The sequence below is a fragment of the Sagittula salina genome, from assembly GCF_017813235.1.
Taxonomy (GTDB): Bacteria; Pseudomonadota; Alphaproteobacteria; order Rhodobacterales; family Rhodobacteraceae; genus Sagittula; species Sagittula salina.
Map to the genome: position 1 here is coordinate 157375 of NZ_JAGISH010000004.1, position 114439 is coordinate 271813.

General features: G+C 66.7%; 105 protein-coding genes and 1 riboswitch (1 of these 106 cut by a window edge). Of the genes, 49 read left to right on the forward strand and 56 right to left on the reverse strand.

Going from position 1 to position 114439, the window contains the following annotated elements; genetic code table 11:
• Positions 1-64: 64 nt before the first annotated feature.
• Both J5474_RS09005 and J5474_RS09010 read right to left on the reverse strand, forming a co-directional pair.
• On the reverse strand, positions 65-379 hold the full coding sequence (locus J5474_RS09005) for a hypothetical protein (protein WP_209360572.1): 315 nt from the start codon (positions 377-379) through the stop codon (positions 65-67).
• A 3-nt stretch (positions 380-382) separates the two neighbouring features.
• A complete protein-coding gene (locus J5474_RS09010; protein WP_209360730.1) occupies positions 383-1147 on the reverse strand; it encodes a sulfite exporter TauE/SafE family protein in 765 nt (254 codons plus the stop codon).
• Positions 1148-1294: 147 nt separating this feature from the next.
• On the opposite strand from J5474_RS09010, the gene J5474_RS09015 reads away from it, so the two are divergent.
• Positions 1295-2980 (forward strand): acyl-CoA dehydrogenase family protein, encoded by a 1686-nt coding sequence (locus tag J5474_RS09015; RefSeq protein WP_209360573.1) that lies wholly within the window; start codon positions 1295-1297, stop codon positions 2978-2980.
• A 182-nt stretch (positions 2981-3162) separates the two neighbouring features.
• Here J5474_RS09015 and J5474_RS09020 read toward each other — a convergent pair whose 3' ends face one another.
• On the reverse strand, positions 3163-4212 hold the full coding sequence (locus tag J5474_RS09020) for a fatty acid desaturase (protein WP_209360574.1): 1050 nt from the start codon (positions 4210-4212) through the stop codon (positions 3163-3165).
• A gap of 256 nt (positions 4213-4468) precedes the next feature.
• On the opposite strand from J5474_RS09020, the gene J5474_RS09025 reads away from it, so the two are divergent.
• Positions 4469-4807 carry a carboxymuconolactone decarboxylase family protein gene (locus J5474_RS09025; RefSeq protein WP_209360575.1) on the forward strand — a complete coding sequence of 113 codons (339 nt, stop codon included), beginning with the start codon at positions 4469-4471 and terminating at the stop codon, positions 4805-4807.
• 233 nt (positions 4808-5040) lie between these two features.
• Here the strand turns inward: J5474_RS09025 and pheT are convergent, their stop codons facing one another.
• The 6 genes from pheT to pyk all read right to left on the reverse strand — a co-directional run bounded on the left by pheT (position 5041) and on the right by pyk (position 11948).
• The gene (pheT, locus tag J5474_RS09030) at positions 5041-7449 is read right to left on the reverse strand and encodes a phenylalanine--tRNA ligase subunit beta (protein WP_209360576.1); all 2409 of its coding nucleotides are present in this window, start codon (positions 7447-7449) and stop codon (positions 5041-5043) included.
• Between the two features lie 251 nt (positions 7450-7700).
• Positions 7701-8774: a phenylalanine--tRNA ligase subunit alpha gene (pheS, locus tag J5474_RS09035; protein WP_209360577.1), complete on the reverse strand. Its 1074-nt coding sequence runs from the start codon at positions 8772-8774 to the stop codon at positions 7701-7703.
• Positions 8775-9431: 657 nt separating this feature from the next.
• Positions 9432-9800, reverse strand: coding sequence for a 50S ribosomal protein L20 (gene rplT / locus J5474_RS09040; RefSeq protein WP_209360578.1), 369 nt, complete (start codon positions 9798-9800; stop codon positions 9432-9434).
• Between the two features lie 25 nt (positions 9801-9825).
• Positions 9826-10026: a 50S ribosomal protein L35 gene (rpmI, locus tag J5474_RS09045; protein ID WP_209360579.1), complete on the reverse strand. Its 201-nt coding sequence runs from the start codon at positions 10024-10026 to the stop codon at positions 9826-9828.
• Positions 10027-10151: 125 nt separating this feature from the next.
• Entirely contained in the window at positions 10152-10376 is a 225-nt protein-coding gene (locus J5474_RS09050; RefSeq protein ID WP_209360580.1) for a hypothetical protein, read from the reverse strand.
• A gap of 126 nt (positions 10377-10502) precedes the next feature.
• Complete coding sequence (gene pyk / locus J5474_RS09055) at positions 10503-11948, reverse strand: pyruvate kinase (protein ID WP_209360581.1); 1446 nt, start codon at positions 11946-11948, stop codon at positions 10503-10505.
• Positions 11949-12135: 187 nt separating this feature from the next.
• Between pyk and J5474_RS09060 the strand changes: the two genes are divergently transcribed.
• Positions 12136-12873 (forward strand): N-formylglutamate amidohydrolase, encoded by a 738-nt coding sequence (locus tag J5474_RS09060; protein ID WP_209360582.1) that lies wholly within the window; start codon positions 12136-12138, stop codon positions 12871-12873.
• Between the two features lie 45 nt (positions 12874-12918).
• Positions 12919-13233, forward strand: coding sequence for a DUF1244 domain-containing protein (locus J5474_RS09065; RefSeq protein ID WP_209360583.1), 315 nt, complete (start codon positions 12919-12921; stop codon positions 13231-13233).
• 75 nt (positions 13234-13308) lie between these two features.
• Here J5474_RS09065 and J5474_RS09070 read toward each other — a convergent pair whose 3' ends face one another.
• Positions 13309-13914 (reverse strand): YqgE/AlgH family protein, encoded by a 606-nt coding sequence (locus J5474_RS09070; RefSeq protein ID WP_209360584.1) that lies wholly within the window; start codon positions 13912-13914, stop codon positions 13309-13311.
• A 148-nt stretch (positions 13915-14062) separates the two neighbouring features.
• Here J5474_RS09070 and J5474_RS09075 point away from each other — a divergent pair, with 148 nt between their 5' ends.
• Entirely contained in the window at positions 14063-14854 is a 792-nt protein-coding gene (locus J5474_RS09075; RefSeq protein ID WP_209360585.1) for a protein-disulfide reductase DsbD domain-containing protein, read from the forward strand.
• A gap of 16 nt (positions 14855-14870) precedes the next feature.
• On the opposite strand, the gene J5474_RS09080 is transcribed toward J5474_RS09075, so the two are convergent.
• The 6 genes from J5474_RS09080 to J5474_RS09105 form a co-directional block, all read right to left on the reverse strand.
• Entirely contained in the window at positions 14871-18566 is a 3696-nt protein-coding gene (locus J5474_RS09080) for an efflux RND transporter permease subunit (protein ID WP_209360586.1), read from the reverse strand.
• Between the two features lie 23 nt (positions 18567-18589).
• Positions 18590-20053 carry an efflux RND transporter periplasmic adaptor subunit gene (locus J5474_RS09085; RefSeq protein ID WP_209360587.1) on the reverse strand — a complete coding sequence of 488 codons (1464 nt, stop codon included), beginning with the start codon at positions 20051-20053 and terminating at the stop codon, positions 18590-18592.
• Between the two features lie 93 nt (positions 20054-20146).
• Entirely contained in the window at positions 20147-20689 is a 543-nt protein-coding gene (gene moaB, locus J5474_RS09090; RefSeq protein ID WP_209360588.1) for a molybdenum cofactor biosynthesis protein B, read from the reverse strand.
• Positions 20690-20704: 15 nt separating this feature from the next.
• A complete protein-coding gene (locus J5474_RS09095) occupies positions 20705-21325 on the reverse strand; it encodes a hypothetical protein (RefSeq protein ID WP_209360589.1) in 621 nt (206 codons plus the stop codon).
• On the reverse strand, positions 21322-21927 hold the full coding sequence (locus J5474_RS09100; protein WP_209360731.1) for a LysE family translocator: 606 nt from the start codon (positions 21925-21927) through the stop codon (positions 21322-21324). The genes J5474_RS09095 and J5474_RS09100 overlap by 4 nt, the downstream gene beginning before the upstream one ends.
• Positions 21927-22718, reverse strand: a complete 792-nt coding sequence (locus J5474_RS09105) for a uracil-DNA glycosylase (RefSeq protein WP_209360590.1) — start codon at positions 22716-22718, stop codon at positions 21927-21929. The genes J5474_RS09100 and J5474_RS09105 overlap by 1 nt, the downstream gene beginning before the upstream one ends.
• Before the next feature lie 150 nt (positions 22719-22868).
• Between J5474_RS09105 and J5474_RS09110 the strand changes: the two genes are divergently transcribed.
• From J5474_RS09110 to plsY, 4 genes are all read left to right on the forward strand, one after another.
• A complete protein-coding gene (locus tag J5474_RS09110) occupies positions 22869-23819 on the forward strand; it encodes an aspartate carbamoyltransferase catalytic subunit (protein ID WP_209360591.1) in 951 nt (316 codons plus the stop codon).
• A 57-nt stretch (positions 23820-23876) separates the two neighbouring features.
• The gene (locus J5474_RS09115) at positions 23877-24413 is read left to right on the forward strand and encodes an aspartate carbamoyltransferase catalytic subunit (RefSeq protein WP_209360592.1); all 537 of its coding nucleotides are present in this window, start codon (positions 23877-23879) and stop codon (positions 24411-24413) included.
• A gap of 228 nt (positions 24414-24641) precedes the next feature.
• Positions 24642-25949, forward strand: coding sequence for a dihydroorotase (gene pyrC, locus J5474_RS09120; protein WP_209360593.1), 1308 nt, complete (start codon positions 24642-24644; stop codon positions 25947-25949).
• Between the two features lie 2 nt (positions 25950-25951).
• Positions 25952-26539 carry a glycerol-3-phosphate 1-O-acyltransferase PlsY gene (gene plsY / locus J5474_RS09125; RefSeq protein WP_209360594.1) on the forward strand — a complete coding sequence of 196 codons (588 nt, stop codon included), beginning with the start codon at positions 25952-25954 and terminating at the stop codon, positions 26537-26539.
• A 91-nt stretch (positions 26540-26630) separates the two neighbouring features.
• Here the strand turns inward: plsY and J5474_RS09130 are convergent, their stop codons facing one another.
• Both J5474_RS09130 and J5474_RS09135 read right to left on the reverse strand, forming a co-directional pair.
• Complete coding sequence (locus tag J5474_RS09130; RefSeq protein ID WP_209360595.1) at positions 26631-27413, reverse strand: alpha/beta fold hydrolase; 783 nt, start codon at positions 27411-27413, stop codon at positions 26631-26633.
• A gap of 23 nt (positions 27414-27436) precedes the next feature.
• Positions 27437-28060 (reverse strand): 2-hydroxychromene-2-carboxylate isomerase, encoded by a 624-nt coding sequence (locus tag J5474_RS09135; protein WP_209360596.1) that lies wholly within the window; start codon positions 28058-28060, stop codon positions 27437-27439.
• 114 nt (positions 28061-28174) lie between these two features.
• On the opposite strand from J5474_RS09135, the gene J5474_RS09140 reads away from it, so the two are divergent.
• The gene (locus J5474_RS09140; RefSeq protein ID WP_209360597.1) at positions 28175-29182 is read left to right on the forward strand and encodes a ribose-phosphate pyrophosphokinase; all 1008 of its coding nucleotides are present in this window, start codon (positions 28175-28177) and stop codon (positions 29180-29182) included.
• 86 nt (positions 29183-29268) lie between these two features.
• Here the strand turns inward: J5474_RS09140 and J5474_RS09145 are convergent, their stop codons facing one another.
• From J5474_RS09145 to J5474_RS09175, 7 genes are all read right to left on the reverse strand, one after another.
• Positions 29269-29619 carry an H-type lectin domain-containing protein gene (locus J5474_RS09145; RefSeq protein WP_209360598.1) on the reverse strand — a complete coding sequence of 117 codons (351 nt, stop codon included), beginning with the start codon at positions 29617-29619 and terminating at the stop codon, positions 29269-29271.
• 180 nt (positions 29620-29799) lie between these two features.
• Positions 29800-30234 (reverse strand): F0F1 ATP synthase subunit epsilon, encoded by a 435-nt coding sequence (locus J5474_RS09150; RefSeq protein WP_209360599.1) that lies wholly within the window; start codon positions 30232-30234, stop codon positions 29800-29802.
• 115 nt (positions 30235-30349) lie between these two features.
• Positions 30350-31771: a F0F1 ATP synthase subunit beta gene (atpD, locus tag J5474_RS09155; protein ID WP_209360600.1), complete on the reverse strand. Its 1422-nt coding sequence runs from the start codon at positions 31769-31771 to the stop codon at positions 30350-30352.
• Positions 31772-31793: 22 nt separating this feature from the next.
• Complete coding sequence (locus J5474_RS09160; protein WP_209360601.1) at positions 31794-32669, reverse strand: F0F1 ATP synthase subunit gamma; 876 nt, start codon at positions 32667-32669, stop codon at positions 31794-31796.
• A 12-nt stretch (positions 32670-32681) separates the two neighbouring features.
• The gene (gene atpA, locus J5474_RS09165; protein ID WP_209360602.1) at positions 32682-34217 is read right to left on the reverse strand and encodes a F0F1 ATP synthase subunit alpha; all 1536 of its coding nucleotides are present in this window, start codon (positions 34215-34217) and stop codon (positions 32682-32684) included.
• Positions 34218-34781, reverse strand: a complete 564-nt coding sequence (locus J5474_RS09170) for a F0F1 ATP synthase subunit delta (protein WP_209360603.1) — start codon at positions 34779-34781, stop codon at positions 34218-34220.
• Between the two features lie 413 nt (positions 34782-35194).
• Positions 35195-35947, reverse strand: a complete 753-nt coding sequence (locus tag J5474_RS09175; RefSeq protein WP_209360604.1) for a methyltransferase domain-containing protein — start codon at positions 35945-35947, stop codon at positions 35195-35197.
• A 72-nt stretch (positions 35948-36019) separates the two neighbouring features.
• Between J5474_RS09175 and gloB the strand changes: the two genes are divergently transcribed.
• The 3 genes from gloB to J5474_RS09190 all read left to right on the forward strand — a co-directional run bounded on the left by gloB (position 36020) and on the right by J5474_RS09190 (position 40385).
• Entirely contained in the window at positions 36020-36781 is a 762-nt protein-coding gene (gloB, locus tag J5474_RS09180; protein ID WP_209360605.1) for a hydroxyacylglutathione hydrolase, read from the forward strand.
• 198 nt (positions 36782-36979) lie between these two features.
• On the forward strand, positions 36980-39313 hold the full coding sequence (gene clpA / locus J5474_RS09185; protein WP_209360606.1) for an ATP-dependent Clp protease ATP-binding subunit ClpA: 2334 nt from the start codon (positions 36980-36982) through the stop codon (positions 39311-39313).
• Positions 39314-39449: 136 nt separating this feature from the next.
• Positions 39450-40385, forward strand: a complete 936-nt coding sequence (locus J5474_RS09190) for a M23 family metallopeptidase (protein ID WP_245216360.1) — start codon at positions 39450-39452, stop codon at positions 40383-40385.
• A 4-nt stretch (positions 40386-40389) separates the two neighbouring features.
• Here J5474_RS09190 and J5474_RS09195 read toward each other — a convergent pair whose 3' ends face one another.
• From J5474_RS09195 to J5474_RS09205, 3 genes are all read right to left on the reverse strand, one after another.
• Positions 40390-42783 carry a peptidoglycan -binding protein gene (locus J5474_RS09195; protein ID WP_209360608.1) on the reverse strand — a complete coding sequence of 798 codons (2394 nt, stop codon included), beginning with the start codon at positions 42781-42783 and terminating at the stop codon, positions 40390-40392.
• Positions 42784-43956, reverse strand: a complete 1173-nt coding sequence (locus tag J5474_RS09200; protein ID WP_209360609.1) for a biopolymer transporter ExbB — start codon at positions 43954-43956, stop codon at positions 42784-42786. It abuts the gene before it with no gap.
• A 122-nt stretch (positions 43957-44078) separates the two neighbouring features.
• Positions 44079-44609 (reverse strand): gamma-glutamylcyclotransferase, encoded by a 531-nt coding sequence (locus J5474_RS09205; protein ID WP_209360610.1) that lies wholly within the window; start codon positions 44607-44609, stop codon positions 44079-44081.
• A 106-nt stretch (positions 44610-44715) separates the two neighbouring features.
• On the opposite strand from J5474_RS09205, the gene J5474_RS09210 reads away from it, so the two are divergent.
• The 7 genes from J5474_RS09210 (at position 44716) to choV (ending at position 54894) form a co-directional block, all read left to right on the forward strand.
• A complete protein-coding gene (locus J5474_RS09210; RefSeq protein WP_209360611.1) occupies positions 44716-45675 on the forward strand; it encodes a DUF2125 domain-containing protein in 960 nt (319 codons plus the stop codon).
• 122 nt (positions 45676-45797) lie between these two features.
• The gene (locus J5474_RS09215) at positions 45798-47000 is read left to right on the forward strand and encodes an efflux RND transporter periplasmic adaptor subunit (protein WP_209360612.1); all 1203 of its coding nucleotides are present in this window, start codon (positions 45798-45800) and stop codon (positions 46998-47000) included.
• A 10-nt stretch (positions 47001-47010) separates the two neighbouring features.
• A complete protein-coding gene (locus tag J5474_RS09220) occupies positions 47011-50073 on the forward strand; it encodes an efflux RND transporter permease subunit (RefSeq protein ID WP_209360613.1) in 3063 nt (1020 codons plus the stop codon).
• Positions 50074-50332: 259 nt separating this feature from the next.
• Positions 50333-51769 carry a siroheme synthase CysG gene (gene cysG, locus J5474_RS09225; RefSeq protein ID WP_209360614.1) on the forward strand — a complete coding sequence of 479 codons (1437 nt, stop codon included), beginning with the start codon at positions 50333-50335 and terminating at the stop codon, positions 51767-51769.
• A 188-nt stretch (positions 51770-51957) separates the two neighbouring features.
• Entirely contained in the window at positions 51958-52878 is a 921-nt protein-coding gene (locus J5474_RS09230; RefSeq protein ID WP_209360615.1) for a choline ABC transporter substrate-binding protein, read from the forward strand.
• Between the two features lie 145 nt (positions 52879-53023).
• The gene (gene choW / locus J5474_RS09235; protein WP_209360616.1) at positions 53024-53854 is read left to right on the forward strand and encodes a choline ABC transporter permease subunit; all 831 of its coding nucleotides are present in this window, start codon (positions 53024-53026) and stop codon (positions 53852-53854) included.
• On the forward strand, positions 53851-54894 hold the full coding sequence (gene choV, locus J5474_RS09240; protein ID WP_209360617.1) for a choline ABC transporter ATP-binding protein: 1044 nt from the start codon (positions 53851-53853) through the stop codon (positions 54892-54894). Before choW ends, choV begins: the two co-directional genes overlap by 4 nt.
• A 23-nt stretch (positions 54895-54917) precedes the next feature.
• On the opposite strand, the gene J5474_RS09245 is transcribed toward choV, so the two are convergent.
• A complete protein-coding gene (locus J5474_RS09245) occupies positions 54918-55613 on the reverse strand; it encodes a GntR family transcriptional regulator (protein WP_209360618.1) in 696 nt (231 codons plus the stop codon).
• A gap of 188 nt (positions 55614-55801) precedes the next feature.
• On the opposite strand from J5474_RS09245, the gene J5474_RS09250 reads away from it, so the two are divergent.
• The 9 genes from J5474_RS09250 to J5474_RS09290 all read left to right on the forward strand — a co-directional run bounded on the left by J5474_RS09250 (position 55802) and on the right by J5474_RS09290 (position 66266).
• On the forward strand, positions 55802-56842 hold the full coding sequence (locus J5474_RS09250) for a TRAP transporter substrate-binding protein (protein ID WP_209360619.1): 1041 nt from the start codon (positions 55802-55804) through the stop codon (positions 56840-56842).
• A 126-nt stretch (positions 56843-56968) separates the two neighbouring features.
• Positions 56969-59056, forward strand: a complete 2088-nt coding sequence (locus J5474_RS09255) for a TRAP transporter large permease subunit (RefSeq protein WP_209360620.1) — start codon at positions 56969-56971, stop codon at positions 59054-59056.
• 4 nt (positions 59057-59060) lie between these two features.
• A complete protein-coding gene (locus J5474_RS09260) occupies positions 59061-59183 on the forward strand; it encodes a dihydroxy-acid dehydratase (protein WP_209360621.1) in 123 nt (40 codons plus the stop codon).
• Positions 59184-59194: 11 nt separating this feature from the next.
• Positions 59195-60925: an L-arabinonate dehydratase gene (gene araD, locus J5474_RS09265; protein ID WP_209360622.1), complete on the forward strand. Its 1731-nt coding sequence runs from the start codon at positions 59195-59197 to the stop codon at positions 60923-60925.
• Positions 60926-60941: 16 nt separating this feature from the next.
• On the forward strand, positions 60942-61361 hold the full coding sequence (locus J5474_RS09270) for a hypothetical protein (RefSeq protein WP_209360623.1): 420 nt from the start codon (positions 60942-60944) through the stop codon (positions 61359-61361).
• 157 nt (positions 61362-61518) lie between these two features.
• A complete protein-coding gene (locus tag J5474_RS09275; protein ID WP_209360624.1) occupies positions 61519-62415 on the forward strand; it encodes a dihydrodipicolinate synthase family protein in 897 nt (298 codons plus the stop codon).
• A 74-nt stretch (positions 62416-62489) separates the two neighbouring features.
• Positions 62490-63200 carry a ribonuclease activity regulator RraA gene (locus J5474_RS09280; protein WP_209360625.1) on the forward strand — a complete coding sequence of 237 codons (711 nt, stop codon included), beginning with the start codon at positions 62490-62492 and terminating at the stop codon, positions 63198-63200.
• Positions 63200-64723, forward strand: coding sequence for a UxaA family hydrolase (locus J5474_RS09285; RefSeq protein WP_245216361.1), 1524 nt, complete (start codon positions 63200-63202; stop codon positions 64721-64723). The genes J5474_RS09280 and J5474_RS09285 overlap by 1 nt, the downstream gene beginning before the upstream one ends.
• Before the next feature lie 28 nt (positions 64724-64751).
• Positions 64752-66266 (forward strand): aldehyde dehydrogenase (NADP(+)), encoded by a 1515-nt coding sequence (locus J5474_RS09290; protein ID WP_209360627.1) that lies wholly within the window; start codon positions 64752-64754, stop codon positions 66264-66266.
• Positions 66267-66319: 53 nt separating this feature from the next.
• Here the strand turns inward: J5474_RS09290 and cydX are convergent, their stop codons facing one another.
• From cydX to J5474_RS09325, 7 genes are all read right to left on the reverse strand, one after another.
• Positions 66320-66451, reverse strand: a complete 132-nt coding sequence (gene cydX, locus J5474_RS09295) for a cytochrome bd-I oxidase subunit CydX (RefSeq protein ID WP_209360628.1) — start codon at positions 66449-66451, stop codon at positions 66320-66322.
• A 15-nt stretch (positions 66452-66466) separates the two neighbouring features.
• Positions 66467-67624 carry a cytochrome d ubiquinol oxidase subunit II gene (gene cydB, locus J5474_RS09300; protein ID WP_209360629.1) on the reverse strand — a complete coding sequence of 386 codons (1158 nt, stop codon included), beginning with the start codon at positions 67622-67624 and terminating at the stop codon, positions 66467-66469.
• 6 nt (positions 67625-67630) lie between these two features.
• Positions 67631-69250 (reverse strand): cytochrome ubiquinol oxidase subunit I, encoded by a 1620-nt coding sequence (locus J5474_RS09305; protein WP_209360630.1) that lies wholly within the window; start codon positions 69248-69250, stop codon positions 67631-67633.
• Positions 69251-69361: 111 nt separating this feature from the next.
• Positions 69362-71041, reverse strand: a complete 1680-nt coding sequence (locus J5474_RS09310; protein WP_209360631.1) for an amino acid ABC transporter ATP-binding/permease protein — start codon at positions 71039-71041, stop codon at positions 69362-69364.
• The gene (locus J5474_RS09315) at positions 71038-72606 is read right to left on the reverse strand and encodes an ABC transporter ATP-binding protein/permease (RefSeq protein WP_209360632.1); all 1569 of its coding nucleotides are present in this window, start codon (positions 72604-72606) and stop codon (positions 71038-71040) included. The genes J5474_RS09310 and J5474_RS09315 overlap by 4 nt, the downstream gene beginning before the upstream one ends.
• Positions 72607-72749: 143 nt before the next feature.
• Positions 72750-73301 carry a hemerythrin domain-containing protein gene (locus tag J5474_RS09320; protein WP_209360633.1) on the reverse strand — a complete coding sequence of 184 codons (552 nt, stop codon included), beginning with the start codon at positions 73299-73301 and terminating at the stop codon, positions 72750-72752.
• Positions 73302-73332: 31 nt separating this feature from the next.
• Positions 73333-73746, reverse strand: coding sequence for a universal stress protein (locus tag J5474_RS09325; RefSeq protein ID WP_209360634.1), 414 nt, complete (start codon positions 73744-73746; stop codon positions 73333-73335).
• Positions 73747-74010: 264 nt separating this feature from the next.
• Here J5474_RS09325 and J5474_RS09330 point away from each other — a divergent pair, with 264 nt between their 5' ends.
• Together J5474_RS09330 and J5474_RS09335 are read left to right on the forward strand one after the other, a co-directional pair.
• Complete coding sequence (locus J5474_RS09330; protein WP_209360635.1) at positions 74011-74700, forward strand: response regulator transcription factor; 690 nt, start codon at positions 74011-74013, stop codon at positions 74698-74700.
• Positions 74701-74865: 165 nt separating this feature from the next.
• Complete coding sequence (locus tag J5474_RS09335; RefSeq protein WP_209360636.1) at positions 74866-75312, forward strand: GAF domain-containing protein; 447 nt, start codon at positions 74866-74868, stop codon at positions 75310-75312.
• Position 75313: 1 nt separating this feature from the next.
• Here J5474_RS09335 and J5474_RS09340 read toward each other — a convergent pair whose 3' ends face one another.
• A complete protein-coding gene (locus tag J5474_RS09340; RefSeq protein WP_209360637.1) occupies positions 75314-75631 on the reverse strand; it encodes an antibiotic biosynthesis monooxygenase family protein in 318 nt (105 codons plus the stop codon).
• A 221-nt stretch (positions 75632-75852) separates the two neighbouring features.
• Between J5474_RS09340 and J5474_RS09345 the strand changes: the two genes are divergently transcribed.
• The 4 genes from J5474_RS09345 to J5474_RS09360 all read left to right on the forward strand — a co-directional run bounded on the left by J5474_RS09345 (position 75853) and on the right by J5474_RS09360 (position 79244).
• The gene (locus tag J5474_RS09345) at positions 75853-76560 is read left to right on the forward strand and encodes a DUF484 family protein (RefSeq protein WP_209360638.1); all 708 of its coding nucleotides are present in this window, start codon (positions 75853-75855) and stop codon (positions 76558-76560) included.
• Positions 76561-76713: 153 nt separating this feature from the next.
• Complete coding sequence (locus tag J5474_RS09350; RefSeq protein ID WP_209360639.1) at positions 76714-77640, forward strand: tyrosine recombinase XerC; 927 nt, start codon at positions 76714-76716, stop codon at positions 77638-77640.
• 21 nt (positions 77641-77661) lie between these two features.
• Positions 77662-78564 carry an AEC family transporter gene (locus J5474_RS09355; protein ID WP_209360640.1) on the forward strand — a complete coding sequence of 301 codons (903 nt, stop codon included), beginning with the start codon at positions 77662-77664 and terminating at the stop codon, positions 78562-78564.
• A 77-nt stretch (positions 78565-78641) separates the two neighbouring features.
• Positions 78642-79244 (forward strand): glutathione S-transferase, encoded by a 603-nt coding sequence (locus J5474_RS09360; RefSeq protein ID WP_209360641.1) that lies wholly within the window; start codon positions 78642-78644, stop codon positions 79242-79244.
• A 154-nt stretch (positions 79245-79398) separates the two neighbouring features.
• On the opposite strand, the gene J5474_RS09365 is transcribed toward J5474_RS09360, so the two are convergent.
• Positions 79399-80064: an outer membrane protein gene (locus J5474_RS09365; RefSeq protein ID WP_342454019.1), complete on the reverse strand. Its 666-nt coding sequence runs from the start codon at positions 80062-80064 to the stop codon at positions 79399-79401.
• Positions 80065-80298: 234 nt separating this feature from the next.
• Between J5474_RS09365 and petA the strand changes: the two genes are divergently transcribed.
• From petA to J5474_RS09385, 4 genes are all read left to right on the forward strand, one after another.
• Positions 80299-80895, forward strand: a complete 597-nt coding sequence (petA, locus tag J5474_RS09370) for a ubiquinol-cytochrome c reductase iron-sulfur subunit (protein WP_209360642.1) — start codon at positions 80299-80301, stop codon at positions 80893-80895.
• A 12-nt stretch (positions 80896-80907) separates the two neighbouring features.
• Positions 80908-82233: a cytochrome b gene (gene petB, locus J5474_RS09375; RefSeq protein ID WP_209360643.1), complete on the forward strand. Its 1326-nt coding sequence runs from the start codon at positions 80908-80910 to the stop codon at positions 82231-82233.
• Between the two features lie 19 nt (positions 82234-82252).
• Complete coding sequence (locus tag J5474_RS09380) at positions 82253-83104, forward strand: cytochrome c1 (protein ID WP_209360644.1); 852 nt, start codon at positions 82253-82255, stop codon at positions 83102-83104.
• A 193-nt stretch (positions 83105-83297) separates the two neighbouring features.
• Positions 83298-84212: a PLP-dependent cysteine synthase family protein gene (locus J5474_RS09385; RefSeq protein WP_209360733.1), complete on the forward strand. Its 915-nt coding sequence runs from the start codon at positions 83298-83300 to the stop codon at positions 84210-84212.
• 6 nt (positions 84213-84218) lie between these two features.
• On the opposite strand, the gene J5474_RS09390 is transcribed toward J5474_RS09385, so the two are convergent.
• From J5474_RS09390 to thiB, 3 genes are read right to left on the reverse strand one after another with little or no spacing between them, the layout of a single operon-like run.
• Positions 84219-84917, reverse strand: a complete 699-nt coding sequence (locus tag J5474_RS09390) for a thiamine ABC transporter ATP-binding protein (protein ID WP_425342875.1) — start codon at positions 84915-84917, stop codon at positions 84219-84221.
• Positions 84904-86427 carry a thiamine/thiamine pyrophosphate ABC transporter permease ThiP gene (locus J5474_RS09395; protein ID WP_209360645.1) on the reverse strand — a complete coding sequence of 508 codons (1524 nt, stop codon included), beginning with the start codon at positions 86425-86427 and terminating at the stop codon, positions 84904-84906. The genes J5474_RS09390 and J5474_RS09395 overlap by 14 nt, the downstream gene beginning before the upstream one ends.
• Position 86428: 1 nt before the next feature.
• Positions 86429-87406 carry a thiamine ABC transporter substrate binding subunit gene (gene thiB, locus J5474_RS09400; protein WP_209360646.1) on the reverse strand — a complete coding sequence of 326 codons (978 nt, stop codon included), beginning with the start codon at positions 87404-87406 and terminating at the stop codon, positions 86429-86431.
• A gap of 35 nt (positions 87407-87441) precedes the next feature.
• A riboswitch (TPP riboswitch) is annotated at positions 87442-87552 on the reverse strand.
• 102 nt (positions 87553-87654) lie between these two features.
• Here thiB and aroC point away from each other — a divergent pair.
• A complete protein-coding gene (gene aroC, locus J5474_RS09405; RefSeq protein WP_209360647.1) occupies positions 87655-88758 on the forward strand; it encodes a chorismate synthase in 1104 nt (367 codons plus the stop codon).
• Between the two features lie 102 nt (positions 88759-88860).
• Here the strand turns inward: aroC and J5474_RS09410 are convergent, their stop codons facing one another.
• The 5 genes from J5474_RS09410 to J5474_RS09430 all read right to left on the reverse strand — a co-directional run bounded on the left by J5474_RS09410 (position 88861) and on the right by J5474_RS09430 (position 94879).
• Positions 88861-91032 carry a methyl-accepting chemotaxis protein gene (locus J5474_RS09410; protein WP_245216362.1) on the reverse strand — a complete coding sequence of 724 codons (2172 nt, stop codon included), beginning with the start codon at positions 91030-91032 and terminating at the stop codon, positions 88861-88863.
• Positions 91033-91159: 127 nt separating this feature from the next.
• Positions 91160-92038: a DMT family transporter gene (locus J5474_RS09415; protein WP_209360648.1), complete on the reverse strand. Its 879-nt coding sequence runs from the start codon at positions 92036-92038 to the stop codon at positions 91160-91162.
• A 90-nt stretch (positions 92039-92128) separates the two neighbouring features.
• Positions 92129-92794: a cupin domain-containing protein gene (locus J5474_RS09420; RefSeq protein ID WP_209360649.1), complete on the reverse strand. Its 666-nt coding sequence runs from the start codon at positions 92792-92794 to the stop codon at positions 92129-92131.
• Positions 92795-93065: 271 nt separating this feature from the next.
• Positions 93066-94166 (reverse strand): site-specific DNA-methyltransferase, encoded by a 1101-nt coding sequence (locus J5474_RS09425; protein WP_209360650.1) that lies wholly within the window; start codon positions 94164-94166, stop codon positions 93066-93068.
• Between the two features lie 113 nt (positions 94167-94279).
• Positions 94280-94879, reverse strand: coding sequence for a ribonuclease HII (locus J5474_RS09430; RefSeq protein WP_209360651.1), 600 nt, complete (start codon positions 94877-94879; stop codon positions 94280-94282).
• 111 nt (positions 94880-94990) lie between these two features.
• Here J5474_RS09430 and J5474_RS09435 point away from each other — a divergent pair, with 111 nt between their 5' ends.
• Positions 94991-95431 carry a gamma-glutamylcyclotransferase family protein gene (locus J5474_RS09435; RefSeq protein WP_209360652.1) on the forward strand — a complete coding sequence of 147 codons (441 nt, stop codon included), beginning with the start codon at positions 94991-94993 and terminating at the stop codon, positions 95429-95431.
• A gap of 103 nt (positions 95432-95534) precedes the next feature.
• Here the strand turns inward: J5474_RS09435 and J5474_RS09440 are convergent, their stop codons facing one another.
• From J5474_RS09440 to J5474_RS09450, 3 genes are all read right to left on the reverse strand, one after another.
• Positions 95535-95828 carry a hypothetical protein gene (locus J5474_RS09440; RefSeq protein WP_209360653.1) on the reverse strand — a complete coding sequence of 98 codons (294 nt, stop codon included), beginning with the start codon at positions 95826-95828 and terminating at the stop codon, positions 95535-95537.
• Positions 95829-96067: 239 nt separating this feature from the next.
• Positions 96068-97711 (reverse strand): chaperonin GroEL, encoded by a 1644-nt coding sequence (groL, locus tag J5474_RS09445; RefSeq protein ID WP_209360654.1) that lies wholly within the window; start codon positions 97709-97711, stop codon positions 96068-96070.
• 77 nt (positions 97712-97788) lie between these two features.
• Positions 97789-98076: a co-chaperone GroES gene (locus J5474_RS09450; RefSeq protein ID WP_209360736.1), complete on the reverse strand. Its 288-nt coding sequence runs from the start codon at positions 98074-98076 to the stop codon at positions 97789-97791.
• Between the two features lie 496 nt (positions 98077-98572).
• Between J5474_RS09450 and J5474_RS09455 the strand changes: the two genes are divergently transcribed.
• From J5474_RS09455 to J5474_RS09475, 5 genes are all read left to right on the forward strand, one after another.
• Complete coding sequence (locus J5474_RS09455; RefSeq protein WP_209360655.1) at positions 98573-99385, forward strand: UDP-2,3-diacylglucosamine diphosphatase; 813 nt, start codon at positions 98573-98575, stop codon at positions 99383-99385.
• Positions 99382-100614 (forward strand): BtaA family protein, encoded by a 1233-nt coding sequence (locus J5474_RS09460; protein WP_209360656.1) that lies wholly within the window; start codon positions 99382-99384, stop codon positions 100612-100614. The genes J5474_RS09455 and J5474_RS09460 overlap by 4 nt, the downstream gene beginning before the upstream one ends.
• Positions 100615-100630: 16 nt before the next feature.
• Complete coding sequence (locus J5474_RS09465) at positions 100631-101263, forward strand: class I SAM-dependent methyltransferase (protein ID WP_245216363.1); 633 nt, start codon at positions 100631-100633, stop codon at positions 101261-101263.
• Positions 101264-101480: 217 nt separating this feature from the next.
• Entirely contained in the window at positions 101481-104102 is a 2622-nt protein-coding gene (mprF, locus tag J5474_RS09470; RefSeq protein WP_209360657.1) for a bifunctional lysylphosphatidylglycerol flippase/synthetase MprF, read from the forward strand.
• Positions 104103-104561: 459 nt separating this feature from the next.
• Positions 104562-105491, forward strand: coding sequence for an L-lactate dehydrogenase (locus tag J5474_RS09475; protein WP_209360658.1), 930 nt, complete (start codon positions 104562-104564; stop codon positions 105489-105491).
• Here the strand turns inward: J5474_RS09475 and J5474_RS09480 are convergent.
• Together J5474_RS09480 and J5474_RS09485 are read right to left on the reverse strand one after the other, a co-directional pair.
• Complete coding sequence (locus J5474_RS09480; RefSeq protein WP_209360659.1) at positions 105481-106098, reverse strand: DedA family protein; 618 nt, start codon at positions 106096-106098, stop codon at positions 105481-105483. The two genes, J5474_RS09475 and J5474_RS09480, sit on opposite strands and share 11 nt — an antisense overlap.
• A complete protein-coding gene (locus J5474_RS09485; protein WP_209360660.1) occupies positions 106091-106465 on the reverse strand; it encodes a hypothetical protein in 375 nt (124 codons plus the stop codon). The genes J5474_RS09480 and J5474_RS09485 overlap by 8 nt, the downstream gene beginning before the upstream one ends.
• 258 nt (positions 106466-106723) lie before the next feature.
• Here J5474_RS09485 and J5474_RS09490 point away from each other — a divergent pair, with 258 nt between their 5' ends.
• Together J5474_RS09490 and J5474_RS09495 are read left to right on the forward strand one after the other, a co-directional pair.
• Positions 106724-106990 carry a hypothetical protein gene (locus J5474_RS09490; RefSeq protein WP_209360661.1) on the forward strand — a complete coding sequence of 89 codons (267 nt, stop codon included), beginning with the start codon at positions 106724-106726 and terminating at the stop codon, positions 106988-106990.
• Between the two features lie 94 nt (positions 106991-107084).
• The gene (locus J5474_RS09495; RefSeq protein WP_209360662.1) at positions 107085-108050 is read left to right on the forward strand and encodes a DMT family transporter; all 966 of its coding nucleotides are present in this window, start codon (positions 107085-107087) and stop codon (positions 108048-108050) included.
• Between the two features lie 13 nt (positions 108051-108063).
• Here the strand turns inward: J5474_RS09495 and J5474_RS09500 are convergent, their stop codons facing one another.
• On the reverse strand, positions 108064-108732 hold the full coding sequence (locus J5474_RS09500) for a DUF2161 domain-containing phosphodiesterase (RefSeq protein ID WP_209360663.1): 669 nt from the start codon (positions 108730-108732) through the stop codon (positions 108064-108066).
• Between the two features lie 93 nt (positions 108733-108825).
• Between J5474_RS09500 and J5474_RS09505 the strand changes: the two genes are divergently transcribed.
• The gene (locus J5474_RS09505; protein WP_209360664.1) at positions 108826-109815 is read left to right on the forward strand and encodes a TraB/GumN family protein; all 990 of its coding nucleotides are present in this window, start codon (positions 108826-108828) and stop codon (positions 109813-109815) included.
• Positions 109816-110003: 188 nt separating this feature from the next.
• On the opposite strand, the gene J5474_RS09510 is transcribed toward J5474_RS09505, so the two are convergent.
• The 4 genes from J5474_RS09510 to coaBC all read right to left on the reverse strand — a co-directional run.
• The gene (locus tag J5474_RS09510) at positions 110004-112025 is read right to left on the reverse strand and encodes a M3 family metallopeptidase (protein WP_209360665.1); all 2022 of its coding nucleotides are present in this window, start codon (positions 112023-112025) and stop codon (positions 110004-110006) included.
• 106 nt (positions 112026-112131) lie between these two features.
• The gene (locus J5474_RS09515) at positions 112132-113181 is read right to left on the reverse strand and encodes a HesA/MoeB/ThiF family protein (RefSeq protein WP_209360666.1); all 1050 of its coding nucleotides are present in this window, start codon (positions 113179-113181) and stop codon (positions 112132-112134) included.
• A complete protein-coding gene (gene dut, locus J5474_RS09520) occupies positions 113181-113639 on the reverse strand; it encodes a dUTP diphosphatase (RefSeq protein WP_209360667.1) in 459 nt (152 codons plus the stop codon). Before dut ends, J5474_RS09515 begins: the two co-directional genes overlap by 1 nt.
• A 146-nt stretch (positions 113640-113785) precedes the next feature.
• Positions 113786-114439, reverse strand: the 3' portion of a protein-coding gene (coaBC, locus tag J5474_RS09525) for a bifunctional phosphopantothenoylcysteine decarboxylase/phosphopantothenate--cysteine ligase CoaBC (RefSeq protein WP_209360738.1). 552 nt of this gene lie beyond the right edge of the window; the window shows 654 of its 1206 coding nt (coding positions 553-1206); its start codon lies beyond the right edge, outside the window — the gene reads right to left on this strand; the stop codon is at positions 113786-113788.

Genomic DNA, 114439 nt, shown 5'->3' on the forward strand with positions numbered 1-114439 from the left:
GTGAACCACCGCGCGGTGAAACGCGCGGCCGCTTCGATGGAAAGTCCCGTGTATGACGATACTGTCACACGGAGGCGAAGCAGGCCAGCGCCGTGCCGTGTACTCCGATATCCACCGGGCCAAAGATCGAATCCACGCAAAGCGAGAACAGTTCAATTTCCGGCATGTAGACCAGCGTGTAAGCCCCGTTGGAGCGCGTGACCAGAACGCCGGTCCGGGTTGCGCCACCGGGGATGTTGACCGTCACCGACCGCGGACGCGCGCGTTGGCGGGAAAAGTCCTCCAGCAGCATCCGGTCGGCGCGGGTCTGGCACGGGTGGGTCGCCAGCTCGGCGTCGATCCTTGCCGTGACCTCGGCGGCGAGGGCCCCTGCCGCCATGGCTCAGCTCAGGCCGCGCCGGACGAGATTGAGCCCGGCGAGCAGAAGTACGAACAGGGTGGCGCGTCGGAACTGCGCCTGATCGATACGGTCCTGCACGCGCTGGCCGAGCACCATTCCGAGGATGGCGGGCACCAGCAACGCCGCCGAAAACCACGCTGTCTGCCCGTTCAGAACTCCAGAGGCGATATGCGCCCCCACCAGCGCCACAGCGCCCAAGCCGTAGATGACGCCCTGCACGCGCATCTGTTCGGCTTTCTCGGTCCCGAGCGCAGTCAGATAGGCCACCGTCGGTGGTCCCCAGACACCCGACAGTCCACCGATGAAACCCGCGAAAGCGCCAATACCCGCCTCTGCCACGGTCTGACGACCGGGCGCGATGCGCAACTGCCAGCCCGCCAGTTGCGCGCAGGCAAAGAGCACGATCGGTACACCGATCATCACCAGCAGTGTCGGCCCATCAAGGACCGCCACCAGTTGCGCCGAACCCAGCAGCGTCACGAGCCCCAGCCCGAGAAAGAGCCGGAAACGCTTAACCGACCGCCAAGCCGCCGCGGCGCCTTGCCGCAGGGCCTGCATGCCGTTGGTCACCACCGTTGGCAGGATCAACCCGGCAAGCGCCACCTCCGGCGGCAGAAAGGAAGAGAGCGACGAAATCAGCACCATTGGCATGGCAAAACCGACCATGCCCTTGACCACGCCAGCAAGAAATCCGGCGGCGAGAGCAGCAAGCAGGACGGTTGCGGGAAGATCTTGTAGAAGGTCCATGGCGAAGCGGTAGCATGTCCGCGAATGCTGCACCCGCTCAAAATGCTGGCGCAAGAATTGATCAAAGCGTTCACTCGCTGGGTATTTTTGTTGCGCTGCAAGTGCAAAGGCTTTAGGACCGGGCCAACCAGTTGATGGAGACGATTCATGGCGCATGACGGACAAACATCTCAGCTCGGGAACGTGATCCTGCCCGACCTGCTGCAACTGACCGGCGCGGCCATCGCACCCGTGACCTCGGTTCTGGAAGCTGCAAAGACTCGCGTGCGCGATCGGGTGAGCATTGACGGCCGTGTGTCCGCCAAGGCGGTCGAGGAGAACCAGACCGCAGCGCACGGGCTGGCATGGCTGGCGACCTACGTCGAAGCACTGAAAGAGATGCAGGGCTGGGCAGAGCGCCTGTCGGCAGAGGGCGGCCTTGGCGAGGTGGAACAGCTGATCCACCAGATCGCATTCGGCGAATACCTCGCGCAGATCATGGGCGGCATCCAGATGAACCAGGGCGAGATCGTGCGCCTGACGGACCTTGGTCTGACGCCCGCAGACGCGCAGCCGCTTGCCTGCGACGCCATCATCACGTTGACCATGAACGGTAACAGCCAGCACGCTCGCACGCGTCTCGTGGAACTGATGGTTGAGCGTTCGGCGGAAATCACCGTGGGGCGCACCGGCCTCGACGAAGAGCTAGAGATGATCCGCGAGCAGTTCCGGCGCTATGCGGTCGACAAGGTGGAACCGAACGCCCACGAATGGCACCTCAAGGACGAACTGATCCCGATGGAGATCATTGAGGAGCTGTCCGAGATGGGCGTCTTCGGCCTGACCATTCCGGAGGAGTTCGGCGGCTTCGGCCTGTCAAAGGCTTCGATGTGCGTTGTTTCGGAGGAACTGTCGCGCGGCTACATCGGTGTGGGGTCGCTGGGCACGCGGTCGGAAATCGCGGCAGAGCTGATCATCGCCGGCGGCACCGATGCGCAAAAGGCCAAATGGCTGCCCAGACTCGCCTCCGGCGAGGTACTGCCCACGGCGGTCTTTACCGAGCCGAACACCGGCTCCGACCTCGGAAGCCTCAGGACCCGTGCGGTAAAGGACGAGAACGGCGACTACCGCGTGACGGGCAACAAGACCTGGATCACCCACGCCGCGCGCACGCACATCATGACCTTGCTGGCCCGCACCGACCCGTCGACCGATGATTACAAGGGCCTGTCCATGTTCATCGCGGAAAAGACACCGGGCACGGACGAGGCCCCCTTCCCCACCGATGGGATGACCGGTGGAGAAATCGAGGTTCTTGGGTATCGCGGCATGAAGGAGTACGAGCTTGGCTTCGACAACTTCAAGGTCGCGGGCGAGAACCTGCTGGGCGGAAAGGAAGGCAAGGGCTTCAAGCAGTTGATGGAGACCTTTGAATCCGCCCGCATCCAGACGGCGGCGCGCGCCATCGGTGTGGCGCAGGCGGCGCTGGATGTCGGCCTGCGCTACGCACAGGAACGTAAGCAATTCGGCAAGTCTCTGATCGCCTTCCCGCGCGTTTCGGGCAAGCTCGCCATGATGGCGGTTGAGATCATGATCGCACGGCAGCTGACCTACTTTTCCGCCCGTGAGAAGGACGAAGGCCGTCGCTGTGACCTTGAGGCCGGAATGGCCAAGCTGCTGGGCGCCCGGGTCGCCTGGGCGGCAGCGGACAACGCACTGCAGATCCATGGCGGCAACGGCTTCGCGCTGGAATATACGGTGTCGCGCATCCTGTGCGACGCCCGGATCCTGAATATCTTCGAGGGTGCGGCGGAAATTCAGGCCCAGGTGATCGCACGCCGCTTGCTGGCCTGAAGCACAGCGCTTTCGGACCACCATGATCGGCCCCGCCCTGCCCGGCGGGGCCTTTTGATTTCTTCACGGCGCAGGGCGGAAATATGAAAAGTCTGCCGCAGGAGGTCAGGGATGATCGCGCGCCACGTGGAAACGGCGCCCGCGAAGGACGCCGTTGAAAACGGTTCAGGAACGATTTGCTGTCAGGCGATGCCGTACTGCATCCGGGCCTCGCGGAAGGACAGCAAGCGCTGCTGAGCCTCGTCCCAAAGGTGCAGCTTCACCGTCTTGAGGCTGTCCCGGATGGTCAGGCGCTGCGCTTCTGCGAGTTCGGCATGGTGGCGGATCACTTCCGGCAGACGGTAGAACGGGATACGCGAATAGAGGTGGTGCACGTGGTGGATACCGATGTTGCCCGAGAGCCAGCGCAGCGGCTGCGGCAGTACATAGTGCGAGCTGCCCTCCAACGCGGCGTGGTGCAGCTGCCAGTCGGGCTCATGGGACCAATGCGTATCCTCGAACTGGTGCTGGACATAGAACAGCCAAACCCCGATTGACGCCGCCGCCACCGCCGTCGGCAGATAGATCCATAGGATCGGGGCCCAACCGCCGAACCACAGGATCGCCGCGACGATGACCGAAATCATGACGTTTGTGCCCATGGCCGAGACCCAGTAGCGCCATCCCGACCGCATCAGCCAGACCGGCAGGCGGTGCTGCAGCAGGAACATATACGCCGGGCCGATGACAAAGAGCGTGACCGGATTGCGGTACAGGCGGTAGACGAACCGCCCCAGCGGGCCGCGCGCGTGGTATTCCTCCACAGTGAGTGTGGTGACATCGCCGATACCCCGCTGTTCGAGGTTGCCGTGATGCGAATGGTGAATGGCGTGGGTCCGCTTCCACACATCATAGGGGGTCAGCGTAAGCACGCCCAAGGCGCGTCCCAGCCAATCCTGAACCGTACGGTTGGACAGGTACGCCCCGTGACCGCAGTCGTGCTGGATAATGAACAGCCGCACGAGGAAGGCGCCATTGACCAGAGCAAGCAGCAGGCTCAGCCACGGGCTAACCGACAACAGCGCCCAGGCCGCCGCCCAGATACCAAAAAAAGGCGCCAGCGTGACACCGAGTTCGAACAGGCTGCGGCCGGTGGATGGCTCGCGATATTTGGCGAGGATCTTCAGCCAGTCCTTCGCGGACCGGGGCGCGGTGGCATCGGTCGAATTCGGGATCGTTGTCATGTCTTTCATCAAGGCCTGTCTTTCTGGGCACCGGCTGAACCGATGTTTTCTTGGCCTTGGCAGAAAACTCCTAACAAAGTGCTCTATTCAGGCTGCATCCACCTAAGGGTGGACGGCAATTTTTTCAACAGATTTAAGGAAAAGCGCGCGCTTTCCCGCCTCACGATAGCGGCACTGCGCACTTGCCCCTACGGCAGATGATCCTGATCAAGGCAAGGCCCCGGCGGCCATGGTCAAGGAAGCCATCGATGAAGGAGCATGGACGATGTCCTACACGGATAAATTCGCAGAGACCCGTAACAACCTCCGCAACTTGCGCAGAACGATCCCGGAAACCTTTGCCGGCTTCGTGGCACTGGAACAGGCGGCGTCTCAGGACCGCGCGCTGCCGCACAAGACCAAAGAGCTCATCGCTCTTGGCATCGCGGTCGGGCTGCGCTGCGAGGACTGCATCATTTCCCACGTGGGCGCCTGCCTGCGCGCGGGGGCCAATCGAGAGGAAGTGGCCGAGGCGCTGGGGACGGCCATCCAGATGTCGGGCGGACCGGGGCTGATGTACGCCGCCAAGGCGCTGTCCGTTTACGACGAACTCTACGAGTCATAAGCGCTACCGGCGCCGCTCGCGCGGGCGACGGCGAGGGGCTTGCCGCGCAGGGCCAAGGGCGGCGACAGCGTTGTTCGGGCCATCCGCGCGGCAGTCTTCCCCCTTATGGCAAACTGAATCGCCCGATTGGGTTGCAACACCCGGCACCCGGTCACGGGCGAACATTTTGCCACCTGCAAGAAACAGGCAACGGGGCCCGAAAGGGCCCCGCGCGGCCGCAGTACCGAACGGAATCAGCCGCGCAGGCAGCCGCCCGTGGCCTTGGCGACCTTGTCGATGATCTTGGCCGCGACCGCCTCGATGTCCTTTTCCTTCAATGTCTTGTCCGTCGGCTGCAGGCGCACGGTCAGCGCAAGGCTCTTCTTGCCCTCGCCGAGGCTGCCACCGATAAACTCGTCAAAGACACGTACGTCGGCGATCAGCGCCTTGTCCGCGCCCTGCGCCGCGTTGACCAGCGTCAGCGCTTCCACGTCGGCGTCCACCACGAAAGCAAAGTCACGCTCAACCGGCTGCAAGTCGTTCAGTGCCAGCGCCGGACGGGTCGCGCCCTTCTTCTTGGGCAGCGGTACCTCCGCAGGGTGGATGACGAAGGCCACCGCCGGGCCCTTGATATCCATTGCCGCCAGCACCTTGGGGTGCAGTTCGCCAAAGGTGCCCAGCACCTTCTTCGGGCCGAGGCAGAAACGGCCGTGCCGCCCCGGATGCCACCAACCCTCGCCACCGCGCATGATCTGCATCTTTGCAGGTGCGCCAATGGCCGCAAGCACGGCCTCCGCATCCGCCTTCGCGTCATACAGGTCCACGGGCCGCGCGGCGCCGTGCACGTCCTTGGGTCCGGAGCGGCCCACCAGCAGGCCGCCGATCATCTGCGACTGCTCGCCTGGCTCGCCGCCGTGGAAGGCCGCGCCAACTTCGAAAAGAGCGAGATCCGCGAAGCCTCGCGCCTGATTACGGGCCGCAGCGCGCAGCAGACCCGGCAGCAATTGCGGACGCATATGTGACATGTCCGACGAGATCGGATTCGCCAGCATGGTGGCGTCGTCACCACCACCAAAAAGCGCCGCCGCCTCCCGATCGATGAAACTGTAAGTCACGCATTCGTTGTAGCCCAGCGCCGCGACGGTGCGCCGCGCGATCTGTTCGCGCTTTTGCTGGGCCGAGAGGATCTGCTTGGGCACCCCCGCCATACGCGGCAGCGGCCGCCCCTTGAGCTTCGTCAGAGACGCAATGCGCGCCACTTCCTCGACAAGGTCGGCCTGGCCCAGCACGTCGGGGCGCCAAGACGGCACATGCGCGAGGTTGCCCTCCATACGGAAGCCGAGGCGCGTCAGGGTCTGGCGCTGTTCACTCTCCGGGATTTCCATGCCAACCAGTGACACGACTCGCTCCGGGTCAAGCCGGTAGGCGCGCGCGGTATCGGGCACGGCGCCCGCCACGACGGCCTCCGACGGCTCCCCGCCGCAAAGGTCAACAATCATCGCTGTCGCGTCGTCCAGCGCCTGCCGGTTGTACGCCGGGTCGATGCCGCGTTCGTTTCGGTAACGCGCGTCGGAATTGATCTTCAACACACGACCGGTTTGGGCGATCTGGATGCGGTCCCAGACGGCGGCCTCAAGAAAAACGTTCACCGTCTCCTCAGTGCAGCCTGTGGCAAGCCCGCCCATGATGCCACCGATCGACTCGATGCCCGAGTCGTCGGAGATCACCACCTGCCCACCGGGGAAGGTGTAGGTCTTCTCGTCCAGCCCGACCAGCATCGCCCCCTCGGGCGCGCGGTGCACACGCAGGTTTCCGGCCACCTTGTCCGCGTCGAAGACGTGCAGCGGCCGGTTACGGTCAAAGGTGAAGAAGTTCGTGATGTCTACCAGCGCCGAGATCGGACGCAGGCCGATGGCACGCAGACGATCCTGCAACCACTTCGGGCTGGGCCCGTTCTTTACGCCGCGAATCAGGCGACCGGCAAAGACCTCGCACCCTTCCGCGCGCGCGTCCTCGTCGATGCTGACGGTGATCGGGCTGGGAAAAGACCCCTCGATGGCCGCCTTTCTCAGCGGCTTCAGAGTGCCCAGCCCCCGCGCGGCGAGATCACGGGCGATGCCATGCACGCCCAACGCGTCCTGCCGGTTCGGGGTGATGGCGATCTCGATCACCGGGTCGACCTTCGACGGGTCGTTCGCGGCCAGCCAGTCAGTGAACTTCTGCCCGACCTCGGCCCCAATGGAATCTGCGGGCAGTTCGATGATGCCCGCGTGTTCGTCCGACAGTTCCAGCTCCCGCTCGGAGGCCATCATGCCGTGGCTTTCCACGCCACGAATGTTGCCCACCGACAGCGTCATGTCGATGCCGGGCACGTAGTCGCCGGGCTTGGCCAGCACCACGGTGATGCCCTCGCGCGCGTTGGGCGCGCCGCAGACGATCTGCTTCTCGCCCTCGTCGGTCATTACCTTGCAGACCCGCAGGCGGTCGGCGTCGGGGTGCTGCTCGGCGTGGACCACCTTGGCCAGCGTGAAGGCGGAAAGCTTCGCGGCGGGATTCACCACCTCCTCGACCTCCAGCCCGAGGTCGGTCAGCGTCTCCGCGATCTCCTCGACGGTTGCCGTGGTGTCCAGGTGTTCCTTCAGCCAGGAAAGGGTGAATTTCATGAGCCTCGCCCCGATCAGAAAATGCGTCCGGCCTCCCTTACCGCAGCCCCTCTTTGAGGGAAAGGCCCGACCCCAGCTTCTTCTTGGTGCAAATACTCACTCTGAAACGGATGCGCCGGGCGGAAGGGCAGTTGGGGCGATGACCCCTCGGCCTGCGGCCTGCCCCCCGGAGGTATTTGATCTACGGAGAAACGCAAAAGGCGCGCAGGGGTCAAACCGCGGCGCGCCTTGAATGGGTCGGACGGGAGGCTTTAGCGGGACAGCCCGCCGTGCAGCGTCGGCACATCGAGGCTCGCAAACCCGTAGTGGCGCAGCCAGCGCAGGTCGCTGTCGAAGAAGGCGCGCAGGTCGGGGATGCCGTATTTCAGCATGGAGATCCGGTCGATGCCCATGCCGAAGGCGAAGCCCTGCCACTCGTCCGGGTTCACGCCCGCCGCCTGCAGGACCTTCGGGTGCACCATGCCGGAGCCCAGAACCTCGAGCCAGCCGTCGCCCTCGCCGATCTTCAGCTGACCGTCTTCCCAGGAACACTGGATATCGACCTCGGCAGAGGGCTCGGTGAAGGGGAAGTGCGAAGCGCGGAAGCGGGTCTTGATTCCGTCGATTTCGAAGAATGCGGAGAAGAATTCCTCCAGCACCCACTTGAGGTTCGCCATGGATATATCGCGGTCGATGGCGAGGCCTTCGACCTGGTGAAACATCGGCGTGTGCGTCTGGTCGTAGTCGGCGCGGTAAACGCGGCCCGGGGCGATGACCCGACAGGGCGCGCCGTTTTTCTCCATATGCCGGATCTGCACCGGGGAGGTGTGTGTGCGCAACACATGGGGCGCACGCTCGTCACCCTCGGCGCGGTGCATGTAGAAGGTATCCATCTCGGCGCGCGCGGGGTGGTGGCCGGGGATGTTCAGCGCATCGAAGTTGTACCAGTCGGTGTCGATCTGCGGGCCTTCCGCCACGGTAAAGCCCATCTCGGCGAAGATCGCGGTGATCTCCTCGGTAACCTGGCTGATCGGGTGGATCGTGCCCTGACGCATCGGCCGCGTGGGCAGCGTGACGTCCAGCCACTCGGTCTTGAGCCGTTCGTTCAGGGCGGCATCGGCCAGCGCGGCTTTCTTGGCAGCCAGCGCGGCATTGATCTCGTCTTTCAGCGCGTTCAGCGCGGGACCCGCCACCTGGCGTTCCTCGGGACTCATCTTGCCCAGTTCGCGCATCTTGAGGCTGATCTCGCCCTTCTTCCCGACGGCCTGCACGCGCAGGTCCTCGAGCGCGCCCTCCTCCGAGGCCCCCGCGATCAGTTCCAGATACTTGCCGCGTAGATCGTCCATGCCGCTCTCCTTTGGTCTTGGCTGCCTGTTAGCCGGGGCCGGGGTGGAGGGCAAGAGTGGAGGTAGGCATACGCCGCAAGGCCAGCCTTGATCGGGCCGGGTTTGGGCCGGGTTTGGGCCGGCTCCGGACAGAGCGGTCACAAGGGTCTTGAGCGTAAACGATGCGTAAGGCTTGCCGACAGGGATACAAGATATCGAAACCCGAGCACATCCACATGCCATTTGCTGCGCGGGTCTGGAAAGTGCTGCAGACCGACATCTATCCGACCGGCGGCAAAACCGGCTGGCTGGGGAGGGACAAAGATTACGGGCGTTCAGCCGAAAACGCTGGCGCTGGCAGGCATGGCGCGCGCCGCGGGACCGCCCATCCTGCTGTGCGGAGAGGCGGCGATATCGACCCAAAGATGTTATCCCGGCAACGATGGCGGCCGCCGACCCGCACGTCATAGTGGGCGATATGGCCGCTGTGCTGCCTCGACCCGGCGCGAACTCTGTGCCGCGGAGGGACTATACGCGGCGCCGGAAGCTCCGCACGCATCGCCGCCCCGGTTGCGAGCGCCCTGCCAGACTGATCCCCCCGACACGGCCCGCGAACCGACACAGCAAAAGGGCCGCCCCGGCGGGACGGCCCTTTGCTATTCGGTTGCCGAAAATGGCTTACGCCGCCTCCAGCGCGCCCTTGGCTTGTGCCACGATCGCGGCAAATGCGTCGGGCTCGTGCACGGCGAGATCCGCCAGAACCTTGCGGTCCACTTCGATCCCGGCCTTCGACAGGCCGTTGATGAAGCGCGAGTAGGTCAGCGTCTCGTCATTCAGACGAACGGCCGCGTTGATCCGCTGGATCCACAGGGCGCGGAACTGGCGCTTGCGGTTCTTGCGGTCACGGGTCTTGTACTGGTTCGCCTTGTCGACCGCCTGAGCCGCCACCTTGAAAGTGTTCTTGCGGCGGCCGTAGTAACCCTTGGCCTGGTCGGTGATCTTCTTGTGGCGCGCGTGAGTGACGGTACCGCCTTTGACTCGGGACATATCGTATCTCCTCTAGCTAGAGCGGTTAGCGGTCGTAGGGCATGTAGCCCTTGACGATCTTGGCGTCGGGGGCCGACAGGGTGGTCGTGCCGCGCGCGTCACGGATGAATTTCTTGTGGCGCTTGATCATGCCGTGGCGCTTGCCCGCCTGGCCTGCCATCACCTTGCCGGTCGCAGTGACCTTGAAGCGCTTCTTGGCGCTCGACTTCGTCTTCATCTTGGGCATTTCGGTACTCCGTTCTTGGCGCGACACGGCATGCCTAAGAAGGCCGGCCGCGCGGTTGGAGCGCGCCGTATACGGTGACTCGGAGTCTTTGACAAGGGGGCTTGGCCCGGCATCTGACCTGTCGGTCAGCGAAGCAGCGCACCGATCACCCCATAGACCACATCCGGCAATTGGTCGAGCCGATATCCCTCCGGTGCGCTGCGCTGCGCCCAGACGATCAGCGCGCAGCCTGTGAAGAGCAGGAGCGTGCCGGCGTAGGGCCTGCGCCGGTCGGACCACGCCGCGATCAGGGCCGGGATCGAAAACAACAGCGCCATCAAGCCCGCAACCACAGCCGTATCCGTGTCCATTCCGCAAGTCCCCCCTGTCCTGCCCCAGCTTTGCCCACCGGACGCGGCGGCGCAAACCCCCGTGAACACGCAAAGGGCAGGCTGTGGCGGGCCTGCCCTTCGCAAATCACCTCGGTCTTGGCGCGGTCACTCCGGATCGGTGCGGAAGATCAACCGTTCATCGCAGGGCGCCACGCGCAGGATGTTCGTGGTGCCCGCCTTGTTGAAGGGCACACCGGCGGTAACCACGATCTGGTCGGTTTCCATGGCATAACCCAGTTGACGTGCCGCACGCGCGGAATTGACCACCGCCTGCTTGAAACGCTCCAGCTCCCCCGCGATCACGCATTTCACGCCCCAATGCAGTGTCAGGCGCCGCGCCGTGCCCCGCTGAGGGGTCATGGCGATGATCGGCACGCGGGGACGTTCCCGCGCCACCAGCGCCGCCGTGGTGCCGGAGGAGGTGAAGCAGCAGATCGCCTTGATGTCCGTCGTCTCTGCGATCTCGCGGGCGGCGGCCACGATGCCGTCGGCCACGGTATGGCGCGCGGCGGAACGCGACGCCTCGATCACCGAGCGGTAGGTCGGGTCGCTCTCGACCGACTTGGCCACATTGTCCATCGTGGTCACGGCCTCGATGGGGTACTGCCCCGCCGCCGATTCGGCGGACAGCATGATCGCGTCGGCGCCCTCGTAGATCGCACCGGAAACGTCGGAAACCTCGGCCCGCGTGGGCATCGGGCTCTCGATCATCGATTCCAGCATCTGAGTGGCGACGATCACCGGTTTCGCCGCCGCGCGGCACTTGCGCACCAGACGCTTCTGGATCGGCGGAACGGAGTGCACCGGCAGTTCGACGCCCAGATCGCCGCGCGCCACCATGATACCGTCGGAGACTTCGAGAATGGCGTTGAAATGCTCAACTGCCGAAGGCTTTTCGATCTTCGCGAGGATTGCGGCGCGATCACCGGCCAGCTTGCGTGCCTCCTCCACGTCGTCGGGGCGCTGCACGAACGACAGCGCCAGCCAGTCGATACCCAGCCCGCAGGCGAATTCCAGGTCACGGCGATCCTTGTCCGACAGCGCCGCTACGGGCAGCACCACGTCGGGCACGTTCACGCCCTTGCGGTTGGAGATCGTACCGCCCGCTTCCACCGTGCAGGTGGCCTGATCCTTGGTGCAGTCGGTCACGCGCAGACGGATCTTTCCGTCGTTGACCAGCAGCGTCGCACCGGGCTCCAGCGCGGCGAAGATCTCCGGATGCGGCAGTTGCACGCGGGTGGCGTCACCGGGCGTCTCGTCGAGATCGAGCCGGAAGGTCGCACCCCACTCGAGTTCTTCGGAGCCATTGGCGAACTCCCCGACGCGCAGCTTCGGACCCTGCAGGTCCGCGAGAATGCCGATCGGGCTGTCGAGATCCTTTTCCACCTGCCGGATAATGCTGTGGCGCGCCTCGATGTCCTCGTGCGTGCCGTGCGACATGTTCAGGCGAAAGACATCGGCCCCCGCCTCGTGCAGGGCGCGAATCATCTCGTAGGTCGAGGACGCCGGGCCCAAGGTGGCCACGATCTTAACGTTGCGGTCGCGTTTCATAGGTCCCTGTCTTCCTCTCTGCCCACATCATTGCGGCCCCGTCCCCACAAGCGCGAAGTCGTTACCGCTAACACGCCGGGCTTATCGCTTATTTCGGTAGCACACGCAACGGAACAAGCGCGCATCGCCGTCCATTTCCATCCGCTTGCACATCACTTAAGTGTATCTGGCCAAGAATGACGAGACCATGACCTATCAGCCTTTCATTATCGAAGGGGAAACGCGCCCCAGCCGTTTTCTCGTGACCTGCGACCATGCCGCCAACACCGTGCCGCCGGATCTGGGCGGCACGCTGGGCCTGCCGGATCCCGATATGGCGCGGCACATCGCCTTTGATCCGGGCGCCGCGGGCGTGTCGCGCGCGCTGTCCGAAGCTCTGGACGCCCCGGTGATCCTGTCGAACTTCTCGCGGCTGGTGATCGACCCCAACCGGGGCGAGGACGATCCCACCGTACTGATGCGGCTCTATGACGGGTCGGTGATCCCGGGCAACCGCGAGGCCGGACCGGAGGAGAAGGCCCGCCGCATCGCGGCCTACCACCGCCCCTACCATGCGGCGCTGGCGCGGTTGGCCGCGCGCCATCCCGACACCGCGATCGTGGCGGTGCATTCCTTCACGCCACGCCTGCGCGGGCGGCGACCCCGACCGTGGCACATCGGCATCCTGCACGCCTGGGACGCGCGGCTTTCGGACCCGTTCCTACAAGCGCTGGAAGCAGAGCGGGACCTTATCGTGGCCCGCAACGAACCCTACCCCGGCCACCTGCCCGGTGATTCCATCGACCGTCACGCGCTGAAGCACGGCCGCCCGAACACGCTGATCGAGTTGCGTCAGGACCTGATCGAAACGCCCGAGCAGCAGCACGAATGGGCGCGGCGCATGGCCCCGATGCTGAACGAGGCCCTGACGCAGGTTCAGGACTGAACCCAGGACGCCCCCGGAGCGGGGCACAGAGAGGAGACCACGAAGATGGACGACCAGACCCGTATCGAACTCGAAGCCGCCGCCTTCCGCCGTCTGCGCAAGCACCTGATGGACGATCGCGCCGACGTGCAGAACATTGATCTGATGAACCTCGCGGGTTTTTGCCGCAACTGCCTGAGCCGCTGGTACATGGAAGCCGCGCAGGAGCGTGGGCTGGAAATGGGCAAGGACGAGGCGCGCGAGATCTTCTACGGCATGCCCTACGACGCCTGGAAGGCGCAAAGCCAGACCGAGGCGGCGCCAGAAAAACAGGCCGCCTTCGAAAAGGCCTTCAAGGAAAACGTCACCGACAAGTCGTAAAGCCCGCCCGAGCCAGCGGGGGCGCAGGCCATCCGAGGGCGGGCAGCGCGTGATGACGCAGGGGCGGACGGCCGGTCAGGCCCGGCCGCCCTCGCTCGACAACATCATCGGGCTGACCCCCATGCTGGCCAGCGCCGCTTCCCATTTGTCCCCGTCGGCCACGTCAAAGATCAGCGCCGGCGAGGCCTCGCACACCAGCCAGGCGTTCTCCGCGATCTCGGCCTCCAGCTGCCCTGGCCCCCAGCCCGCATAGCCCAGCATCATCAGCCAGCGCGCCGGACCCTTGCCCTGCCCGAGGTCCTCCAGGATATCGAGCGTCGCCGTCATGTGCAGGTCGTCGGTCACGTCCAACGTCGTCACCACGGAGGCATAGTCCGGCCCGTGCAAAACGAAACCGCGCCCCATTTCCACCGGACCGCCGAACCGCACCCGCTGCCCTTCCAGGCGTGCCGGGTTGTCGATGTCCAGCTGGCTCAGCAAGACGCCGATATCGATCTCCGGAGCAGGCTTGTTGATGATCAGTCCCATGGCACCCTCGTCCGAGTGGTCGCACAGGAACACCACGCCCCACTCGAATCGCGGATCGCCCATGCCCGGCATGGCGATCAGCAGCTTGCCTGTCAGCTTGCCCGTCAGGGTCTCTGTCTTCTTGCCACCCTCTGCGCTAGCCTGTTCTGCCATGAATGCCTCACCTCGTTCCTCTCACCATGCGCCAGCCCCGGCGCATGTGCAAGAACGTGGCCCCTGCGCAACTCCGGACAACCCGTCACACGATGTTTCACCGCAAGGTGACTTCCATTTCACGCACTTCCGGCCCATCTCTGGTGCCATGAAAACGCTGCTTGCCTCTTTGCTCCTGACCCTCCCCTCGCTTGCTCAGGCGGGCGATTACGACGGTATGGTGCGCGCGTCGCTCCTGCCCGGCTGGCGGTTGCCCAACGGCGATCACATGGCCGCGCTGCGGCTTGAACTGGCCGACGGCTGGAAAACCTACTGGCGCACGCCAGGCGATGCGGGCATCCCGCCCAGCTTCGACTGGCGCGCCTCCGGCAACCTCGAGGGCGTTTTTGTCAGTTGGCCCAGCCCGGACGTGTTCTGGCAATCGGGGATGCGCTCTGTGGGTTACAAACACGAGGTGACCCTGCCGCTGCGCCTTAGACTGCGCGACGGCCACCGCGATGCGGAATTGCACGGCGTGATCGACATCGGCATCTGCAAGGACGTCTGCCTGCCGCAGCGGCTGGAGGTTTCGGCCACCCTGCCCGCCAGCGGTGCAAAGCCCGACCCCCGCATCGCCGCGGCAATGGCGGACCTGCCCTATGGGGCGGAGGACGCCGGCGTGACCTCGGTCGACTGCGAGATCGGACCGGCGCAGCGCGGCCTCGGCCTCAGCGTTGCGATTGATCTTCCTGGCGCCACGGGACAGGAGGAAACGGTGATCGAATTCCGCGATCCCGAACTGTGGGTTGCGGACCCGGAAACCTCGGTACGGAACGGCCAGCTGGTGGCAAAGACCCGCATCCGCCACATGGCAAATCCCGCCTTCGCGCTCGACCGCTCTGCCATGACGCTCACCGTCCTCGGCGGGCGCATCCCGGTGGAAATTCGCGGCTGCGACTAGGCGCGACCTACCGCACCTACCGCGGCGCGCGGGAATGCCCGGCGCGCCTGCCCAAGGCCACCGAAACCGCCGCCACGGCGTAGAGCACCAGCACAAGCACCAGCGCCCCCGCAAGGAACAGCCCCAGCGCAGCCGCTTCTTCGCCGCCGCCCAGCGCGGCCGGCAGCCTGCCTGCGACCGCCACCCAGCCCAGCGTCACCGCCAGCCAGCCAACAGCCGCCAGCGTGCCGCCAACCAGCATGGCGCGCACCGGCGCGGTGCGGAATCGCCAGCCCTTCTTCAGCGCGCCCCATGCCTGTCCCACATCGTGCTGCACCGCCACCAGAGAGGGCACCACCAGAAGCACCAGAACCATGCCAAAGCCGAGACCGTAGACCAGCGTCACCACCGTGGGCTTCAGGAATTGCGCGTCCGCAGAGCGTTCATAGAGCAGCGGAGCCAATCCCAGAACCGTCGTCGCCGTAGTGAGAAACACTGCCCGCAGCCGGTCCGCCGCGCCGTCGATGATGGCCGGGATCAGCCCCCGGTCGCGCCCGTACTCGTCGATCTGCGTTACCAGCACGATGGAATCGTTGATGATGATCCCGGTCATGCCAAGCAATCCGACCACGGTGAACATGCTCGCCGGGATTTCCCACAGCCAGTGGCCAAAGATGGCACCGACCAGACCGAAGGGAATGATCGCCATGACAACCAGCGGTCGCGTCCAGCTGGCAAAAACCCACGACAGCACGAGGTAGATCCCCAGCAGCACCATCATCAGTCCCAGCTTCGCATCGTCGAGGAACCGGTCCTCCTGCTCGCTCAGGCCCGACATGCGCCAGTCCACCTGCCGGGTGTTGGCAATGCGCGGCAGGATCGCCTGCTCCAGCGCGGTCATGATCTCCGTCGCGCGCGCCGGATCGTCCTCCGAAATATCGCCGGTCACGGAAATCAGGCGGATGCCGTTCTCCCGCCGCACCGTGGAGAATCCCGAGCGCGTCTCCACCCGCACGATATCGGCCAGTGCGACGTATTCCCCGCCCGGCGTGCGCAACATCATCCGCTCAAGGAAATCCGCCGTCAGCTCTCCGGGCGGCAGTTCCACCCGGATCGTGGCGGAGCGCGCGCCGACGGGATAGCTCGCTGCCTCGATCCCGCCCAGCCGGTTGCGCAGCACGCGCCCCAGCCCGTCGATGTCAAAACCCAGCGCCTGCCCCTGCGGCGTCAGCTCGAGGATCAGTTCCGCCTTGTCGTAGCTGAGGTTGTCCTCCACGGCCGACACCTCCGGGAACTGCGCCACGGCGGCCTTCAGATCCTCGGCGGCGGCCTTCAGCGTCCCCGCATCGGCACCGTAGAACTGCACGTCGAGCGCGTCGCCCCCCGGCCCCGACCGCCAGCCACGAAAGGAGATCTCCTCCACCAGAGGATGCTTTTTCACCCTGTCCTGCAATTCGCCCACGAAGGCGAAGGAGGAATAGGGCCTCAGGTCCGCCTCTATCAGCTCGATGGAGATACCGCCAAGCTGGTCTGCGTCCTTGGTATCCGCCCCCGCCAGTCCGCGCCCGGAATTGCCGCCGATCTCTGCCATGACATAGGCCAGCGGGTTAAGGCCGTAACGGTCTTCGTATTCGCGGCCAAGCTCGTCGGTGGTCTGCTGCAGAAGGCGCGTCTGCTCCAGCGTGTCGGCGCGCTTTGCCCCCGGTGCCATGGCGAAGTTGCCGGTGACAGAGCCGCGCTCCGGCGAATTGAAGAACCGCCACTGCACCGCGCCGTCGATGAAAAGCACCGCAACCGAGGCCAGCGCCAGAACCGCCGCCGCCAACACCACGTAACGCGCCCGGATGACCAGCGCCATGACGGGGCGGAACAGCCCCTCGCGCAGCGCACGGAAGCCCCGGTTCACCGTGCGCGAGGCCGAATCGATCCCCATGTCCGACAGTGCCGTCAGTTCCGCCGTGCGGCGCTCCGGCGCCATGCCCCGCAGGCGCAGCAGCAACGCGCCCACCACGGCGACCGCCAGCCCCAACGCACCCTGCCAGCCAAGTCCCAGCAACCAGCCACGCGCTTCGATGGCCCGGTCGTGCAGGCCCGCGACCCACGCCGGGCTGTCCCCGAAAGTGGCCCACGTGCCGTTCAGTGCGCCCGGCAGTGACAACAGAGCCAGCACCGCCAGCACGACCGCCAGCATCCCCACCAGTGCCTCCCCGATCAGACCCAGCCCTGCGCGCCATGCACGGAACCCCGCCGCCCCGCGCGGCTTCAGTGCATGCGCCATATGGCTTGGCAGGATGAAGAAGCACTCCACCAGCGAGGCAATCAGCACCGTGATGACGGTAAAGGGGATATCCGCGATCATGTCGCCGAACCGGCCGCTGATCGCGGTCAGTCCGAAGAAGGCGATGACGGTGGTCAGCGTGGCGGAGAACACCGGCAATGCCATGCGCTGCGCCGACCGTTCCGCCGCCTCGAAGGGCCCGAGGCCCCGTCGTGCCAGCGAATCCGCGTGTTCGCCTACCACGATGGCGTCATCCACCACGATGCCCAGCGTGATGATCAACGCAAACAGCGAGATCATGTTGATCGTCAACCCGCCCACGTACATCAGCGCGATGGCCGCCAGAAGCGAGGTCGGGATGCCCGCCGCCACCCAGAAAGCGGTCTTCGTGTTCAGGAACAGGAACAGCAGCCCCACGACCAGCACCAGCCCCATAAGTGCATTGTCCGTCAGCAGGTTGAGCCGCCCGGTGATCGCCTCTGACCGGGTGCGGATCAGGTCGATGGTCACGCCCTCGGGGAGCGAGGCCTGATAGTCGGCGGCGACCTCCTCCACCTGCTTCTGGATGGCGATGGCGTCGCCCTTGTCGGACCGGTCCACCCGCACGCTGATCGCCGCGTTGGGCCCGACGAAGTAACCGCGTTCGCGGTCGACCCCCTCCTCCCGGACGCGGGCCACATCGCCCACCGTCAGCTTCGTCCCGTCAGCCCGCGCCCGCAGGCTGATTTCCGCGATGTCCTCGGCGCTTCGTTTCTCGACACCCGTCCGGACCCGCGCCCCGGCGCCGTCGACCTCGCCCGCCGGGTCGGCGTCGACCTCTGCCGCAATGGCCGCAGCGATCTCCGCCATGGTCACGTCGTGCTCGATCAGCGTGGCCGTCGGAACCTCCACCACCACCCGTGGCGCGGCAATGCCCTGGATCGTGGTGCGCGTCACGCCGTCGGCGAACAGTCGCGCCACGAATTCATCGGCAAAGCGCGCCAGCTGGTCGACGCCCACCGGCCCGGTGATGACCACATCCGTCACCCGATCGCGCCAACCGCCCCGCCGGACCGAAGGCGCGTCCGCCTCTTCTGGAAGGCCGGATGCCGAATCGACCGCTTGCTGCACCTCATCGGCGGCGCGGCCCATGTCCCAGCCCGGCTCGAACGTCAGGTCGATGGAGGCCCGCCCCTCGCGCGAGCTGCTCTCGGAGCTTTCCACCCCCTCGACCGCCAGAAGCGCCGGTTCCAGAACCTGCACGATAGCGGCGTCCACGTCCTCCGCGCCCGCCCCGTCCCAACTGACCGAAACCGACAGATCGTCCACGATCACGTCCGGAAAGAACTGCGCCCGCATGTTCGGCACCGCCAGCAGGCCCGCCGCCAGCAGGATCACGAAGATCAGGTTCGACACCGTGGGGTGCCGGGTGAAGTAGGACAGTAATCCGCCGACCTTCGTTACGTCCCGCGCCATGCGCTTCTCCCCCGGTTACGACCTCAGCCGCCCATCCGCTGTTCGATCCGGGCCACCACCTCGGCGGGGACCATGTCCTGCTGCAGCTGCGCCAGAACGCGGGTCTTGGCCTCTGGCGGCATCCGATTGTTGCCCTCGACGAAGGCGACCAACCTTGCCCGGCGCTCCTCGGAGAGCGCGACCATATCCGGCGCGGGCTCCTGACCGCGGGCTTTGGCGCCCTCTGCCCGGATAGGCGCCACCTTGATCCCCGCGCCCAGCAGCGGCGTGCGCTCCGCAACCACCTCCCGCCCTCTGAGACCCGGCGCGCGCACCAGCACCGTGTCGCCCTGCCGCCGCTCCAGCGTGACCGCGACGACCTCCAGCCGTTGGTCCTCGTCAAGCGCCAGCACCGTGTTGTCCGCCCCTAGCGCCGTGGCCGGCAGTCGTGCCACACGGTCCAGCGCGGGCTCCTCGATCTCCACCGTGACAAAATCGCCGGGCTTGAAACCGTGGGCCGCGCCCAGCGTGGCAAACAGCAGCCGCCCGGTCTGCCCTTCGCCGACCGACGCGCTTTCCCTCGAAAGCTGCCCCGTGGCCTGCAAAGCCGTGCCGTAGCCATCCATCTTCACCGCCACCTTCGCGGGTCGCAGCCCCTCCGGCCCGATAAGTCGCGCGTACTGCGAGGTAGAAACCCGGAACGCCACCTCGAGCGCGTCCGGGTCCACCAGCTGCGCCAGTTGTTCGTTCTGCGACACCAGCCGCCCCGCCACCACCGAAACGCCTGTCAGAGTGCCGGAGAAGGCGGCGCGGATCTCCGTATCGGCCAGCCGTCGCGCGGCCTCGTCGCGGGCGATTTCTGCACGGCGCTGCGCAGTCTTTGCCTGATCGATGCGCGCCTCGGCCGTGGCCACCGCCTGCCGCTGGTTCAGCACCGCCTGCCGCGCCGAGGACAACGCCAGTTCCGCCGTCTCCACCGTCGCCTCAGACCCCACACGCCGCACCAGCAGGTCCTTTGCCCGCTGCAGGGCTTGCTCGCGCAGGCGCACCTGATCCTCCGCCGCCACCAGTTCGTCGCGGGCGATGCCGATCGCGCGGCCGGCCTCGCGGCCCTCCGCCTGCGCGTCCATGAGGTCGCTTTCAGCGCGGTCCAGCGCGGCCTGCGCCTCCACCGGGTCGATGCGCGCCAGAAGCTGGCTGTCCGTCACCCGGCCGCCCTCCACGAACTCCGGTGCGAGGTCGATCAGCGCGCCCGAAGACGCCGCGCGCAGTTCCAGCGTCCGGCTGCTCTGCACTTCGCCGAAAACCGACAGGATCGGCACCACGCTGCCCGTTTCCACCGTGACGGTGTTGACGCTGAAGACGCGCTCCTGGGCGGGGCGACGGCGCGGTTCTTCGTTCATTCTTGCCTGAACTGCGTCGCGCACCATCAGACCCGCCCAGGCCAGCAGCCCGAGCGTCAAGGCAAACAGGAAGAGCCCCGTCAGGCTCTTGCGAAGAAACCGCATGCACTCACTCCATCGGCGCACCGAGCACGCCCGAATTTTACCGGCAATGCCTTGGCCCGGCAATTGATCTACGCAGTGATACGCCGCAGCGGATCACTTCCGTCGCTGGTGTTCGTCCAGACGCGGAAATATTTCGACGAAATTGCAGGGGCGGTGGCGGTAATCCAGCTGCCACTTCAGGATTTCGTCCCAGGCATCCTTGCAGGCCCCAGTGCTGCCGGGCAGTGCGAACAGGTAGGTGCCGCCCGCCACGCCCCCGGTGGCGCGGCTCTGCACGGCACTGGTGCCGATCTTCTGGAAGGAAACCATGGTAAAGACCGTGCCGAATGCGTCGATTTCCTTTTCGTAGACGTCGCGATGCGCCTCCACCGTCACATCGCGCCCCGTCAGCCCGGTACCGCCGGTCGAGATCACCACATCCACCTCCGGGTCAGCGATCCACGTCCGCAATTGCACCGAGATCTCCGCGCGTTCGTCCTTCACGATCTTGCGATCCGCCAGATGATGGCCCGCTTCCGTCAGACGCTGCACCAGCGTGTCACCGGATCGGTCTTCGGCCAGCCCGCGCGTATCGCTCACCGTCAGCACCGCGATTCGGACCGGGATAAATTCCTTGCTCTCGTCGATACGGGACATGGCTTGCGGTTCCTTTCAAAGGCAGGGTTGCGACACCGGCAATCTCGGCACGGCGAGCGCCTTGTCAAGCACGGGTGCGAAGGCCTCCGAGGCCAGCGCTCCGGCAAAGCCCTGCAGCCCCGCGTCCGGCGCGCCGCAGGCCCTCGGTGCAATATCCTCCTGCCATCGGGCCAACCGCGCCTCGAGCCACTCTTCGGCGTCGGCCGGATCGCGCTCCGGCACGCCATTTGCCAGCACGAAACGGGTGATCCGCCGCAGGCGTGTCTCCAGCATGGCGGCCTCGGCCTTTGGCGGGGTCCAGGGGCAGCTGCGCCCCATGGCGACCAGTTCGAAATAAAGGTCGAAAAGACAGCCCACCGCGCCGTCGCCGGTGGCGTCGATGCCGGTATAGGTCACCTCCCCGTTGGGGCCGATCAGGCGCCGCAGCTCGATCCCCGGCGGCACCGCCAGCAGGTCCACAGCCCGCCCGTCGATTTCGCCCCCCGGCACGATCTCCGGCTCATGCTCGGCAAAGACCGCAGCGTAGTCGACCGTCTGCGCCTCCGCCTCCATGCCCCAGCAGACCGGTCCCCAGCAAAACGAACCCAACCCGACCAGCAGCGCCGTCAGCCGTATGCGATCCCGCCCGGGCCTCACGCCGCCAGCCGCAGCGCCAGCCCGCCGAACAGCGTGCCGCAGGCGTAGCGCAGCCCCCGCTCCGTCCGCGTGCCGCCTTGCAGATGCCGCCGCAGCCGCCCCGCGAACTGCCCAACAAGACCGTTTACCACAAGCCCGCCCGCGCTCATCATCGCGCCGAGGATCAGGAACTGCGCCAGCACCGGCCCCTCCGGGTTCACGAATTGCGGCACGAAGGCCAGAACGAAGAGGATGAACTTCGGGTTCGTCAGGTTGACGACAAATCCCTGCCTTGCAGCGCGCACAGGCGACAGCGGCGGTGCGTCGACCCCGGCGAGCGGTGTGCGAAAGGTCTTCCACGCGATGAAGGCGAGGTAGGCCGCCCCCGCCCAGCGGATCACGTCAAAGGCGCCGGGCAGCGCCGCCACCAGTGCGCCCAGCCCCAACCCCGCCACCGCGACGTGCAGCATCCCGCTCGAGGCCACGCCCGCCGAGGCCGCCCATCCGCAGCGCGGTCCGCCCCGCAGTCCCTGCGCCATGCAGAACAGCATGTCCGGGCCAGGGGTGATGTTCAGCGCAAGCCCCGCCGGCAGGAATGCCAGCAGCATCACGGGATCGACAATCATTTCGCCTTCCCTCCGGTGAGTTTCGCTTGAAGGTCCAGAAGGTCCGCCCAGGCCTCACGCTTGGCGATGGGCGTGCGCAACAGGTATGCCGGGTGGAACATGGGCAGCGCAGGCTTCCCCAACGCCTCTGTCCAGCGGCCGCGCAGCCGGGTGATCCCGCGCTTTCCCAGCATCGTCTGACAGGAGATATTGCCCATCACCACCAGCACCTCCGGCGCGGCCAGTTCGACGTGGCGCCGCAGGAACGGCAGCATCATGGCGATTTCCTCCGCCGAGGGGTCGCGGTTCTGCGGCGGCCGCCACGGCATGACGTTGGTGATGTAGACCGACTCCGCCCGGCTCAGCCCGATCGCCGCCAGCATCCGGTCCAGCAACTGCCCCGCACGCCCGACAAAGGGCTTGCCCTGCTGATCCTCGTCCCGCCCCGGCGCCTCGCCCACGATCATCACCCGCGACCCCGGCACCCCGTCGGAAAACACGAGGTTGCGCGCGCCGCGCTTCAACTCGCAGTGGTCAAACGCCGACAGCGCCGCCTGCAGACTGTCCAGCGTACCTGCCGCCCGTGCCACGGCCTCCGCCTCGGCCACCGGATCGATCTCCGGCTCCCGCGCCACAGGCACCGACGCCGCCGCGCCCGTACCGCGCCGACGCGATTCCCGTGCGGCCTTCGCCTCGACCTCCAGCGCAAAGCGATCCACAGGCCCCTCCGAGATCACCTCGAAGACGCCCATCTCGATCTGCCATTCCAGTGCCGCCCGCGCCGCGTGCCAGTCCAGTGCCGATTCCATGGAAACCATCCTACGCTGCCGTCGGGCAAAGGAAAATCACCCCTGCTTCTCCGTGATGCAAATACTCATCTTCCGCCCGCCGCCACCCCGCACTTGCCCCGCCGCCCCGGCGCCAATAAACACATTGCGTCATCACACGAGGACCGACCCATGCGCTTCGACCAACGCCACCTGCTGGGGATCGAACCCCTGCGGCCCGAAGAGATCACCACGATTCTCGACCTCGCGGACCGTTACGTGGCGCTTGGCCGGTCCCGTGACAAGCACGCGCAGTCGCTGGCGGGCCTCACCCAGATCAACATGTTCTTCGAAAACTCCACCCGCACGCAGGCGTCCTTCGAACTGGCGGGAAAACGCCTTGGGGCGGACGTGATGAACATGGCAATGCAGGCGTCCTCCATCAAGAAGGGCGAAACCCTGATCGACACCGCGCTGACGCTGAACGCCATGCACCCCGACCTTCTGGTGGTGCGCCACCCGCAGTCGGGCGCCGTCGACCTGCTGGCGCAGAAGGTCAACTGCGCCGTCATCAACGCGGGCGACGGGCGGCACGAACACCCCACTCAGGCGCTGCTGGATGCGCTGACCATCCGCCGCGCCAAGGGCCGCCTGCACCGGCTCACGATTGCCATCTGCGGCGACGTGGCCCACAGCCGCGTGGCGCGCTCCAACCTGCTGCTGCTGCACAAGATGGAAAACCGCATCCGCCTCGTCGGCCCCGCCACGCTGATGCCCGCCGGGATCGACGATTTCGGCGCCGAGGTTTACGACGACATGCGCGAAGGCCTGCGCGATGCCGATGTGGTCATGATGCTGCGCCTGCAGAAGGAGCGGATGGACGGCGGCTTCATTCCGTCCGAGCGCGAGTATTACCATCGCTACGGTCTCGACGCCGACAAACTGTCCCATGCAAAGGACGACGCCATCGTCATGCACCCCGGCCCGATGAACCGGGGGGTGGAGATCGACGGCACCATCGCCGACGACATCAACCGGTCCGTCATTCAGGATCAGGTGGAAATGGGTGTTGCCGTGCGCATGGCCGCGATGGACCTGCTCGCGCGCAACCTGCGCGCCAACCCCAAGACCCTGAGCGCCTGATCCCCCCGCCGCATTCGCCGCATATTCCAGCAGATCATTCACCCTCCGAGAGGCCCCATGACCCAGGTCCAGATCAACGGCTCCGATACCTCCACGGTGCATCTGCTCCACCTCGATCTGCCGCCGCGTGCCATCGAACGCTTCACCGCCATGGCGGGCACCGGGGAATGGCCTCTGAAATACGGGCTGGGCGCCGCGAAACTTTCTCCCGCCTTTGTCGAGACGATCGACCTGCGTGACCTCGGCGCGATGACACTTTCGCAATACCTCGCAGAGGCCTACGACCTGCCGCCGAAGGCGCTGGCAGCGGACAAGGCCCGTGTGGATGCCCTGCAAGGTCACGTGGTCGTCCTGCCGCCGCAGGCATTCGAAAACACCTCCCAGCAGCTGAACGTCAACACGCCACTCTCTTACATTGGCGGTTGGTCCGCCGCGACCGGCAAGAGCCGCTCCGCCAACCTTCGTGCCCGCAGCGCCGCGGGCCAGGGCGCAGGCGGCCCTCCCTCCGCCATGGGCAACCTGTCAAAACCGATCCTCATAGCCATCATCGCGCTGGTGGCGGTGGCAGGTGCGGTGCTGGCTCTGGTACTCTGAGAACGCCGCCCGCAGCGCATCCCGAACAGCTGCCCCTGGCCCTTGCGGGCCAGGGGCAGCGCCCGCTCCTTCACCAAAACCGCCCAACGTGCCGCGCCCAACCGGCGCGCGTCACGTGCGCTCCCCCTGTGGCACGCATCTCGCGCGCCGCCGCTGCCTCACCTGCGGGTTCCCCCGCCCGGTGATATGGCTTAGAGGATGGGTAAAACCGCCCCGGACCGGATCGCCATGACCTCCACTCTTTTCACCAATGCCCGCCTGATCGACCCCGAAGGCGATACCGTCACCTCCGGCGCGATCCTCGTCGAACACGGCAAAATCAGGGAAATCTTGACGCAAGCCGCTGAATTATCAAAACTTGCACTGACAGCTGCCAACTCCGACAGCGTCCGGATCGTCGATTGCGGCGGCAAATGCCTTGCCCCCGGCATTGTCGATATCGGCGTGAAGGTGGGCGAACCCGGCGAACGCCACAAGGAATCCTACGGCACTGCCGGGCAGGCAGCGGCGGCAGGCGGTGTCACCACCATGGTCACCCGCCCCGATACCAACCCCGCAATCGATACACCCGAGACGCTCGATTTCATCCGCCGCCGCGCCGCCGACGAGGCCCGCGTCAATGTGCTGCCCATGGCCGCCCTGACAAAGGGCCGCGAGGGGCGGGAGATGACCGAAATCGGCTTCCTCATGGATGCGGGCGCCGTGGCCTTCACCGACGGCGACCATGTGGTGACCGATACAAAGGTCCTCTCCCGTGCCATGACCTATGCCCGCAGCCTGGGCGCGCTGGTCATCGGTCACCCGCAGGATCCGGGCCTGTCCGCCGGGGCCGTGGCCACCTCCGGAAAATTCGCCTCCCTGCGCGGCCTGCCCGCCGTTTCTCCCATGGCGGAGCGCATGGGCCTCGACCGCGACATCGCGCTGGTCGAAATGACGGGCGCCCGATACCACGCCGACCAGATCACCGCCGCCCGCGCCCTGCCCGCACTGGAACGCGCCAAGGCCAATGGTTTTGATGTCACGGCGGGCACCTCCATGCACCACCTGACGCTGAACGAAATGGACCTCGCGGACTATCGTACCTTCTTCAAGGTAAAGCCGCCGCTGCGGTCCGAGGAAGACCGCAAGGCGCTGGTAGAGGCCGTCCGTTCGGGCCTCATTGACATCATCGGCTCCTTCCACACGCCACAGGACGAGGAAAGCAAACGCCTCCCCTTCGAGGAGGCCGCCGCCGGTGCCGTGGGGCTTGAAACCATGCTGCCGGTGCTCCTGCGCCTGACCCACGCGGAGGAGCTCTCCCTGCCCTGCCTGTTCCGCGCGCTCTCGCTGAACCCCGCCAAACGCCTCGGTCTGGCCTGCGGGCGGCTGGCAGCGGGTGCGCCTGCCGATCTCGTGCTCTTTGACCCGGACAAACCGGTGGTCATCGACCGTTTCAAGCTGCGCTCGAAGTCCAAGAACACCCCTTTTGACGGCGCCCGCCTTCAAGGCAAGGTGCTGGGCACCTGGGTTGCCGGTCAACGCGTCTACGAGGCCTGAGCATGACCCACCTTCTCTGGACCATCCTTGGCTACCTCGCGGGCTCCATCCCCTTTGGCGTGCTGGTAACACGGGCGCTGAACCTTGGCGATTTGCGGACCATCGGGTCCGGCAATATCGGCGCCACCAACGTACTGCGCACCGGCAACAAGACGGCCGCCCTGGCGACCCTTCTGCTGGATGGTGGCAAGGGCGCGGTTGCCGTACTGCTGGCGCGCTGGTTCACCGGAGACGATAGCGCGGCGCAGCTGGCCGGACTTGCCGCCATGGCCGGGCACTGCTTCCCCATCTGGCTGAAGTTCAGGGGTGGCAAGGGCGTGGCCACCTTCCTCGGCACGATGCTGGCACTGGCATGGCCGATCGGCCTTCTGTGCTGCGCCACGTGGCTCGCCGCTTTCTACCTTTCAAAAATATCTTCGGTGGGTGCGATCGCCGCTGTCGCCTCCGTGGCGCCATGGACGCTGGTTTTCGGCCGCACGGACCTGACGATCACCGCGCTGCTGCTGACCTTCATCGTGCTTTTTCGCCACCGGGAGAACATTGTCCGCTTGCATGCGGGCACCGAACCGAAGGTGGGCAAGAAGACATGAGGCCTTCGCGCTGTTGATGCAGCACCGCGCGCACTTGCGGTGCCTCCAGAGGCGGGGAGGCGCTGCCTCCCCTCACCCCTCCGGAGTATTTCTACCGATAAGAAGCAGACGCATCCTCGAGGACCGGCTGGCACGCAGCAGCGACCTGTGGTGCGTGGCTGATCAGAACCATGTGCCCCGCATCCGGGATAACCGTTTCGACGGCCTGCGGGAGGCGGGACATCAGGCCCCTGTGCACCTCTGCGATGATCGGGACCGTCTCCGCACCCCGGATCAGCCGGACGGGGCATCGCAGGCCCTCCGGCCCGCCCGGACGAAGCATGCCTGCCCGGTCGCCCCAGAGGCTCGGCTCTGTCGCCACGACGAAAGGCATCTGCGCCGCCATGGCTTCCTGAACCTTGGGATCGAAGCTGGTCCACGGCACGCCGCCGCCCCAAATGCGGTTGAACTCCTGCGCGGCGGCAGGGGGGGCACCCGTTTCGTAAATCGCGAAAAATTCCGCCTCGGTGGCCCTGTGCGCCCGTTTCACCGCGCCATCGGGCGCGGCGGCGAAAAAGACCGGCTCGATCAGCGTCAGCGATAGCGCGCGGTCCGGCGCTTCCAGCGCCAGCCGCAGGGCAAGCGTCGCGCCAAAGCTGTGGCCGATCAGGTGCATGGGGCGGTCGAAAAGCGGGCGCAGCGCGTTCGTGGCCGCGTCATGTACGTCCTGCCCTTTCGGGAAGGGCGCGCTGCGGCCATGTCCCGGCAGATCCGGCGCGGTGATCGCCAGATCCGGCAGGTGCCCTGCCAGCGCCCGCCACATGCCTGACTGCCCCAGCCCGCAGTGCAGGGCAAGCGCGGGTGTACCGCCATCGCCTAGCCGCCTGACGTGCAAGCCTGACTCCGCCTGCTGTACCGTCACAGCCTGCCGCCGAGATACGCGTCGAGGTCGTCCAGCCGGTCGCGGCCCCAGAACATCTGCGGTCCGGCTTCATCGGCGTCGCACACCCAGAAGGGCGCGCCAAAGACACTCGCCTCCACCGCCTGCTCCAGGTTGCGGGCGTAGGTCTCCGCCCCCGAGAGCATCCCGGTAAAGGTCAGCCCGCGGTCAAAGCCTGCTGCCTCGAGGCATTCCCCGATCACTGCATCGTCGGCGATGTCCTTCTGTTCCGCCCAGCAGGCCCGAAGCAGCGAGAAGGATAGCCTGGCAAGATCGCCGGTGCCATCCTTGCGATGCGCCTCCTGCGCGGCGATCAGGGCATAGGACGCGGGGGCCGCGTTGGCGGGAAAGAACATCGGCTTGGCATGATAGGGCAGCCCGGTCTTCTTCGAGGTCCGCTCCAGCTCCTGCAGGCGGTAGGCCTGCCGCGCCGGGTGGCGGTCCTTCAGCGCCACGCCGCCTGTGCGTTGGAACAGCGCCGCGATGTCGAGCGGCTTGTAGACCAGTTCGGCCCCATGCGCCGCGCAGACCTCCGCCACGCGCGTTCCGGTGAAGTAGCAGTACGGTGAAATCACCGAGAGATAGTAATCGACCCGCGCCATATGCCGCGCCTCCCCTTCCATAGCTGGCAGAGCACCCTAGGCCCGTGTTAACGGGGGCGCAACACGTCACGAATCCGTCATCCCCCCTGTCGGACCCTTGCCACGGAGCTGCCCATGCCCACCGTCGTCGAACCCAAACTGATCGCCGGCAATGCCAACCGCCCCCTCGCCCAGGCCATTGCCCGCCGCATGTCGCTGTATCGCGGCATGTCCGTGGGGCTCGTGGATGCCCGCGTGGAGCGGTTCAACGACCAGGAGATCTTTGTCGAGGTCTACGAAAACGTCCGCGGTGAGGACATGTTCATCATCCAGCCGACCTCCAACCCGGCGAACGACAACCTGATGGAGCTGCTGATCATGGCCGATGCGCTGCGTCGGTCGTCGGCCTCGCGCATCACCGCCGTGATCCCCTACTTCGGCTATGCCCGTCAGGATCGCCGCACCAAGGCGCGCACCCCGATCAGCGCCAAGCTGGTGGCCAACATGATGGTCACGGCGGGCATCGAGCGGATCCTGACGCTGGACCTGCACGCGGCGCAGATCCAGGGCTTCTTCGACATTCCCGTGGACAACCTCTACGCCTCGCCGATTTTCGCGCTGGATATCGAACGGCAGTTCGGCGATCTCTCCGACGTTCTGGTGATCTCGCCGGACGTGGGCGGCGTGGCCCGTGCGCGGGAACTTGCCAAACGGATCAACGCCCCGCTCGCCATCGTCGACAAGCGCCGCGAGAAGCCGGGTGAAATCGCTGAGATGACCGTGATCGGCGACGTTACCGGCAAGAAATGCATCATCGTCGATGACATGTGCGATACGGCGGGCACGCTGTGCAAGGCGGCGGAGGTCATCATGGGCCATGGCGCGACCGAGGTGCACGCCTATATCAGCCACGGCGTCATGTCCGGCCCGGCGGTGGAGCGTATCACCAAGTCCGTCCTGAAGACGCTGGTGCTGACCGATTCCATCCAGCCCACCGAAGCCGTTTCGAGCGCGCCCAACATCCGCATCCTGCCCACCGCGCCGATGTTCGCGCAGTCGATCCTGAACATCTGGAACGGTACTTCCGTGTCGTCGCTGTTCGAGACCGAAACGCTTGGCCCGATCTACGAAGGCATTCTCTGACGCCTGTCGGGAACACGCCCGATCCGGAAGAACACCAAAGGGGCCCACGGGCCCCTTTCTGCTGCGCCAAAGCTGTCAGGCGAGGATCAACGCAGATCCCAGTCGTCCTCGGACTTCACCTCTCCGATCGCCATCCAGTTCATCCGCGCACGGGCAACCCGGCTGTCGGCCCACGTCCGGAACACCAGCTCGAACCCCCACTCCGTGACCTTATCGGCGCCAATGTCCGCGCGGAGGTTGGCGCTTTGATCCATGTCCCAAAGTGACACCCCCACCTGAACCACGGGGCGGGATTTGAAGGGTTCAGCGAAGACCACAGCCTTGCGCCGCTCCCGCGTGCCGCTGCCGGTCCACATCTCGCCACCATCCTCAAAGTCGGAGAAGACCTCCTCGTCGCCCTGCTCGATCCCCAGCGTCGCGCCACTGAACTTGCGCATGTCCTCTCTTTCGCTTTTTCAGTGCTATAGCGGCAAACGCGCCCGGAATCACTCTGAAATTTTACCCGCTCCTGCGACCGGCCCGGTCGTCCGGGCCGACCGGGGCGGACCGACCGGCGCGGACCGACAAAGAAAAACCCCGCCCAGTGGGCGGGGTTCTTCCGAAACCTGTCGTACCGCTCAGAGCGAGGGTTGCATCGGATCGAGCCCGATATGCGTGCCCACGGCCACCATGTCCTGCAGCAGCTTCGCCGCATCGTCCACCGGGCCGGGCTCGTTCACAAAGGCTGCCTTGGTCTGCTGGTAGGCCTCATGGGCCTCCGCGACCAGCGCCTCGTAGGTCTTCTGATCCACGTCCGCCTTCGGCAGTGCCTTCTCCGCCAGGACGGAGATGGTCTCGCCGATCTCGGCGAAACCGCCGGTCACGACGAACTGCTCGGGGCCCTTGGTGGTTTCCACCGTCAGGATACCGGGGCGCAGCGTGGTGATGGTCGGCGCGTGGTTCGGCATGGCGGTCATGTCGCCATCCGCACCGGGGATCTGCACCGAGGTGACCTGTGCCGACAGGAGCTTGCGCTCCGGCGACACCAGGTCGAATTGCATCGTGTCTGCCATGATCTTCTCCTATCGGAGGAACCGCCCCGCCCCGATTCCCCTCCCGACCGCCAAGCCTGCCTTTCGGGCAACACCTGGTAGTCGGGAGGGAACCGGGGCGGGAGATCGGCCCTGATTACGCGGCGTCTGCGGCCAGTTTCTCGGCCTTGGCGATCACCTCATCGATGCCGCCGACCATGTAGAAGGCGCCTTCGGGCAGGTGGTCGTATTCGCCGGCGACAACCGCCTTGAACGACTTGATCGTGTCCTCCAGCGGAACCTGAACACCGTCAGAACCCGTGAAGACCTTCGCCACGTCGAACGGCTGCGACAGGAAGCGCTGGATCTTCCGGGCACGGGCCACGGTCAGCTTGTCCTCTTCGGACAGTTCGTCCATCCCGAGGATGGCGATGATGTCCTGGAGCGACTTGTAGCGCTGCAGGATACCCTGCACGTCGCGCGCCACCTGGTAATGCTCTTCGCCGACAATCTGCGGGTCCATCAGACGCGAGGACGAGTCGAGCGGGTCAACGGCCGGGTAGATGCCCAGTTCCGAGATCGCACGGTTGAGAACCGTGGTCGCGTCGAGGTGGGCAAAGGTCGTTGCCGGTGCCGGGTCGGTAAGGTCGTCGGCCGGAACGTAGACGGCCTGGATCGAGGTGATCGAGCCATTCTTCGTCGAGGTGATGCGTTCCTGCATCGCGCCCATGTCGGTCGCCAGCGTCGGCTGGTAGCCCACGGCGGACGGGATACGGCCGAGAAGTGCGGACACCTCGGAACCGGCCTGGGTGAAGCGGAAGATGTTGTCCACGAAGAACAGAACGTCGGACCCGGAGGTGTCGCGGAACTGCTCCGCCAGTGTCAGGCCGGTCAGGGCAACACGCGCACGCGCACCCGGAGGCTCGTTCATCTGGCCGTATACAAGCGCCACCTGGGACTCTTCCAGGTTGTCGGGCTTGATGACGTTGGATTCGATCATCTCGTGGTACAGGTCGTTGCCTTCACGGGTCCGCTCGCCAACACCGGCAAACACGGAGTAGCCCGAGTGCACCTTTGCGATGTTGTTGATCAGTTCCATGATCAGAACCGTCTTGCCGACGCCGGCACCGCCGAACAGGCCGATCTTGCCACCCTTGGAATAGGGCGCCAGCAGGTCGATGACCTTGATGCCGGTCACGAGGACTTCGGATTCGGTGGACTGCTCGGAAAACTCCGGCGCGGCCGCGTGAATCGGGCGGTACTCGGTCGCCTCGAGCGGTGCGCCTTCGTCCACGGGCTCGCCCACGACGTTCAGGATGCGGCCCAGGGTGGCCGGACCGACGGGCACGGAGATCGGTGCGCCGGTGTCGGCCACTTCCTGACCGCGGACCAGACCTTCGGTCGCGTCCATCGCGATGGTGCGGACGGTGTTTTCGCCGAGGTGCTGAGCCACTTCCAGAACCAGCGTCTTGCCCTGGTTCTCGGTGTTCAGCGCGTTCAGAATTGCCGGCAGGTGGCCGTCGAACTGGACGTCGACCACGGCGCCAATCACCTGGGTGATCTTGCCTTGTGCTGTCATTGGTTTGTCTCCGGGTTCTTCCTCAGAGCGCCTCGGCGCCCGAAATGATTTCAATCAGCTCGTTGGTGATGACGGCCTGACGCGAACGGTTGTACTCGATGGTCAGCTTGTCGATCATCTCGCCCGCGTTGCGCGTGGCGTTGTCCATCGCCGACATGCGTGCACCCTGCTCGGATGCGCCGTTCTCGAGCAACGCGGCAAAGATCTGCGTCGCCACCCCACGGGGGAGCAGGTCGGCAAGGATCGTTTCCTCGTCCGGCTCGTAGTCGTACAGCGTGGTTGCCTCGTCCGTCTCGGGGGCCCCGTAAGAGGCCGGGATCACCTGCAGGGCCGTCGGGTCCTGGCTGATGACCGAGTTGAACTTCGCAAAGAAGATCGTCGCCACATCGAATTCGCCGGCGTCGAAACGTCCCAGCACATCGCGGGCGATGTCCTGCGCGTTGCCGTAGCCGATGCGCTTGACCTCGGAGAGGTCGATATGCCCCACGAAGAGGGAGGCGTAATCGCGCTTCAGCTGCTCGCGGCCCTTCTTGCCGACCGTCAGGATCTTCACGGTCTTGCCCGCGCCCTGAAGTGCCGCAATCCGGGTCTTGGCCAGCTTGACGATGTTCGAGTTGAAGCCGCCGCACAGGCCCCGCTCCGCGGTCATCACCACGAGCAGATGCACGTCGTCCTTGCCGGTCCCCGCCAAAAGGCGGGGAGCGCTGTCACTTGTTCCGACCGAGGCGGCCAGCGACGCCATCACCGCGTTGAAGCGCTCCGCGTAGGGGCGGGCCGCTTCGGCCGCATCCTGGGCGCGGCGCAGTTTTGCTGCCGCGACCATCTGCATGGCCTTGGTGATCTTGCGGGTCGATTTGACCGACGCGATCCTGTTTTTGAGGTCCTTGAGATTGGGCATCGGATGATCCTCTTACGAGAAGTCCGCTGCGTATTCGTCGAGAACAGCCCGGATCTTTGCTTCTGCGTCGCCCTTGATCTTGGGATCTTCGGTGGTGATCCACTCCAGGAGCTCGGCGTGCTTGCCACGGACGTGCTGCAGCAGGCCCTTCTCGAAACGGCCCACAGCGGCAACCGGGACCTTGTCGAGGTAGCCCATGGTGCCAGCGCAGATCACGATGACGATCTCGGCGTTGGTCAGCGGCGAATACTGCGGCTGCTTCATCAGTTCTGTCAGACGCGCGCCACGGTTCAGCAGCTGCTGGGTCGCGGCATCGAGGTCGGAACCGAACTGCGCGAAGGCAGCCATTTCACGGTACTGAGCCAGCGACAGCTTGATCGGGCCCGCGACAGACTTCATCGAGTTGGTCTGCGCCGAGGAGCCAACACGCGAAACCGACAGACCGGTGTTCACGGCCGGGCGGATGCCCTGGTAGAACAGTTCGGTTTCGAGGAAGATCTGGCCGTCGGTGATCGAGATCACGTTGGTCGGGATGAAGGCCGACACGTCGCCGCCCTGGGTCTCGATGATCGGCAGAGCCGTCAGCGAGCCGGCGCCGTTGTCTTCGTTCAGCTTCGCGGACCGCTCCAGCAGGCGCGAGTGGAGGTAGAAAACGTCGCCCGGGTATGCTTCGCGGCCCGGCGGACGGCGCAGCAGAAGGGACATCTGGCGGTAGGACACGGCCTGCTTGGACAGGTCATCGTAAACGATCAGCGCGTGCTTGCCGTTGTCGCGGAAGTACTCGGCCATCGCGGTCGCGGCGTAGGGCGCCAGGAACTGCATCGGCGCCGGGTCGGACGCGGTTGCCGCAACGACGATCGAGTAGTCGATCGCGCCGGTTTCCTCGAGCTTCTTCACCAGCTGTGCCACGGTTGACCGCTTCTGGCCGATGGCGACGTAGATGCAGTACAGCTTCTGGTCGTCGGACGCGGCGGCATCGTTGTAGGACTTCTGGTTCAGGATCGCGTCGAGCGCCACAGCGGTCTTGCCGGTCTGACGGTCGCCGATGATCAGCTCGCGCTGGCCACGACCGATCGGGATCATGGCGTCGACGGCCTTCAGGCCGGTCGCCATCGGCTCGTGCACGGATTTACGCGGGATGATGCCCGGCGCCTTCACGTCGGCGATGCGGCGCTCGGATGCGTTGATCGGGCCCTTGCCGTCCAGCGGGTTGCCGAGGCCGTCCACGACGCGGCCCAGCAGCTCGGGGCCGGCTGGCACGTCAACGATGGCGTTGGTGCGCTTGACGGTGTCGCCTTCCTTGATGTCACGGTCGGAGCCGAAGATCACGATACCGACGTTGTCGGTTTCGAGGTTCAGCGCCATGCCCATGATGCCGCCGGGGAACTCGACCATCTCGCCGGCCTGAATGTTGTCGAGGCCGTGGACACGGGCAATACCGTCCCCAACGCTCAGCACGCGACCGACTTCGGCGACTTCGGCGTCCTGACCGAAGTTCTTGATCTGGTCCTTCAGGATCGCAGAAATCTCTGCTGCTTGGATACCCATTTATCCGACCTCTTTCATTGCATTCTGGAGGGAGTTGAGCTTCGAGCGGATCGAGGTGTCGATCATCTTCGAGCCAACCTTGACGACGAGACCACCGATGAGGCTTTCATCGACGGTTGTATTGATCTTCACGTCCTTGCCGACGTTGCTCGACAGCGTCTGCGAGAGGCTGGACAGCTGCGCATCGCTGAGCGCGGTGGCAGAGGTCACCTCGGCGGTCACTTCGCCCTTCGCCTCGGCGATCAGCGCCTTCAGGCGCTTCACCAGCTGCGGCACGACGAAGAGGCGGCGCTTCGTCGCCATGAGGCCGAGCGCGTTCTTGAACTCGGGGATCAGGCCCATGGCATCGGCCACGGCGCGGATCGCGCCGGCCTGTTCCTCGCGCGAGTAGGCCGGGTTCACCAGCAGCTCGCGCAGGTCGGCGCTGTCATCCAGCGCTGCGCTCAGGTCGTTGAGGTTCGCTTCGAGAGCGGGGAGATTGTTGTTCTCCTTCACGATCTCGAAGACGGCGGTGGCATACCGTTCGGCGATGCCGGAGGAAATCGAGCTGTCAGACACGTCCACCCTTCCGGTTTTATGCCCCCGTCACGCGCCCGCCGACTGGCGGGGCGTCCGGAGGCTCTGTAGCGCCCTGATTTTCGCCAAGGCAGGTAAATCGCGGCGGATGTAGCAGAGCCCCCCTCGCATCGCAACAGGCTTGGGTGTTTTCCCCGCCAGCGCTAAACTTAACAAATTCATAAGGTTGCCCGAAATGCGACCATCTGCGCCCAAAGATCATGCAAGAAAAGCACGCTTTTTTCACGTTTGCGCGACGATTCCCGGCCCTGCGGCCCCCGGCGGAGGGCACTGGGTCCCCGCGTTGGGGGTCCGACGCCGTCGCCCGCAGGGGCTTTGCCGGGTCATCACGCCCACAGCTCCGCCCTGCTCCCGTGCCTTGGCTTAAACCTCTGGCCTGCGTGACGAATCCCCGGACTGGATCAGGCCGTCGGGGCGACCTTGCCCGGTTTCGGCGCCAGCACGCCCAACGGATTCGCGACCGCGCGGCGCTCGGTCAGACCGGCGCGCGTCGGCGGATGACGCTTGGCCGCCTCCACCATCAGAACGCCCCCGGCGGTGATCGGAATCCAGCGGCCGAGCTTCTCCCAGATCGGGCCGGTCTTCATCCAGAAGCGCCGCGCCGAGGGCGGCTGATACAACAGTGAAACGGTGCGCTCCGGGAGGAAATCGTGGCGCTTCAGCTCTGCCTCGAGCTGGCCCATGGAATAGGGCCGCCCATAGCCGAAGGGCGTCCAGTCCGCCTGCGCCCAGAGTCCCGACCGGTTCGGCACGATGAACAGCGCCCGCCCCCCCGGCCCCAGCACGCGATAGGACTCGTCCAGCAGGTCGGTGGCGCGCTGCGTGGTCTCCAGGCCGTGCATGACCACCAGCCGGTCGACGTGGCCGGTTTCCAGCGGCCAGAGCGTTTCCTCGCTGAGAACGGATATGTTGGGCATCCCCTGCGGCCAGGGCATCACCCCCTGCGCCGCCGGCATCAGCGCCGTGACGCGGCGCGCCTCTTTCAGGTAGGGGCGCAGGAGCGGCACGGCAAAGCCGTAGCCGACCACCGTCTGCCCATGCACGTCAGCGGGCGACCAGCCGCGCAACACCTCGTCGCGCACGATGCGTTGCGCGGCGCGCCCCAGCGCACTGCGGTAATAGAAATCGCGCAACGCCTGCACATCCAGGTGCATTGTATCAATCGCTCCGATCAGTCACTCTGCCCTCATCCGTTTCGCATCTTACAAAGCATTGAAGGAAAGACCATGCCCCTGGAGATCGTCACCGTTCCCTGCCTGAAGGACAATTACGCCTATATCGTCAAGGGCCCGGACGGGATTGCATTGATCGACGCCCCGGAAGCAAAACCCCTGATTGCCGTATTCGAACAGCGCGGCTGGGCGCCCGATGTCATCATGCTGACGCATCACCATGGCGACCACACCGAGGGCGTGGCCGAACTGCGCGAGAAATACGGCTGCAGGGTCATGGGCCCCGCCGCTGAAAAGGACAAGCTGCCACCGCTCGACATGGCCCTCGACCCGGGCTTTACCGGCGGCACCGAAGACGGGCTGTGCGAGGTGATCGCCGTGCCGGGCCACACGCTGGGGCACATCGCCTACCACTACCCGGAAGCGGGCTGCATTTTTACCGGCGACAGCCTGATGGCCTTTGGCTGCGGTCGAATCTTCGAGGGCACTCCAGCCATGATGTGGGAAAGCCTTCAGACACTTGCGGCGCTGAACCCGCAGATGATCGTCTGTTCGGGGCATGAATACAGCGCCTCCAACGCGGCATTCGCGCAGACCATTGAACCGAACAACCCGGCGCTTATATCTCGTGCAAACATGATCACCGCGGCCCGCGCAAAGGGGCAACCCACCGCGCAGGTTCCGCTTTCATTGGAACTCCAGACAAACCCGTTCCTCCGCGCCGGCCAGCCCGAGGTCAAGAAGGCCATCGGCATGGAGGACGCCTCGGATCTCGAAGTGTTTACCGAGATCCGCGCCCGCAAGGACAAGTTCTGACCCCCCGGGTCACGCAGGTCCTGTCGCAACCCGAAGGGGCCGCGATGATGAAGGGAGCGGCAAACGGGATTTTCAAGGTCGCATGTAACAACCGCGCGAAAAGAAAAAACTTGAAGCCGGGCATTAATCGACCAAACTTTAACCTAACGGGGCAATGCTGGTTGTACCCGGGACCCGCGCAGACAAGAGGAGCACAAAGTGCCTTCATTCTCGAACACCCTTGAGCAGGCAATCCACTCGGCCCTGGCCCTGGCGAATTCGCGCAGCCATGAGTTTGCCACGCTCGAACACCTGCTGCTGGCGCTGATCGACGAACCGGACGCCTCGCGCGTCATGAAGGCGTGCTCGGTCGACACCGAAGAACTGCGCACGACGCTGGTGGATTTCATCGACGACGACCTGTCGAACCTCGTGACCGACATCGAGGGATCGGAGGCCGTGCCGACCGCCGCCTTTCAACGCGTTATTCAGCGCGCCGCGATCCACGTGCAGTCCTCCGGCCGCACCGAAGTGACCGGCGCTAACGTGCTGGTGGCGATCTTTGCCGAACGTGAATCGAACGCCGCCTATTTCCTGCAGGAACAGGACATGACGCGCTACGACGCGGTGAACTTCATCGCGCATGGCGTGGCGAAGAACCCCGCCTACGGCGAGAGCCGTCCCGTTCAGGGCGCCACCGAATCCGAGGAAGAGGCCCAGAAGGCCGAAAGCACGACCACCTCCGCCCCGGACAAGGAATCGGCGCTGGCAAAATACTGCGTCGACCTGAACGTGAAGGCCGAAGAGGGTGACATCGACCCGCTCATCGGCCGCGAGCACGAAGTCGAGCGCTGCATCCAGGTGCTCTGCCGCCGTCGCAAGAACAATCCCCTGCTGGTGGGTGACCCCGGCGTGGGCAAGACCGCCATTGCCGAAGGCCTCGCACGCAAGATCATCGCGGGCCAGGTGCCCGAAGTGCTGTCGGAAACCACGATCTACTCGCTCGACATGGGCGCGCTGCTGGCCGGTACCCGCTACCGTGGCGATTTCGAGGAGCGGCTGAAGGCCGTGGTGACCGAACTCGAGGAGCATCCCGACGCGGTGCTCTTCATCGACGAGATCCACACCGTGATTGGCGCGGGCGCGACCTCTGGCGGTGCGATGGATGCCTCCAACCTGCTGAAGCCCGCGCTTCAGGGGGGCAAGCTGCGGACCATGGGTTCGACCACCTACAAGGAGTTCCGCCAGCACTTCGAAAAGGACCGCGCACTGTCGCGCCGCTTCCAGAAGATCGACGTGAACGAGCCCTCGGTCGAGGACACGATCAAGATCCTCAAGGGCCTGAAGCCCTACTTCGAGGAGCATCACTCGGTGAAATACACCGGCGACGCGATCAAGACCGCCGTGGAACTGTCCGCACGCTACATCAACGACCGCAAGCTGCCCGACAAGGCCATCGACGTCATCGACGAGGCCGGCGCGGCGCAGCACCTCGTCGCGGCGTCGAAGCGGCGCAAGTCCATCGGCACGAGGGAAATCGAGGATGTCGTGGCCAAGATCGCCCGCATCCCGCCGAAGAACGTGTCCAAGGATGACGCCGAGGTGCTGAAGGATCTCGAAAGCTCGTTGAAGCGGGTGGTCTTCGGACAGGACGCTGCGATCACGGCGCTCTCCTCGGCGATCAAGCTTGCCCGCGCGGGCCTGCGCGAGCCCGAAAAGCCGATCGGCAACTACCTCTTCGCCGGCCCCACGGGCGTCGGCAAGACCGAAGTGGCCAAGCAGCTCGCGGACCAGCTGGGCGTGGAACTGCTGCGCTTCGACATGTCCGAATACATGGAGAAGCACGCGGTCTCCCGCCTGATCGGCGCGCCTCCGGGCTACGTGGGCTTCGATCAGGGCGGCCAGCTTACCGACGGCGTGGATCAGCATCCGCATTGCGTCCTGCTGCTCGACGAGATCGAAAAGGCGCACCCGGATGTCTACAACATCCTGTTGCAGGTCATGGACCACGGCACGCTGACCGATCACAACGGCCGCACGGTGGATTTCCGCAACGTGATCCTCATAATGACGTCCAACGCGGGCGCAGCCGACATGGCGAAGGCCGCCATCGGCTTTGGCCGCGACCGCCGCGAGGGCGAGGACACGGCGGCGATCGAACGCACCTTCACGCCGGAGTTCCGCAACCGTCTGGACGCGGTCATCAGCTTCCAGCCGCTGCCGAAGGACACGATCCTGCAGGTGGTGGAGAAATTTGTCCTCCAGCTGGAGGCGCAACTGCTGGACCGCAACGTGACCATCGAACTGACGAAGCCTGCCGCCGAGTGGCTGGCCGACAAGGGCTACGACGACAAGATGGGTGCCCGCCCGCTGGGCCGCGTGATCCAGGAGCACATCAAGAAACCGCTGGCGGAAGAACTGCTTTTCGGCAAGCTGACCAAGGGCGGTATCGTCAAGGTCTCCGTCAAGGATGGCGATCTGGTGCTGAACCTCGAAGGCCCGGACAAACCGCGCTTGGGCTCCAAGAAGCCGCCGCTGCTCACCGCAGACTGATCTCTCGAAGGGCGCCCCGAAACGGGCGCCCTTTCTATTTGGCCCCTACCATCTTCAGGACGGGACGGCGGGCGGGGCGCCTTCGCGCACCTGCGCGAACAGCGCCGCTCCCGGCCCGGTTTGCCGCATGCGTCTGATGCCCTTCCTTCTGCTCGCCGCCCCGGCTTTCGCTGACCCGCCGTCCCTGAGCCTGCCGCTCGACTGCGAGATCGGCACCACCTGTTTCATCGAGGATTACTTTGACCACGCACCCGACCCTGGCGTGCAGCGTGATTTTGCCTGCGGCTTCAACAGTCGAGACGGGCACCGGGGTACGGACATCGCTGTGCTCGGCTTCGACGCGGTAGGGCGCGCTCCGGTCCTTGCCGCCGCTCCCGGCACCGTCCTGCGCACCCGCGATGGCATGGCGGACGACCGGCTGATGCGGGGCGTCACCAAAGAAAACGCCTGCGGCAACGCGGTCCTTCTCGACCACGGCGACGGTTGGCAGACCCTCTATTGCCACATGGCGCGCGACTCTGTCGCCGTCCGCCCCGGCGAAACACTCTCGCGCGGTGCGCTTCTTGGCACTGTGGGCCTGTCGGGCCAGACGACCCACCCCCACCTGCATCTCTCACTGACCCGGAACGGCGCGGCGGTCGATCCCTTCCGCCCGGAGGCCACCGGCACCTGCGGCCCACCAGGCGGCCCGACGCTTTGGCAGAGCCCGCCGCCCTATACGCCCACGCAGATGGTTACGGCGGGTTTTTCCGATCGGGTGCCGGGCCTCGACGCCATCGCCGACGGCTCCGCCCGCCTGCCCATTGGCGCGCCCGATCAGCCTCTCGTGGTCTATACCCTGATCGGGCAGGCCGAACACGGCGACCTTCTCATTCTGTCGGCCAGCGGACCCGACGGTGCGATCCTTGACCGCAGCATGATTGTGAAGGCGCCGCAAAGAGCGGTCTCCCGCGCCTTCGGGCGCAGGGCCCCGCCCGGTGGATGGCCCTCCGGCGACTACACCGGCGAGGCGACACTGACCCGCGCGGGCAAGGTCATCGCCCACCGCTTTGCCCATGTCAGCATGCCCTAGGTACCTATTTTTCTGTCAGCTTCAGTTCGATCCGACGGTTCTGCGCCCGTGCCTCCGGCGTATCGGCCGGGTTCACCGGCTGGTACTGGCCAAAGCCATTCGCCGCCAGCCGGTTCGGCGGGATGCCATAGTTCGCGATCATATCCCGAACCACCGCGCGCGCCCGGGCCTGGCTCAGGTCCCAGTTATCCTCAAACACCGCGCTCTGGCGGATCGGAACGTCGTCGGTGTGCCCGTCAACCCGGATGATCCAGTCGATCCCCTCAGGAATATCCTGCGAGATTTCCCGCAGGATATTGGCCACCTTCGCGATCTCCTGCCGGCCGGTATCAGACAGGTCGGCAGATCCCTGCCGGAACAGCACTTCGGAGGAGAAAACGAACCGGTCGCCCTCGATACGGATGCCCTCGTGGCTGCCGACGACCTGCCGCAGCTTGCCAAAGAATTCGGATCGGTAGGCCTCCAGATCCTTCTTCTCGGCCTCCAGCCGCTTGCGTTCCTCTTCCTCCAGCTGACGCCGCTGGCGTTCCTCCTGCGCCACACGCGCAAGCGCCGCGTTCAGCTCCGACCCGAGGTTCTGGACCCGGACCTGCGCCGCCGCGTCCCGCGCCTGCGCGTCGTCCAGCAGTGCCTGCAGCACGCCCAGTTGCTGCCGCAGTTCAGAGACGTTGCGGTTCAACGCTTCCGCCTTCAGCTCCGCCTGGCTGGCGCGTTCGCGGCTTTGCGCGAGGTTTTCGCGCGCCTCCGACAGAAGCGCTTGCCGCTGCTCGGCCTCGCTCAGTTTCGTTGCCAGCTTGCTTGCCGCCAGCCGCTGCTCGGCCAGCGCCGCCGCCAGCTTGTTGCGGGTTTCCTCCACCGAGGTTTCCGCCGCCAGCTTCGCCGCGAGCGCAGCGGCCAGTCGCTGCTCCAGTTCCTTCGGGTCGATGTCACCCACCTCGGCCCGCAAAGCCTCAAGCTGGGCGCGCAGTTCCGCGTTCTGCCCCTGCAGATCCTCCAGCGACTCCTGCGCAGCGACCAGTTGGCCCCGCACTTCAGTCAGGGTGCCGGTCAGGCGCGCGGTTTCTGCCTGCGCTTCTGTCAGCGACACCGCGCCATCCGCCGCCTGCCCACGCGCCACCGCCAGATCCGAGGCCAGTTCCGCGTTGCGCGCCCGCACCGCTGCCACTTGCGCCGTCAGGGCTTCTACCTCCGACGCGCGGGCCAGTGCATCGGCCAGTTTTGCGGAGAGGTCGGAAAGCTGTGTCGCGCGCGTCTTCGCATCGGCCTGCGCGGCGGCGAGGCTGCGATCCGCATCCCCCCGCGCACGGCGTTCCTCGGCCAGCGTCTCTTCTGCAGCCCGGCGCGCCTCCTGCTCCGCGATCAGGTCGTCGCGCACCGACGCCAGCCGGTCGTCCGCCGCCTGACCCTGCGACTGCGCATCCGCCAAACGCGCCTCCAGCGAGGAAATCCGCGCCTGCATGTCGGCATCCTTCTGCTGACCGTCCAGCAGCGCCTCCGCCAACCGCGCGTTCAGGTCGGCCTCCGCCTTGCGAGCGGCGGCCAGCAGGGTCAGCGTGTCCTCCGCCTCGCTACGCGCCTTTTCCAGCGAAAGCGTCATGGCGGTCAGTTCCGCGTCCGCCGATTCCAGTCGCGCCCGCAGGGCCTTCGCCGCCTCCGATTCCGCGAGTTTGGCGGCTTCTTCTTCCGTCAGCGCCTGTTGCAGGTTTTCCACCTGCGATCCCAGGGCGCCAAGCCGTTCGGTCGCATCAGCGTTGCGCGCACGCAGATCCGCGATCAACGCCTCCAGTGCCTCGCGCCGCCGGGCGGCCAGTGCAGCCGCCTCGGACTGAGCGTCCAGCTCCGTCTGCGCCGCCCCCAGCGAGGCCGTCAGCCGGTCCCGCTCCGACGTCAGCGCATCGCGTTCGGAAACCAGCGCCTGCCGCTGCGCGCTCAATGCGTCGCGCTCCGACGCCAGGTCGATCACCTGCCCCTGCGCGGTGTCGCGCTGCAGGATCAGGGCCGCCACCTGCGCCTCGAAATCGGTGATCTGCGCGGCGGCGGCATCCAGTTCGGAGGCTTGCTTTTCCCGCGTGGCAGTCAACGAAGCGATCAGGCTTTCTGCCGCCGCCAGCTCGGAGTTGCGGTCGCCCAGCGTCGCCTCCAGCGTGCCGAGCTGGCTGCTGAGATCGGTGTTCTTCCGCTCCGCCACGCCCAGTGCGGCGGCGAGTTGCTGCAACTCCGACGACAGCGTGTCCAATTCGGATTCCTGCCCGGTGATCGTCTCGTTCAGCACGAACTGGATTACCATGAAGATCGACAGAACGAAGGTCAGCACCAGCAGGAGGCCGGTCATCGCATCGACGAAACCGGGCCAGATATTGGCCTGGAAACGGGCCCCGGTGCGTCGCGAGAGGGCCATCTACTCGGCCTTCGGTCGGGTGCCGCGCGACACGCCCAGCGCCCGCACGAGCGAGGAAATGTCGGTGCGCAGCTCCGCCATGCTTTCCTGCCGCCCGGCGCTGATTTCCTCGAGAATGCGCAGCATCTGCACGTCGATCGACCGCAGCCGCATCCGGCTTTCGGCATCGAGGCCCTCGTTGCTTTCCTTCTCGCGGATGGCCTCGGCCAGCAGTTCCTGCCCTTCGGCGACGCGTGCCAGCGCCTGCGCCGAGGGGGCCGTCGCCTCCATCCGCTCGGTCATCCGTTCGATGGAATCGGCCAGTTGTGCCAGCCGCATGTCGACCTCCGACCGGCTCTGCTCCGCCTCGGCAAAGAGGAACTGCAAACGGTCCATCTGCTCCGCCATCTGGTCGAGCACGATGCCCGCCGCGCCCAGATCCGGCCCGTCGGTTTCCGCCGAAAACCCGATCCGCGTGATCGACGACAGCCATTCCTCAAGTTCGCGGTAGAAGCGGTTCTGACCGTGCCCGGCGAACAACTCCAGAAGCCCCACGACCAGCGAACAGGCGAGACCCAGCAACGACGACGCAAAGGCCACGCCCATACCGCCCAGCTGCGCCTCCAGCCCGGTCATCAGGCGGCCAAAGACTGCCACGCCGCTTTCGCCTTCGGACGGAGCAAGCGCCTGGATGGTGGCGACCAGCGCGGGAACGGTGGTGGCCAACCCATAGAAGGTGCCCAGCAGGCCGAGGAAGATCAGCAGAGAGGTGATGTAGCGGGTGATTTCCCGCGCCTCGTCGATGCGCTGCGCCACGGATTCGAGGATCGAGCGCGTCGACGTGGTGTTGATCTGCATCCGCTTGTCACGGCGCGACCCCAGCAGCGTCGCCAGTGGCGCCAGCAGCGTCGGCGCCGCCACGCGCTGGCCCTGATCGCCGCGCGCGGTGTAGGCCTCGATCCAGCGGACCGACTGCATCAGGCTGAAGACCTGCCAGAAGCAGGCGATCACCCCCAGCACGAAGACCAGCAGGATAAAGCCGTTCAGATAGGGGTTCGATTCAAAGACCGGCAGCACGCTGGGCGCGGCCAGCGTCGCCCCGAAGGCCGACAGCCCCAGAACCGCCAGCATGAGGATCAGCTGGCGGATGGGATGGGAGAAATGTGGCTCGGCCTCGCGGTCGGGCTGGTCCATAGGGACACCTGACACCTGATGATAGTTGGTTAATACCTAGGGGCTTACCCCAGCTTCGCCAAGAAGTTATGAACACCCGCCGCGGCGAAGCGTGCTGCAAGTGCAAACCTGTTGCGCAAAAGTCAGGGGCCTTCCAGCGCCCTGACCTGTTCGCTCAGCCAGTGCAGGTCCGGGTCGGGCACGCCGAGTTCATCGAGGTGGGCTGCGGTGTTGTGCAGGTACTCGGTATTGGGCCCCCGGCCGCCGACGGCGCGGGCGATGATGCGGGCCTGCTCGGGCAGGCTGAGGTGGCAATACTGTGCGTGGCCGGGGTCGATGACATAGGACAGCGCCTCCACCCGGCGACCATCGTGCAGGGCGACGGGCAGACGCTTTTCCAGATAGGCCGAGGAGATCAGTTCGCGTTCGCGAAGATAGGCCAGCGTCTCTTCCTCGCTGCCCGGCGCGGCGCGCAGCGCCAGCCCGTCGCAGCAGGCCCCCTCCTGCGCGTCGAGTGCGAGCACGAGACCCGGCTCTTCTTCGGTACCGCGATGGTGGATCGAATACATGCAGAAGCTGCGCGCGTAGCCGTGCAGCCGCGCCTGCACCCGTTCCGCCACCGGGAAACCGGGATTCCACAGCAGCGAGGCATAGCCGAAGACCCAGAGCGTCATTCTTTCCCCTCACGTTCTCTCGGCGGCCCTGCTGGGCAGCGCCGTTCAATCCGTATAAACCGGCACCGTGTAAACACGCGGCGCGGCGGAAGAAAAGGGGCGGGCAGTGAAACGATACGGGGTTCTTGTGCTTGTGGCCGCCCTGCTCTGGGGCGGCTGGTGGACGTTTCAGGCCTGGACGCTGCGCAGCGCGGTCGAGGATTGGTTCGAGGCGCGCAGGCTGGACGGCTGGGTAGCGGAATATGACGACCTTTCGGTGCGCGGCTTCCCGTCGCGGCTGGACGTCACGCTGACCACGCCCCGGCTGATGGACCCCGACCATGGCACCGGCTGGGCGGCGCCCTTCCTGCAAATCCTCGGGCTGACCTACGACCGTGGCCATGTGATCCTCGCCTTTGCCGACAGCCAGCGGCTGACGCTGCCCTCGGGCGAGGTCCAGATCGCCTCCGAAGGATTGCGCGCCTCTCTGGTGCGCGACGGCGAGATGATCGAGCGGCTGAACGCGGAGGCGGATGTGCTGAACCTCACGGCCCCCGGCGGCAGGGTCGCGCTGGCCGGGGTGCTGGCGAATTTCCATCATCAGGACGGGGCGCGCTACCAGCTGACGCTGGCCGTGCGGGACATCGCGACACCGCAAGGCGCGCTCGACAGTGGCCGGTCGGAGGGGCTGGACCTGCAGGCCGCGCTGACCTTCGACACGCCCTGGACGCTCGATGCCCTGCGCGGCCCCCGGCCCCAGCCGCGCGAGATCGACCTCGCCGGCCTGGCCTATCGTCAGAACGGGCTGGACCTGAACGTCGCCGGCACGCTGACGGCGGATGCGCAGGGCCGCGCGGACGGCGGGCTGAGCGTGCGCGCGGTGAACTGGCGCGCGCTGCTCGAGCAGGCGCGCGCTGCCGGCACACTCCCGGAGGCGCTGGCCGACACGCTGGAGAACGCGCTGACGCTGGCGGCGGGGCTGTCGGGGCGGCAGGACACGCTCGATCTGCCGCTGGATTTCCACCGCGGCGAAGTCTCCTTTGGTATCATCCCTCTTGGACAGGCGCCAAGGCTGTCTTTACCCTGACGGCACAAACGGCAGCCCTATGTCGTTTCGGGACTTGTGCCGGGGCAATTGCGTGCCATATGCATGCAAACTGAACCGATCAGTTCAATTTGACGCAAACCGCCAACCGACCCGGAGCCGCCGTGACCCGCCTGACCCTGACCGCCGCCCTACTGTTTGCCGCCGCCCCCGCCTTTGCACAGGTCGCGGCAGAGCCGAGCCCCCCGCAGCCACCCGCCGTCACCGTGGCCACCGTGACGCCCACGCGTTTCGTCCAGCGCGTCCCCGTCGCGGGTAATGTGGTGGCGCGTCAGGAGGTGCTCGTCGCGCCGGAAGTCTCCGGCCAGCGGGTCGAGGCGCTTGAGGTGCAGGTGGGCGACAGCGTCGAAGCAGGCGACGTGCTGGCCCGCCTCGACCAGCGGGTGCTGAAGCGGCAGGTGGAGCTGCAGCAATCCGTCGTGCACCGCACCCAGGCAAACCTCGAACAGGCGCGCGCTCAGGTGGCGGCCCAGACCGCCGCGCTGGATCAGGCCGACGCCGCGCTCGACCGCGCGCAACAGCTGCGCAAGTCGGGCACCGGCACGCAGGCGACACTGGATCAGGCGGTTTCCAACCAGGCTTCGGCGGCGGCGGCACTGAAGGCGGCGCAGGACACCGTGACCACTTCGGAGGCGCAGCTGCGCGAGGCCGAGATCAACCGCGACCTCGCGCAGGAGGATCTGGAAAACAGCGTCGTCACCGCCCCCGTCGCGGGTATCATCACCCAGCGCAATGCCATGATCGGTTCGGTCGCAGCCGCCAGCGGGGAGCCGATGTTCCGCATCCTGCAGGGCGGGCTGGTGGACGTGGAAACCGAGGTGATCGAAACCCAGCTGGGCCAGATCACGCTTGGCGACCGGGCGGAACTGGACGTGGCGGGCGTCGGCCCCCTGCTGGGTCACGTCCGCCGGATCGACCCGACCGTGGACGCGACCAGCCGTCTCGGCACGGTCCAGATCGAGCCGGAGAACAACCTCGGCCTGCGCCCCGGCCTGTTCACCGGCGGCTGGATCATCACAGCCGAACGCCAGTCGCTGGGCGTCCCCGTCAGCGCCGTCATCGACGAGACCGGCGGCGCATGGGTCTTTGCCGTCGAGGACGGCGTGCTCCACCGGCGCGATGTCACCCCCGGCCTGTTCTGGAACGGCAACCGGGAAATCCTCTCCGGGTTGAAGGACGGCGACACCGTGCTGGCCCGCGCCGCCGGATTTTTCTCCGACGGCGATCCGGTGCGCCCGCTTGCCACTACCACGGAGGCCGCACCCATAGCCCCGCCCGAAGCCTCCACCGAAACCGCTTCCGAGTAAGGACCGCGCCATGAACATGTCCACCTGGGCGATCCGCAACCCGGTTCCCCCCATCGCGCTCTTTCTCGTTCTCATGGTCATGGGGCTGTTCAGCTTCAACAGCCTTGCCGTGACGCGGATGCCCAACGTCGACCTGCCGGTGATCTCCATCCACACGGCGCTCGCCGGCTCCGGCCCGTCGGAGATCGTCACCCAGATCGTCACCCCGATCGAGGACGAACTCGCCAATGTGCAGGGCGTGCGGCATATCTCCTCCACCGCCAATGACGGCGCGGCCCGGCTGACCGTCGAATTCGAAATCAATGTCGACAGCGACCGCGCACTCAACGACGTGAAGGACGCCGTGGCCGCCGCCCGCTCCGACCTGCCCGACGCCGCTACCGAACCCGTCGTGCGCCGGGTGGAGGTCATGGGCGGTTCCATCCTGACCTATGCCGCCTCCGGCGCCTCCTCCACCATCGAGGAACTGTCCACCTTCGTCGATGACGTGGTGGCCCCCGCGCTGCAGGGCGCAAAGGGCGTGGGATCCGTCGACCGCATCGGCGGGGCCGAACGCGAGATCGCCGTCGACCTGCGCCCTGACCGCATGCTGGCACACGGGCTGACCACCTCCGATGTCAACTCCCAGCTGCGCGCCCAGAACATGGACGCGGGCGGCGGCGAAGGGCGTCTTGCTGGCCAGCAGATCGCCATCCGCGCGCTTGGCTCCGCCACCTCGCTGGCGCAACTCGGTGCCACACGCATTTCCCTGCCCGCGGGCGGGACGGTGCGGCTCGACCAGATTGCAGCGATCAGCGACGGCGCCGCCGACCGCGAAAGCTTTGCCCTGCTGAACGGCCGGCCCGTGGTCGCCTTCGGCATCTTCCGCGCCTCCGGCGAATCCGACCTGCTCGCGGCCGAAAACGCCCGTGCGGAGCTTGACCGTATCGCGGCGGAATACCCCGACATCACGTTTACCCAGATCGACGACGCCACCACTTATACAAAGTCGAACTACGACACCGCGATCATGACCCTGCTCGAAGGGGCGGCGCTGACCATCCTCGTGGTGATGCTTTTCCTGCGCGACTGGCGCGCGACCGTGGTGACGCTGGTGGCGCTGCCACTGTCGATCATCCCGACCTTCTTCGTCATGCAGATGCTGGGCTTCACGCTCAACACCATCTCCCTGCTGGCCATCACGCTGGTGGTCGGCATCCTCGTCGACGACGCCATCGTCGAGATCGAAAACATCGTCCGCCACATCCAGATGGGCCGCAACGCCTACGATGCCGCGGTCGAGGCCGCCTCCGAGATCGGCACCACAGTGATCGCGATTTCGCTGACCATCGTGGCGGTCTTTGCCCCGGTGGGCGTCATGCCGGGCATCGCGGGCAAGTTCTTTCGGGAATTCGGCCTGACCGTCGCGGTGGCGGTGCTGTTTTCGCTGCTGGTGGCACGTCTTGTCACGCCGATGTTCGCCGCCTATTTCATGCGCGCCGGCTCCGGCCACACCGAGGCAAAGGATGGCCCCGTCATGCGCCGCTACCTGCGCGTGCTGCGCTGGACGCTGCGCCATCGCCTGATCACGCTGCTGATCGGCCTCGCGATCTTTGCCGGGTCGATCTACTCCGCCACGCTGCTGCCGCAGGAATTCGTGCCGCCCTCGGACAGCGGGCGCGCGACGATCACCGTCGAACTGCCGCCCGGCGCCACAATGTCGGAGACAGAGGCCGCAACCCGCCGCATCACCGCGCTGGTTTCTGAAGTACCTGAAATGCAGAGCATCTTTGTCGAAGGCACCTCCGATACGGAGGCGACCATCCGCGTCAACTTCGGCTCCCGCGAGGACCGCGAACGGCCCGGACCGGAGATCACCGCCGAGATCGAGGAACGCCTGAAGGACGTCCCCGACACCCGAATCTACGTGCTGAACGAGGAAGGCGTGCGCGACGTACAGATCAATATCCTCGCGGGCACGCAATCCGCCGCCGAGGAAGCCGCCCGTACCCTCGCCAGTGCCATGGGCGGGATCGGCCAGTTGCGCGACGTCGCGGTCGAAAGCGCCCTGCCCCGCCCGGAGGTCCAGATCATCCCGCGCCCGCAGCTCGCCGCCGAGCTGGGCGTGGACGCATCGACCATCGCCTCCACCGTGCGGCTGGCCACGGTCGGCGATTCGGACGCCAACCTCGCGCAGTTCGACGCGGGCGAGGAACAGGTTCCCGTCCGCGTCCGCGTGGAGGAAGCCGCCCGCGACGACCTCATGCGCCTCGAAGGCCTGCGCCTGCGGACCTCCTCCGGGCAGATGATCCCGCTTGGCGTGGTGACGGACGTGACGCTGGCCACCGGCCCGTCGCAGATCGAACGCTACGACCGCGAATACAAGGTCACCGTGGGTGCCACGCTGGCACGCGGCGCGTTCCTTGGCGATGCGACGAATGCCATCGACGCCCTGCCCGCCGCACAGGAAATGCCCGCCGGTGCCCGCATTCAGGCCGCCGGCGATGCCGAAACGATGGCCGAAATCTTCGGCGGTTTCGCTGTCGCCATGGCTGCGGGGGTGATGCTGGTCTACGTCGTTCTGACGCTGCTCTTCCACAGCTTCGTGACGCCGGTCACCATCATCCTGTCGCTGCCGCTGGCCATCGGCGGGGCGATCTTTGCTCTCTACCTCTATGGCGCGGGCATCGGCCTGTCGGTCGTGATCGGCTTCCTGATGCTCATGGGGATCGTGACGAAGAACGCCATCATGCTGGTGGAATTCGCGCTGGAGGCCGCGCACCGGGGCCTGTCCCGCGCCGAGGCGATGATAGACGCCGCGCACAAGCGCGCGCGCCCCATCATCATGACCACCATCGCCATGACCGCCGGTATGGTGCCCTCCGCGCTCGCCCATGGCGAAGGCGGCGAGATCCGCGCGCCCATGGCCGTGGCGGTGATCGGCGGGCTCCTGCTGTCCACGCTGCTGTCGCTGCTGCTGGTGCCCTCGTTGTACGACGTGATCGAGGGCGGCAAGGACCGCGCCCGCCGGATGTTGGGCCATATCTTTGGCGGCGCGCCCGCCGGCCCGGCAGAGGCAAGACCGGGCCGCTAGGGGGCGCTGGACGGCAACGAAACGGGCAACCGGCCAGCAAAACGCCCAGCCTTTGAGCAGGGACGACACAGAACCCCACAGGGCCGCGCCGCACCGCAGCGCGGCCCTTGATCCGCGCGCCCCGACGTGGCTGACTGTTCCCCAGACGGCAACGGCGCTGTCCAGCCCCGATCATCCGGGTTCCCGAGCAAGGCTGCTCGACTCCCTGCACCCCCGTGCAGGCGTGTCGGCGGCCTTTTGTCGTTTCTAGGAGTGGACCATGAAGACCTTTCCGATGTTCCTGAAGATGGCAGGACGCCGTGTGGTGATCTGCGGCACGGGCGAAGAGGCCGCGCGCAAGGCCCGCCTCGTGCTGAAGACAGAGGCCGCGCTTCGCATCCTCGGCCCCGGCGCGCCCGGCGACATGGACCCCGAACTGGCCGGTCTGATCGCCTCCGGCCGCGCCGATCACCACGCCGTGCCGCGACCCGACACCTTCGCGGCAACCGCCCTCACCTTCATCGCCACCGGCTGCCCGGGGCTGGACGCTTCGCTTGCCGATATGGCGCGCCGTCACGGCGCCGTGGTCAACGTCGTCGACCGCCCCGAGATGTGTGACGCCACCACCCCTTCGATCGTCGACCGTGATCCGCTGGTGGTGGCCATCGGCACCGAGGGCGCCGCCCCCGTTCTGGGACGGGCCATCAAGACCGAGATCGAGACCATGCTCTCCCCCCGCCTCGGCCCTTTCGTGGCGCTGGCGGGGCGCCTGCGCGACGCGGTGGCCGCGCATATCCCGCACCGCCAGCGGCGCGGCTTCTGGGAATGGGCCTTTACCGGAGAAGCCTTCCGCGCCCATCTCGCGGGCCGCGAACGTGCCGCCGCCGAGATTCTCAAGGACGCCATTGCCAACGGCACCGCGCCCGCACCCAAAGGCCACATCGCGCTGGTCGGCGCCGGCCCCGGCGCACGCGACCTGCTGACCATGCGCGCCGTTCAGCGCCTGCAACAGGCCGACGTGATCTTCTACGACCGGCTGGTGGAACCGGAGGTGCTGGAACTGGCGCGCCGCGATGCCGACCGCGTTTATGTCGGCAAGGAGGTCGGCGCCAGCGCATGGCCGCAGGCGCATATCGACCGGGTCATCGTGGCAGAGGCGCTGCAGGGCCGCCGTGTGGTGCGCCTGAAATCCGGCGACCCATCGGTCCTTGGCCGCGCCACGGAGGAACTGACCGCCGCGCGGGCCGCCGGAATCGAGACAGAGATCGTCCCCGGCATCACTGCCGCCTCCGCCGCCGCCGCCGCCCTGCAAAAGCCACTGACCGAGCGCGGCGAGATCGACACCTTCGCCCTGACCACCGGCCAGTGCCGCCCCGGCGACGCGGCGCCATCGCGCGCGCGGCTGGCGCATCCCGGCACCACGGTCGCGCTTTACATGGGGATCGAAAAGGCGGAGCAGATCAGCCGCGATCTGATCGCCGCCGGAACGCCGCCGAAAGCGCCGGTGGACATCGTCGCCGCCGTATCCACCACGCGGGAACGGCGCGCCGAATGCACGCTCGACCGGCTGGCGGAAACCGTCGTCGCGCAGGGTCTGACCTCCCCCGCCATCGTCTTTGTCCGCTACCCGAAATCCATGGCCGCAGAGGCCGCGCAAACGGCCCCCCGCGCGGAGCCGCTGCCCGACACCCTGCGGAGCGTGGTGACCGCCGCCTGATTCTCCCGTCCCCCCGCGACACCTTGGCTGGGGCAGCCCTCCGGCGGCGGCAACTCACTCGGGCCGCCGGGGGCACCCTACCGCCGCCATCCCGCCGCCTTCCGGGCCCCACAGGGCAAATCGCTTGAAGACCGCCCCGCTTTGCCGGATGTTGTCGCGCAATGACACAACAACAGCGGAGACAAGGAATGACCCTCTCGAAAACCATCTGCGCCGTGGCGGCCCTGACCGCGACCGGCGCCTATGCGGACTGCGACACCGTCACCCTGTCCGACGTCGGCTGGACCGACATCACCGCCACCACCGCCGCGACTTCCGTCGTGCTGCAGGCGCTCGGCTACGATACCGACGTCAAGGTGCTGTCGGTCCCGGTCACCTACACCTCGCTGGCCTCGAAGGATGTCGATGTCTTCCTCGGCAACTGGATGCCCACCATGGAGGCCGACATCGCCCCCTACCGCGAGGCGGGTACCGTCGATACCCTGCGTGCAAACCTCGAGGGCGCGAAATACACGCTGGCCGTCAACAAGGCCGCCGCCGACGCGGGCATCAAGGACTTCGCCGACATCGCAGCGCAGAAGGACGCCCTCGACGGCAAGATCTACGGCATCGAGCCGGGCAACGACGGCAACCGCCTGATCCAGTCGATGATCGACGACAACGCCTTCGACCTGTCCGGTTTCGAGGTGGTCGAATCCTCCGAACAGGCCATGCTGGCGCAGGTTGCGCGCGCCGACCGCCGTGGCAAGCCGGTGGTCTTCCTCGGTTGGGAACCGCACCCGATGAACGCCAATTTCGAGATGTCCTACCTGACCGGCGGCGACGATTTCTTTGGCCCGAACCTTGGCGGCGCGACGGTCTATACCAACACATCCGCCGGCTACGCCGAGGAATGCCCCAACGTCGGAAAATTCCTGAACAACCTGTCGTTCACCCTGGCCATGGAAAACGAGATCATGGCCAAGATCCTCGACGACGGCGATGAGCCGGACGCAGCCGCGACCGAGTGGCTGACCGCCAACGCGGGCGTGCTGGATGGCTGGCTCGACGGGGTCACCACCAAGGACGGCGGCGACGCGATGGCGGCGGTGCAGTCCGCGCTGCAATGAACCGCGCTGCAATGAACGCTGTCCCAAGGGGCGCTTTCATGCGATGAAACGGCCAGGCGCCGAGGCTGCTTCGGCCTCGGCGTTTGCCATTCCGGCCCCGGCCTTTTAAGTTGACTGACGAGTCAATCAAGGAACGAGGGATGCGATGGAGTGGCTCGAAGAGCACAAGCTGCCGCTGGGCAAGTGGGTTCAGCGCGGCGTCGACTGGCTGACGGACAACGCGGCGTGGTTCTTCGACGGGCTGGCCTTGGGGCTGGAGTCGGTGATCGACACACTCCTGTGGTGCCTGCAGACACCGCCTGCGCTCGCGGTGGTGGCGGTGGTCACGTTGCTGTCGTGGCTGGCGCGACGCTCCTGGGGCTTCACGCTGTTCACCGCCGCCGGGCTCCTGCTCATCATCAACCTCGGCTACTGGATCGAAACGACGGAAACGCTGGCGCTGGTCATCGCCTCCGCCGTGGTCTGCATGGGCGTCGGCGTGCCCATCGGCATCGCCGCCGCGCACAGGCCCTGGCTGATGAACGCGCTGTCGCCAATACTGGACCTGATGCAGACGATCCCCACCTTCGTCTACCTGATCCCCGCGCTGATCCTCTTTGGCCTCGGCATGGTGCCGGGCCTGATCGCCACCGTGATCTTTGCCATCCCGGCGCCGATCCGGCTGACCCATCTGGGCATCACCTCCACGCCGACAGCGCTGATCGAGGCGGGCAAGTCCTTTGGCGCCACGCCACGCCAGCTGCTGTGGAAGGTCGAACTGCCCTTTGCCATGCCGCAGATCATGGCCGGGCTGACGCAGACCATCATGCTGTCGCTGTCCATGGTCGTGGTCGCCGCCCTTGTGGGCGCCTCCGGCCTCGGCGTCTCCACCCTGCGCGCGCTCAACACGGTGAACATCGCCAAGGGCTTCGAGGTGGGCATCGCCATCGTCCTCGTCGCCATCATCTCCGACCGCATGTTCAAGAGGTCGAAATGAACGATCCCCAACAGAGGCCGATGGTCCGCTTCGACGCCGTCAACATCGTGTTCGGCGACCACCCCGAACGCGCCCTGCCGCTGATGGACGCCGGGAAAACCCGCCCCGAGATCCAGGCCGAGACCGGGCAGGTGCTGGGCGTGCACGACTGCACGCTCGACGTGGCCGACGGCGAGATCCTCGTTCTGATGGGCCTGTCCGGGTCCGGAAAATCCACCCTTCTGCGCGCCGTCAACGGGCTGAACCCCGTGGCGCGCGGCCGCGTCGAGGTCCGCATGGACGACGGGCTGGTGGATGTCGCCTCGGCCTCTGCCCGGCAGTTGCGCGAGATCCGCATCCAACGCGTCGCCATGGTCTTTCAGCAGTTCGGCCTGCTGCCCTGGCGTACGGTGCGGGACAACGTCGCCTTCGGTCTGGAAATCGCCGGGGTCCCGGAAAAGGAGCGCCACGAGCGTGCCCGCGCGCAACTCGACCTCGTGAACCTCGGCGACTGGGCCGACCGCCCCGTCAGCGAACTGTCCGGCGGGATGCAGCAGCGCGTCGGCCTCGCCCGCGCGCTCGCGACCGAAGCACCGATCCTGCTGATGGATGAACCGTTTTCCGCGCTCGACCCGCTGATCCGCAACCGGCTTCAGGACGAACTTCTGGAACTTCAGGCAAAGCTTGGCCGCACCATCATCTTCGTCTCCCACGATCTCGACGAGGCGCTGAAGATCGGCAACCGCATCGCCATCATGGAGGGCGGGCGCATCGTGCAATGCGGCCCCCCGCAGGAGATCGTTCTGGACCCGGCGACCGACTACGTGACGGATTTCGTGGCGCACATGAACCCGCTCAACGTGCTCCGCGCGCTGGAGATCATGGGCCCGCTGCCCGAGGACACGCGCGGCGCCCACGCCATCGCCCCCGACACCACGATCCGTCAGATCCTGCCCATGATCGCGGAGGGCGCCATGCCGCTGGTCGTCACCGGCGACGGGGGGCCCGTGGGGTTCATCGACACCCCCGCCGTCATGCGCGCCCTGCTGAGCCAACGCTGAGCAGTTCAGCGGGCGCTCGCCGCTCAGTCGGTGAAATACTCCGGGTAACGCGCGCGCAGCAGGTCGAGACGGCTGATCGTCCCCGACAGGTGCGACCGCATCACCGCCGCCGCGCCTTCGGCGTCGCCCGCCCCGATGGCGTCCAGAATGCGGTGATGATGGTCGAGGATGTCGGCCATCTTGCCTTCCGACGGCAGGTCCAGCCGCTGGCAGCGCAACAGGTGCCCCAGCCGCCGCTGCAAAATGGTCTGCAGGCTGGCCATGCCGACGCCGTCGAACAGCGTCCGGTGAAACGCCCTGTCCAGCTCGTTGAACATGGCCATCTGCTCGGTGTTGCCCTGCAACGCCTCCTGCATGGCGACGATGGCACGCGCCCGCGCCATGACCTCCGGGTCCGGGTTCAGCGCCAGCCGCCGCACGACTTCCGTTTCGGTCGCCACGCGCAGGAACTGGGTTTCGTGCAGTTGTGCCACGTCGATCCGTTTCACCACCGTGCCCGACTGCGGCACGATCCGCAGCAGCCCGTCCTCTTCCAGCCGTTGCAGCGCCTCGCGCACGGGGGTCAGGCTGACACCGAACTCCTGCGCCAGCGCGGTGCGCGCCAGCGGCGTCCCCGGCGGGTAATCCAGCGCGACGATCTTCTTGCGCAGCGCGTCGTAGACGGCAGCCGAGGCCGATCCGGCCTGGTCCTTCATGTCGTTGAAAACCTGTTCCAGCATAGTCCTCACGCCTGCGGGCACAGCGCCCGATGCGCCCGCGATCCGGCGCCCGTTGAGGTACCATTCAATCAGGATTGACCGGTATGAGCAACTAATATATTAGTCTGTTTAGCCTGATGCGGGGAAGAGGAGCCCCGCCCCGGGCTCCAGAACGGGCCCGCAGAGGGCCGACCCCAGGGAGGACATCCATGACATTCGTTTCGCTGAAGACTCTTTCGGCGGTGGCGGTACTCGCGACCTCGGTCGCGGCACTGGCCACCGGTGCACTGGCCGCCGACCGCACGCTGAAGATCCAGACCTCGTCCAACGCCAGCCATGCTTCGCTGGCCTATCTGAACGCGGAATGGGTGCCAAAGCTGGAAACCATGACCGGCGGCGCGCTGTCGGTCGAACTGCTGCCGATCGACGCCGTGGTGCCGCGCCGCGAGACGGCAGAGGCGATCTCCGTCGGTATCCTCGACGGCGACCTGACGTCCATCAATTACTTCGCAGGTGTCGACCCGGCCTTTGCGCTGATGGGCGACCTGATCGCAGGCTACGATTCGGCGGACCAGATCCAGGCGTTCTGCGCGCAGGGCGGCGGCAAGGAAATCCTGCAGAAGCTCTTCGACGCGCATTTCGAGGGCGTGCATGTGGTCGGTTGCGGCGCCTACGCGCGCGAGGCCTTTGTTTCGAAGGTGCCGATCAACGGCGTGGCCGACTTCAAGGGCGTGAAGGTGCGCTCCCCCGAGGGACTCGCGGCGGATGTGTTCAAGCGCGTCGGCGCCGCCCCGGTGTCGATGTCCGGTTCCGAAACCTATGGCGCGCTGGAAAAGGGCGTGATCGACGCCGCCGACAACTCGGCCTATGCCAACAACGACGCCAACGGCATGCACAAGATCGCGAAATACCCGATCTTCCCCGGCATCCACTCCACCCCGATCCTACAGTTCACCGTTTCCCAGACCGTCTGGGACGAGATGTCCGAAGCTGAACAGGTGGCGCTCGAAACCTGGTATCTCGCCGCCTACAACGGGCTTCGCCAGCACTTCGACCGGCTCGACCGGCAGTTGGTGGCCCGTGACAAGGCCGCAGGCGACCTGACCGTGATCGACTGGCCGCAGGCAGAGCGCGACGCTTTCCGCAAGGTGGCGCAGGAGGCATGGGAAGACTTCGCCAAGGGGTCCGACCTCGCCCGCGAAGTTTACGACGCGCACATCAAGTTCATGAAGGAGGCCGGGCTTCTCTGAGCCCCTCTCCGGCCGTTTCTTCCGGCCCGAACCAAAACCTGAGTACCGGCCCCGGTCATCGCACCGGGGCCACCCCTCCCCCTGCGGGGAGGCCGCGATTTCCACGCACCGGGGACCATCCACGTCATGAGCCGCCAAGTAGACGACGCCATCGCCGCGAGCGATATCGAGATCGCCGACCAGAACCCGCTGGAGCATGACGAACGGGGCGACCTGCCCATGTCCGCCTATACGCCGGTGGATCATGTCAGCCATGTCACCGGCATCGCGATCTCCTGCTTCTACCTCGTCGCGGCCTTCGCCACGCTTTACGAGGTCTTCTCCCGCTATCTGCTGAACGCGCCGACCTTCTGGGCCTTCGAGACGGTGATGACCACCGTCGCCGCGGCATGGATGCTTTCGGCGGGCTACGTCACGCTGAAACAGCGCCACATCGCCATCACCGTGATCCACGGGCTGACCACGCGTCGGCAGCAATGGTGGCTCGACCTCTTCGCCATGGTGGTGGGAATCTTCGCGCTCTACATGCTGCTGACGGACGCGACCATCCGCGCCTATGTCTCCGTCGAGCGGATCGAGCGTTCCGGCTCCGCCTTCAACTCGCCGCTGCCGATGATGATGAAGTCGCTGATGGTCACCGGCGCCTTCCTCTACCTCGCGCAGTTGACGGTGAACTTGCACCGACACGTCACCAGCGGCTGGGCGCGGCTGGTGGTAAAGACTCTGGCGGCGTATTTCGTCCTCTACTTCCTCTCCGCCTTCCTGGCAGAGGTCCTGTCCTTCGCCCCGGCCGAGGCCTTCTCCGGCTTCATCACCGAGATCGGCAAGGCGCTCGACCCGTCGAAGGCATTGAACATGCGGGAGATGGATCTGGGCACCGTGTCGCTGATCATGGTGGTGCTGCTGATCGCCCTGATGATGACCGGGATGCCGCTGGGCATCGTCACGCTGATCGTGTCGGTCATCATGGCGGTGGGCTTCTTCGGGCCGCGCGGGCTGTTCCTCGTGTCGTCCAACGCCGTGGGCCTTCTGGAACACTACTCGCTCGTCGCGGTGCCCTTCTTCGTGCTGATGGCGTCGATCCTCGAACGGGCGGGCATCGCCGAGGACCTGTTTGACGCCATGTCCATCTTTGCCGGCAACCTGCGCGGTGGCGTCGCGGTGCAGACCACCGTGGTGGCCGTGATCCTCGCCGCCATGTCCGGCGTCATGGGCGGAGAGATCGTCATGCTGGGCCTCGTCGCCCTGCCGCAGATGTTCCGGCTGGGCTACGACCGCAAGATCACCATCGGCCTCATCTGCGCGGCGGGGGCGCTTGCCACGCTGATCCCGCCCTCGATCATCATGATCGTCTACGGACTGTCTGCCGAGGTCGGCATCGGCGACCTCTTCATGGCGGGCGCCATCCCCGGCATCATGCTGGCGGTGTTCTACGCGGGCTACGTGCTGATCCGCGTGAACCTCAACCCCGCCCTTGCCCCCACCGCCGCCGAAGTGGCCCAGATCACCGGCACCGAACAGAAACTGTCCCGCGAACGGCTCACCGCCGTCCTGCTGTCGATCCTGCTGATCGGGGCGGTCATGGGATCGATCTACGGCGGCATCGCATCGGTGACCGAATCCGCTGCCGTGGGCTGCATCGGCGCCATGGTGATCGCCGCCGTCCGCAACCGTTTCAACTGGGAGGTCGTCACCGCCTCGCTCATGGGCACGATGACCACCGTCGGCACGATCATCTGGCTGGTGCTGGGCGCGGTCTCCTTCGTGGGCATCTTCAACCTCGTGGGCGGCGGCGACTTCATGCGCTCGCTCTTCCTCGACCTCGGTCTGTCGGCCATGGGCACCGTGATCGTCATGATGCTGATCCTCATGGTGCTGGGCACCTTCATGGAGTGGATCGCCATCGTCCTCATCACCGTGCCGGTCTTTGCCCCCGTGGTCATGACGCTGGCCCCCGACCTCGGCCTGACCGAGGATCAGGCCAAGATCTGGTTCGGCATCCTCTTTGTCATGAACATTCAGATCTACTTCCTGAGCCCGCCCTTCGGCCCGGCCTGCTTCTGGCTGAAATCCGTGGCGCCTAAGGACGTCACCCTGCAGGAGATCTTCCTCGCCGTGCTGCCTTTCATCGCGCTGCAGATCATCGGCCTCTTCCTCGTGATGGCCTTCCCGCAGATCGCCCTTTTCCTTCCCGAATTCCTGACCGGAGGCTGACCCAATGATCGGACGCGACTCCCGCGAAGACATCGACGGCTACGGCCTCTGGCCATGGCTCCTTGGCCTCGTCATGGTGGCCGTGATCATCGGCATCATGTTCGGTGCCGCCCAACCGATTTCCTGAAAGACCACAGAATGACCAAAGACCCCAAGGATCTCCGCTCCGCCCGCTGGTTCGCGCCCGACGACCTGCGCTCCATGGGCCATCGCTCGCGCGCCATGCAGATGGGCTGGGACGATCAGGACTGGACCGACAAGCCGGTGATCGCCGTCATCAACACCTGGTCCGACCTGTCGCCCTGCCACCACCACCTGCGCGACCGCGCCGAATTCGTCAAACAGGGCGTGCTGCAGGCGGGCGGCTTCCCCGTCGAAATGCCGGTGCATTCCTTTTCCGAACAGTTCCTGAAACCGACCTCCATGCTCTACCGCAACATGGGCGCGCTGGAGGTGGAGGAAACCATCCGCTCCCACCCCATCGACGGCGCCGTGCTGCTGGGCGGCTGCGACAAGTCCACGCCGGCCCTCATCATGGGCGCGGTCTCGGCTGGCGTGCCGTTCATCTTCCTGCCCGCCGGCGCCATGCTGCGCGGCAACTACGCGGGCAAGCAACTCGGCTCCGGCACCGATGTCTGGAAATACTGGGACGAACGCCGCGCGGGTACCATCGGCAAGGAAGAATGGATGGGCGTGCAGGGCGGCATCGCCCGCAGCTACGGCACCTGCATGACCATGGGCACGGCCTCCACCATGATGAGCATCGCCGACGGTTGGGGCCTGACGCTGCCCGGCGCCTCCTCGATCCCGGCCCCCGACGCGGGCCACAAACGCATGGCCAAGGCCTGCGGCCGCCGCATCGTCGACATGGTCTGGGAGGACCTCACGCCTGACAGGATCATGACGGAGGCCTCGACCCGCAACGCCGTCACCGTCGCCATGGCCACGGGCTGCTCCACCAACGCCATCATCCACCTGATCGCCATGGCGCGCCGCGCAGGCATCCAGCTCGGCCTCGACGATCTCGACGCCATCGGCCGCACCACGCCGGTCATCGCCAACCTGCGCCCTTCGGGCAAGGAATACCTGATGGAGGACTTCTTCTACGCCGGTGGCCTGCCCGCGCTGATGAAGGAGTTGGGCGACAAGCTCGACCTCTCGGTCATGACCGTCTCCGGCAAGAGCCTCGGAGAAACCATCGAAGGCGCGCAGAACTACAACGACGACGTGATCCGGCCACTCTCGAACCCGGTCTACCACGAGGGCTCGCTGGCCGTGCTGCGCGGCAACCTCGCGCCCGACGGCGCGGTCATCAAGCCCGCCGCCATGGACCCCAAATTCCAGACCCACACCGGCCCGGTGATCGTCGCCGACAGCTACGCCGCGCTGAAGGAGATCATCAACGACGAGGATTATCCGATGACCCCGGACCACGTTCTGGTGCTGCGCAACGCAGGCCCGCAGGGCGGGCCGGGGATGCCGGAATGGGGCATGATCCCCATGCCGAAGGCGCTGCTGAAACAGGGCCACCGCGACATGGTGCGCCTGTCGGACGCGCGCATGTCCGGCACCTCCTACGGCGCCTGCATCCTTCACGTCGCGCCCGAGGCCTTCATCGGCGGGCCGCTGGCCCTGATCGAGACCGGCGACCTGATCGAACTCGACATCCCCAGACGCCGCCTGAACGTGCTCATTTCCGACGAGGAACTGGCCGTGCGCCGCGCCAACTGGACCCCGCCCGCGCCCCGCTACGAACGCGGCTACGGCCACGTCTACACCAAGCACGTGGAACAGGCCGACAAGGGCTGCGACTTCGACTTCCTGCGCACCGATTTCGGCGGGCCGGTGCCGGAACCCGAAATCAACTGAAACACCGGGGCGCAGCATGGCAGGGACACTCTCACGGCTGATCGGCGCAGGCGCGGCGCTGCTGCTGGCGGCACTGGCGCTGTACTACGGCGTGGAGTTGGCGCGCATCGTCATGGCCCGCAGCGCCGGGGGGCTGACACACGGCATCGCGCTGGTCTGGCTGCTGTATTTCGTGGTCTGCCCGGTGATGGTGGGGGCCGCGCTGCTCAACGCGTGGGTCTTCCTGCGCGGGGGTGGCACGGCCCTGCCGCGCCTGCTGCGCCCCGGTCTCTGGCTTATCGCGGTGGTCTGGGCGCTGGCCTTCGCGGGCAGCGTCCTGCGCGGACGCCACGGCGACGCGCCGCAGGACTGGATGGTCTTCACCCTGCTTTACGCGGGTCCGGCGGTGCTGGCGCTGATCTGCCTCGCACTGCTGCCAGACCGGCGGACGCCATGACGGCGCAGGGACAAAAACAGGCACAAAAACAGGCACAAAAACAGGCACAAAAACATGAACGATTTCAACCCTTGACGCACGTCAAGAGTTGTCAGCTGACAATTTGCCCCGCAACCGTCCGCGCGGCCCGGCGGGGACCCATACGACAGGACTTCCCATGACCCTCAGAACCGCGCTCACCGGCGTCTCCGGCATCCTCGTCACGCCCTTCGACGCCCAAGGCGACATTGCCCCGGACCTCCAGAAACCCATCGTCGACCGCGCCATCGCGGCCGGGGTGCAGGTGCTTACCGCCAACGGCAACACCGGCGAATACTACGGCCTCACGCTGGCCGAGGCGCAGGCCATGGTCGGCGCCGCCGCAGCCCACGTTGCGGGCCGCGTGCCGCTGGTGGCGGGCGTCGGGCGCGGCGTCCGCGACGCGCAGGCTCTGGCTGAAACCTCCGCGCAGGCGGGCGCGGCCGCGCTGATGATCCACCAGCCGCCCGATCCCTTCGTCGCGCCGCGCGGCCTCGTCCACTACCTGGAAGCCATCCGCGAGGCCGCCGACCTGCCGCTGATCCTCTATCTCAGGAACGACGCCATCGGCACCGACGCCATCGCCCGGCTGGCAAACGTCGACGGTGTCGCGGGCGTGAAGTGGGCCACCCCCAACCCGATGAAGCTCAGGGCCGCGATGGAGGCCTCCCCCGGTCACATCACCTGGACCGGCGGGCTGGCGGAGATCTGGGCTCCCGCGCTCTATGCCGTGGGGGCGCGCGGCTTCACATCCGGCCTGATCAACGTCTGGCCGGAACGTTCCGTTGCCATCAACGCCGCCCTTGAGGCCGGCGATTACGCCGAAGCCCGCCGCCTGATCGCGGACATGCAGGTCTTCGAGGACATCCGCGCCGAGGAACAGGGCGGCGCCAACGTTCCCGGCGTGAAGGCCGCGCTCCAGATGATGGGCGAGGACTGCGGCCCCGCGCGCCCGCCCGCCGCGTGGCCGCTGTCCCCCGACCAGTTGCAGCGCCTGCGCGGCTTCATGCAGGCGCAGTCCCTTCTGAGAACCTGAGGAGCCCCTGCCCCGACAGTCCCGCACCAACACGCCAGCCTCTCTTCCCAGCCCCGACACTCCCGGAGGATCCGATGAATCCCGACACCAAAGCCAAGCTCGAACAGGTTTCCTGCGCCACCATCGCCACGGCGCTTTACAAGCGGGGCCTGAGGAACCAGATCATTCAGAACGTCCACCCCCTGAGCCAGAAGGGCCGGACCATGGTCGGCCCCGCCTTCACCCTGCGCTACATGCCCGCCCGCGAGGACCGTAACGGCATCGAGGTCTTCCTCAACCCGGACCACCCGCAGCGTGTCGCCATCGAGACCTGCCCCGAGGGCCACGTCATGGTGATCGACAGCCGCAAGTCGGCCATCGCGGCAAGCGCCGGCGACATCCTCATCACCCGCCTGATGATGCGCGGCGCGGCGGGCGTGGTGACGGACGGCGGTTTTCGTGACGCGATGAACATCGCGAAGCTCGACATGCCCGCCTACCACCAGCGACCGGCGACGCCCACGAACCTGACCACCAACGAGGCCATCGACATAGACGTGCCCATCGGCTGCGGCGACGCGCCGGTGTTTCCCGGCGACATCATCGTGGGCGATGACGATTCCGTGATCGTCATTCCCGCGCATCTGGCCGATGAGATCGCGGCGGAGGCCAGCGCCATGACCGCCTACGAGGACTTCGCGCTGGAGCAGGTGCAGAACGGCGCCAGCATCATCGGCCTCTACCCCTGCACCAGGCAGGAAAACCGCGACGCCTTCGAGGCATGGCGCAAGGAGCGCGGCCGCTGATGCCAGACACCCGGCCTTCCGGCCCGGTGATCCACCTCGACCCGGCTGACAACGTGGCCGTCGCCCGCCGCGACATCGCGGCACGCGAGAGGATCGGCGAGGTCACCGCGCTCCAGCCGATCCCCGCGGGGCACAAGATCGCCCTGTGCCCCATCGCGCGCGGCGATCCGGTGCTGAAATACGCCACCGTGATCGGCTTTGCCGGGGCGGATTGCCCGGCGGGGACGTGGATGCACGCCCATAACGTGCTGATGGACGCGGTCCAGAAGGACTGGCGCATCGGGCAGGACTACCGGGCGCCCGACCTCCTGCCATCCGGACAGCGCGCCCGCTTCATGGGATATGCCCGGCCCGACGGGCGGGTTGGCACGCGCAACATGCTGGGCGTCTTCATCACGGTGAACTGCGCCGCCACGGTGGCGCGGCGGATCGCCGCCGGGTTCGAGGACCGCTCCGACTACGGGAACGTCGACGGCGTGATCCCCTTCATCCACCAGCAGGGCTGCGGGATGGAGGCCACGGGCGAGGCGATGGACCTGCTGCACCGCACCCTGGCCGGTTATATCCGCCACCCCAATATCGCCGGGGCGCTGGTGGTGTCGCTCGGGTGCGAGCGCAACAATCTTGACCGGTTTTTTGCCGATACCGCGCTGGAGGCCGGCACGATGCTGCATACGATCCGTATGCAAAGCGTTGGCGGCACCGCCGCCGCCATCGAGGAAGGCCGCCGCCTGATCCGCGAGATGTTGCCAGAGGCGAACCGCACCGCCCGAACGCCGCAATCCGCGGAACACATCACCGTCGGCCTGCAATGCGGCGGGTCGGACGGATTTTCCGGCCTTTCCGCCAACCCCGCACTGGGGCGCGCGGTGGATACGCTGACCCGCCACGGCGGCACGGCGATCCTGTCGGAGTTCCCGGAACTCTATGGAATCGAACACACTTTGACCGCACGGGCCAGGGACGAAGCGACCGCGCGCAAGTTCATCGAACGCATCAACTGGTGGCTCGACCACACGGACGGCCGCGACGTGCAGATGCAGGGCATCGTGGGTCCCGGCAACCAGCAGGGCGGGCTGGCCAACGTGATCGAGAAGGCTCTGGGCGGCGCGAAGAAAGGCGGATCGACCGGCATACAGGCCGTATACAAATACGCCGAGCCGGTGACCGAAAAGGGCCTCGTTCTGATGGATACCCCCGGCTACGACCCGGTTGCCGCGACAGGGCAGATCGCTGGCGGTGCAACGCTGATTGCCTTCACCACCGGGCGGGGATCCTGCTTTGGCTCTTACCCCGCGCCGACGATCAAACTTGCATCCAACTCGATGGTATACCAAAACATGGGCGCAGACATGGACATCGACTGCGGCACGATCATCGACGGGACCGCGACGCTGGACGGGATGGGCGAGGAAATCTTTCGCCACATCCTCGCCACGGCTTCGGGGGAGCGGACGAAGAGCGAGGTCGCCGGTGTCGGTGCCGAAGAATTCGCCCCATGGCCCATCGGCGTGACCGGTTGAGGCCGCGCAAAAAAGGATCGGAGACCTCATGACCTTCAAACCCCACGGCAAACACCTGATCGCAGGCGAGTGGATCGCCGGCGAGCAGAGCTTCATGTCGGAGCCCGCCACGGGCGAGGCCCATGCGTTCAGCGTTGGCACGCCCGATCTGGTGAACAAGGCCTGCGCAGCGGCCGAGGACGCCTTCTGGAGCTACGGCTACACCACCCGCGAGCAGCGCGCGGAATTCCTGAACGCCATCGCGGACGAGATCGAGGCCCGCGCCGATGCCATCACCCAGATCGGCACGGAGGAAACCGGCCTGCCCGAGGCGCGCCTGCAGGGCGAGCGCGGCCGCACCACCGGCCAGCTGCGGCTGTTCGCCACGCACATCCTGAAGGGCGAGTACCTGGACCGCCGCCACGACGAGGCGCTGCCTGACCGCCAGCCGCTGCCGCGCCCCGACATGAAGATGGTGCAGCGCCCGATCGGCCCGGTCGCCGTCTTCGGCGCGTCGAACTTCCCGCTGGCGTTCTCCACCGCCGGGGGCGACACCGCGTCCGCGCTGGCCGCGGGTTGCCCGGTGGTCGTAAAGGGGCATTCCGCCCACCCCGGCACCGGCGAGATCGTCGCCGAGGCGATCCACGCCGCGATCCGGAAGACCGGCATGCCGGCGGGCACCTTCAGCCTGATCCAGGGCGGCAAGCGTGACGTGGGCCAGGCGCTGGTGCAGCACCCGCTGATCAAGGCCGTCGGCTTTACCGGCTCGCTGGGCGGTGGCCGCGCGTTGTATGATCTGTGTGCGCAACGCCCCGAACCCATCCCGTTCTTTGGCGAGCTGGGATCGGTCAACCCGATGTTCGTCCTGCCGGAGGCGACAAAGGCTCGCGGCGCGGAGATCGGCAAGGGCTGGGCGGCCTCCCTTACCATGGGCGCGGGCCAGTTCTGCACCAACCCCGGCATCGCCGTGGTCCAGAAAGGCGCCGAGGGCGACGCGCTCGTGCAGGCCGCCGCCGACGCGCTGCGCGGCGTGGCAACCCAGTGCATGCTGACCGACGGTATCGCGTCGGCCTACAAGGACGGCAAGAAGCGCTTTGACGGGCGCAACGTGGTTCGTCCGGTGCTGACCACCGAAAGCGAGGGCCGCAACGCCTTGCCGAACCTCTACGAGACCGACGCGGACGACTACCTGCAGGATCACGCACTGGGCGAGGAGGTCTTTGGCCCGCTGGGTCTGATCGTGCGCGTCTCCGGCCCCGACGAGATGGTGGAACTGGCGAAGGGCTTTGAAGGGCAGCTGACCTGCACGCTGCATCTGGACGATGGCGACATCGCCGTGGGCCAGCGCCTGATGCCCGTGCTGGAGCGCAAGGCCGGCCGCGTGCTGGCGAACGGTTTCCCCACCGGGGTCGAAGTGTCCGACGCCATGGTGCACGGCGGGCCGTACCCGGCCTCGACGAACTTTGGCGCGACCTCCGTGGGTACGCTGGCGATCCGCCGCTTCCTGCGGCCGGTGTGTTTCCAGAACCTGCCCGACGCGCTGCTGCCGGGCGATCTGGCCTAAGCGACTGACCGATTGAAAAGGAAAGGCCCCGGGCGATCCCCGGGGCCTTTCGCTCATTTCAGGCCAGCCTCACGGTCGGCGTCTTCGGCCAGCCGCGCATCTTCGCGCAGTTCCAGCCACATGGCGTTCAGGACGGCAAAGGCCGCCGCCAGCGGCAGTCCGAGAATCCAGGCGAAATACCACATGTGTACAGCTCCGTTTCAGTATTCGGCGTGTTCGTTGACGTCGTGTTCGGACACCTTGCCCCAGAGCACCTTGTAGACCCAGGCGGTGTACATGAGGATCAGCGGCATGAAGATCGCCATGCCCACCAGCATCACGAACAGCGTCAGATGCGAGGACGATGCGTCCCACACGGTCAGCGATGAGTTCGGATCGACGTTCGAGGGCAGGATGAAGGGGAACATGGTCAGCCCCACAGAGGCGATGATGCCGGTCACGGCGACCTTCGAGCACAGGAATGTCGTCAGTTCGCGCCCCGCCCGCAGGCCCATGATCGCCCCGGCGATGCCGAGGAAGCCCATCACCGGCGCCACGATGATCCACGGGCGTTCCGCATAGGCCGAGAGCCAGCTGCCCTGGCGCACGACCTCGTTGTAGAGCGGGTTGGACGGGCCGTCATGCGCCACCGCGCCGGTGTAGGCATAGCCATCGACAAAGCCCGCCAGCACCAGCCCCCCCAGCGCGTAGCCCCCGGCGGCGACCAGCCCCGCCAGCGTGCCGATGCGGCGGGCACGGTCCTTCACCGGGCCGTCGGTCTTGATCGACAGCCACGCCGCCCCGTGCATCACCAGCATGGAGACAGAGACCACCCCCGTCAGCAGCGCGAAGGGGCGCAGCAGTTTCAGCAGCTTCATCAGCGTGCCGCCCTCGTAGATCGACATGAGGTCCGGCGTCAGGCGGAAGGGCACGCCAAGCAGCACGTTGCCCACCGCCACGCCGAACAGCAGCGCAGGCGCGGCGCTGCCGACGAACAGCGCCTTGTCCCAGCGTTCGCGCCACACCGGGTCGGCGCGTTTGGAGCGGTACTTGATCGCCACGGGGCGCAGGATCAGCGCCGCGAGGATCATGAACATGGCAAGGTAGAAGCCGGAGAACGACACCGCATAAAGCGGTGGCCATGCGGCGAAGATCGCGCCACCGCCGAGGATGAACCAGACCTGGTTGCCCTCCCACACCGGCGCGATGGAGTGGATGACCAGACGCCGCTCCGTATCGGTCTTGGCCACGAAGGGCAGCAGCGCGCCCACCCCCATGTCAAAGCCATCGGTCAGCGCGAAGCCGATGAAAAGCATCCCCATCAGGCCCCACCAGATCAGGCGCAGCGCTTCGAAGGACAGAAAATCGTGCAGGATCATGGCTCTTTACTCCGCCGGTTCCGCGATAGGGCTCTGGTTGCGGCGCGTGGACAGGCGCGCCCGGTGGCGTTGCTGCCAGGCGTCTGTTTCGTCCACGTCCTGATAGGGCCCCTTGCGGATGTATTTCACCATCAGGCTCATCTCGATGACAAAGAGCACGGTGTAGAACAGCGTGAAGCCCGCCAGCGTCAGCAACAGGTCGCTGACCGACAGGTGCGAGGCCGAAAGCGCCGTCGGCAGCATCCCGTCCACGGTCCATGGCTGGCGGCCGAATTCGGCCACGAACCAGCCCAGTTCCGCAGCGATCCACGGCATCGGAATCCAGACCACCGCCGTCCACAGCGCCCAGCGCGGATAGCTCATGTGCCGGAAGGAGGTCCGCCAGAAGAAATACCCGGTCAGCAGGATGAAGGTGAAGCCAAGCGCCACCATGATGCGGAAGGCATAGAACAGCGGAAACACGCGCGGCACCGTATCGTCGGCGGCCATCTGGATCTGTTCCTCCGTGGCCTCGCGCGGGTCGTCCACATAGCGTTTCAGAAGGAAAGCATAACCAAGATCGACAGAGTTCTGCTGGAACACGAAGCGCGATTCCGACGGGATCTCTTCGCCATTCGTGCGCGCCTCGCGCACCTGCATCAGCGCGTCGTAGGCGATGATGCCCCGGCGGATGCGGTCGACGTTTTCCTCCACCAGCTGGGCGATGCCGGGGATTTCCTCGTTCAGGGACCGGGTGCCGATCAGGCCCATGACGTAGGGAATGTGGATGGCATAATGGGTTTCGCGCGCCTCCTGATCGGGGATGCCGATCAGGGTGAATGCGGCGGGTGCCGGCTCGGTTTCCCACATGGCCTCGATGGAGGCGAGCTTCATCTTCTGGGTTTGCGAGGCGGAGTAGCCGCTTTCGTCCCCCAGCACCACGACCGACAGCGCGGAGGCGAGACCAAAGGCCGAAGCCACCGCGATCGACCGCCGCGCGAGGTCGATATGCCGCCCCTTCAGCAGGTACCACGACGACACACCCAGCACGAAGAGCGCCGCCGTCACGTAGCCCGCCGACACGGTGTGCACGAATTTCGCCTGCGCCGCTTCGTTGAAGATCACCTCGAAGAAGGAGGTCATTTCCATGCGCATGGTTTCGGGGTTGAACTCCGCCCCCACCGGGTTGACCATCCAGCCGTTGGCGATGAGGATCCACAGCGCCGAGAAGTTCGACCCGATCGCCACCAGCCAGGCGACGACGAGGTGCCCGACCTTCGACAGCTTGTCCCAGCCGAAGAAGAAGAGCCCGACGAATGTCGCCTCCATGAAGAAGGCCATCAGCCCTTCCATGGCCAGCGGCGCGCCGAAGACGTCACCGACGTAATGCGAATAATAGGACCAGTTCATGCCGAACTGGAATTCCATGGTGATGCCTGTGGCGACGCCGAGCACAAAGTTGATGCCGAACAGCGTGCCCCAGAATTTGGTCATCTGCCGCCAGATCGGGCGATTGGTCATTACGTAGACCGTTTCCATGATCGCCACGAGGACCGAAAGGCCCAGCGTCAGCGGCACGAAGAGAAAATGATACAGGGCCGTCATCGCGAATTGCAGGCGCGACAGCTCTACGAGGCCGATTTCCATGGTACCTGTCCCCTGGATGTTCCCGTGCGCTGTCCGGGATCACAGCGGCGGGAGGAGTCGTATTTCAAGTTCCTGATGCGTCGCGGGGGGCGCACCGGCGAATGCTTTAACTCAGATATCGGTTTTGCGAACTGCGACGGGCAGTCCCTGCAACGCGATGACGCAGGTGGCCCCCTTGCGATCCTCGGAACGGTGTGCGGCCACCAGCATCGCGGTTTCAGGTAGGGCATTGCGCAGCCCTGTCATCACTTTTGCGGCAGTTTCGTGATCCAGCCCCTCGGTGGGTTCATCCAGAAGCAGCACGCGGGGGCGGGTTAGGATCGCACGGGCCAGCGCGAGACGCCGCGATTCGCCGCCCGACAGGCCCGCGCCCCGGAACCCCAGAGTCGCATCGAGTCCGCCCTTCGCCTTGACGACCTCGGTCAGCTGCACGGCCTCCAGCGCGGCGCGCCGGGCATCGTCTTCCGCCTCCGCGCCGGCAAGGGCGAGGTTTTCGCGCAGCGTTCCGGCGATCAGCGCGTGGCGTTGCGGCACCATGACGACCGCGCGGCGCCAGTCGGCTTCGGTGGCCGGGGTCTGGCCGCCCAGCGTGACGCGCCCCTGCGCCGGGGCCAGCACCCCGGCGGCCATCAGCAGCACGGTGGATTTGCCCCGCCCGCTGGGGCCGGTGAGGGCGACGGTCTCGCCCGCGCGGACCTCCAGCGTCACCGGGGCAAAGCGGCCCGTGGTCACGGCGTCCAGCCGCAGGGGGGCTTTGGGCGGGGGGGGCTGTATCGGGTCCTGTGTCGGGTCCTGTGTCGGGGACCGGGCCGTGTCGAAGGCCGGGTCGAGCGCGGGCACGATGCGGCGGGCCGCCTGCGCCATGCGCCCCACCTCGGCCAGCGCGCGGCGCACCGGCGTGGTCGCCTCGGCCAGCGCGAGCGCCGCCAGCACGCCCAGCGCCGCCTGTGCCGGGGTGACGTCGCCCCGCTGCGCCAGACCCCCGCCGATGGCCAGCGCCCCGCCCACGACAACCGTACCGATCAGGTCGAGCGCGAAGCCCGCCCGCCGTTCCACGCGCTCCAGCGCGCGGCGGGCGTCAGCCTCGCGCGCGGTGGCCTGCGCGACGCTTGCCGTTTGCCTGTCGAGCTGGCCGTAAGTCAGCAGGTCCTCGCGCGCCGCGATCAGGTCGACCATACGGGCGCGCATCGCCTGCCCTGCCGCCTCGACCCGCCGCGCAGGCGCCCGCGCCCGGCGCTGACCAAGCGCAAAGGCCGCCGTGGGCGCCAGCAGCCAGCCGCCCGACACCCACAGCCCGACCCAGGGGTGCACCAGCCAGGCCAGCAGCGCGCCCGCGCCCAGCAGCACCAGACCGCCCGCCACAGCCGGTATGACCAGCCGCAGGAGCACGCCGTCCAGCGCGTCCACGTCCGCCGTCACCCGGTTCAGCACGGCGTTGGCGCGCAGCCGCTCCAACACGCGCCAAGGCTGGGCGAGGAACCCCCGCAGCAGGCGCACGCGCAGGCCCGACAACGCGCGCAGCGTGGCATCGTGGGTCAGGAGCCGTTCGCCGTAGCGCGCCGCCGTTCGCCCCAGCGCGAGGAAACGCACCATCGAAGACGGTCCGAAAACGTTGAACAGCGCGCCGGTGCCGGCGAGGCCGGAGGCCGCCGCCGCCACGATGAACCAGCCCGACAGGCCCAACAGGGCCGCCCCCATGGCAAGCACCGTGACCGCCAATGCAAAACCGCGCAGCAGCGCCCGGTGTTCGGTCCGCAGCACCAGCGCGACGATACCCAGCAGCGCCCTCATGCGCCCAGCCGGATCACGCGATCCATCCTTTGGGCCAGCCTGGGGTCATGCGTTGCCACCACCAGCGTGCCGGGGTGGGACAGAAGCCCCTCGGCCACCGCCTGCGCGGTCTCGGCATCGAGGTCGGCGGTGGGCTCGTCGGCCAACAGCACCCTGGGCGCGCCATTCAACGCCCGCGCCAGCATGACGCGACGCGCCTCTCCGCCCGAAAGCCCCGCGCCACGCTCGCCGAGGCCGGTCAGCGCACCGCGTGGCAGGGTCGCGACCACATCGGTCAACGCCGACCGTTGCAGGGTCCGGTCCGGCACCGCCGCCCCGAAACCCACGTTGTAGCGCAGCGAGCGGCCAAGGAACTGCGGCGCCTGCGGCATCCAGCCAAGGTGCGCGCGCCAGTCGTCGACGACACGCTCCAGCGGCGTGCCATCCAGCGTCACGCTGCCCTCGCCGCGGTCCAGCCCCGCCAGCACCCGCAGAAGCGTCGTCTTGCCCACGCCGCTTGGCCCCATCAGGGCGATGCGTTCGCCCGGCGCGATCTCCAGATCCGGCAGGCGCACCCCGCGCGCCACCACCCCCCGCAGCACCAGCGCGCCATCGGGGGCGGGGTCGGCGCCGCGCAGCACCGGCGCGCGCACCTGGGCCCGCCATCGGGCCAGCTCCGCCTGCACCGCTTCGGCCGCCGCCTTGTCGTGCCAGGCCGCAGCGACATCACGCAAGGGCTGGAAGAATTCCGGTGCCAGCAGCAGCAGCCAGATCCCCGTGACCGGCGTCACCGCGCCGCCCCACTCGACCAGCCCCAGCAGGGCGAACCCCGTCCAGACCGCCACCATGGCCACGCCCAGCGCGGCAAACAGTTCGAGTATCGTCGAGGACAGAAACGCGATGCGCAGGACCGCCATGGTGCGCTCCCGCAGCCGCTCCGATGCGTCTGCGAAGCCGTCCACGACCGCGTCCCCGGCCCCGATCAGCCGCAGGTCCGACAGCGCGGCAAGCCGGTCAACCAGCAGGTCCGAAAGCGTCCCGATTTCTGCCATCTGGCGGGCGGAGGCATCGCGCGCCGCCATGCCCACCAGCGCCATGAAGACCGGGATCAGCGGCCCCGCCAGCAGCAGCACCGCGCCCACGGCCCATGAATGCCAGAACGCAAGCACAAGGATCACCAGGGGCACCACCATGGCGCGCAGCCGTGCAGGGCGGTAGCGCAGGAGGTAGGGCCGCAGGGCGTCGATCTTTTCCGCCATGAGCGCCGCCAGAGCGCCCGGTCCGCCCAATGTGGACGCCTCTGTCGTGGCGTGTTCTCCCGCCAGCAATTCGGCGCGCAACTCCGCGATCCGCGCCGCCGCACGATCCGCCAGCGCGCGCTGGGCGAGGGCATCGAGCGCGGCACGCAGCGTGCCGAGGGCGACGAACCCGGCGACCGACCAGACCAGCCCGGCGGAGCCGTCCGTTGGAAATCCCGCCAGCAGGCCGCCCAGCGCCCGGGCCACCAGCCATGCCTGCAAGGGCCAGACCAGCGACGCCGCCAGCGTCAGGACCGCCCCGCGGTCGTATCTTTGCCGAACTGTCATGCGCGCACCCTCACCTGCGGCACGCTAAGGCACATTTGAGGGACAGGAAAACCCCGATTGGCCGCGCCAAACCGTCCCAGTGCGCGCGAACGCGGCATCGGGCGGGGCCTTCCGCCCCCGGCCCCCGCGCCCATTGCGGCCCGTCAGTGCAGCCCTTCGGGGCCGAATTTCAGGATAACCGGCACGATCAACTCTTCTTCGTCGGCGAGGTGCCGCCGCAGGAGCGCCTCGAAACCCGCCAGTTCCTCGCGGAACACCCCGGCCTCCACGCGGTCCTGCAACACACCGTTGGCACCCTCCGAAAAGCGGTTCAGCAGCCCGTCCATGGCGTGGTGATCGCGGTCAAGGATGTCGAAGCCCCGGTCCAGCCGCGGGTCCTTTGGGCGCAATGCCGGAAAGTAATGCATATCCTCGATCTGGTGATGCCCGTGCAGGTTCTGCAGCAGCATGGAGCCGTAGCGCGACAGCCGCCCCTTCATCTTCTGCGGGTCCATGGTGCCATCGACGACGGCCTCCGCATCGGTGCCCATGACCTCGCAAAGCTGGCGGAACATCTGGTGACGTTCCAGCCAGAAGGCCACCAGCCCGGCAAAGTTCGGATGCGGCTCCCATGCCTCCCTCGGGAAGGCGTCCATGAGAACCCTCAGATTTTCGGGCAGACCGTCGCGGGTCTTCAGATCGTAGAGCTTGTCCATGCGGCTGAGGTGATGCCGCAGGGGGGCAAAGTCAACGCAGCACGTGCACAGAGCATCGCGCGTGGCGCACAACATGCCCGGCGGTGGAGCCGATCAACAGGTCCTGCATCCCCGGCTGGTGAGAGGCCATCACCACCAGGTCGATGCCGTGCTCCGACGCGTAATCGAGGATCGTCCGCCCCGAATGGCCGGTGACCACCACGCCGCACGCGCCCGGAACCGTCGCCGCCAGATCCGATATGCGTTTCGCCAGCGCCTCGCGCAGGGCATCGATGTAATCGTGCGGCAGATAGCTGTCGACATAGGCCGGCACCTGCTCCATCACGTGCAGCAGGGTGATCCGGGCGCCCGGCTCTGCCAGGTGGCGCGCCACGTCGACGACCGCGGCGATCCGCGCCTCGCTGCCTTCGTCCATGGCAAGAGGCACGAGAATGTTGCTGTACATGGCTTTATCTCCAATCCTATCCAAAAGCAGGATAATTCACCCCGTTTGACCCCACCTTGACACAGGTCATGCCGTCCACGCGCCGTCGCGTCGTCACATTTCGCTCTTATTCCACACGTACCCCATTAACACAGGTGACAGAACGCACCCCTCCCGTGCCCGGTCGTCAGGAGACCTCCCCGGGCCGAGCTGACCGCCATGTGCGTGGCCCCGTCCGGGCCATCCCGTGGCGGGCCCACGCTCCCGCAAGACCGTGAGGACAAGATGCGTTACCTGATTGCCGAGACCAACTGGACCATGATGACCCTTGCCGCCGATCTGGCCGCCAATGGCACGCTGATGACGCGGACCGACCGGCCGGAGGATATCGAACATTTCATGCGCCACGGAGAGGCCGACCTGCTGGTACTGGCCGCCGATCAGGTGGGGCCGCGCGGCATGTCGCTGGCCACCCTGCGCCGCATTTCAACCGAGATGCCGATCGCGCTGGTGTCGGACAGGCCGCAGCCCGAACACATCGCACACTGGCTGGAGGCGGGCGCCGACTGCGTGCTGGATGCCACCCGCCCGCCCGAAGAGGCCGTCGTCACACTGCAGGCCGTCGCGCGCCGTTGTCTTGGGCTATCCGTGCCGCAGATCCTGTACGGCCCGCTGAAGGTCGACCTGCTGACGCGCAAGGCCCATCTGTCCGGCTGCCCGCTGAAGCTGTCCCCGAAGCTGTATGAATTGCTGGAATACCTCACCCTGCGACCCGGCCAGTTGGTGACGCGGGCGGAACTGCTGTCGCATATCTATGGCCTGGAGAACGAACCCGACGCCCGTGTCTTCGACGTCTATATCTGCAACCTGCGGGCCTGCCTGCAGGCCTCCTCAGGCGCGGTCGACATCGAGACGGTGCGCGGGTCGGGTTTCCGTTTCACCGCCGCCGATGTCGCCGCGGCCGTTGCTGCGTGATCACAAAGTCGGCACCCCCGTCAGCACCGCGCGGCTTGGCGGCGCAGCCGTCGGGTGTAACAGCGTTAACGATTTCTCAACCATTATGTGCGATGGTGGCTCACCCACCCCATGCGCTGTGTCCCCCCCAGAGGAGATCGCGGTCTGGCCCGCGCGATGCTTTCCATGGCTCTGCCTGATCTGCTTGACGCCACCCGACAGCGCCTGTCGGCCGACCGCCTGCTCATCACGGAGGTGACTGCCGACCGGCAATACGTAATCGCACAGGCCGGACTGCCTTTGCCCGCCACCTACGCGGTTCACATGCCTCTGACGCATTCCATATGCCAGCACGCCATCGGCATGCGGTTTCCGCTCAGCATCGAGAACACCCATAGCCACCCGCTGCTGGTCGGGTCCGAGGCCATCGTTGAACTGGTGATCGGTGCCTACCTGGGCGTCCCCTTCGGACCCCGCTTCCCGGCCTATTGCATGTGCGCCCTCGCCTTGACGCCCAGGCCTTGGCAACCCGAACATCGCTACCTGCTGTCCGAGACCATCACCGCAGCGATCACTTTGCACTTGCCGGAACTCGATCAGCGGGTCGAAGCCATCCATAACGAAGCTTCGTGACCTAGTAGACCGCCGCCACCTCGTAGAGCACCGGCTCGAAGCTGCGGCAGAGCGCATTCAGCCGCCGGTTCACGGCGCGCATCTCCTCTGACCGCAGCATGGCAAGAAAATCCTCCCGCCGGTGCCATTGCGAGTAATTGGCGATGCGCGTCTGGGCGTCGTTCACATGCAGCCCCGCCGCGATGAACCCCGCCTGTTTGGAGATGAAGCCCGCGTAGGCCGCCTGCAATTCGTCCAGCAGGTCCTGACAGGTGCCGGGGCTGGTCTCGAAGGTGGTCAGCACGGTCTGCACCCCGCTGGCGTTGGTAATGTCGAGCATGTCTCGTCCTCCCTGCGGTCATCCTGCCACGGAACGGCCCGTGTCCAAAGCGTGCCGTGGAGGGGCGCAAATGCCCCCGCGCGGGCCGGTTATTCTTGACAGTCGCCCCCCGTTTGGCCCACAAAATCTGCAACAAACGAACAGGCGGCACGCAACACGTGCCCGAGCAGCGACCGACCGTCCCCGATCCACCCCGGGGCGGTCCCGATACAGGACAGCACATGACCAGCAGCGCCCGAATCGAGGAGGCCCTCCGCGAAACGATCATCTCGCAACCGGACATGATCCTGGACGACAAGGACCTGATGCACGCGCTCATCGCCGCCAACGAACGCGCCATGGGCGGCAATATCGTCGATCTGCGCGGCATCGCCATGGAACGCCTGGAGGCGCGGCTCGACCGGCTGGAGGATACCCACCGCAGCGTGATCGCGGCAGCCTATGAAAACCTCGCTGGGACCAACCAGATTCACCGCGCCATCCTGCGGATGCTCGACCCGCTGGAGTTCGAACCCTTCCTGAAGGACCTTGGCGGCGAGGTGGCGCAGATCCTGCGCGTTGACGTCATCAAGCTGGTGCTGGAAAGCCAGCAGAACGACAGCGAACCGGTCATCCGTCGCCTCGGCGAGGTGCTTTCGGTGGCCGAGCCGGGCTTCGTCGAGGGCTTTATCGCGGGCGACCGAGAGGCGCCGATCCGGCCCGTCACCCTGCGGCAGGTCAGCCACGGCGATGGCCGCGTCTATGGCACCCGTGCCGAATGGATCCGGTCGGAGGCCTGCCTGAAGCTCGACTTTGGACCCGGCCGCCTGCCCGGCCTGCTGGTGATGGGGTCCGAGGATCCGCACCAGTTTTCGCCGCAGCAGGGCACTGATCTTCTGGCCTTCTTCGCCGGTGTCTTTGAACGCGGCATGCGGCGGTGGCTGAGCTGAAGACGTCCCCGCGTCTTCGGCGGGTGGGCAAGCGCAGTCCTCCGCGGGGGGCGTGACGCCCACAGCTCTCAATTCGGGGAAAACGGGCGCTGCCAGCCCGCCTTTGACTTCCGGGGGACGACTGCGGGCGATGCGCCCGGAAAGGCAGGACCGATGACGCTGGAAATCTCGCAGGCCGCGCGGCACGCGCTCGCCACATGGCTCGACCATATCCGCGCGCTGAAGGACGGATCGGAGAACACCGTTTCCGCCTATCGCGCCGACGTTCTGGATTTCATCACCTTCCTCACCGTGCACCATGCCGAACCGCAGGGGCTTGCGCCGCTGGCGCGGGTGACGACCTCCGACATGCGGGCCTGGCTGGCGCATCTCAAGCGGCACGACATCGCGGCGCGGTCGGTGGCGCGCAAGCTGTCGGCGGTCAAGACCTTCTACCGCTGGCTGTCGGAACGCGAGGGGTTCGAACCCACCGCCGTGCTGACCATCCGCGCGCCCAAATTCCAGAAGAAACTGCCCCGCCCCCTGACACAGGACGCGGCCAAGGCGATGATCGACACGGTCGAGTTGCAGACCCGCGACAGCTGGCAGGGCGCGCGGGATGCCGCCGTGGCAACGCTTCTGTACGGCTGCGGGCTGCGGATCTCGGAGGCGCTGTCTCTCAAGGGGCGCGACCTGCCGCTGGGCGAGAGCCTGCGCATCCTTGGCAAGGGCAAGAAGGAGCGGCTGGTGCCTGTGCTGCCGGTGGCGCGCCGCGCGGTGGAAAGCTACCTGACGCTGTGCCCCTACCCGATGGAGCCGGAGGCGGCGGTGTTTCGCGGCGCGCGTGGCGGCCCCTTGAACGCACGCCACATCGCCAAGGTGACCGAACGCGCGCGGATGCAGCTGGGCCTGCCGTCCTCGGCGACGCCCCATGCCATGCGCCACAGCTTTGCCACGCATCTTTTGCAGGCGGGCGGCGACCTGCGCGCGATCCAGGAACTGCTGGGCCATGCGTCGCTGTCGACCACGCAGGCCTATACGGCCGTCGATCAGGTCCACCTGATGCAGGTCTACGAGGCCTGCCACCCGAAGGCCGGGTGACGCCCAAGCGATGCTGACCCCATGCTGACGACCATCTGGCCGCTTTTCGCGCTGATCTGCGCAGGCTTCGTCATGGCGCGGCGCGGTTTTCCCTCCGATGCCTTCTGGCCCGCCGCCGAGCGGATCAACTACTTCGTCCTGTTTCCCGCGCTGCTCGTGTCCAGTCTGGCACAGGCGCCGGTGCGCGACCCGGAGGTGCTGCGGCTGGGCGCGGCGGCGGCGGTGACGGTGCTGGCGGCGACTCTCGCACTGGTGGCGCTGCGGGTCCTGCGCCCTGCCCCACCGGCGCGGTTCGGCCCGGCGTTGCAGGGCGTGGTGCGGTTCAATACCTACCTCGGCTTTGCGCTGGTGACGCGCACGCTGGGGGCAGAGGGCGCGGGGCAGGCAGCCGTTTACCTCGCCGTGGCGGTGCCGCTGGTCAACGTGCTCTCGATCCTCGCGCTGACCGGGCGTGCCCGTCCGGTGCAGATCCTGAAGACCGTGTTGCGCAATCCGCTGGTGCTGGCCTGCATCGCCGGGATCGCGCTGGCCTTTGCCGGGGTCGGCCTGCCCTTCGGCAGCGCGGAACTGCTGACGCTTCTGGCGCAGGCCAGCCTGCCGCTGGGCCTGCTCAGTGTCGGCGCGGCGCTGCAGCTGGCCACGCTGCGGCAGGACCTTGGGGCCATTGCCGGGATCAGCGTGCTGCGCCTGCTGGCCATGCCCGCGCTGGCCGCCGGGGTGGCGCTGGGCTTTGGCCTGTCGCCACAGGCGGGCTTCATCCTGATGGCCTTTTCTGCCATTCCCGCCGCCCCCACCGCCTACGTGCTGACCCGGCAGCTGGGCGGCGACGGGCCATTCATGGCCGGGATCATCACCGCGCAGACCGTGGCCGCCGTTCTGACCCTGCCGCTGGTGCTGGGCGCGCTGTCAAGCGTCACCCCCTGACATTGCGGAAGTGGCGGAGGCTTGAGCATCGCTCGCCCCTCTGCCACTGTCCGCCCGAACAGCATCCCGGAGCCGTCATGAAACTGCTGCATTCCCCCGCCTCGCCCTTTGTCCGCAAGGTTCTGGTCACCCTGCGCGAGACCGGGCAACTGTCCGACGTCGAGGTGGTCAACATCGCCACAACGCCGATGGCCTCGCATCCGGAACTGATTGCCGCCAATCCGGTAGGCAAGATTCCGGCGCTGATCCGGCAGGACGGCCCGACGCTGTATGACAGCCGGGTGATCTGCCGGTTCCTCGACGCGCGGGCCGAAGCGGGGCTCTATCCCGAAAAGCGCCTGTGGGACGTGCTGGTGCTGGAGGCCACCGCCGACGGGATCATGGATGCCGCCGTGTCGATCGTCTACGAAGAGCGGTTCCGCCCGAAGGAGATCGTGTCGATGGACTGGATCGAAGCGCAGTGGGCCAAGGTCAGCCGGGCCCTCGACGCGCTGGAGACGCGGTGGATGAGCCATCTGAGCGGGCCGCTCGACATGGGGCAGATCGCTGTGGGCTGCGCACTGGGTTACCTCGATTTCCGCCACGATGTGCGCGGCTGGCGCACCGGGCGGCCGGAGCTGGCGGCCTGGGAGGCCCGGTTTGCGCGGCGCGAGAGCATGGTGGCGACGCGACCCGAGTGAGTCCAGCCCTGCGCGAGTCCAGCCCTGCGGGGGACCAGCCCCCGCGCCCCCCGGGGTATTTCGGCCAAGCAGAAGCAGGCAGAGGCCCGGCGCCGCTCCGGGCATGAAAAAGGGCGGGTGCGACCCGCCCTTCGGACATGGTTTTTCCGGTGCGTCAGAAGTTGAACGAGATGCCGACGTTCAGCGCGTTGGTCTTGATGTCTGTCTTGAAGGTTCCGCCGCCATCGAAGGTGCCCTCGTTCTGGGAATAGGTGAACTGGTATTCCCCGAAGACGGAATAGCGATCATTGATCGGCATGGAGGCCCCCGCCATCAGCCGCGCCGCCGGTCCTGTGACCTGAAAGCCATAGGTGCGCGAGCCGCTGCCGTGCACCGCGTCCACATGCGGGAAGGCCACGCCGAGGCCACCGCCGACGTAGGGCGTGACCTTGCCGTATTTCTCCGGCCAGCGCTTCATCACGTTCAGCGTGGCGACGTTGTGGCCGTCGGAGAATTCCATCCGGCTGAAGCCGAGCCTGGATTTCACGTCGTCGGGCATGTACGCCTTTGTATGCGTGTATTCCACGCCGAAACCGAGCGTATCCGACTGCCACCACGTGGCGCGCGCACCGTAGTAGGGCGGCATGGTGAAGGGCTTGCCCTCCCAGCCGACGAGTTCGTCGTAGGCGCCGCCGCCGTTCGGCAGGTCGCCCTCTATCCGGCTGTGCGGCAGCGTCTGCCAGCCCAGATAGACCGACAGTTCCGTTTCCGCCATCACGGGCATCGCCGCGCCCAGACCCAGCGCGAGCCCCGCACCAACACCAAGAATCATCCGCGTCATCGGACCTGTCTCCCTCTGCTCGGGTTCCCAGATATTCCTCCCGGAGGTGAGTTACAACCGCGACACATCCGCCCTACCTTCAAACTGTGGGTTTTGTATGCTTTACCACACCAAAGGTGCCGGGTAGATACGCGTCTGAATTCGCGCGGGGGAGTCGTCCGACTCTGTCGTGCGACTTGACGTATCTTCGGCCGGGGGGCGCTTCCTCGGGCCTTCAACCAGGGAGCGACAATCGTGTCACACGCTGACGATCATGATGCCACCCGCAGGGACTTCCTCTACTACGCCGCTGCAGGCGCCGGGGCCGTCACCACGGGCGCGGCAGTCTGGCCGCTGGTCAACCAGATGAACCCCTCCGCCGATGTGCGGGCACTGTCCACCATCCGCGTCGACGTGTCGGGTGTGGAAGCGGGCAGCCAGCTGACGGTGAAATGGCTGGGCAAGCCGGTCTTCATCCGCCACCGCACCGAGGAGGAGATCGCCCGCGCCGCCGAACAGGACGAAGAATTCGCCGCCGGCGTGAGCGTGGTCGACCCGCTGGCGCGCAACGAGAACATCGACGGCGGCGCCCCGGCGACCGACGCGAACCGCACCATGCCGAACCCCGAAGGGGCCGAGGGCGCGGAAGGCCAGTGGCTGGTCCAGATGGGCGTCTGCACGCACCTCGGCTGTGTACCGCTGGGCGATCAGGGAGATTTCGGCGGCTGGTTCTGCCCCTGCCACGGGTCGCACTACGACATGGCTGGCCGCATCCGCAAAGGTCCGGCGCCGGAGAACCTGCACATCCCGCCGACCTCCTGGGTCGACGGATCGACCATCCTGCTGGGTTAAGGAGCGCGCACAATGGCTGGAATCCCGCACGATCATTACGAGCCGAAGACCGGCGCCGAAAAGTGGGTGCATTCGCGCCTGCCGATCATCGGCCTGCTCTACGACACCATCATGATCCCGACCCCCAAGAACCTCAACTGGATGTGGATCTGGGGCATCATCCTGACCTTCTGCCTCGTGCTGCAGATCGCCACCGGCGTCGTGCTGGTGATGCACTATACGCCGCATGTGGACCTGGCCTTTGCCTCGGTCGAGCACATCATGCGCAACGTGAACGGCGGTCACTTCATCCGCTACCTGCACGCCAACGGCGCGTCGCTGTTCTTTGTCGCGGTCTACATGCACATCTTCCGCGGTCTCTACTACGGGTCCTACAAGGCCCCGCGCGAGATCACCTGGATCATCGGCATGCTGATCTACCTCGCCATGATGGGCACCGCCTTCATGGGCTACGTCCTGCCCTGGGGTCAGATGTCCTTCTGGGGCGCGACCGTGATCACCGGCCTGTTCGGCGCCATTCCCGGCATCGGTGAATCGATCCAGACCTGGCTACTGGGCGGACCGGCCGTGGACAACGCCACGCTGAACCGCTTCTTTTCGCTGCACTACCTGCTGCCCTTCGTGATCGCGGCGCTGGTCGCCGTGCACATCTGGGCCTTCCACACCACGGGCAACAACAACCCGACCGGTGTCGAGGTCCGTCGCGGGTCGAAGGCAGAGGCGCAGAAGGACACCGTTCCGTTCTGGCCCTACTACGTCATCAAGGACCTGTTCGCGCTTGCGGTGATCCTCGCGGTGTTCTTCGCGGTCGTCGGCTTCATGCCGAACTACCTCGGCCACCCCGACAACTACATCGAGGCGAACCCGCTGGCGACACCCGCGCACATCGTGCCGGAATGGTACTTCCTGCCGTTCTACGCCATTCTGCGCGCCTTCACGTCCGAAGTCTGGGTCGTGCAGATCGCATCGGCCGTCACCGGCGGCATCATCGACGCGAAGTTCTTCGGCGTTCTGGCGATGTTCGGCGCGATCGTCGCCATGGCGCTGGCGCCCTGGCTCGATACCTCGCGCGTGCGCTCGGGCAAGTACCGCCCGTCGTTCAAGTGGTGGTTCTGGCTGCTCGTCATCGACTTCATGGCGCTGATGTGGCTGGGCGCGATGCCCGCGGAGGAGCCCTACGCCTCCTTCTCGCTGATCGCCGCCGCCTACTGGTTCGCGTATTTTCTCGTCATCCTGCCGCTGCTGGGTGTCTTTGAAAAACCGCTGCCGCGTCCGGCGACCATCGAAGAGGACTTCGATGCGCATTACCCGCCCAAGTCCACGACCCCGGCGGAATAAGAGACAAGGATCGCAAGAGATGTTCAAGAAACTCACCCTCGCGGCCCTGACGGCCCTCGGAGTCTCGGGTGCACTTGCTTCCGGCGCACATGCCGCCGGGGGCGAGGCCCACGTCGAAGACTACGCCTTCTCCTTCGAGGGCCCCTTCGGCTCCTACGACCAGATGCAGCTGCAGCGCGGCCTGAAGATCTTCACGGAGGTCTGCGCCTCCTGCCACGGTCTGAAGTACGTGCCGATCCGCGACCTGGGCGCCCTGGGCTACAACGAGGACCAGCTGTTCGCCTATGCCGAGCAGTTCGACGTCTTCGACCAGGAGCTGAACGACGGCGACGGCGACTTCCGCCCGGCCCGTCCGGCGGACAACTTCCCGGCGGTGACCTCCGCGGCCGCACCGGACCTGTCGATGATGGCAAAGGCGCGCGCGGGCTTCCACGGCCCCTACGGACTGGGCATCAACCAGTTCTTCAAGGGCATCGGCGGCGCGGAATACATCGCCTCGCTGATGGCGGGCTACCACGAGGCGCCGGAATGCGCCCCGGAGGATTTCCCGGGCTACTACAACACGGTCTTTACCGTGGGCGGCTACCCGGAGGAGTGCAAGAACGAGGAAGGCGCCCACACGGTGCCCGGGTCCTGGATCGCCATGCCGCCGCCGCTGGCCGGTGACGACGTGGAGTTCGACGACGGCCACTCCGCCTCCCTGCATCACGAGGCGGCGGATGTCGCGGCCTTCCTGATGTGGACGGCGGAACCGAAGATGAACCAGCGCAAGGAGGCCGGCTTTATCGGCGTGTTCTTCCTGCTGATCCTGTCGGTGCTGCTCTACCTTGTGAACAAGCGCATCTGGGCCCCGATCAAGCGCAAGCACTGATCCTTCCCGACTGCCATTGCAGAAGCCCCGCGCCCCCCGCGCGGGGCTTTTTCTTTGGCCAAGGAAGGGGACGAGGGGCCAGCCCCTCGCGCTCCCCGGAGTATTTCCGAAGCAAAGAAGCAGAGGCGCGTTGACAGTCGTCAGGGCGCGGGAAATCTTGGGGCCATTGCCAGGGGGAGGGTTTTGCGTGGCGATGGTGACACCGCTTCAGCTTGTCGGGAACACGCCGCTGCTGGCGCTGGAACGCTGTCACACGGGGCCGGGGCGGCTGCTGGCGAAGGCGGAGTTCATGATGCCGGGCGGCAGCGTGAAGGACCGCGCGGCGCTGGCCATCCTGAGGGCCGCCCGCGCCGATGGTCGCCTGAAGCCCGGCCAGACGGTGGTGGAGATGACCTCCGGCAACATGGGCGCGGGCCTCGCCGTGGTCTGTGCCGCGCTGGGACATCCCTTTGTCGCCACGATGTCCGCCGGAAATTCCCCTGCCCGCGCCGTCATGATGGAAGGGCTGGGCGCCCGCGTCGTTCTGACCCCGCAGGTCGACGGCGCGCCGGGGCAGGTCACCGGCGCCGACATCGCCGCCGCCACGGCGGAGGCGCAGCGCATCGCCCGCGAGGAGCGCGCCTTTTATGTCGATCAGTTCAACGCCGCCGAGGGCATCGCCGCGCACGAGGTCACCGGGGCAGAGATCCTGCGCCAGGCGGGACACGTCGATGCCTTCGTTGCCGCCGTGGGCACGGGCTGCACCTTCATCGGGATTGCCCGCGCGCTTAAGGTTGCCAACCCCGCCACGCTCTGTGCCCCGGTCGAACCCGAGGGTAGCGAGCCGTTGATGGGCAAGCCGGTGGTGAAGCCGCGCCATTTGCTGCAGGGCACGAGCTACGGCCTCGTGCCGCCGCATTGGGATGCGGGACTGGTCGATTTCGGCATGACGGTCAGCGACGAAGAGGTGACCGACTGGAAGGCGCGGCTTGCCACGCGCGAGGGGCTTTATGTCGGCTATTCCGCCGCCGCCAACGTCTGCGCCGCCTCCCGGCTGCTGTCCTCGGGCCGTCTGCGCGAGGGTGCCACCGTGTTGACCGTGCTTTGCGATACCGGGCTGAAATACTGAACCCGGCTACAGGCCCATGTACTCGCGGAACGCCCTCGGCGGCACGGCAAAGAACGCCTCTGTCGCCACCGGCGGATGCACCAGCCCATCCGCCACCAGCACCACCTCCTGGGCAAAGGCACGGGCGTCCTCCGGGTCATGCGTCACCAGAACGGTCAGCGCGCCCAGCGCCGCCGCGACCTCGCGCACCACGCCCAGCATGTCGCGTTTCAGTCCCGGCCCCAGCGCGGCAAAGGGTTCGTCCAGCAGCAGCACGGGCCGCGCCATCAGCAGGACACGCGCCAGTGCCGCGCGGCTCTGTTGCCCGCCCGACAGCGTGCCGGGCCTGCGCCGGGCGTAGCCGTCAAGGCCGACGCGCCGCAGCGCACCCTCGATCCGCTGGATTTCCTCCGGCCCCGGCCTGCGCCCATCGGGGCGCAAGGCCAGTCCAAGGTTGCGCGCGAGATCGAGATGCGGAAACAGGTTGGCATCCTGAAACAGGATCGACACCGGCCGCGCCTCCGGCCCGAGGGGCGTCAGGTCCCGCCCCTGCCAGCTTACGTGGCCCTCCAGCGGCGGACGGAACCCGGCGATCACATCGAGCAGCGTCGACTTCCCCGCCCCCGACGGCCCCAGCACCGCCACCCGCCGCCCCGGCGCCAGCGCGAGATCGGCGTCGAGCGTGCCGCCCTCCATCGCCACCCGTATGGTCTCAAGCCTCAGCAAGCCGCCCTCCCCGGTCCAGCAGTACAAACGCCCCGAGGCTCAGCCCCAGCAGCAGAAGCGCCGCGCCTGCCGCCGCCTCCATCTGGTAGGCGCCCATCAGGCGGTAGACCTGCAGGGGCAGCGTCGCCCTGTCCGGGTCCGCGAACAGCGCGATCACCCCGAGGTCGCCCATCGCAAGCGCCGCCACCAGCCCGGCGGCGAACCCCAGCGGGCGGCGCAGGCGTGGCACCCAGACCAGCCGCAACCACGCCCAATGCGTTAATCCGAGCGAGGCGCGCAGTCGGCCGAAATCCTTCTCTAGCGCCTCTGCCTGCGGAGTGATGATGCGCAGCGCGAACGGCAACCCCATCAGCGCGTTGACCAGCGCCGTCACTGGAAGCGCCATGGCAAAGGGATTCACGAAGGGCCGCAGCATCAGGAACAGCCCCGTCCCCAGCACCAGTGGCGATACCGTGATCGCCGCCAGCGCCAGCCACTCGCCGCGTCGATGCGCCAGCGCCATGGCCCATGCCATGCACAGCGCGGTCGACACCGATGCCACCGCCACCGAATGCCCCGCCGCGCGGATCGTGTCGGCGCCCAGCAACGCCAGCCCCGGCAACCCGCGCGCCACCACCGCCCCCAGCGGCACCAGCAGGAACAGCGCCGCCACAGCGATCCAGCCGAGGTCCGGCCCGCGCACCCATCCCGCGCCGTCGCGACGCAGTGCGGCACGGTCTCGGCCCACGCCGAACCCGTCGTCGCGCGCCACCCGCAGCGCCACCAGTCCCGCGCCCAGCCCCATCGCCAATTGCACCAGCCCCAGCGAAGCCGCCCGCCCTAGGTCGAAATCAAAGCGCATGGCCTGATAGATCGCCAATTCCACCGTGGTGGCGCGCGGTCCTCCGCCCAGCGTCAGCGCCACCGCAAAGGAGGTCAGGCAGATCACGAAGATCACCACGAAGGCCCCCGGCGCCACGCGCAGCAGCGCGGGCAGGTCCACCAGCCGGAACATCGCGCCGCGCGTCAGCCCGAGCGAGGCCGCGAGCCGCAACCGCTCTCCGGGTACCGCCTGCAGCGCGTTCAGGAACATGCGCACCGCCAGCGGCAGGTTGAAGAAGACATGCGCCAGGACCACGCCGTGCAGCCCGTAGATATCGACCTTTGGCAGGCCCAGCCCCCCCAGCGCATCGTTCACCAGCCCCGCGCGGCCAAAGACCGCGATCAACCCCATCACCGCGACGATCACCGGCAGGATGAAGGGCGCGCCCATCACCGTGACCAGCGCCCCCCGTCCGGGAAACCGCTGCCGTACCAGCGCCCGCGCCACGGGTACCGCCAGCAGTACGCTGCACCCCGCCGACAGGAACGCCTGCCAGAGCGTGAACCGCAGCGCCGCCGCGTCGCCGGGCGCCCAATGCGACGGGCCGAGGGACGAAAGCCCCCCGGCCCGCAGGATGACAGCCACCACCGGCCCGAGCGTCAGCGCAGTCAGCGCCGCGCCCGCGATAAGGGTGGCCGGTCGTGCCATCCTACTGCGACAGCGCGCTGCGCCACGCCTCGATCGCCGGGTCCTTCAGCGCGGCGGCTTCGTCCTCGGTGTAGAACAGCACGTTCTCCGGCAGGTCGAGCTTCTGGAAGCCTTCCGGCCATTCGGAGCGGTCCAGCGCGGCCGGGATCGACCAGTTGCCGGTGGCAATCATCGACTGGAAGTCGTGGCTCAGGGCAAAGTCCATGAACTGCTGCGCCAGTTCCGGCTGGTCGGTGGACGCCACCTTGGCCGCGAGTTCGACCATGAAGTAATGGCCCTCCGGGAAGATCGCCGCCTTCTTTGTCTCGTCGCCCTCGGCGATGATGTGGTAGGCGGGCGATGTCGTGTAGGACAGCACCATGTCGGCCTCGCCGTCGGTGAACAGGCCATAGGCCTCGGACCAGCCCTTGGTGACCGTCACGATCTTCGGCGCGAGCTTCGCCCAGGCCTCTTCCGCCCGGTCGCCGTAGACCGCCTGCACCCACAGCACCAGCGCAAGGCCGGAAATCGAGGTGCGCGGGTCCTGGATCACCAGCCGCAGGTTGTCTGGCGCATCCAGCAGCGCGTCGAAGGAGGCGGGCGCGTCCATCTTGGTCGTGTCATAGACAAAGGCCGTGTGGCCGTAGTTGAACGGCAGGAAGGTGTCGTCGTCCCACGCGATCGGCAGCGTCAGCGGCGACAGGTCCACGCCATGCGGCGCGAAAAGGCCGCTTTCGCGGGCCTGTTTCGTCACGTCGGTGTTCAGTCCGATGACCACGTCGGCCTCGGTCCGCTCGCCTTCGAGCATCAGGCGCGGCAGCAGGTCGCCGGGCTTGAACTGCAGGTCACAGCCGCATTTCGCCTCGAACAGTTCCTCGATCCTCGGTCCCGGCCCCCATTCGGAGGTGAAATAGTCGGGCGCGTAAACAGTCAGGACGTTTTCCGCCGCCACCGCCTGGGTGGCCAGCATAAGTCCCGCTGCAAAAGTGAAGGTCTTCATAGACGTCTCCAGATTTGCGGCGAAAGGGCAAGATCCGGGTGTCCCGATACCTTCCCTCCGCCGGTGTTAACCGGTTCAGGTTCAACGGGTTGATGCGTTCACGCAAATCTCAGGCGGATCAGGCTCCACCACCCCGAGGTGGGGCGGACGCTAGTCGCGCCGGGGCGGGCGCGCAAGTCGAAACCGCTTGAGCGCCCGGTGCCCGTGGCCTAGACCGGCGCAAAGGCTATTGACCCAAAGGATCTCCCATGAGCCTCAACACCTTCGGCCACTTGTTCCGCGTCACCACATGGGGCGAAAGCCACGGTCCCGCGCTTGGCGCGACGGTCGATGGCGTGCCGCCGGGGATCGCGGTCGACGAGGCGATGCTGCAGGTCTGGATGGATCAGCGCAAGCCCGGTCAGAACAAGTACACCACCCAGCGGCGCGAAGCCGACGCGGTGCGGATCCTGTCGGGCGTCTTCGAGGGGAAGACGACGGGCACGTCCGTGCAGCTGATGATCGAAAACACCGACCAACGGTCGAAGGACTACGGCGATATCGCCGAGAAATTCCGCCCCGGACACGCCGACATCACCTATTTCCAGAAATACGGCATCCGGGATTATCGCGGTGGCGGACGCTCCTCCGCACGGGAAACCGCCGCGCGGGTGGCGGCGGGCGGCCTCGCGCGGGCGGCACTGGCGGCGCTGGCGCCCAAGGTGGAAATCCAAGGCTACATGGTGCAGATGGGCCGGTCAAAGGCTGACCCCGCGCGCTATGACATGGCGCAGGTCGGGCAGAACCCCTTCTGGTGCCCCGACGCGGAGATGGCCGCGCAATGGGCTGACGAACTGGACGCCCTGCGCAAGTCCGGCAATTCCGTCGGCGCGGTGATCGAGGTGGTGGCGCGTGGCGTGCCCGCCGGGCTGGGCGCGCCTATCTACGGCAAGCTCGACACCGATCTGGCGGCGGCGATGATGTCGATCAACGCCGTGAAGGGCGTGGAGATTGGCGAAGGCATGGCGGCGGCAGAGCTGACCGGAGAGGAAAACGCCGACGAGATCTTCCTCGGCAACGATGGCCAGCCGGTCTACTCCTCGAACCACGCGGGCGGGATTCTCGGCGGGATTTCTACCGGTCAGGAGGTGGTGGTGCGCTTTGCCGTGAAACCGACCTCTTCCATCCTGCGCCCGCGCCAGACGATTACAAAGGCTGGCGAAGCGACCGAGATCATCACCAAGGGCCGCCACGACCCCTGCGTCGGCATTCGCGCCGTCCCGGTGGGCGAAGCCATGATGGCTTGCGTGCTTCTGGATCACCTGCTCCTGCATCGCGGGCAGGTGGGGGACGCGGGCGGCCGGATCGGCTGATACCGGCAGGGAAACCTTGCCTGTCTGGCGCGGCCTCGCACCGGCCATGCCGCGCCGAACGCGCGGATTTCAACCCCGCCTCTCGGGGCCACCAATCCGACGTCAGAAGTCGGACCAGGTGTCGTCACTGCCCGATAGCGTGGAGTCCCGGTGGTCCACGGCATTGGCCGCCTGCTTTGTCGGCGCGGGCGCGGGGGTCTTGACCGCAGTGGCCTTGGTATCCTCCTCCCAGGACCCGTCCTTCGTACCGGCCCTCTTGGCCGGGGTGGCCTTCGGCGGGGCAGACTTGGCCCCTTCCGGCGGTCGTGTGTGCGCCGCCCTGGCTGCCGGTTGTTTCTCGGAGGTCTTCGCGGCCTGGCTGGCTGGCTCGGTGGATTTCTCCGCCGTCGCGGCTCTTGCTGGCGCCTTCGCAGGCTCCGGCTTTTTGCCCGCCGGCACCTCCCCGCCTTCGCCCGTGGCCACCGCCTTCACGGCGGGGGCGTCGGCGCCACCCCCCGCAGGCGCGTCAAACAGTTCCGGTATCCCCTGCCCACCTACCGAAGCGGTCGCCGGTGCCACGCTGCCGCCGCCGGTGAAGCGCGTCAGAAGGTCGGACAGCCGCGTCGCCTCAACCGTCAACTGCTGGCTGGCGGTGCTTGTCTGGCTGACCATGGCGGCGTTCTGCTGGGTCACCTTGTCCAGCTCGCCAATGCCGACGTTGATCTCCTCCACGTTGCCTGCCTGCTCGCGCGACAGCGTGGCGATCCCCGCCACCATCTCCGAAACCTCCGTCACGCTCTCCACGATATGGGTCAGCGTCTCGCTGGTGGCCTGCACCAGGCGCTCGCCGTCCTCCACCTGATCCGCGCTGTTCAGCACCAGTTCCTTGATCTCGTTGGCCGATTCCGACGCCCGCTGCGCCAGTCCGCGCACTTCCGACGCCACGACGGAAAACCCTTTTCCCGACTCGCCGGCGCGCGCGGCCTCCACCCCGGCGTTCAGCGCCAGCAGGTTGGTCTGAAAGGCAATGTCGTCGATCACCGTGATGATCTGGCTGATCTGTTCCGACGATTTCGCGATAGAGCTCATCGCCTGCAGGGCTCGGCCCATGACCTCGCCGCCCTGTTCCGCGCGGCGGCGGCCCTCCACCACCTTGCGGTCGGCATCCTCCGCCCGGTCGGCGGCGGATTTCACCCCGGCCGCGAGTACGTCCAGCGCGGCGGCGCTTTCCTCCAGCGTGGCGGCCTGCATCTCTGCCCGGCGCGACATCTCGTCGGACATGCTGGACAGCTCGTGCGCATTGGTCTGCACCGTCCCGGTACTGGCGCGCAGCGAATCGACCAGCACCTGCAGCGCAACGGCGAGATCGTTGAAATCGCTGCACAGCTGCACGTAGCTGTCGCCCAGATCATTCCAGTCCCCCGCCGCGATGCGCGACTGCAACCGGCCGCCGCGCAGCTGGCTCATGGCCACGCCCAGCGTCTGGAACAGCTCGACCCGACGGCCATTCTCCTCCTTCGCGCGCTTTTCGTTGCGCTCTGCCTCCTGCAGTTTGCCGCGCAGCGATTCCAGCCCCTGCGCGATTCCGCCAACCTCGTCGCCGCGCCGCTGGTCGGAGATCGGGCTGTGATAATCATGCTCCGCCATGCTCAGGATGCGGTCGCGCGCCCGCCGGATTGGCCGCGACAGCGCGCGCCCGAACAGCGTCGACAGCAGCACCGCCACCGCAATCACAAGGCCGTATGCGACGATCGCCTGCCGGTTCGCCGTTTCCGTGGCCTGCTGCGTCTCCGCCGTCACCCGCTCCAGCGCAGCGCCCAGGGTCTCGCGCTGATCGGTGAGGACGGCATCCACCTGGTCGAGCCGCGGCAGTAGCTCCTTGTTGATGGTGTCCATCTGGCCAAAGGCGGCCTCGCTCTCCGCATCCTCGTAAAAAAGCGCCACCTCCTCCAGCACCGCCATTGCGTTGCCGAGGGCGGTGATGACGGCGCTTCCCGCGACGAACATCGTCTGTGTCTCGGTGATCTGCGCCTTTGCCGAATCGACATTCTCCACCACCGGTTCCCACGGGTTGACCGGGTCCGTGGCGTAGCGCAGTACCGACAGCTGCGCGTGACGCACGCTGCGGCTGATGGAGGCCAGAGCCTCCTCGTTTGCCTGGTTCGTCTTCATCTCCGTCAGGGCTGACCCGAGCAGTTGCTGTTGGCGCCAGGACACCCCCGCGACCAGAAGCAGCGACACGAGGAAGGCCCCGGCCAGGAGAAGAACCTGGATACGAATGGAAAACCTGCCCATGCTCTACCTCTTCCCGGCTACGCGCGGAGCGGCACCCCGCCAGCGTCAAAACTGGCCGGATCTTAAGAGACCGCAGGTAAACAAAGCCTCGAAACCCGAGAGAAATCTTCCCCTGTTACATAGATTTTTAGCGATCCCGTGCGGCAGGCAGGCGGGCACGCTGCACCAAAAGGATGCCGCCCGCGATCACCGCGACACCGACCATGTCCAGCGCGTGCAGGTCCTCTCCCAGCAGAACGGCGGCGATGGCCACCCCGAAGAAGGGATTGAGGAAGTGGAAGGTCGCCGCCCGCACCGCGCCGATGCGGTCCACCAGCAGCACCCAGACGAAGGTCGCCGCCAGTCCCGGAACCAGCGTGGTATACGCAAAGGCCGCCGTCAGGCCGGGCGTCCAGGTGACCTCCCAGCGTTCCAGCGCCAGCGCCGGGAGCCACAGCACCGCAGAGCCGATCAGCATCTGCAACCCCACGATCATCATGAAATTGCCGCCCGAAACCGCCCCCCGCAAGGCCCGCGTCGCCACCGCCAGCGCGATCACGCCGCCGACACAGAGCGACACGCCATACAGGTCCATGCCGCCGCCGAACCGAGCCCCCATGATCAGGACGACCCCCGCGACCCCTGCCAGGAGACCCAGTGCCGCCTGCCCGGTGGGCCGCTCTCCGGCAAAGGCCCATCCGATCAGCGCCACCACCAACGGCATGGTCGAGGCGATGATCGCCGCTAGCGACGCCTCCACCGTCTGCATGGCGACGAAGTTCAGGCCGAGGTACAACGCGTTCTGGCAGATGCCGAAGATGATTGTCGCCCGCCACTGCGCACGACTCAGCCGCCAACTCTGCCGCAGCGCGAGCGCGATCACCACCGCCAGCAGGCCGGAAATCAGGAACCGCAGCGCCAGCGCGCTCAGCGGAGGCGCCTCCGCCACGATGATCCGGGCCGAGGTGAAGGCAGAGGACCACATGGCCGCAAAGGCCAGTCCCATCAGTATCGCGCGCATGTCCATGGCGCGGACGCTAGGGGTTTCCAGAGGCGGAGGAAAGCCTTGATCGACAGGGTATTGTCAGGGGTCAGCCAGGGGTCACTCAGGCGTCAGTCAGGCGTCAACGCGCGCCAGATGGCCGGTCTTGATCCACAAGAGGCAGCCCGCCTCGGAGACCGGCTCGTGCCCCTCCCCGGCGGGCAGACGCAGCCAGGTTCCCGCAGGATAATCACCGCTCTCGTCCCGCAAGGCACCCTCCAGTACGAAGATCTCCGCCCCGCCCGCATGGACCTGCCGCCCCGGCGCCGTCCCCGGCGCAAAGCGCAGCAGACGCACCCTCTCCCCCGGCACATCGTGAAGCATCAGCGCCTCCACGCCTTCCCCGGCGGGCTCGAAGCCACCCCGCCGCGTGTCCACCGCGAATTGCGCCGTATCGTCCGGCGCGAACTGACACAGCTTCACCAGGATCGTCGCCCCCTCCGGGCCGATATGCGGCCGGTGTCGCGTGCCGATGGGATTGCGCACGTAGCTTCCCGCCGGATAATCGCCGTGCTCGTCGGAAAACACGCCATCCAGCACGAGGTACTCCTCCCCACCGCCATGGGTATGCGAGTCAAAGGCAGAATTCGGCGCGAATCGCACGATGGTCGTGGCCCGCGCCACCTCCTCGCCGATCCGGTCCAGCATCATCCGGCCGACCCCGCTCGCCGGGCTCTCCCGCCAGTCGTAATCCTCCGGCCGCACCACTTCACGCTTCGAAAAATCCGCCCTGAGCCGCATCGCTTCCTCCCTCGTCTCCACCCCATCCTAGCGCAGCCGCCCGGCAAAAAAAGCCCCGCCTGCCCGCGATGGGCAGACGGGGTTCAGTCGGGCGCCCACACGCTTTCGCGGGGCGCCGGCGGTGTTCGCATGTCTCGTGGAAAGGGCCTGCGCCCCTGCTTCTTTGGTTTCCAAATACCGCGGGGGAGGCCGCAGGCCGGGGGGCAGCGCCCCCAGCGGACCCATCAGGGTCCGGCTACATCCCGCAGGACGGCTACATCCCGCAGGAAGCCTATTGCATCTCGGCGCGGATCTGCTGGCGCAACACGTCGATCGGCACCACCTTGCCCTCGCGTTTGAAGTGCCAGTAGGTCCAGCCATTGCAGGACGGCGCGCCCTCCAGCTTCGCCCCGACCTGGTGGATCGATCCGGTGACCCCGTCGCCCACCAGCGTGCCGTCGGCGCGCACCTTGGCGCTCTGACCGCGTGTATTCACCAGCATTTCGCCGGGGCGCAGCATCCCGCGCTCCACCAGTTGGCCAAAGGGCACGCGCGGCTCCGCCCGCTTCGATGTCGAGACCTGCAGCGCCGTCCCGTCAAAGGCGCGGATGTCGTCGATCCGCCGCCGCGCCACCTTGCGGTAGCTCTCCTCGCGCTCGATCCCGATCCAGTCGCGGCCCAGCATCTTGGCCACCGCGCCGGTCGTGCCGGTGCCAAAGAACGGGTCGAGGATCACGTCACCGGGGTTGGTCGACCCGACAATCACGCGATGCAGCAGCGACTGCGGCTTCTGCGTCGGATGCGCCTTGTCGCCATTGTCGTCCTTCAGTCGCTCGCCGCCGTTGCAGATCGGCAACACCCAATCCGACCGCATCTGCACGCCTTCGTTCAGTGCCTTCAGCGCCTCGTAGTTGAAGGTGTACTTCGCGCCTTCGCTCTTCGACGCCCAGATCATCGTCTCATGGGCGTTGGTGAACCGCTTGCCGCGGAAGTTCGGCATCGGGTTCGACTTGCGCCAGACCACATCGTTCAGGATCCAGTACCCGGCGTCCTGCAACGCCGATCCGACGCGAAAGATGTTGTGATAAGAGCCGATCACCCAGATCGCCCCGTCGGGCTTGAGCAACCGGCGCGCCGCCTTGAGCCAGTCTCGGGTAAAGCTGTCGTAGGCGGCGAAACTGTTGAACTGGTCCCAGTGGTCATCCACCGCGTCGACCTTCGAATTATCCGGGCGATGCAGATCACCCTTCAACTGAAGGTTGTAGGGCGGGTCGGCAAAGATCAGGTCCACCGAATTCTCGGGCAGACTGTTCATCGCCTCGATGCAATCGCCGGACAAAATTGTATTGATCGGGAGCGCGGTTGCGCCCTTCGCACGTGTCATTGTCGTCATTCTCTGCCTCTGCCCCGGCGTGTTTTCACGCTCGTTCGTTGGCTCCGAAAATGATTCGAAACGGATTCGCGGTCAATTATTTAAAGTTCTCATAGGCTTGCGATTTCGACTTGTCACAAGATATCGCGCACCGGTTTGAACGAACGTCTATGGAAAGGGGTCGCACCAAGATTTCGAAGGGCAGATTTGTGACACTTTGTTGGGTAGCCGGCGTTTGTCTCCCAGCCGTACCCCGGCCACTGTGTCGCCGCCTCCTTCATGACATTATCGCGCCAGATTTTCGCCACAATTGAGGCCGCCGCGATCGATGGCGACTTGCCGTCGCCCCCGACGATGGCGGTCGCCTCACACGGGAACCGCTCCGGCAGCCTGTTACCATCCACGAGAGCGTGCTCCGGCACCACGCGCAGCCCCGCCACCGCGCGCCGCATCGCCAGAAGGCTGGCCTGCAGAATATTGATCGCGTCGATCTCCTCCACCGTCGCGACACCGACGGACACCTCCGCCGATTGCCACAACAGCGGCGCGAGGAACTCCCGCCGTTTTATCGAAAGTTTCTTTGAATCGTTCAGGCCCTCGGGAATGGACTCCCGGTTCAGCACCACCGCCGCCGCCACCACCGGGCCCGCCAGCGGCCCGCGGCCCACTTCGTCCACGCCGCAGACCCGCCCGACACCGCGCCCCCAGAGGGCTTCTTCAAACGTCATCTCCATGGCGTTTCTAAAGACCGATTCCCTCCCCGACGGCAACCGTGCGCTTTCGTCCTTTCCCTCGCGGTCAAAGCGCCTATCCTCTGCCCGTTGCACAGCGAAAGATCACGCCCCATGCCCCATCCCCTGCTGTTCGTCTACGGCACCCTCACAGATACCGCGGGGCACCGCCTGGGGGATCTCCTGAAACGACACGGCACGCGTATCGGCAGCGGGTCGATCCGGGCGCGGCTTTATCTGATCGATGACCCCGACCTGCCTGGCGAAGGCAATTTCTACCCCGGCGCCCTGCCCTCGCCCGACCCGGACGACCGCGTCTGGGGCGAAGTGCACGAGGTGCACGCGCCCGACATCCTTTTTCCGCAGTTCGACACCTACGAAGGCTGTTCGCCCGACTGGCCCGAACCGCACGAATTCCTGCGCCGACTGGTCGAGGTTACGCTGCAGGACGGCTCCTACACCCATGCGCAGACCTATCTGTATACATGGGACGTGAGCCGCGCGGTGCATCTGCCCACGGGACGCTTTACCGCCCGCGCGCCTGACGTTCACTGACCCGGACAGGGGTCCTGCAATCGGCGCCTGACCTGCTTTTGCGAAGTTCCGATACGGTCCAGCTGCGGCCGCGGGTACTGGCTCCGGCCACCGCTGTCGCCACTCAGACCACCTGAGAGATCAGCGAAAGCACCGCCACCTCTGCGGGCACGTCGTGGTCACGGATGTGCATCTCCAGCCGGGCGAGTTCCTCGGCCGAAAGTTGGAGCAGGATCGGCCGCGCGTCGCCAGGCAGCACATCCGTCTGCCAGCCCGTCCCGGCATCCAGCGCCCGACGCAGCGCCTGGCGCACGAGATAGGCCAGCGGCAGGTGCTGCTCAGATGTGCGCACCAGCCGTCTGCGCAGGTCCTCTGGCAGACAGAGTTCCACGGCTTTCCTCCCGTCCCGGCGACTCATCTGGTATCTCCCTGGATTCGAGCGAACATAACGTGAATATCCGGGCGGCGCGACAAGAATTGTTCACAGAACCTGCGCCCATTGATCGCGCCCTGCGCCCGTCGCATCGTCCCCCGGAAATGACAAAGGGGCCCGGAGGCCCCCTTGCGTATCGAACTGGCGGTGCCGCCTGTGTGACACCGGCACCAAAGGCGCCGATGCCCTGTCGCGGCTCTCACTCTTTCCCGAAGGAAGAGTGATTACATCATGCCGCCCATGCCGCCCATGTCGGGCATGCCGCCACCGGCTGCGCCGCCATCCTTCTGCGGCTTGTCGGCCACCATCGCTTCGGTGGTGATCAGCAGGCCCGCAACCGAGGATGCGTCTTCCAGAGCGGTCCGCACGACCTTTGCCGGGTCGATGACACCGAACTTGAACATGTCGCCATATTCGTCGGTCTGCGCGTTGTAGCCGAACTTCAGGTCCGAGGATTCACGGACCTTGCCCGCCACCACGGAACCGTCAACACCGGCGTTCTGCGCGATCTGGCGCAGCGGTGCTTCGAGAGCGGCGCGGATGATCGAAATGCCGCGGTTCTGGTCGGCGTTCGCGCCTTCCAGGCCTGCCAGCGTCTTGGCTGCCTGCACCAGGGCCACACCGCCGCCAACGACGATGCCTTCCTGAACGGCTGCGCGCGTCGCGTTCAGCGCGTCGTCCACACGGTCCTTGCGCTCTTTCACTTCGACTTCGGTCATGCCGCCGACGCGGATGACAGCAACGCCGCCCGCCAGCTTCGCAACACGCTCCTGGAGCTTCTCGCGGTCGTAGTCCGAGGTGGTCTCCTCGATCTGCGTGCGGATCTGCGACACGCGTGCCTCGATCTCCGACTTCTCGCCCGCGCCATCGACGATGGTGGTCTCATCCTTGGTGATGGAGACCTTCTTGGCGGTGCCAAGCATGTCCATGGTGACGTTCTCGAGCTTCATGCCGAGGTCTTCGGAGATCACCTGGCCGCCGGTCAGGATCGCGATGTCCTGCAGCATGGCCTTGCGACGGTCGCCAAAGCCCGGCGCCTTCACGGCCGCGATCTTCAGGCCGCCACGCAGCTTGTTGACCACGAGGGTCGCCAGCGCTTCGCCTTCGACGTCTTCCGCGATGATCAGCAGCGGCTTCTGCGACTGGATGACCTGCTCCAGCAGCGGAACCATCGGCTGCAGCGAAGAAAGCTTCTTCTCGTGCAGCAGGATCATGCAGTCTTCGAGATCCGCGATCATCTTGTCGGGGTTGGTCACGAAGTACGGCGACAGGTAGCCGCGGTCGAACTGCATGCCTTCCACGACGTCGGTCTCGGTCTCGAGGCCCTTGTTCTCTTCGACGGTGATGACACCCTCGTTGCCGACCTTCTGCATCGCGTCGGCGATCTGACGGCCGATTTCGGCCTCGCCGTTCGCGGAGATGGTGCCGACCTGTGCGACCTCATCGGAGTTCTCGACAGTACGCGCCGCGGCCTTGATGGCCTCGACGACCTTCAGGGTCGCCATGTCGATGCCGCGCTTCAGATCCATCGGGTTCATGCCGGCGGCAACAGCCTTCAGGCCTTCCTTGACGATGGCCTGTGCCAGAACGGTCGCGGTGGTGGTGCCGTCGCCCGCTTCGTCGTTGGTACGCGAAGCGACTTCCTTCACCATCTGCGCGCCCATGTTCTCGAACTTGTCTTCCAGTTCGATTTCCTTGGCGACAGACACACCGTCCTTCGTGATGCGCGGTGCGCCGAAGGACTTGTCCAGAACGACGTTACGGCCTTTGGGGCCCAGCGTCACCTTTACCGCGTCGGCAAGAATGTTGACGCCTTTCAGCATCTTGCTCCGTGCGTCGGTATCGAATTTTACCTCTTTCGCAGCCATTTGCGATCTCCTTGAAACTTGTGTGGATGCATGGACCGGGGGTATCCCCCGGCACCCTCTTCAGGGAAAGGTCAGCCTCAGGCGATAATGCCGAGGATGTCGCTTTCCTTCATGATCATCAGCTCTTCACCTTCGACGGTGACTTCGGTGCCGGACCATTTGCCAAAGAGGATCTTGTCGCCTTCCTTGACGGCCATCTCGATCAGCTCGCCGCTGTCCTTGCGCGCGCCTTCGCCACACGCAACAACCACGCCTTCTGCCGGCTTTTCCTTGGCGCTGTCGGGAATGATCAGCCCACCGGCCGTCTTTTCATCGCCTTCGGTGCGACGAACAAGCACACGGTCATGAAGCGGTTTGAATGCCATCTCTGAGTACTCCTGGCTCAAAGTTTCACTACTGCCCCCCAATCGGGCGGGCTGTTAGCACTCATCGTCTCGGAGTGCTAACGATGCAGGAGGTAAGCAACGCAACGAGTCGTGTCAACATGCCGCGTGAAAATCTGTGGCCCCTATCCGGAGCCCATATCCGGCGCCTGAATCCGCAAGCCGAAAACCAACCCGAAGACAAACGCGAACGCGCAAAGGCCAACTGACACCAGCCCCGGCGCCGACCCGAATACCGAAGTGGGCATCGCCGCCCGCCCGCGCAACCATCCGCGCAACCATCCGCGCAACCATCCATGCGGCCATCCGCTCACCGGTCCATGAGACGCCCCGATGACCTGCCCCGGCAACTTGCCCCCCGCGACGGTCCACCCTGCGACGGTCCACCCTGCGTCATCAAACCGATACAGCCCCGTCACACCGCTGAAACACCCCCGTCGTACTCCGCGGCGAACGCGCAACCGGAGACAGCGGCCCCGTGTCCGACCGAACGATCTTCCTCTCGGACGTCCACCTCGGCACCCGTGGCTGCCGTGCCCACCTGCTGGTTGATTTCCTCGAAAAACACGACGCCCGGACGCTTTACCTCGTGGGCGACATCGTCGACGGCTGGCGGCTGAAACGCGGCTGGCACTGGCCCGAAGACCACAACGCGGTGATCCGCGCGATCCTCGAAAAGGCGCGCTCCGGCACCCGCGTCATCTTCATTCCCGGCAACCATGACGAGGTCTTTCGCGACTACATCGGGCTGCACCTCGGCGGGATCGAACTGAAGCGGTCCGACACCTTCCTGTCGGCCAGCGGCAAACGCTACCTTGTGACCCATGGCGACGAATTCGATGCCGTGATGGCCAATGCCCGCTGGCTGGCCATGCTGGGCGACCGCGCCTACGCCACGCTGATCTGGCTCAATCCAAAGATCAACGCCGTTCGCCGTCTCTGGTCGCACCGCTACTGGTCGCTGTCGAAATGGTCAAAACAGCAGGTGAAGCAGGCGGTCAACTTCATCGGCCAGTACGAGGCGGTGCTGGCAGAATCCGCCCGCCAGCAGGGCTATCAGGGCGTCATCTGCGGCCACATCCACCACGCCGAGATCCGCCGCATCGGCGGCATTCACTACATCAACACCGGCGACTGGGTCGAAAGCTGCACCGCCGTGATCGAAAACCACGCGGGCGAGATGCGGCTGGTCGACTGGGAGGCGCGCGCCAACCGCCACCGCCTGCTGGAACGCCGCCGCGCGCGCGCCGCCAGCGCCGCCCGCGCCCTCACCGGACAGGATCTGCAATGACCGACACCAGCCCCACACTTCCTCGCGACACCGCCGCGCTGATCGCAGAAGCCGTGCATGGCAACGCGCCCCGCGCCAGCCTCGGGGATCGCATGTTTGCCAGCCTCTTTCGTGGCCTCGTCTACCCGCAGATCTGGGAGGACCCCGTCTGCGACATGGCCGCGCTCGGGCTGTCAGAGGCGGACGACGTGCTTTGCATCGCGTCGGGCGGCTGCAACATGATGTCCTACCTCTGTGCGCGGCCCGCGTCGCTCACGGCCGTTGACCTGTCGCCGTGGCATGTGGAACTGGGACGGCTGAAGCTCGCGGCGGTACGCCACCTGCCCGACCACGCCGCGTTCTACAGCCTGTTCGGGGATGCCGACCGCGCCGCCAACGTCGACCTGCTCGAGCAATACGTCCTGCCGCACCTGCCCCCCGAGGCGCGCGGTTTCTGGAACGCCCGCCAAGGCCTGCGCCGACGCAAGTCGCTGTTCGCGCGTGGCTTCTATCGCTTTGGCGCATTGGGGGCGTTCCTGGGCGCGGTGCATGTCATCACCCGAATGGGCGGCGTGCGCTGGGACGACCTTCTGCGGGCGCCCACGCCAGAGGCGCAGCGCGCCGTCTTTGACGCGCAGATCGCGCCGCTGTTCGAAACCCGGCTGGTGCGCGGACTTGCGGCGCAGCGCGGCGCGCTTTTCGGGCTGGGGATTCCGCCCGCGCAGTACGACAAGCTCGCCGCCGACGCGGGTGGCGACATCCTCCCCGTCCTGCGCGACCGCTGCCGCAAGCTGTTCTGCGATTTCCCGGTTTCGGACAACTACTTTGCCTGGCAGGCGGCGCGCCGCGCCTACGCACCCGACGGCGCGGGACCCGTGCCGCCCTATCTGGAGCCGCGCCACCTCGGCACCCTCCGCGCCATGGCCCCGCGTGCCCGCGTGCTGCACCGCTCTGTGACCGAACACCTCTCAGACGCCCCCGCCGGGTCGCACTCCGTCTACATCCTGCTCGACGCGCAGGACTGGATGAACGACGCGCAGCTCACCGTGCTCTGGCAGCAGATCACCCGCACCGCGCGTCCTGGCGCGCGCGTGCTGTTCCGCACCGGCGGCACCGCCGACATCCTGCCCGGCCGCGTGCCCGACGCGATCCTCGGCCAATGGCGCTACGACGCACCGGCTTCGCGCAGGGCCTTCGAAACCGACCGCTCCGCCATCTACGGCGGCGTGCACCTCTATCGAAAACGCTGAGACCGGACCCGCCGACATGAGCATGACCTCCGACCACGGCCGCCTGATGGATGACGTCTACCGCGTCCAGCGCCGCTTTTATGACATCACGCGCAAGCACTACCTGCTGGGCCGCGACCACCTGATCACGCAGATGGATGTGCGCCCCGGCCAGTCCGTGCTGGAGATCGCCTGCGGCACCGGTCGCAACCTCGCGCTGATCCGCGCGCGCCACCCGCAGGCGCGGCTGCATGGGCTCGATATCTCGGAACAGATGCTGATCTCTGCCCGCCGCACGCTGGGATTGCGCGCCACGCTCGTTCGCGCCGACGCCTGCCGCTTTGACCCGGAAACGCTTTTCGGTCGGCGCCACTTCGACCACATCGTGTTTTCCTACAGCCTGTCGATGATCCCCGACTGGCAGGGCGCGCTGGACGAAGCCATGCGCCACCTCGCCCCCGGAGGCACGCTGCACGTGGTCGACTTCGGCGATCAGCACCGCCTGCCGCGCTGGGTCCGCGCGGGGTTGCGCGCCTGGCTCGCCCGGTTCCATGTGACGCCCCGCGACGCCCTGCCCGGCGCGCTGCGCAATCTGCCGCACTTGGCGCTGCACCAGGCGCCGCTCTATCGCGGCTACGCGCAATACGCCCGCCTGACGCGCCGCCCCTGACGGCCCCCGGCCCGCGAGGATCTGGCCAACATCCGGCCACGCCCTGAACCCGACCAGGGCCATGCTGCGAAGACCTTGTCGCTGGGTTCTTCGCAGGCCATTTCGCAGGCCATTTCCCTGTGCAACTCGCTGCGAAATTCCCTGTGCCATTCCCTGTGCCATTCCCTGATACACAGCGCTAAGACGGCATCAGCAACGAGTCGGGACCCCCAGCCGCATGACGGACGACACCACCGCAAGGACATCGCCCTGGCAGCGCGTCAAACCGCTGTTGCCATATTTCGTGACCATCGCGCTGTTTGCCGCCGGCGCCTGGGCGCTGCATCACCTGCTGGCCCCCGTCGACCTGCGCAGTGTCATGGCGCAGGCCCGCGCCACCCCGGCGCATATTCTGCTGCTGGCCGTCCTGACCACGGCGGCCAGCTACATGACCCTGATCGGCTACGACTGGTCGGCGCTACGCTACATCGGCAAACGCCTTCCGCTGCCGGTGACCATGCTGGGCGCCTTCCTCGGCTATGCCTTCGGCAATACCATCGGCGCGGGTCCGATCACCGGCGGGGCGGTCCGCTACCGGATCTATTCCGCGCTGGGGCTGTCGGCCTATGACATCGCCGCCATCGCCACCTTCGGCGCCAGCGCCTTTGGCTTTGGCGCGACCATCATCGGTTTCGGCGCGCTGGTGATTCACCCGCACGCGCTGGGGCACCTGCTGCACCTCGACCCTGCGACGATTCGCTACGGCTCGCTCGCGATCGTCGCCACGGCCTGTGCCATCCTCTTTGCCATCGCCGCCCGCCAGTCCGAGATCACCGTGCGCGGCATAGCCCTGCGCCCGCCGACGCCCGGCATCATGGCGGCGCAGTTCGTGTTCACCGCCGTGGACCTGCTGCTGGCCGCCGCCACGCTCTACCTGCTGCTGCCGCCCTCCGACCTTGGCTTTCCGACCTTCCTCGCGGTCTTTGCCGCCGCGATCATGGCGGGCGTCGTGTCGCACGTCCCCGGCGGCGTCGGCGTCTTCGAAACCGTGATCATTGCCGCACTGCCGCCCTCCGTCCCCGTCGAACAGGCCGCCACGGGGCTGCTGCTTTATCGGCTGGTCTATTACCTGCTGCCCTTCTTCGTGGCGCTCGTCATTCTCGCCGTGACCGAGTTCCGCCATGCCTCCGGCCGCAGCCTGCCGCCCTTCGTTCAGGCGCTGGTGCGGTCGATCTCCGCCCTGGTGCCGCTGGCCATCGCGACGATGATCCTGACCTCCGGCGTGATCATGATAATCTCCAGCCTGATCCCGCCGACCTCCGAAATCGCCGAGGATCTGGAACTGCTGCTGCCCACCGCCATCCTCGAAGGCGGCGCGCTGCTGACCAGCGCCATCGGCGCCTCCATGCTGGTGATCGCCCATGGCCTGCTGCGCCGCGTGCAGGGGGCGTGGTGGCTGGCGGTGCTGGCGCTGTCGGGCGGCATCGCCACCAGCCTCGCCAACGGGCTGGATTACGAACGCGCGCTGATGCTGGGGGCGGCGCTGCTGATCCTGCTCCCGACCAAGGCCGAATTCTTCCGCACCACGCGGATGACCCGCGACGTGTTCAGCCTGCGCTGGACGCTGATGATGCTCGGACTGCTGGGCGGGCTTCTGGTGGTGCTTGTCTTCGCGCAGAAGGCCACGCCCTACGCGCATGACCTCTGGTGGCAGTTCGCCTCGGACCAGAGCGCGCCGCGCGCCCTGCGCGCCGCGCTCCTGGGGGGCATCCTGCTGACCGTGGCGCTGCTCGTCTTTGCGCTGCGTCCCGGCACCCTGCGCCACGCGCCCGCCACGCCCGAGGATCTGGAGCGCGCCCGTGCCCTGATCGCCGCGCAGCCCGACCCGGGGGCCAATATCGCCCTGACCGGCGACAAATGCCTGATGTTCTCGGACAGCGGCCGCGCGGCGCTGATGTACCGCATTCAGAATCGCAGCTGGATCGCGCTGCACGAACCCTTTGGCGACCCAGCAGAGGCGCGCCAGCTGGCCTGGGCCTTCCACGACGCGGCCTATGCCGCCAACGCCCGCCCGATCTTCTACGCGGTTTCGGCCGCGCATGCCTCGCTCTGGATCGACATGGGCCTGGCGCTGATCAAGATGGGAGAGGAGGCGGTGGTACCCCTGGCGGGATTCAGCCTCGACGGTCCCGCCCGCAAACGCCTGCGCACGACGCACAACCGCGCGCTGCGCGACGGGCTGACCTTCGAAATGCTGGAGGCGCCCGTCGCGCCGGAGACGCTGGAAGCGCTGCGCCCGATATCCGACGCATGGCTGGCGGCGAAATCCGGCGGCGAAAAGGGGTTTTCCCTCGGCACCTTCGACCCGGCGGTGCTGTCGCGCGCGCCCATCGCCGTCGTCCGGCACCATGACCGCATCGTGGGTTTTGCCACGCTCTGGCTGACGGACGCGCACCACGCCGCCAGCATCGACCTGATGCGCCACGCGGACGACGCGCCCTCCGGGATGATGGAGTTCCTGTTCACCGAGCTGTTGCTACACTTTGCAGGCCGCGGCTATGCCGAGTTTTCCCTTGGCAATGCGCCCCTGTCGGGGATCGAGGCGCGGCGCGGCGCGCGCTTGACCGCGCGCATGGGCGCCTTTGTCTACAAGCACGGGCGGCAGTTCTACAACTTCGAGGGACTGCGCGCTTTCAAGCAGAAGTTCGACCCCGAGTGGCGCCCGGTCTATGTCGCCGTGCCGCCGCGCGCGAACATCCTCGCCGTGGCGACGGACATCGTGACCCTGATCAACGGCGGCCTGCCCCGCCCGGGCCGCGCACGGAAGCCCCGCACAAAGGCCGAGAGGCGGACAAGCTGAGACTGGGCCAGTGTCGGGGCCTGTGTCGGGGCCTGGGACTTGGGCCTGTGTTGAGGCCTGTTTTGGGGCCCTTGTTGGGGCCTGTGCCTTGGGCCTGTTTTGTCGGCGTCTCAGCGCGGGGGTCACATCCCCGCCCCCCGTGGAGGTATCTGAACCAAGAAGAAGCGGGAAAGCGGGCGGTTTCAGAGCGGTCTGGAGATCGCCCCTGAAGGGCGGCGTTGCGGTGGTGCCCCCGGACCCTCAGGGCGCATTTGCGAAGCAGAGAGGCATCGCGGCGGCGGAGAGCGGCTGACAAGGGTAAAGAAATCCTGAATCCGGGTGGGGCAAGATATTGATTTCGCTCAATCCCGCGACTGTCCCATGGTGGGACATGCCCTGACCGGGCGCGGCGGCGAGAAGGTCTTTGCCCCGTAGGGGCGCTGCCCTATCCTGACCCCGAGACCAGCGGAGGGGACCCCCATGAAACTCGGAATCGTCGGCGCCGGCATGGTCGGCTCTTCGGCGGCCTTTGCCTGCGTCATGCGCGGCGCAGCCTCCCGGATCGTTCTGGTGGATATCGACGAGGCCCGCGCCCGCGCCGAGGCCGAGGACATCGCCCATGCGGTGCCCTTTGCCGCGTCGGTCCAGGTGGACGCGGGCGATTACGCGGACCTCGCCGGCGCCGGAGTCGTGATCCTCGCCTGCGGCGTCTCCCAGAAGCCGGGCGAGACGCGGCTGGCGCTTCTTTCGCGCAACGCCGAGGTTTTTCGCGCCGTCGTGGGCGAGGTGATGCGCCACGCACCGGAGGCGATCCTTGTCATAGCCTCCAACCCGGTCGACATCATGGCGCAGGTGACGCAGGCGCTGTCGGGGCTGCCCCCGGGTCGGGTGATCGGGTCGGGAACCATCCTCGATACAGCGCGCTTTCGCTGGCTTCTGGGGCGGCACCTCGGCATCGCGCCACGCTCTGTCCATGCCTACGTTCTGGGCGAACATGGCGACAGCGAGGTGCTGGCATGGTCGGCCGCGCGCGCCGGGTCCGTGTCGCTGGAAAGCTTTGCCGCCCAGATGCGCACGCCGCTGACCGATGCCGCACGCGCCCGCATCGACGAGGGTGTGCGCCGCGCCGCCTACACCATCATCGCCGGCAAGGGCGCCACCTGGTACGGCATCGGCGCGGGGTTGGCGCGAATCGTCGCCGCCATCGCCGGGGACGAACAGGCCGTGCTGTCGCTCTCCACGGTGGGCAACGTGCAGGACGTGGGCGAGGTCGCATGCTCCCTGCCCCGCGTGCTGGCCCGCGAAGGCGTGAGCGCGACCCTCATGCCGGACCTCGCTGCTTCGGAGCAGGAGGCGCTGGCCGCCTCTGCGCGTCTGTTGAAGGAGGGCTTCGACAGCCTCAGCCTCTGACCGGGCCGGGGGAACGCCCTCGCCGCCAGAGTTTCACCACCAGCGCGAGTGCGAATCCCGCCGCCACCGCCAGTGCCGCCACCAGCCCGGCCCAGTCCGTTACCAGCGCTGCCAACGTGTCCACCTGCGCGCCGAAGACAAAGCCAAGGCCCACGTAACCCGTCACCCAGATTGTTTCCCCCGCCGTGTCCCAAACCGCAAAGCGCCACGCAGGCAGCCGCATTGCCCCGGCGATCAGGTTCACCCATGGCCCGAGTGGTGCCACAAGCCAGGTGGAGAAGAACACTCCGAGTCCGCCATAGCGCGCCACGGTTTCTTCGCCCTGCGCGATCAGCCCCGCCTTGCCGGTCTTTGCCCCCATCCATCGGACCAGTGGGACACCGCCGCGCCGCCCCAGCTGGTAGCCGGTGTTGTCCCCCGCCAGCGCCGCGAGCCATGCCACCAGCCAGACCTGCCAGAACACGAGGTCCCCCGCCGCCGCAAACGCCCCGGCCGCCAGCATCACCAGCGCCGTGGGTATCGGCACCGCGAGGCAGGACAGGTAAGCCGAGACCGCCACCACCCAGAGTCCGTAGCCCGACACGAGGCCAAAGATCGTCTCACTCATGCGCCGGCGCCCCGTCTGGCGGGAGAGACGCACGGTAGGCAACGATGGCGGCCTCCAGATCGGTAATCAGATCTGCCACTGGAACGCCGCGTTCTTCCGCCAGGCGGCTTAGCGGCTCAGGCCCGTGGCCATCCCGTTTTGCGCCCGGATTCAGGCCGAGGGCGTCCGTGACCACATCCTTCGGCAGGTGCCACGACATGGCGACGAAGCGCGGCGTCATCCATGGCGCGATGGGCATGTCGCGATGCTCCGGATCGGCCCAGAAAAGCGCGCCCAGCGCCAGCCGTACGGCAAAGACCGTGGCCACCAGGAGAGCCAGCGCCAGCCCACCCGTCAGATAGGGCGCTTCACGCCAAAGCCTGCGCATCGCTTGCCTCCTTCATACTCCCCCGGCCGCCAGACAGAGCGCGCGCGGCGCGGTCAGTCCATGGGATACACGCACCATGCGCCGCGACCCGTCGCGATGTCCTGCCCCGAATGCGGGTTGCACGGATTTCATGGCCATAGAATCGCGCTTTTGTGGAGCAATACGGTAAAATTTCATCCAGGAGGATTTTCGCGACGCGGTTTCTCGCCCTCTGGCTCGCCCTTCTTGCCACGCCCCCGCTGTGTCTCCCGCTCTCGGATGTTCATCCGCGACTACGGCGTCGGCCCTTATTCCTTCGACAGGTGCGCCCTCGCGCCGACGTGGGCGGAAATCGACGCCCGGACCGTCGCGCAGATGGACTGGCTCGCCGCGCTGCCGAAGGATGCACCGGCGCAGGGAGAGCGGGTGCTGCTGGCGATGCACGTACCACCCAGACTCGACGGCTACAGCGGCAAGCCCATGTGGATCATGGACCGGTTCCCGGCCCGGGGTTCCCGAATTCGCCATAGTCCGCCGGATGGCTGACTTGGACAATTTGATGCAGCAGGCACGCATCCGACCTTGAATGGTCAGGGTATCTGACCCTATTCTGGGTCGTCCCATAGACCGCGAGTCCGCCATGCCAACCCTTCAGGCCACGCCCGTGCGCCATGCCCCCGCCCCGCGCGACCCCGAAAACCTGAAGGGCATGGTCCTCATGGCGTTGGGCTTTTTTTCCTTCGCGGCCTGCGATGTCCAAGCGAAGTACCTCACAGAATTCTTCCACGCCGCGCAGGTGGTCTGGTTCCGCCAGTTCGGCCTTTTCCTCGGGGTGGCGCTCCTGATCGCGCTGAAGGGGCCGGGCCTGCTGCGTTCGCACCTGCCGGGGTTGCAGGTGGCGCGCGGGGTCTGCGCGGTCTGCTCCGCGGTGCTGTTCGTGATCGCGGTCAGCTACGTGCCGCTGGCGGATGCGGTTGCGGTCAGTTTCGTCGCGCCCTTCATCGTCACGCTGATGGGCGCGCTCTTCCTGCGCGAATCCGTGGGGCTCCACCGCTGGGGCGCGGTGGCGGTGGGCTTTGTCGGGATGCTGATCGTGGTACGGCCGGGCATGGGCGTGCTGCACCCGGCGATCCTCTTCGTGGTCGGGGCGGCCAGCTTCTTTGCCCTCAGGCAGGTGCTGTCGCGCAGCCTTTCGGGAGCGGACCCGGTGATGACCACCGTGGCCTATACCTCGATCACCTCGACGACGCTTCTCACGCTGGCGCTGCCCTTCGTCTGGACCGCGCCGCCCGACGCCTTCGTCTGGCTGATCGTCGCCGGCATGGCCCTGACCGCCGCGCTTGGCGAAGTGCTGGTCATCCGTGCTCTCGACATCGCGCAAGCCGTGGTAGTAGCCCCGATGCATTACTCGCTGATCATCTGGGGGACCTTCTACGGCTTCGTCGTCTTCGGCGACCTGCCCGACAGCTGGACCCTGGTCGGCTGTGCGGTGATTGTGGCGTCGGGGCTCTACACCATCCACCGCGAAAGGCTGCGCGCCCGCGCCGAGGTGGCCGAGCGCAACGCCACCCTCGCCGCCGCGACGCCTGCGGCGGAGGTGCCCTGACACCGCCGAGGGCTCACGTTTCCCACGACCCGGCCCAGTGCACCAGCGCGACGCGCCCGGCGTCGTTCAGGGCGTAGACGCCCGTCCCGACCTTCTCGAACCAGCCGTAGTGGTTGTCCCGCATGACCTGCGTCGCGCGGGCCACGCCCGCGCCCGCCGCGACGTCGCGTCCCCGGCAGGCGCCGCGTTCCACCATCCAGGCTGCGCAGGCCAGCGCGTCCTGCCTGTAAGCCGTGACAATGCCGTGCCGCGTGGCGCCGCCCTCGTTCGGATCGCCGCGCAACGCCTCGAACTCCCGCAGGAGTCGCGCCGCCTTCCGCTTGTCCTTGCGCGGAGTGTAGGGCCCGGGATCGCAGAGCACCTCGACCCGGCCATCCGCCAGCACCACGATGAACCCCAATCCCAGCCGCCGACAAAGCGCGAGATTGTCCTTCACCGCCCGACGCGCCACACGGCCCGATGGCTTCGGCACCGCAACATAGACATGTTCCGTCAGCTTCAGACGCGCCACCGCCTGATGAAACAGCGAGAGCGTCAGCCGCAGCTTCAACTCCACGATCACTGGAGGCTCCACGCCCCGCACCGCGACCATGTCCGCCGCCCCCACCTCGCCTTTCACCCGGTAGCCTTGCCGCTCCAGCATGGCCTTCACCGGGGCGTATAATTCGCTTTCCCGCTCCATGGCCCCATTCAACCGACGCGCAGCCCCTTGTCCAGCGCCGCCGTTCGCCCGAGACTGAGCCGAACACTGCGTCCATCCGCAGGGGAGCCCCAGATGATCCGCCTTACTGCCCTTCTCCTCTTTCTGACCATCACGACGCAGGCCCATGCCGACTGCCGCGGCCAGGACCTCACGCAGAACCTCGCGCCCGACCTGCGCGACAGCCTCGACGCGCGGCTGATCGAAACCCCCTACGCGCAGGGCAACCACTGGATCGCCACGAAGGACGGCGCGACGCTGCACCTGATCGGCACCATGCACCTGACCGACCCGCGCCTCGATGGTCCCACTGCCCGCCTGTCGCCGCTGCTCGACGATGCGGCGCTGCTGCTGCTGGAAATGACCGCCGCCGACAAGGCCACGATGGAGACAAGTGTGCTGTCCGATCCGACCCTCTTCATGCTGAAGGGCGCGAGCCTCCCCGACCTCCTGCCGGAGGACGAATGGCAGGCCCTCGCAGCCGCCATGGAGGCGCGCGGTGTGCCTGCCTTCGTCGGTGCCCGGATGCAACCCTGGTACCTGTCGATGCTGCTCTCCGTTCCCGCCTGCATGAAGCAACTGCTGGAGCAACAGGACGGGCTCGACTTCAGACTGGAGGACGCGGCGGAAGCGCGCGGCCTGCAAACCCGGTCGCTGGAACCGTGGGATACCTTCTTCGGCCTCTTCGCCGACATCCCGCTACAGACCCAGCTCGCCATGATCCGCGCCGCCCTGACCGCGCCCGAGGTGAACGAGGACCTCTTCACCACCATGCTCGACAGTTACTTCGACGAACGCAGCGCCGAAGGCCAGATCGCGCTGGAATTGCTCGGTCCCAGCCTGACCCCGTTGACCGAAGAAGAAAACGCCGCCGTCACCGCCTTCATGAACGACAGCCTGCTGGCCCGCCGGAACGCGGCTTGGATGCCGGTCCTGAAAAAGGCGCTGGCGAACACAGAAAGCCCCGTCATCGCCGCCTTCGGCGCCGCCCATCTGCCGGGTAAGGACGGCATCCTGAACCTTCTGGAGGAACAGGGCTTTACCCTCACCCGCGCACCGTTCTGACCCTGGCCGAGCGAAAAGCGCCGCCGCCACACGTCTGTTCGGCTCCCGTTTCTCCTTGGCGGAAATACTCCCGCCGGAGGCGCATCTCTCCACCCGCGCCCTCGCCGGGAAACAACGCAGCCGAACCGCAACCAAAACAGGCGCGCGGTTCACCCCCGCGCCCCTGCTTCGTCACTCCAAGCGTCCCCTCAGGCGGCCAGCCCGCGCCCCTTCAAAAGCGCCTCGACCCCCGGCATCCGGCCCCGGAACTGCATGTACAGATCTTCAGCCTCCTGCGATCCGCCTTTCGACAGGATGAAACCTTCGAGCTTCGCCGCCACCTCCGGATCGAACGGGCCGCCCGCTTCCTCGAAGGCCGCGAAGGCGTCCGCGTCCATGACCTCCGACCACATGTAGCTGTAATAGCCCGAGGAATAGCCGTCGCCCGCGAAGACATGCGCGAAATGCGGCGTCGCGTGGCGCATCCCGATGGCGCGGGGCATTCCCAGCCGTTCCAGAACCTCCGCCTGCCGTTGCATGGGGTCGGCGGGGGCCTCGGCGCTGTGGAATTCCAGATCCACCAGCGCCGAGGCCACGTATTCCACCGTCTGGAACCCCATGTCGAAGGTCGCGGCCTTCAGAACCTTCTCCAGCAGCGCCTCCGGCATTGGCGCGCCGGTCTCCGCGTGGGTGGCGAATTCGCCCAGCACCTCCGGCACCTCCAGCCAGTGTTCATAGAGCTGCGAGGGCAGTTCCACGAAGTCGCGCGCCACGCTCGTCCCTGAAACGGAACCAAATTCCACATCCGAGAGCATCTGATGCAGCGCATGCCCGAACTCGTGGAACAGTGTGCGCGCGTCGTCGTAGGACAGCAGCGCGGGCTTGCCCGAAGGCGGCTTGGCGAAGTTGCAGACATTCACCACGACGGGCGTCTCCACCCGTGGCCGCTTCGACTGCGAGCGGAAGGCCGAGCACCACGCCCCCGACCGCTTGGACGCGCGGGCAAAATAATCCGCGATGAAAACCGCCACGTGTTCGCCGCCGCGCGTCACCTCCCAGGCGCGCGCGTCCGCGTGATACAGCGGAACGTCCAGCGGCGCGAACTCCAGCCCGAACAGCCGGTTGGCGCAGGCAAAAGCCGCCTCGATCATGCGGTCAAGCTGCAGATAGGGCTTCAGCTCCGCCTCATCGAGGTCATGCAGCGCGCGCCGCCGCTTGTCCGCGTAAAAGCGCCAGTCCCAGGGCTCAAGCGGACCCGCGACGCCGTCGGCATGCAGCATCGCTTCCATCTCCGCCTGATCGGTCAGCGCAGCCGCCTTTGCCGGTTCCCAGACCGCCATCAGCAGATCCCGAACCCGGTCCGGCGTGCCCGCCATCTCCGGCTCCAGCTTGAAATGCGCGAAATCGGCGTAGCCCAGCAGCTTTGCCCGCTCCTCGCGCAGGCGCAGCGTTTCCGCAGCGATATCGCGGTTGTCGGTCTCGCCACCGTTCTCCCCCCGCATCGACCATGCGCGCCAGGCCTTTTCGCGCAGGGCGCGGCGCGGCGAAAATTGCAGGAAGGGCACGATCAGGGAACGCGACAGCGTCACCACCGGCCCGGCTTTGTCCAGCGCCTCCCCGGCGGAGCGCGCCGCGTCCACGACGAAGCCCGGCAATCCCTCGAGATCGTCCTCCGACAGTTCCATGAACCAGTCGGATTCGTCCTTCAGCAGGTTCTGGGTAAAGCTGGTGCCAAGCACCGCCAGCCGCTCCTTCACCGCTTTCATGCGCTCTGCCGCGCCACCCGCCAACGCGGCTCCCGCGCGAACAAAACCGCGATGCGCGAGGTAGAGCACACGCGCCTCCGGCTCCGACAAACCCAGCGTATCGCGCCGGTCCCACAGGTCCGCGACCCGCGCGAACAGCCGTTCATTGGAATAGATCGCAGAGGAATGCGCCGCCAGTGTCGGCGAGAAGTCCCGCTGCAGGGCCTGCCGCGCCGCGTTGCTGTCTGCGCCCGCGACGTTGTAGAACACGCCCAGCACCCGGTCCAGAGTGGCGCCCGCGCCCTCCATCGCTTCGATGGTGTTGGCAAAGGTCGGCGCCTCGTCGGAATTCGCGATCGCCTCGATTTCCGCCAGGTGCTCGGCCAGCGCCTGCTCCACCGCAGGCGCGAAATCGTCGTCGGAAATCCTGTCGAAGGGGGCGATGCCAAAAGGCGTCTCCCACTTGGTCAGCAGAACGTTGGTCATGTGGTACTCCATCAGGGTTGCCCTGAATCTAAGCCCCAATGGTGAAGGCTTCAATCACGGCCCTGCCTTTGGCCACAGGAAAACACCGCCCCCCGCCCCCGGCCCGCTACCCCGCCTTCGCGGCCCCGCAGCAGGGGCAATCCTCGCGCCGTTTCAGCCCGATCTTGCGCGTCTCGCCCCAGAGCGCGTCGTAGATCAGCATCTCGCCGCGCAGCACTGCGCCCGCGTCCGCGACCAGCTTCACGCATTCCACGGCCATCATGGAGCCCACGACACCCGGCAAGGGCCCCAGAACCCCTGCCTCCGCGCAACTTGGCGCCAGACCCGGCGCCGGCGCTTCGGGAAAGATGCACTGATAGCACGGTCCGCCCTGCGCGGGATCGAACACCGAAAGCTGCCCTTCCCACTGGCTCAGCGCGCCCGAGATGAGCGGTTTGCCCCCCGCGACGCAGGCCGCGTTGACCATATAGCGCGTGGCGAAGTTGTCGGTCCCGTCCAGCACCACGTCGTAATCCGCGAGGAGGTCCGCCACGATCTCCGCTTCCAGCCGCCGCTGGTAGGGCTGCACCACCACGAACGGATTCAGGGCTTCCATCGCGGCCTTGGCGGAAAACACCTTCGGCATTCCGATGCGGGCGTCCGTATGGATCACCTGCCGCTGCAGGTTACCCTGATCCACCACGTCGTCGTCGATCACACCAATGGTGCCCACCCCGGCCGCCGCGAGGTACAAAAGCGCGGGCGACCCCAGCCCCCCGGCGCCCACCACCAGAACGCGGGCTTCCTTCAGCTTGCGCTGACCCGGCCCTCCCAACTCGCGCAACACGATGTGGCGGGCGTAGCGCTCCAGTTCTCCGGGACGGAACGCGCCCGCTTGTGGTGGTTCTTCGGACATCTCGACCTCCTCCGCCCGCGCCCGCAACCGGCGCAGCCCAAGCGCATAGACCGCCACCAGCGCCGCCACGCCGCCAAGGATCAGCCAGCCCGGCAGGCTCCCCATGGCCAGACGCAGGGGATGGCCCGGGGACAGCACCAGATGCACCAGCAACACCCCGAGGTAAAGCGCCGCCAGCGTGACCAGTCGCGCCCGCCGGGTGACCCCCATGACCACCCCCACGCCCCAGAGCGCCGCCGCCACCAGCAGGACCGCGACCATCAGCCCCTCCCGGTGGAGCCAAAGCCCCCCGTGCCGCGCGCCGTACCGGGCAGGTCGTCGGCCACGCTGAACCTGGCCTGCACAACCGGCGCCACCACCATCTGCGCGATGCGGTCGCCGTGCGCGATGGTGAACACCTCGGTCCCTGCGTTCATCACAATCACCCCCAGCGCCCCGCGATAGTCGCTGTCGATGGTTCCCGGCGTGTTGGGCAGGGTGATGCCATGCTTCAAAGCGAGGCCGGAACGCGGCCGCACCTGCACCTCGTACCCCTCCGGGATCGCCAGCCGCAGCCCCGTCGGCACCAGTGCCCGCTTGCCCGGAGCGAGCCGTACGGCCCCCCGATCCGGCAGATTGGCCCGAAGATCCGCCCCTGCCGCCCCGGCGGTGGCATAGGCGGGCAGGCCAAGCGCCTCGTCCGCCCCCGGCTCCCAGGCAAGGATGACCTCCACGCTCATACCCGGTCCTCCCCGAACCGCCCCGTCCGCAAGGCACCCACTGCCAGCTTCTTCTTGGCAAAAAAACTCATTCCACCCTTTCGGCCGCAGCGACAGCGGGACCCTGGCCCGCCCCCCTGCTTCTCTGCTTTCCAAATACTCAAATCCTATGCCTCCGCCCGGCCCAGCGCCTGCGCGATGCGTTCCGCCAACCGCCGCGCCACCGCGCCCTTGGCGGCCCGCGGCCATGCCTCCGCACCATCGGCAGTGATAAGGACAACCGCGTTTTCCGTTCCACCCATGATGCCGGTCTCTGGCGAGACATCGTTCGCCACGATCCAGTCGCACCCCTTGCGGTCCCGCTTGGCCGTGGCGTGGGCGACGACATCGTCGGTCTCGGCGGCAAAGCCTACCACCAGCGCGGGGCGCCCCGCGTCCAGCTGCGCGACCTCGCGCAGGATGTCGGGGTTCTCGGCGAATTCCAGCACCGGAAGTCGCCCGCTGTCCTTCTTGATCTTCGATGCGGAGGCAGTGGCCACGCGCCAGTCCGCCACGGCGGCCGCGAACACACCGGCGTCCACCGGCAGGGCCGCCATCACTGCCTCGCGCATCGCGCACGCGGTCTCGACCTCCACCACCTGCACGCCCTGCGGCCGCGCCACAGCGGCAGGCCCCGTGACAAAGACTACCTCCGCGCCAAGATCCCGCAGCGCTTCGGCAATCGCCGTCCCCTGCGCCCCGGACGAGCGGTTGGCGATGTAGCGCACCGGGTCGATGGGTTCGTGCGTCGGGCCGGAGGTCACCAGCACCCGCCGTCCCGT

Coding starts and splice junctions, on each gene's coding strand:
- J5474_RS09250 (WP_209360619.1), top strand. CDS start 55,802: ATGACATTCGTTTCGCTGAAGACTCTTTCGGCGGTGGCGGTACTCGCG.
- J5474_RS09305 (WP_209360630.1), bottom strand. CDS start 69,250: ATGGAAATCGGCCTCGTAGAGCTGTCGCGCCTGCAATTCGCGATGACG.
- J5474_RS09335 (WP_209360636.1), top strand. CDS start 74,866: ATGGCTCTGCCTGATCTGCTTGACGCCACCCGACAGCGCCTGTCGGCC.
- J5474_RS09435 (WP_209360652.1), top strand. CDS start 94,991: ATGCCCCATCCCCTGCTGTTCGTCTACGGCACCCTCACAGATACCGCG.
- choW (WP_209360616.1), top strand. CDS start 53,024: ATGGAGTGGCTCGAAGAGCACAAGCTGCCGCTGGGCAAGTGGGTTCAG.
- thiB (WP_209360646.1), bottom strand. CDS start 87,406: ATGAAGACCTTCACTTTTGCAGCGGGACTTATGCTGGCCACCCAGGCG.
- J5474_RS09510 (WP_209360665.1), bottom strand. CDS start 112,025: ATGACCAACGTTCTGCTGACCAAGTGGGAGACGCCTTTTGGCATCGCC.
- pyk (WP_209360581.1), bottom strand. CDS start 11,948: ATGAAACGCGACCGCAACGTTAAGATCGTGGCCACCTTGGGCCCGGCG.
- J5474_RS09350 (WP_209360639.1), top strand. CDS start 76,714: ATGACGCTGGAAATCTCGCAGGCCGCGCGGCACGCGCTCGCCACATGG.
- J5474_RS09440 (WP_209360653.1), bottom strand. CDS start 95,828: ATGAGTCGCCGGGACGGGAGGAAAGCCGTGGAACTCTGTCTGCCAGAG.
- moaB (WP_209360588.1), bottom strand. CDS start 20,689: ATGTCCCGTATCGACGAGAGCAAGGAATTTATCCCGGTCCGAATCGCG.
- J5474_RS09290 (WP_209360627.1), top strand. CDS start 64,752: ATGACCTTCAAACCCCACGGCAAACACCTGATCGCAGGCGAGTGGATC.
- J5474_RS09160 (WP_209360601.1), bottom strand. CDS start 32,669: ATGCCCAATCTCAAGGACCTCAAAAACAGGATCGCGTCGGTCAAATCG.
- J5474_RS09105 (WP_209360590.1), bottom strand. CDS start 22,718: ATGGAATCGGCACTGGACTGGCACGCGGCGCGGGCGGCACTGGAATGG.
- J5474_RS09255 (WP_209360620.1), top strand. CDS start 56,969: ATGAGCCGCCAAGTAGACGACGCCATCGCCGCGAGCGATATCGAGATC.
- J5474_RS09490 (WP_209360661.1), top strand. CDS start 106,724: ATGTTCATCCGCGACTACGGCGTCGGCCCTTATTCCTTCGACAGGTGC.
- J5474_RS09010 (WP_209360730.1), bottom strand. CDS start 1,147: ATGGACCTTCTACAAGATCTTCCCGCAACCGTCCTGCTTGCTGCTCTC.
- mprF (WP_209360657.1), top strand. CDS start 101,481: ATGACGGACGACACCACCGCAAGGACATCGCCCTGGCAGCGCGTCAAA.
- J5474_RS09230 (WP_209360615.1), top strand. CDS start 51,958: ATGACCCTCTCGAAAACCATCTGCGCCGTGGCGGCCCTGACCGCGACC.
- J5474_RS09415 (WP_209360648.1), bottom strand. CDS start 92,038: ATGGACATGCGCGCGATACTGATGGGACTGGCCTTTGCGGCCATGTGG.
- J5474_RS09325 (WP_209360634.1), bottom strand. CDS start 73,746: ATGTACAGCAACATTCTCGTGCCTCTTGCCATGGACGAAGGCAGCGAG.
- araD (WP_209360622.1), top strand. CDS start 59,195: ATGACCAAAGACCCCAAGGATCTCCGCTCCGCCCGCTGGTTCGCGCCC.
- pheS (WP_209360577.1), bottom strand. CDS start 8,774: ATGGACGATCTACGCGGCAAGTATCTGGAACTGATCGCGGGGGCCTCG.
- pheT (WP_209360576.1), bottom strand. CDS start 7,449: ATGAAATTCACCCTTTCCTGGCTGAAGGAACACCTGGACACCACGGCA.
- J5474_RS09270 (WP_209360623.1), top strand. CDS start 60,942: ATGGCAGGGACACTCTCACGGCTGATCGGCGCAGGCGCGGCGCTGCTG.
- J5474_RS09145 (WP_209360598.1), bottom strand. CDS start 29,619: ATGCGCAAGTTCAGTGGCGCGACGCTGGGGATCGAGCAGGGCGACGAG.
- J5474_RS09020 (WP_209360574.1), bottom strand. CDS start 4,212: ATGAAAGACATGACAACGATCCCGAATTCGACCGATGCCACCGCGCCC.
- J5474_RS09320 (WP_209360633.1), bottom strand. CDS start 73,301: ATGGACAAGCTCTACGATCTGAAGACCCGCGACGGTCTGCCCGAAAAT.
- J5474_RS09140 (WP_209360597.1), top strand. CDS start 28,175: ATGCCCACCGTCGTCGAACCCAAACTGATCGCCGGCAATGCCAACCGC.
- J5474_RS09420 (WP_209360649.1), bottom strand. CDS start 92,794: ATGCGGCTCAGGGCGGATTTTTCGAAGCGTGAAGTGGTGCGGCCGGAG.
- J5474_RS09050 (WP_209360580.1), bottom strand. CDS start 10,376: ATGGACACGGATACGGCTGTGGTTGCGGGCTTGATGGCGCTGTTGTTT.
- J5474_RS09345 (WP_209360638.1), top strand. CDS start 75,853: ATGACCAGCAGCGCCCGAATCGAGGAGGCCCTCCGCGAAACGATCATC.
- gloB (WP_209360605.1), top strand. CDS start 36,020: ATGCCCCTGGAGATCGTCACCGTTCCCTGCCTGAAGGACAATTACGCC.
- J5474_RS09465 (WP_245216363.1), top strand. CDS start 100,631: ATGAGCATGACCTCCGACCACGGCCGCCTGATGGATGACGTCTACCGC.
- cydX (WP_209360628.1), bottom strand. CDS start 66,451: ATGTGGTATTTCGCCTGGATTCTCGGACTGCCGCTGGCGGCGGCCTTT.
- J5474_RS09135 (WP_209360596.1), bottom strand. CDS start 28,060: ATGGCGCGGGTCGATTACTATCTCTCGGTGATTTCACCGTACTGCTAC.
- J5474_RS09285 (WP_245216361.1), top strand. CDS start 63,200: ATGCCAGACACCCGGCCTTCCGGCCCGGTGATCCACCTCGACCCGGCT.
- atpA (WP_209360602.1), bottom strand. CDS start 34,217: ATGGGTATCCAAGCAGCAGAGATTTCTGCGATCCTGAAGGACCAGATC.
- J5474_RS09175 (WP_209360604.1), bottom strand. CDS start 35,947: ATGCACCTGGATGTGCAGGCGTTGCGCGATTTCTATTACCGCAGTGCG.
- J5474_RS09450 (WP_209360736.1), bottom strand. CDS start 98,076: ATGGCATTCAAACCGCTTCATGACCGTGTGCTTGTTCGTCGCACCGAA.
- J5474_RS09190 (WP_245216360.1), top strand. CDS start 39,450: ATGCCCTTCCTTCTGCTCGCCGCCCCGGCTTTCGCTGACCCGCCGTCC.
- J5474_RS09075 (WP_209360585.1), top strand. CDS start 14,063: ATGAAAACGCTGCTTGCCTCTTTGCTCCTGACCCTCCCCTCGCTTGCT.
- J5474_RS09150 (WP_209360599.1), bottom strand. CDS start 30,234: ATGGCAGACACGATGCAATTCGACCTGGTGTCGCCGGAGCGCAAGCTC.
- dut (WP_209360667.1), bottom strand. CDS start 113,639: ATGAGCGTGGAGGTCATCCTTGCCTGGGAGCCGGGGGCGGACGAGGCG.
- J5474_RS09110 (WP_209360591.1), top strand. CDS start 22,869: ATGCGCTTCGACCAACGCCACCTGCTGGGGATCGAACCCCTGCGGCCC.
- J5474_RS09395 (WP_209360645.1), bottom strand. CDS start 86,427: ATGGCACGACCGGCCACCCTTATCGCGGGCGCGGCGCTGACTGCGCTG.
- J5474_RS09340 (WP_209360637.1), bottom strand. CDS start 75,631: ATGCTCGACATTACCAACGCCAGCGGGGTGCAGACCGTGCTGACCACC.
- cysG (WP_209360614.1), top strand. CDS start 50,333: ATGAAGACCTTTCCGATGTTCCTGAAGATGGCAGGACGCCGTGTGGTG.
- J5474_RS09425 (WP_209360650.1), bottom strand. CDS start 94,166: ATGACGACAATGACACGTGCGAAGGGCGCAACCGCGCTCCCGATCAAT.
- J5474_RS09430 (WP_209360651.1), bottom strand. CDS start 94,879: ATGGAGATGACGTTTGAAGAAGCCCTCTGGGGGCGCGGTGTCGGGCGG.
- J5474_RS09280 (WP_209360625.1), top strand. CDS start 62,490: ATGAATCCCGACACCAAAGCCAAGCTCGAACAGGTTTCCTGCGCCACC.
- J5474_RS09065 (WP_209360583.1), top strand. CDS start 12,919: ATGGACGACCAGACCCGTATCGAACTCGAAGCCGCCGCCTTCCGCCGT.
- J5474_RS09025 (WP_209360575.1), top strand. CDS start 4,469: ATGTCCTACACGGATAAATTCGCAGAGACCCGTAACAACCTCCGCAAC.
- pyrC (WP_209360593.1), top strand. CDS start 24,642: ATGACCTCCACTCTTTTCACCAATGCCCGCCTGATCGACCCCGAAGGC.
- J5474_RS09480 (WP_209360659.1), bottom strand. CDS start 106,098: ATGAGTGAGACGATCTTTGGCCTCGTGTCGGGCTACGGACTCTGGGTG.
- J5474_RS09355 (WP_209360640.1), top strand. CDS start 77,662: ATGCTGACGACCATCTGGCCGCTTTTCGCGCTGATCTGCGCAGGCTTC.
- J5474_RS09260 (WP_209360621.1), top strand. CDS start 59,061: ATGATCGGACGCGACTCCCGCGAAGACATCGACGGCTACGGCCTCTGG.
- J5474_RS09460 (WP_209360656.1), top strand. CDS start 99,382: ATGACCGACACCAGCCCCACACTTCCTCGCGACACCGCCGCGCTGATC.
- J5474_RS09360 (WP_209360641.1), top strand. CDS start 78,642: ATGAAACTGCTGCATTCCCCCGCCTCGCCCTTTGTCCGCAAGGTTCTG.
- J5474_RS09245 (WP_209360618.1), bottom strand. CDS start 55,613: ATGCTGGAACAGGTTTTCAACGACATGAAGGACCAGGCCGGATCGGCC.
- J5474_RS09485 (WP_209360660.1), bottom strand. CDS start 106,465: ATGCGCAGGCTTTGGCGTGAAGCGCCCTATCTGACGGGTGGGCTGGCG.
- aroC (WP_209360647.1), top strand. CDS start 87,655: ATGAGCCTCAACACCTTCGGCCACTTGTTCCGCGTCACCACATGGGGC.
- rplT (WP_209360578.1), bottom strand. CDS start 9,800: ATGTCCCGAGTCAAAGGCGGTACCGTCACTCACGCGCGCCACAAGAAG.
- J5474_RS09380 (WP_209360644.1), top strand. CDS start 82,253: ATGTTCAAGAAACTCACCCTCGCGGCCCTGACGGCCCTCGGAGTCTCG.
- J5474_RS09475 (WP_209360658.1), top strand. CDS start 104,562: ATGAAACTCGGAATCGTCGGCGCCGGCATGGTCGGCTCTTCGGCGGCC.
- groL (WP_209360654.1), bottom strand. CDS start 97,711: ATGGCTGCGAAAGAGGTAAAATTCGATACCGACGCACGGAGCAAGATG.
- J5474_RS09385 (WP_209360733.1), top strand. CDS start 83,298: ATGGTGACACCGCTTCAGCTTGTCGGGAACACGCCGCTGCTGGCGCTG.
- petB (WP_209360643.1), top strand. CDS start 80,908: ATGGCTGGAATCCCGCACGATCATTACGAGCCGAAGACCGGCGCCGAA.
- J5474_RS09365 (WP_342454019.1), bottom strand. CDS start 80,064: ATGACGCGGATGATTCTTGGTGTTGGTGCGGGGCTCGCGCTGGGTCTG.
- J5474_RS09070 (WP_209360584.1), bottom strand. CDS start 13,914: ATGGCAGAACAGGCTAGCGCAGAGGGTGGCAAGAAGACAGAGACCCTG.
- J5474_RS09005 (WP_209360572.1), bottom strand. CDS start 379: ATGGCGGCAGGGGCCCTCGCCGCCGAGGTCACGGCAAGGATCGACGCC.
- J5474_RS09015 (WP_209360573.1), top strand. CDS start 1,295: ATGGCGCATGACGGACAAACATCTCAGCTCGGGAACGTGATCCTGCCC.
- J5474_RS09315 (WP_209360632.1), bottom strand. CDS start 72,606: ATGACAGTTCGGCAAAGATACGACCGCGGGGCGGTCCTGACGCTGGCG.
- J5474_RS09115 (WP_209360592.1), top strand. CDS start 23,877: ATGACCCAGGTCCAGATCAACGGCTCCGATACCTCCACGGTGCATCTG.
- J5474_RS09310 (WP_209360631.1), bottom strand. CDS start 71,041: ATGAGGGCGCTGCTGGGTATCGTCGCGCTGGTGCTGCGGACCGAACAC.
- J5474_RS09085 (WP_209360587.1), bottom strand. CDS start 20,053: ATGCGGTTTCTTCGCAAGAGCCTGACGGGGCTCTTCCTGTTTGCCTTG.
- J5474_RS09080 (WP_209360586.1), bottom strand. CDS start 18,566: ATGGCGCGGGACGTAACGAAGGTCGGCGGATTACTGTCCTACTTCACC.
- J5474_RS09195 (WP_209360608.1), bottom strand. CDS start 42,783: ATGGCCCTCTCGCGACGCACCGGGGCCCGTTTCCAGGCCAATATCTGG.
- J5474_RS09200 (WP_209360609.1), bottom strand. CDS start 43,956: ATGGACCAGCCCGACCGCGAGGCCGAGCCACATTTCTCCCATCCCATC.
- cydB (WP_209360629.1), bottom strand. CDS start 67,624: ATGATCCTGCACGATTTTCTGTCCTTCGAAGCGCTGCGCCTGATCTGG.
- J5474_RS09330 (WP_209360635.1), top strand. CDS start 74,011: ATGCGTTACCTGATTGCCGAGACCAACTGGACCATGATGACCCTTGCC.
- J5474_RS09410 (WP_245216362.1), bottom strand. CDS start 91,032: ATGGGCAGGTTTTCCATTCGTATCCAGGTTCTTCTCCTGGCCGGGGCC.
- J5474_RS09500 (WP_209360663.1), bottom strand. CDS start 108,732: ATGGAGCGGGAAAGCGAATTATACGCCCCGGTGAAGGCCATGCTGGAG.
- atpD (WP_209360600.1), bottom strand. CDS start 31,771: ATGACAGCACAAGGCAAGATCACCCAGGTGATTGGCGCCGTGGTCGAC.
- choV (WP_209360617.1), top strand. CDS start 53,851: ATGAACGATCCCCAACAGAGGCCGATGGTCCGCTTCGACGCCGTCAAC.
- J5474_RS09220 (WP_209360613.1), top strand. CDS start 47,011: ATGAACATGTCCACCTGGGCGATCCGCAACCCGGTTCCCCCCATCGCG.
- J5474_RS09060 (WP_209360582.1), top strand. CDS start 12,136: ATGACCTATCAGCCTTTCATTATCGAAGGGGAAACGCGCCCCAGCCGT.
- J5474_RS09505 (WP_209360664.1), top strand. CDS start 108,826: ATGATCCGCCTTACTGCCCTTCTCCTCTTTCTGACCATCACGACGCAG.
- J5474_RS09275 (WP_209360624.1), top strand. CDS start 61,519: ATGACCCTCAGAACCGCGCTCACCGGCGTCTCCGGCATCCTCGTCACG.
- plsY (WP_209360594.1), top strand. CDS start 25,952: ATGACCCACCTTCTCTGGACCATCCTTGGCTACCTCGCGGGCTCCATC.
- rpmI (WP_209360579.1), bottom strand. CDS start 10,026: ATGCCCAAGATGAAGACGAAGTCGAGCGCCAAGAAGCGCTTCAAGGTC.
- J5474_RS09515 (WP_209360666.1), bottom strand. CDS start 113,181: ATGGTCGCGGTCCTGCTGGTGGCGGCGGCGCTCTGGGGCGTGGGGGTG.
- J5474_RS09205 (WP_209360610.1), bottom strand. CDS start 44,609: ATGACGCTCTGGGTCTTCGGCTATGCCTCGCTGCTGTGGAATCCCGGT.
- J5474_RS09495 (WP_209360662.1), top strand. CDS start 107,085: ATGCCAACCCTTCAGGCCACGCCCGTGCGCCATGCCCCCGCCCCGCGC.